Source organism: Roseateles sp. (assembly GCF_019237615.1).
Lineage (GTDB): Bacteria > Pseudomonadota > Gammaproteobacteria > Burkholderiales > Burkholderiaceae_C > Pelomonas.
This window is the reverse complement of record NZ_JAFAGT010000059.1, coordinates 53990-139255: the sequence shown is the minus strand read 5'-3', so window position 1 is coordinate 139255 and position 85266 is coordinate 53990. Positions and strand designations below refer to the sequence as shown.

The following is an 85266-nucleotide window of genomic DNA, read 5'->3' as shown; positions in this document are numbered from 1 at the left end:
GCGCCCCGAAGGCCCGCGGGGCGGCCCCTGTAGGCCCTGCGCCGACCCCGATCACCCGAATCCGCCAGCACATCGCGGGCAACTGCATCCCATGGCTCGCCAGCCACTCGGCTAACGGCAATCAAATGCTTCTCAGGCTCTGAGGCCGGCGCGCTCTCAGTCCAGCGCCGTCACCCGGTCGCCTTCCCGGGGCACGCAACCCGGCGCCAGCGGCGCGCCGCCCTCGCGCAGCACGATGCCTTGCGGCCCGTGGCAAAGCTCGATGCGGCGCGCCTCGGGCCAGCGCCGCAGCGCGAACGCCTCCAGGCTGGCGGGCAGGCTGGTCTGCACGTCGCCGGCGTCGAGCTGCTCGAGCGGGTGGTCGTCGAAATGCAGCCAGGGCACGAAGCGGCCGGCCAGCAGCAGCCAGGGCGAGACTCGCACCGGCTCGGGCGCATAGCCTTCGGTGCGCAGCCAGGCCTGGGCCTCGGCGCGGTCGGCGCTGCCCGTGAGGGCTGCGGCGAGCAACTCGGCCACCCACTGGTTGCAGTTCTGGTAGTGGGTGCTGAAGGGGTAGGCGTTGGCGCTGTAGCGCGCGTTCAGCAGGCCCAGGGCGAGCGGCTTGTCCAGCGTGGCCCGGGCGAGCGCCGTGGCGGCGTCAGCGGGCAGCAGCAGCAGGCTGACATAGCCCAGGTCGGCGTCGTCGCTGCCCAGCACGAAGCCGGCCAGGCCCTGGTCGAACAGGCGTGGCCGGCCCTCGGCGCAGGCGTAGTAGAGCTGGCGCACGGCCCAGGGCATGTCCAGCCCATCGGCCAGCGCGACGGCGGCGTGCGAGTAGCGCAGGCCGAAGCGCGATAGGTCGGTGCCCGAGCGCGCGATCAGCGCGGCGGGACTGCCAGAGGAGGAGAGGGCGTCGCGCACGGCGGCGGCAAAGCGCAGCAGGTGGTCCTGCTGGGCGGCGGTGACCTGGGCGGGGCGGTCGCAGCCGCGTGGCGGTAACGAGCCGGCCTGGGCCTGGGCCTGGGCCGCGGCCAGCGCGAACGCCAGCGCGGCGAGGGGGCGGATCAAGGCTGGACGACGCGCGCCGCAAGCCCGCGATGCCAGGCGTCCTCCAGCACCAGGTAGAAGGCCTGGCCGGTGTCGGCATGCGCGAAGGCCACGCCATAGGGCTGGGGCGTGGCCTGCACCTCGTCGCCGACGTGGACGGTGCGCGCGGCCAGCGCCTGCTCGGGCAGCGTCAGCTCGACGGGGGCGGCGCCGTCACGGGCCAGCGTCAGGCGCAGCTTGCCGGCCTCGTCGGCGCGAGCCACCTCGGTGACGCGGTAGCGGCCCTCGGCGCGGCGTTCGCCGCCGCTGCTGCTGCCGGAGGACTGCTTGAAGGAGTCGGACACGCTGCCCGACGAGGCCGAGCCGGCGCCGGCCGCGGAGGAGACGAAGGAATCGGCCCGGGCCGCCACGGCCGCGGCCAGGGCGAGGGAGGCGAGGAGGACGAGGCGCATGGTGGGACTCGCGAACTGCTGGAGGGGCCGACGATAACGCGGATGGGTGCCGCCCTTCAGTGCGCCGTGCCGCGCCAGCGCTTCAGCGTCAGCGCGTTGGCGACGACGCTGACGCTGCTGAAGGCCATGGCGGCGCCGGCAATGACCGGGTTCAGCAGGCCCAGCGCCGCGAGCGGGATGCCCACCACGTTGTAGGCAAAGGCCCAGAACAGGCCCTGGCGGATCTTGGCGTAGGTGCGGCGCGACACGTCCAGTGCATCGGCAACCAGGCGCGGGTCGCCGCGCATCAGCGTGACGCCGGCGGCCTCGGTCGCGACGTCGGCGCCGCCGGCCATCGCGAAGCCCACCGAGGCGGCGGCCAGCGCCGGCGCGTCGTTGATGCCGTCACCGATGAAAGCGACGACTGCGCCGCCTTCGCGCAGGCCTTGCACGACGCCGGCCTTGGCCGCCGGCAGCACCTCGGCATGGACCTCGGCGATGCCCAGCTCCCGTGCCACGCCCGCCACCGCGCCGCGGCTGTCGCCGCTGACCATGACGGTGCGTATGCCGCGCGCCTGCAGCTGCGCGACAGCCGCCGCCGCGGTGTCCTTCACGCGGTCGCCGAAGGCCAGCAGCGCCAGCGCGCGGCCGTCTTCCACCAGCCAGGAGACCGTGTGCCCCTGGGCCTCCAGCCGGCGCGCCTCCTCGGCCAGCGCGGCGTCGTCCACGCCCAGCTCCTGCGCCAGCCGGGCGCTGCCCAGCGCCAGCCGGCGGCCCTGCACGACGCCCTCGACGCCGCGGCCCGGCAGCGCGCGTGCCTGCTCCACGGGCAGCGGTGCCGCGCCCCTCGCCTCGGCCAGCACGGCCGCGGCCAGCGGGTGGCTGCTCGTGCGCTGCAGCGCGGCGGCGAGTTGCAGCGCCTCGTCCCGGCTGCCGCCCGGGGCCGGCACGACGGCTGCGAGCGTCGGCTGGCCCACCGTCAGCGTGCCGGTCTTGTCGAAGGCGACCACCGTCACCGCATGGGCCAGCTCCAGCGCTTCGGCGTCCTTGATGAGGATGCCCTGGCGGGCCGCGACGCCTGTGCCGGCCATCAGCGTGGTGGGCGTGGCCAGGCCCAAGGCACAGGGGCAGGCGATGACCAGGACGGCCACCGCGTTGACCAGGGCCTGCCCGGCATCGCCCGCGTGCATCCACCAACCGGCGAAGGTCAGCGCCGCGATGACCAGCACCACAGGCACGAACACGGCGCTGACGCGGTCGACGATGCGCTGTATGGGCGCCTTGGCCGCCTGGGCCGACTCCACCATGCGGATGATGCGGGCCAGAGCCGTCTCCGCGCCTATGGCCGTGGTGCGCACGGTCAACGCGCCCTCGGCGTTGATGGCGCCGCCGGTCACGCGCTCGCCTGGCGTCTTGGCCACCGGCAGGCTCTCGCCGGTGATGAGGGATTCGTCCACATGGCTGCGGCCCGTGACGACCTCGCCGTCCACCGGGATGCGGTCGCCGGGGCGCACGGCGACGAGGTCGCCCACGCGGACCTCGGTGACCGGGACCTCCATCTCCACGTCGCCGCGCAGCACGCGGGCCGTCGTCGGCCGCAGCGCGTTCAGCGCGCGGATGGCGTCGGTGGTCTGGCGCTTGGCGCGCTGCTCCAGCCACTTGCCCAGCAGCACCAGCGTGATGACGGCGGCCGAGGCCTCGAAGTAGAGGTGGGCATGGTCCGGGTGGCTGACCAGCAGGTAGACCGACAGGCCATAGGCCGCCGAGGTGCCCAGGGCCACCAGAAGGTCCATGTTGCCGCTGCCCGCGCGCAGTGCGCCCCAGCCAGCGCGGTAGAAGCGCGCGCCAAGCACGAACTGCACCGGCGTGGCCAGCAGCAGCTGCCACCAGCCGGGCAGCATCGCGTCCATGCCGAGCGGTCCCAGCAGCATGGGCAGCAGCAACGGCAGCGTCAGCACCGCGCCGGCCGCGACGGGCCACCAGGCGGGCAGGCCGCCGGTGGGTTCAGCGGCCGGCGGGGCCGTGGCCGGGACCTCGCTGGCGGGGTAGCCGGCCTTGTCCAGCGCCGCCGTCAGCGCCGCGATGGGCACGTTGGGCAAGGCCTTCACCGAGGCCTTCTCGGTGGCGAGGTTGACGCTGGCGGCCTGCACGCCGGGAATGGCCTGCAAGGCCTTCTCGACGCGGCGCACGCAGGAGGCGCAGGTCATGCCGCTGACCTGCAGCGTCACGTCGTTCAGGGCGGAAGGGGCGGCGGCGGTGCTCATGGCGTGGTCGGTTTCCTGGAGGGTAGGCGCATCTTCAAGCTTCCCATCATGGCAAGGTCAAGCACCCGGGGTTTGACCCCGCGCAAGTGGGCGGGGCGGCTGGCCACAATGGGCTCATGAGCCCGACAAGCACGACCCGCCGAATTCTTCTCCTTGCTCCGCTGTGGCTGGCGGGGACCCTGGCCGTGGCCGAGCCCGCCTACTTCCCGCCCCGCGGCGACTGGCAGCGTGCCGACCCCCCGGCTGTGGGCCTGGACGCCGCGAAGCTGGCCGAGGCCGTGGCCTACGCCCAGGCGCATGACAACCCGGCGCCGCGCGACCAGGCGCTGGCCCTGGCCCAGAGCTTCGGCAAGGCCGAGCCGTATTTCGGCGGGCAGATCGGGCTCACGCGCGAGCGTGCGCCCATCAATGGCCTGGTCATCCGCCGCGGCAAGGTAGTGGCCGAATGGGGCGACACGCGGCGCGTGGACATGAGCCACAGCATCACCAAGACCTTCTTGTCCACGGTGGTCGGGCTGGCCTGGCAGCAGGGCCTGATCCGCAGCACCGACGACCGTGCGGTCGACTACATGCCTCCCGGCGTGGAGCTGTTCGCGTCGCCCAAGAACGCGCCGATCACCTGGGAGCACCTGCTGCGCCAGACCAGCGACTGGCAGGGCACGCTGTGGGGCAAGCCCGACTGGGCCGATCGGCCGGTGGGCAAGACGCCCGAGGACTGGCCCAACCGCCCGCTGAATGCGCCGGGCACGCACTACAAGTACAACGACGTACGCGTCAACGTGCTGGCGTTGGCCGCGCTGCAGGTCTGGCGCCGGCCGCTGCCCGAGGTGCTGCGCGAGCAGGTCATGGACCCCATAGGCGCATCCGGCCGCTGGCGCTGGCATGGCTACGACAACAGCTGGGTGGAACTGGACGGGCAGCGCCTGCAGTCCGTCTCCGGCGGCGGGCATTGGGGCGGCGGCATGTTCATCGACGCCTGGGACCTGGCCCGCTTCGGCTATCTGTTCCTGCGCCAGGGCGAGTGGAACGGCCGCCAGCTGGTGTCGCGCGACTGGATCACGAAGGCCCGCGCACCGGGGCCGGTCAATGCCGAGTACGGCTACTGCAACTGGTTCCTCAATACCGGCCGCAAGGCGTTGCCGGCCGCGCCCGAGAGTAGCGTCACCTTCCGCGGCAATGGCCAGAACATCGTCTACATCGACTGGGAGAACGATGTCGTCGCGGTGGTGCGCTGGATAGACAACGGGCCGGCTTTGAATGAGTTCATCGGCAGGTTGCTGGGGGCGGTGAGGGGGTGAGGAAGGCCTGCGGCCCGGAGTGGAATTGGAAGCACTGAAGCGGACGCTGAACGTCGGATTTCAGGGGGCCGCCGCCAATGGACGTGGTGAGCGTCAGCTTTGGAGATCCCTCGCAGCCGCACTCAATCCAAGAACGTCCACGAATCAGCTCCATCGAACCGCCGCACCTGCACGGCCGCCAGCAGCCGCGGATCGAAGTTGTTGAGGTTCACGCCATGCCGGGCGCCAGCCTCGGGTGTGAGGGGTTCCCAGTGCGTCACGCAGCCGCAGTGGACGCAGCGCAGGGTGCGCAGCGTCTTGTCGCCCCAGACGTAGTCGGTGGTGTGGTCGGGGTGGCCTTCCACCTTCACGCTGCCGAACTCGTAATAGGCCCACAGGCCTCCCAGGCGGCGGCACAGCGAGCAGTTGCATTTCGTCGCCTTGTCCGGCGCGGCGGGCAGCGTGAGGCGCACGGCGCCGCAGTGGCAGCTGCCTTGCAGCAGCGCTGAGGCGTGTTCTTCAGCAGACATGGCGCTCAAGGGACGAGGGTGTCGCGGGCCGCGCGGCCCCTTGCGCGCGCAGCTCGGCCAGGCCGGCCAGCGCGTGCTCGGTGGAGGCGGTGCGTGGGTCCTTCAGCTCGCGGCGTATGGCCAGCGCTTCCTCGAACCTCTCTTGCGCCGCGTCTAGGTCGCCCTGTTCGACGCCGTTGCGGCCCCAGTGCTGCAGCACGAAGGACTGCAGGCGTCGCCAGCCGCCGGTGCGGGACAGTGCCAGCGCCTTGGCGAAGGCCGTGTCGGCCTGGCTGCGCTGGCCGTTGTACTGCAGCGCCGTGGCGTAGGCGTTCCAGAACCAGCCGGCCACCTCCGAGCTGGAGAATGACTCAACGGGATCGAGTTGCGCCTGCAGCAGCTGCAGTGCCTCATCCTCGCGGCGCGCGGTGCTGAGCAGGGTGCCGAGGTCGGCTGTGTGCTCGACGATGGCGAGTGCGTCGCCGGCTTGCTGCGCCGCCGCCAGTCTGGCCTGGTGCTCGGCAATGCTGGCCTCGAGGGCCGCTGCGTCGGGGGCGGTGAAGCGTTGGAATTCCATGTGCGCGGCGGCGCGCCGGTGGCGGCAAGTGGTAGGCGGGCCCAACCATAGCGGCGTCCGGCGGGGGGCGCCAGGAGCAGCTGCGTTCTAGGCGGGCACCCGCACGGCCTGGCGGGCGTGTTCGATGGCGGCGATCAGCGCCTCCTCCGAGTAGGGCTTGCCCAGCAACTGGGTGACGCCGGCGGCCCGGGCCTCGTCCTGCTTGTCGTCCGAGGAGGTGATCATCAGCACGGGCAGCCGGGCCGTCGTGGCGCCGGCGCGCACCTGGCGCGTCAGCTCGAAGCCGTCGATGCCGGGCATCTCGACGTCGGTGATCAGCACGTGCGGACGCTCGGTGGCCATCAGTTCCAGCGCCTGCTCGCCGCTCTCGGCCAGCGCGACGCGGTAGCCTTGCGCAGCCAGCAGGCGGCTGATCTTGACGCGGACGATCTTGGAGTCGTCGGCAATGAGGACCAGGGTTTCGTCGGCGCGCAGCTCGCGCGTGGTCTGGGCGGCGGCGGCCGCGGCTGCCTCGGCCGCGGCGCGGCGCTCGGCTTCGGCGGCTTGCTGGGCGGAGGCCTCCCGGGCGGCGGCTTCGGCGGCCTGCTGCATGGCCAGGCGCTGGGCGGCTGCGCGCTCGGCCTCGGCCAGCCGCAGGGCCTCGGCTTCGCGCAGCAGGCGTTCGGTTTCCTGCCGCTCCGCCTCCGCCGCCTCCCGCGCCGCCTGTTCGCGGGCCAGTCGTTCCGCTTGGGCATGCTGTTCGGCAAGGCGCCGGGTCTCGGCCTCCTGGACCAGGCGTCGAGCTTCGGCGGCTTCGGCGGCTTCGCGGGCCGCCTGGGCTTCGAGGCGGGCGGCTGCCTCGCGCCCGGTGCGGGCCCGCTCGGCCGCGAGGCGTTCCTGCTCGGCGTGCTGCAGCCTCGCTGCGTGTTCGGCGCGTTCCTGGGCGATGCGCTGGGCCTCGCGCCGCTCGGCATCGGCGCTGGCGCGCTGGCGGCGGCGGCGGCCCAGCCAGAGCAGCAACAGCACGACGGCCGCGGCGGCGGCGGACAGGGTCCAGGTCAACAGCTCGTTCATCGTCGGGGCGGTGGTGCTAGGTCAAGGGTGCCCATCATCGCGCGCCGGGCGCCTCGCGCCGCACGCAGGCCTTTCGATGGCGGGTGGGCGGCGTCGTTTGTCACGCCCGTTCAGGCGCGCCGCCGCTCCAGCATGGCCATGGCCTCGCCGACGATGCCGCGGCGAAAGGCCAGCACGCAGACAATGAAGATCAGGCCGGTGACGAGGCTGACCGATTCGCCCAGGCCGTTGAACCAGGCCACGCCGGTGACGTCGGCCAGCAGGTTGCCGAGGTCGCCGATCTTGTTCTCCAGCGCGATGATGACCAGCGCGCCCACCATGGGCCCGACCAGCGTGCCCATGCCGCCCACCAGCGTCATCAGGATGACGAGGCCGGAGGTGGTCCAGATCGCGTCGGTCAGCGTCGCGAAGCCCAGCACCAGCGTCTTGGTCGCGCCTGCCAGGCCCGCCAGCGCGGCCGACAGCACGAAGGCCAGCAGCTTGAAGCGCGCCGTGTCATAGCCCAGCGAGGTGGCTCGGGCCTCGTTTTCGCGGATGGAGGTCAGCACCTGGCCGAAAGGCGAGTGGACGATGCGGTAGATCAGCCAGAAGGCGGCGACGAAGATGCCGAGCACGACGTAGAACAGCGTCAGGTCGTTCGCCAGGTTCAGGCCCAGGAAGTGTCCACGTGGCACGGACTGCAGGCCGTCTTCCCCTCCGGTGAAGGGCGCCTGCAGGAAGTAGAAGTACAGCATCTGCGCCAGCGCCAGCGTGATCATCGAGAAGTAGATGCCCGAGCGGCGGATGGCCAGCAGGCCGAACACCAGGCCCACGGCGGCCGCACCGGCCATGCCGGCGATCAGGCCCACCGGTGTCGGCAGGCCCCAGACCTTCAGCGCATGGCCGCAGACATAGCCGGCCGTGCCCAGGAAGGCCGCATGGCCGAAGGACAGCAGGCCCGTGAAGCCCACCAGCAGGTTGAAGGCGCACGCGAACAGCGCATAGCAAAGCACCTTCATGACGAAGACGGGGTAGGCGCCCAGCAGCGGCAGCAGGCCGATGCCGACAAAGAGCGCGGCGTACCCGAGAACCTTGCTGTCGATGAGCTTCTTGTTCATCGCTCTTTTCCGAACAGGCCCGCCGGACGCACCAGCAGCACGATGGCCATGACGACGAAGACGACCGTGTTGGACGCCTCTGGGTAGAACACCTTGGTCAGCCCCTCGATCAGCCCCAGGCCCAGCCCGGTCAGGATGGAGCCGAGGATGGAGCCCATGCCGCCGATGACGACGACGGCGAACACCACGATGATGAGGTTGCTGCCCATCAGCGCCGACACCTGCAGGATGGGCGCGGCCAGCACGCCGGCGAAGGCCGCCAGCGCCACGCCGCCCGCATAGGTCAGCGTCACCATGGCGGGGACGTTGATGCCGAAGGCCTGCACCAGCTTGGGGTTCTCGGTGCCGGCGCGCAGCTTGGCGCCCAGCGAGGTCTTCTCGATCAGCGCCCAGACGGCGAAGCAAACGACCAGCGACGCCACGACGACCCAGCCGCGGTAGTTGGGCAGGATCATGAAGCCGAGGTTGGTGGCGCCCGTGAGCTGCTCCGGCACCGAATAGGGCTGGCCCGAGACGCCGTAGAAGCTGCGGAACACGCCCTCGATGACGAGGGTGATGCCGAAGGTGAGCAGCAGGCCGTAGAGGTGGTCCAGCTTGTAGAGCCACTGCAGCATGGTGCGCTCGATGACGATGCCGATCAGGCCCACGGCGAGCGGCGCGAGGCCCAGCATGACCCAGTAGTTCAGCCCAAGGTACTCCAGCCCCATCCAGGCGAAGAAGGCCCCCATCATGTACAGCGCCCCATGGGCGAAGTTGATGATGTTGAGCATGCCGAAGATCACCGCCAGGCCCAGCGACAGCATCGCGTAGAACGAGCCGTTGACCAGGCCCAGCAGCAGCTGGCCCAGCAGGGCGGGTAGTGGGATGCCGAACAGTTCGGTCATGTCAGTCGTGCGATTGCAAGGATCAGCTGCCGAGGGCCGCGTAGCGCGCCAGACCCCTCCAGCGGTACCCGTGGATCCGGCTTTGCCGGTCCATCGGGTGCGCCCCCTTGAGGGGGCCGGCGAAGCCGGTAGAGGGGGGACGCATCACTTCACTTCTTCACCAGCGGGCACTTGCTGTCCGCGAGGGCGGTGTAGGCCTCGGCGCCAGGGATGCGCGAGACGACCTTGTAGTAGTCCCAGGGCTCGGTGGACTCCTTGGGCGACTTGACCTGCATCAGGAACATGTCGTGGATGCCGCGGCCGTCTTCCTTGCGGATGGTGCCCTTGGTGTAGAAGTCGTTGATCGGCGTGTCCTTCATCTTGGCCATGACCTTGTCGGCGTCGTCGGTCTTGATCGCCTCGACGGCCTTCAGGTAGTGCATCACGGCCGAGTAGTCGGCGGCCTGCAGCGACGAGGGCATGCGCTTCATCTTCTCGAAGAAGCGGCGCGCCCAGGCGCGGGACTCGGGGCTCTGGTTCCAGTACCAGGAGTCGGTCAGGTACATGCCCTCGGCGGTCTTCAGGCCCAGCGAGTGGATGTCGTTGATGAACATCAGCAGGCCGGCGAGTTTCATGCTCTTGGTGATGCCGAACTCGTTGGCCGCCTTGACCGAATTGATGGTGTCACCACCGGCGTTGGCCAGGCCCAGGATCTGCGCACCGCTGCTCTGCGCCTGCAGCAGGAAGGAGGAGAAGTCGTTGGCGTTGAGCGGGTGCTTGACGGCCCCCACCACCTTGCCGCCGGCCTTGTTGATGACCTCGGTGGCGTCGGCCTGCAGCGCGGCGCCGAAGGCATAGTCGGCGGTCAGGAAGTACCAGCTCTTGCCGCCGGCCTTGATCATTGGGTTGACCGTGCCGCGGGCCAGCGCCACGGTGTCGTAGGCGTAGTGGATGGTGTAGGGCGTGCAGGCGGCATTGGTCAGTGCCGAGCTGCCGGCGCCGATGGAGATGAAGGGCTTCTTCTTCTCGGCCGCGACGGTGGCCATCGCGAGGTTGGCGCCCGAGTTGGTGCCGCCGATCAGCAGGTCCAGGCCCTGCGTATCGATCCACTCGCGCGCCTTCGCGTTGGCGATGTCGGCCTTGTTCTGGTGGTCGGCGAAGATGAACTCGATCTTCTTGCCGCCGATGTTGCCCTTCATGTCGGCGATGGCCATCTTGATGGCCTCCACGCCCCCGGCGCCGTCGATGTCCGCATAGACGCTGGACATGTCGGTCAGGAAGCCGATCTTGATGACGTCGCCCGAGATCTGCGCCTGGGCGGCGAGGCCGCAGGCGGCGAGGGAAGCGGCAATGAGGGTCTTCTTCATGGGGTCTCCGGTGGTTAGACGCTGAGCAGCTCGTCCATCTTGGCCTGGTGGGCCGGCAGTTCGGCTGCGGGGAAGGACAGCACGACCTCGCCGTGCTCGATGACGATGAAATGGTCGGCCAAGGGCGCGGCGAAGCGGAAGTTCTGCTCGACCATGAGGATGGTGAAGCCCTGGGCCTTCAGCGCGCGGATCATGCGGGCCAGGGCCTGGACGATGACGGGGGCCAGGCCTTCGGAGATCTCGTCAAGCAGCAGGATGTCGGCGCCCGTGCGCAGGATGCGCGCCACGGCCAGCATCTGCTGCTCGCCGCCCGACAGCCGCGTGCCGGGGCTGTGGCGACGCTCCGCGAGATTGGGGAACATCGCGTAGATCTCGGTTTCGGACATGACCTTGCCGCGCCGGCTCTTCAACAGCGGCGGCAGGCGCAGGTTCTCCTCGGCCGTCAGCGACGCGAAGATGCCACGCTCCTCGGGGCAGTAGCCGATGCCCAGCTGGGCGACGCGGTGGGGCGAGAGGGCGATGGCCTCGCCGCCATGGATCTTGATCGAACCCTTGCGCGCGCCGGTCAGGCCCATGATGGCGCGCAGCGTCGTCGTTCGGCCGGCGCCGTTGCGGCCCAGCAGCGTGACGACCTGGCCCGGCTGCACGCTCATGGAAATGCCATGCAGGATGTGGCTCTCGCCGTACCAGGCGTGGAGGTCGGTGATTTCCAGTGCAGGCGTGGCCATGTCAGTGCGCGCCTTGGAGTTCGGTGGCTTCGGTGCCCATGTAGGCCTCGAGCACGGCCGGATGCTTGGACACCGTTGCGTAGTCGCCCTCGGCCAGCACGGCGCCGCGCGCCAGCACGGTGATGCGGTCGGCGATGCTGGCCACCACCTTCATGTTGTGCTCCACCATCAGCACGGTGCGCCCCTCGGCCACGCGCTTGATGAGGGCGGTCACGCGGTCCACGTCCTCGTGGCCCATGCCTTGCGTGGGCTCGTCCAGCAGCATCAGCCGCGGCTCCATCGCCATGGTCGTCGCGATCTCCAGCGCGCGCTTGCGGCCATAGGGCAGGTCTGCGGCGCGCGTGGTCGCCATGTCGCGCAGGTCCACCAGCTCCAGCAGCGCCAGCACCTTGGCGTCCAGCGTCTGCAGGCCCGTGAGGCCCTTCCAGAAATGGAAGCTGGTGCCGGTGAAGGGCTGCAGGCCGATGCGCACGTTCTCCAGCACCGTCAGGTGGGGGAATACGGCCGAGATCTGGAAGCTGCGGATGACGCCGCGGCGGGCGATCTGGGCCGAGGTCTCGCCGGTGATGTCGGCGCCTGCGAAGACGATGCGGCCGCGCGTGGGCGTCAGGAACTTGGTCAGCAGGTTGAAGCAGGTGGTCTTGCCCGCGCCATTGGGGCCCAGCAGCGCATGGATGTGGCCGCGCTGCACCTGCAGGTTCACGGCATCCACGGCCGTGAAGCCTTTGAACTCCTTGGTCAGATCCTGGGTCTCGAGGATGTATTCGCTCATGGACGTCCGGGTTAGCTGCGCGACTCTAGGCCTTCAAGCATGACACTGGCTTACGGGCATTCACGGGGTTTGGTCGGCGGAGAGGAAACGTTCGATCAGGCCGATCTGCTCCGGCGTGTTCAAGGCGGGTGCATGGCCGCAACCGGGAATGAGGGCGACGGCCGCCCGCGGCCCGCGCTCGCGCATGGCCTGGGCGGTCTCGGCGCTCAGCAGCGTGGAGTCCTCGCCGCGCAGGCACAGGACCGGCAGGTCCAGCTGGTCCCAGGCACTCCACAGCAGGTAGTCATCGGGATGATGGTCGAACTGCGCCACCATTGCGGGGTCGTAGTGCGTGGTCACGCGGCCGTCGGGCAGGCGGCGCAGCGAGGTCTCGGTCAGGTGGTGCCACTGCGCGTCGCTCAGGTGACCAAAGCTCGCATAGATCTCACGGAAGTAGCGCTCCAGCTCGGTCACGGTCGCGAAGCTGGGCGGCTGGCCGGCATAGGCCTTGATGCGGGCCAGCGCCGGCGCGGCCAGCTCGGGGCCGTTGTCGTTCAGCACCAGGCGCCTTATGCGGCCGCGCAGCCGTGTCGCCGCGCCCAGCGTGCCGATGGCGCCACCCATGGAGGTCCCGACCCATTGCACCTTGTGCAGGCCCAGCTGATCCATCAGCGCCTCGGCCTGCTCGACGTAGAAATCCAGGCAGTACTCGCGCGTCGGATCTATGGCCCATTGCGACAGGCCGCGGCCCAGCGTGTCGGGACAGACGACATGCCAGCGGGCACTGAGCGCAGCGGCAAATTCGTCGAAGTCGCGGCTGCTGCGTGCCAGGCCATGCCAGGCGATGACGGGCGGTGCGCCCGCGTCGCCCCATTCCGTGAGGTGGATCTCGCGACCCAGGCAGGTCAGATAGCGCGAGCGCATCACTTGGCGGCCCTCCCAGGCTTCCACGCCGCCAGCCTCAGCCGCCCGACGACGCCGCCCGGGAAGTGGTAGACAGCCAGCACGAAGAGCAGGCCCAGCCACAGCAGCCAGCGGTCCGGCGAGACCAGCGTGCTCAAGCCCGGCACGCCGTCGACCAGCGAACCCGCGCCCTTGAGCAGGGCCTGCAGATAGTTCTGCGCGACGATGAAGAGCACGCTGCCGATGACGGCGCCGTAGACCGTGCCCATGCCGCCGATGACGACGATGAGCAGCAGGTCCAGCATGATCTCCATGCTCATGGCCGTCTCGGGGCCGGTGTAGCGCAGCCACAGCGCGAGCAGCGCGCCGCCGCAGCAGGCCAGCAGCGCCGCGATGACGTTGGCGCCGGTGCGGTAGACCACGGGGCGGTAGCCGATAGCCTCGGCGCGGAACTCGTTCTCGCGTATGGCCTGCAGCACGCGGCCGAATGGCGAGTTGACGATGCGCAGCAGCACGACGATGAGGGCCGTGACGGCGACGAAGAGCCCGTAGTAGGTCAGCAGCCGGCCGTCGAGCATGACGCCCAGTACCGGCTCCTCCAAGAACTCGGTGGACGGGCGCAGTGCTTCAGGCAGCTGGAAGTTGAGCCCGTCCTCGCCGCCCGTGAAGTCGCTGAGCTGCGAGCACAGCGTCATGAAGGCCGAGGCCACGGCCAGCGTGATCATCGCGAAGAAGATGGCCTTCACGCGCAGGCTGGCCAGGCCCACGGCCAGGGCCAGAACGGCGCTCAGCGCAAGTGCTGCGACGAAGCCGATGCCCAGCGATGCCCAGTCCGGCCCCAGCCGCGTCGACGCGATCGCGATGCCGTAGGCGCCGATGCCGACGAACATGGTGTGCGCGAAGCTGACGATGCCGGTATAGCCCAGCAGCAGGTCGTAGCTGGCGACGAGCAGGATGAAGACCAGGATCTTGGCCGCGACGTTGAGCGCCTGCGTGCCGGGGAAGATGAAGGGCGCGCCGAGCAGCCCGACGAAACAGGCGATCAACAGTGCGGCCAGGATGCGGCTGCGCGGTAGGTCGTGGGAGAGCAGCGTGCGGATCATCATTTCGCCCCCACCGGGTAGAGGCCTTGCGGGCGCCAGAGAAGAATGGCGACCATCAGCCCGATGTTGGAGAAGAGGGCCGCTTTCGGAGCCAGGAAGCCGACGTAATTGGCCACCAGGCCCACCAGCAGCGCGCCGACCAGGCAGCCAATCGTCGAGCCCAGGCCGCCGATGATGATGACGATGAAGAGCAGCAGGTTGACCTGGGCGCCGATCTGCGGCGTGACGCCCTGCTGCACCAGGCCCCAGAGCACGCCGCCCAGACCCGCGAGCGCTGAGCCGGCGACGAAGACGCCGACGAAGAGGCGCTTGATGCGGTAGCCCAGCGCCTCCACCATCTCGCGGTCCTGCACGCCGGCGCGGATCAGGAGGCCGATCTTGGTGCGGTTCAGCACCAGCAGCAGCGCGACCAGTACGACGAGGCCGATGACCATGGCCAGCACGCGGAACTTCTCCACCGCCACGTCACCGATCAGGAAGATGCCGCGCAGCGCGTCGGGAAGCGGCAGCGGGATCAGCTGCGCGCCCCAGCTGGCCTTGATCAGCTCCTCGCCGATGATCATGCCGCCCATCGTGATGAGGATCTGCTTCAGGTGCTGGCCGTAGACGGGCCGCACCAGCACGCGCTCGAACACGACGCCCACGGCCGCCGCGATGCCCATGCCGGCGAGGCAGGCGGCGGCCAGTGCGGCGAGGTTGGCCAGTACGTCGGGGCTGCCGGTCCAGGGCGCCAATGCGGCCAGCACGGTGGTCGCCATGAAGGCGCCCAGCGCGATGAAGACGCCGTGGCCGAAGTTCAGTACGTCCATCAGTCCGAAGACCAGCGTCAGGCCCGAGGCGATGACGAAGATGATGAGGCCCATGGCCACGCCGGCCAGCGTCAGGTTGAGCCAGGTGCTGGCGCTGCCGGTCAGCGGCAACGCCAGCAGCATCAGCGCGGCGAGCAGGGCAAGAGGGCGGGGGTCGAGCTTCATTGGTGGGCCGCCAGCGAGAGGCCCAGCAGGCGCTGCTGCAGGCCGGAGTCTTCGATCAGCTCGCGCATCGCGCCGCGGTGCACGATGCGGCCGTCGTCCATGACGGCCACGCTGTCGCCCAGTTCGGTGGCGACGCGGAAGTTCTGCTCGACGAGCAGGACCGTCGTCCGCGTGCCCTTCAGTTCGCGCAGCGCGGTGATGAGGTTCTGCACGATGGCCGGGGCCAGCCCCTTGCTGGGCTCGTCGATGACCAGCAGTTCGCGCGGCTCAATCATGGCGCGGGCGACGGCCAGCATCTGCTTCTGCCCGCCGCTGAGCTTGCCGGCCGGGTGGGTCCAGAAGGTCTTCAGCGCAGGGAAGAGTCCGAACAGCCAGTCCAGGCGCTTGGCGTCGAGGTCGACGATGCGCTTGGCGCCGCGGGCCGCCAGCAGCAGGTTCTCCGCAACGCTGAGCTCGCCGAAGATACCCATGGTCTCGGGCACGTAGGCGATGCCCTGCGCCGCGATGTCGGGCGTGGCGAGCTTGGTGATGTCCTCGCCCTTGAACGAGACCGCACCGGCGCTGGCCGTCCACAGGCCCATCAGCGTGCGCAGCGTGCTGGTCTTGCCTGCGCCGTTGCGGCCCAGCAGCATGGTCACCTGGCCGATCGGCACTTCGAGGTCCACGCCGTGAAGGATGTGATACGCCCCGACGTGCGTATGAACGCCTTTCAACGTCAGCAGGTTCATGCCGCGACCCCGAGGTAGGCCTCTTGCACGATGGGCGAGGCGATGACGGTGGCGGGGTCGCCATCGGCGACAAGCTTGCCCTGGTGCAGCACGATGATGCGGTCGGCCAGCTCGCGCACGACGTCCATCTTGTGCTCCACGAGCAGCAGCGTGTGCTTCTTCTCCGCCTTCAGCGCGCGGATCAGGTCCAGCACGACTGGGACCTCGTCCACGCTCATGCCGGCCGTCGGCTCGTCGAACAGATAGACCTTCGGTGCAAGCGCGATCAGCATCGCCACCTCCAGCTTGCGCTGGTCGCCATGCGGCAGGCTGGCGGCGAGGTCGTCGGCGCGCGAAGCCAGGCGCACGCGCTCCAGGATGGCCCGCGCCTCGGCTATCAGCTCGCGGTGCGACAGCCACACCGACAGCATGCGCAGCCCCTTGCCGTGGCGTGCCTGCACGGCCAGCCGTACGTTCTCCAGCACCGTCAGGTGGGCGAACAGCTGCGTCAGCTGGAAGGCCCGGCCGAGGCCGCGGCGCGTACGCAGCGGCGCGGGCTGGCCCGTCAGGTTCTCGCCGTCCAGCCAGACCTCGCCGCTGCTCGCGGGCAGCTGGCCCGAGATCAGGTTGAAGTAGGTCGTCTTGCCAGCGCCGTTGGGGCCCACGATGGCCGTCAGCGTGCCGGGCTGGAAGGCGCAGGACACGCCGTCGACGGCCACATGGCCGCCGAAGCGTATCGTCAGGTTCTTTGTCTCGAGCACGGGCCGTCGTCCGCCATCAACGCTTGTTGCGGATGGGCACGTTCATTTCCTCGGGCTTGATCTCCCGCACCAGCTCCGGCACGCCCCAGGGGAAGGCCGGGTCCGCCTTGATGCGGAAGTGGTACATGGACTGCATGGCCTGGTGGTCTTCGGGCCGGAAGGTCATCTTGCCCTTGGGCGTCTCGAAGCTCATGCCCTCCATGGTCTTGATGAGCTTGTTGGTCGCCGTGTCGCCGTTGGTCCTCTTCAACGCCTCGACGAGGGCGATGGCCGCGCTCATGCCGCCGGCCGTGAAGAAGTCGGGCGGCTGCTTGTATTGCTTGTAGTGGTTGGCCACCAGCCATTCGTTGACCGGGTTCTTCGGGATGCCGAAGTAGTAGTAGGTCGCGCCCTCCATGCCGGGGAACTGCTTGTAGGCCGTCATGGCCGGCAGGATGTTGCCGCCCGAGCCCACGGCGATGCCGTAGCGCTTTTGCAGGTCCAGCGCGGCCAGCGCACCGAAGGGCGGCGTGCCGCCGGCCCAGACGACGCCGATGACCTTGGGCCCGGGCCTGTCCTTCAGTGCGTCCACCAGGCGCTGGATGCCAGCGGTGAAGTCCGTCGTCGCCGTGGGCAGGTATTCCTCGTGGACGATCTTGGCTTTCTTCAGCGCTTCCTTGTAGGCCTTCACGGCGTCGCGGCCGAAGGCGTAGTCCTGGGCCAGGATGCCGATGCTGAGGCCCGGGATGTCGGACGCGACGGCGTTGCCGATGGCGTCCTGCGACGAGTTGCGGCCGGTGCGGAAGATGTACTTGTTCCACTTGTCGCCGGTGATGGAGTCGGCCACGGCCGGCTCCACCAGCAGGATCTTCTTGTACTCCTCGGCCACCGGCAGCATGGCCAGTGCAACGCCGGAGGACGAGGGCCCGACGGCGATGTCGGCCTTGTCGTCGCCATAGGCGGCGGCCAGCAGGCTCTTGCCCACGTCGGGCTTGCCCTGGTCGTCCTTCTCGATGACGACCAGCTTCTTGCCCGCGACGGTCATGGTGCCGCCGGTCGCGTAGTCCAGGCCCATCATCAGGCCGATCTGCGTCTGCTTGCCATAGGCCTCCAGCGGGCCGGTCTTGCTGTAGACATGGGCGATGCGGATCTCGTTGCCGGCGGCCGGCGCGATACCGGGCAGCACGAGTGCGGCGGCGAGGGCAAAGCGGCGCATGGTGGGGCGCATGGGGCTTGTCTCCTGTGGTTCGTTGTCATCTGCTCTGTCGGCAGACGCTGTCTTCCCTTTTTGCAAGGGCCGTGCCCGGCGGGGAAGTGGCGCCGGAGGCGGATTTCGTCCGGGTTGCCCCCAGGTTTTGAGGCGTTATGGACCCGTGCAGTGTCCGGAATTCAGGCGTTGCCTGAAACCTGGACTTCCAGCTCCGGCCAGCGCGCCAACCTTTCGTACAGCGAGGCTCGCGAGATCTGCAGCAGTCGGGCGGCTGCCATGCGGTTGCCATTCGTTGCCTGCAGCGCGCGGGCAATGGCGTCGCGTTCAAGCGCCTCGATCAGCTCGGGCAGCGGCGCCACGGCCTGGGCCGTGGCCATGGTGGATGCCGTGGGACGCGGGGGGGCGGGCGCGGGAGCCTCGGCCGCGGCCGGCAGCGCCGCGCCGCCCTGGAAATGCGCCGCCGTCAGCTGCATGTCGTCGCTCATCAGGCTGACCTGCTCCAGCGTGTTGCGCAGCTCGCGGATGTTGCCGGGCCAAGCCTGCTGCATCAGCCATTCGATGGCGTCTGGGCTGAGCAGCTTCTGCGGCATGCCGCTGCGGCGGGCGATGTCCTCGCCCAGCGCCTCGGCCAGCGCCTCGATGTCGTCCAGCCGCTCGCGCAGCGCCGGCACGCGGATGGGCAGCACGTTCAGGCGGTAGTAGAGGTCGGCGCGGAACTGGCCCGCGGCGACCATCGCAGCGAGGTCGCGGCTGGTCGCGGCGATGACGCGCACGTCCACGCGCATGACGGTGTTGCTGCCAATCGGCTCCACCTCCTGCTCCTGCAGGACGCGCAGCAGCTTGCTCTGCAGCGCCAGCGGCATGTCGCCGATCTCGTCGAGGAACAGCGTGCCGCCGTCGGCCAATCTGAACTTGCCGTCGCGGCCCTTGCGGTCGGCGCCGGTGTAGGCGCCGGGTGCCACGCCGAAGAACTCGGCTTCCAGCAGCGTTTCGGGCACGGCGGCGATGTTGACGCTGACCAGCGGCCGGTGCGCGCGCCGCGATGCGGAGTGGATGGCATGCGCCATCAGCTCCTTGCCGGTGCCGGTCTCGCCCAGCAGCAGCACGGTGGAGTCGGTCTGCGCGACGCGGCGCGCCTGGCGCTTCACTTCGAGTGCCGCAGCGCTGGCGCCGATGAAGCTGGCGATGGTGTACTTGGGCCGGCGCTGCGCGGCCAGCTGGCGCCGCGTGTCCTCCAGCTCCTGCTGCAGCCGCGCGAACTTGGTGATCAGCGGCTGCATCGTCGTCTCGGGGTGGTCCAGCAGCACCAGACCCAGCGCGCCGATGACCTCGCCGGCGTCGTTGCGCAGCGGCAGGCGGCTCACCAGGAAGGTGCCGGCCTTGTTGGTCAGCAGGTCCACGAGGACGGGCTTTCCGGTCTCCAGCACCTGCAGCATCTGCGTGTTGGGCACCACGTCCTCCACACGCTTGCCCACGAACTCGCGCTCGTCGGCGAAGCCAAGCGCGGGCAGGAAGCGCTTGTAGCCGTCGCTGATCCAGACGATGTGGTGGCTGCGGTCGATGACGAACATGCCCTCCGCCGAACGGGCCAGCACGTCGAACATCGAGCGCGCGGCCAGGCGCAGCAGGCCGTCGACGTCCTGGGGGATGTCGAGCGCGACGGGTGTCTGGTTCTTGGACAGCGGCATGGCCGGCGCAATGTAACGCGCCGGCCCGCCCGCGAAGCCCCAGGGTTTCAGCGAGGCCTCATTCATGCCGGCTCCCTGCAGGTCGCCGTCCGTCGCTGCGCGTCGGACGGTCTGCAGGGCCTGTCCTCGGTCGCGGCTCAGAACTTGTACGTCCCACCTATCGTGACCGTGCGCGGCGCGCCGTAGAAGGCGTCCAGCACGCCCAGGGCGGCGATGTTGTAGCCGTCGGTCTTGTAGGCCTTGTCGGTCAGGTTGCTGCCCTGCAGGAAGAAGCTCAGCTTGCTGTCCTTCTCCCAGATCAGGCCGGCGTTGACCAGCGTGTAGGTGTTCTGCGCCAGGGCTTCGGCGAGGTCCGTCGTCGGGTAGACCTTGGTGCGGTAGGACAGCCCCAGGCGCGAGCGCAGCGTGCCCATCGACAGCCTGGCGCTGTGCTCGATGTTCAGGCCGGCCTGGAACTTGGGCGTGTTGGAGAACTTCTTGTCGGCCGCGACGTTGACGCCGCGCTCGATGTACTCGTCGTACTTGGCGTTGATCGCTGCCAGGTTGCCGCTGATGCGCCAGTCGGTGGTGGGACGCCACAGGAATTCGAGCTCGGCGCCGCTGACGGTGGCCTTGCCAGCGTTCGTGAAGTCGCCGAAGAAGGCGGGTTGGCCGTTGGCGTCGGTATAGGACGTGAACACCGACAGCTGCACGTTCTTGTACTTGTTATAGAACAGCGCCGTGTTCAGCTCCAGGCGGCCGCCGTCCAGCACCATCTTGGCACCGACCTCCAGCGAGTCCAGCTTCTCGTCCTGGAAGGGCTCGGCCGAGCGCGGCACGGCCACGGCCTGGGCGCGGATGTTGTAGCCGCCGCTCTTGAAGCCGCGCGACGCCGTCGTGTAGAGCTTGACCTCGTCGCTGGCCTTGTATTCGAGGGACAGGCGCGGCGAGGTGTTGGTGACGGAACGGGTCTTGTCGAAGTCGGCCGCGACGGAGATGGGCGTGGGCCCGAAGTTGGCGTTCGGGAAGCCCAGGTTCAGCACGCGCGCGCGCTTGGATTCGTCGGTGTAGCGCAGGCCGGTGCTGACGCTGAACTGCGGCGTCAGTCGCCAGCTCCAGTCGCCGAAGACGGCCTTGCCCTTGGTGTAGACCGTGCCGTTGGTGGTGCCGAACAGCAGGTTGAAGAAGTTGTTGCGCACCGTGCCGCCGGCGCGGCCGTCGAAGTAGTACAGCCCGACGACGCCAGAGCTGTTCTGGCCCTCGTAGATGGCCTGCAGCTCGTGGCTCTGCGAGCTGTCGTGGTACTCGGCACGCACGTCGGCGATCTTGGCGGGCAGGCCGTCGAAATCGATGCTGGTGTCGGTGTCGGACTTGCGGTGAGCCAGGATGTACTTCAGGCTCCAGTCGGCGCTGGCGCCCCAGTTCAGCGTCAGCGACTCGCCCGCGCTGTTCGTGTAGTTGGCGTTGGGCATGCCGCTGGCGATGTCGTAGCGGCTGGCCATGGGCGGCGTCTTGGCCGGGTCCGAGGGGTTGACGTTCAGGCGCTGGAAGCCGCGCATGTGCGAGTTGTCGCGCGTGCGGTCGGCCGAGACCTGGGCGCTGAAGTTCGAACCCGTCGGGAACCAGCCCATGGATACGCGGCCGCTGGTCGTGTTCTGGTCGCTGACGGGGCTGCCGTCGGTCAGGTCCCGGCCGTAGCCGTCGCGGTTCAGGCTGGCGCCGGCGAGGCGCAAGCGGAACTGGCCATCGTCGACGGCCGTGCCGACGGCACCCTTGGCGGTCACCTGGCCGTAGTTGCCGACGGCCAGCGTCACCTGCCCTTCAGTCTGCTGCGGCAGCGGCTTGGACACGTACTTCACGGCGCCGCCTATGGTGTTCTTGCCGTACAGCGTGCCCTGCGGGCCGCGCAGCACCTCGACGCGCTGAACGTCGTAGACATCCAGCAGCGCGCCCTGCGGACGGGCGATGTAGACGTCGTCGAAGTAGATGCCCACGCCGGGGTCCACGCCCCACAGCGGGTCGGCCTGGCCGACGCCGCGGATGAAGGTCGTGATGGTCGTGTTGCTGCCGCGCGCGGCGTAGATGGTCAGGTTGGGCACCTGGCCCTGCAGGTCGCCGAGGTCCTTGATGGCGAGCTTGTCGAGTTGCTCGCCCGTCAGCGCCGTCACGGCGACCGGCACGTCCTGCAACGTCTCCTCGCGCTTGCGCGCCGTGACCTTGACGACGTCCAGCGTCGTCACCGCAGGCTCGGCCGCGGGGCCGGTCTGGGCGGCCGCGGGCAGCGCGGCGGCCGTGCCGAGGGCGGCGAGGATGGCGAAATGCAGACGCGAGCGCGCCGGATGGCGTCGGGGCATGGCTTGTCTCCTGGTTTGTTGTCTTGGGTGCCAGCCCCCCAAAGCGCAAAAGCCGTGCCCGCGCCAACATGGGGCGAACCCCAGACAAACCCTTGCGAGCTAACCCGCGGTTTCGGCGTCCGCGGGGCCGGCATTGTCCGGATTCCAGTCAGTCGCTGCCGCCGGCGCTGTCCAGCGGGCAGACAGCCATCCCCGAGGGGCTGCGGGGATGCCGGGGCGCCGGTATCCTGCGCCGTCTTCCTTCCACCCCCCGGAGACCCACGATGCCCCGTCGCCCGCTTACCGCCGCCCTTGCCTTCGCCCTCGGTCTTGGCCTGGGCGCCGCGCCGGCCCTCGCCGCCGGCCCGCAGCTCAAGGGCCAGGCGCCCGGCTGGTACCGCCTGCAGCTGGGCGACTTCGAGATCACGGCCCTGTCCGACGGCACGCTGGACCTGGCCGTGGACAAGTTGCTGCAGCAGCCCGTGCCCAACACACTGCGCGCGCTGCAGCATGCCTACCTGGGCCTGCCGCTGGAAACCTCGGTCAATGCCTACCTGATCAACACCGGCGCCAAGATCGTGCTGGTGGACACCGGGGCGGCCGGCCTGTTCGGCCCCACGGCCGGCCGCGTGCTGGCCAACCTCAAGGCCTCGGGCTATGCGCCTGAGCAGGTCGACGAGGTCGTCATCACGCACATGCACGGCGACCACATCGGCGGCGCTGCCGCCTTCCCCAACGCCATGCTGCGTCTGGACAAGCGCGATGCCGACTTCTGGCTCGCGCCCGAGAAGGTGGCCAAGAGCGATGGCGCCAAGTCCACCGCCGCCATCGTCAAGGCCTTTGCCGACACGGGGCGCTTCAAGCCGTTCGACGGCAGCGCGGACGGCGTCGAGATCGTGCCGGGCGTCAAGGCCTTCCCGGCCTATGGCCACACGCCCGGCCACAGCAACTACGTGGCCGAGAGCAAGGGCCAGAAGATGATGTTCTGGGGCGACCTGATGCACGTGGCCGCGGTGCAGTTCAAGGAGCCCGCGGTGACCATCCAGTTCGACACCGACCCCAAGGCCGCAGCGCCTGCGCGCGAGAAGGCCTACGCCGCGGCGGCCCAGGGCGGCTACTACGTCGCCGTCGCGCATGTCAGCTTCCCCGGCATCGGCCGGCTTCGCGCCGACGGCAAGGGCTACGACTGGCTGCCGGTCAACTACTCGGCGAATCGCTGAGCGCCGCGCGCCGGCCGGCACGCGCCATGCGCACGATGGTCGCCAGGTTCACTGCCGCGACGACCACCTCCAGCGCCGTGCCGCCGATGGAGCCGGCGATCAGGTTGTTGGCGATCCACAGCCCGGTGCCGCACAGCATCAGCAGACGCATCGGAATGCCCTGCAGCGTGAAGAGGGCGAGGGTGCCCAGGCAGGAGGCCGTCAGTGGCAGCCAGTCGCTGGGCCTGGTTGCGATCGCCAGGCCGAAACCGATGTTGGCAGCGATCACGCCCACCGCCACCCAGCGCGAGCGCGTGTGCAGCGACAGCACCGAGCGCAGCATGGACAGCAGCGAACTCGCCACCGCCGTCGGGTTGCCCAGCAGCGCGAAGTGCGCGACGTAGGCGACGCATTCGCCGGTCATGAAGAGCTTGAAGCGTCGGTCGTCGGTCTGCAGGAAGCAGCCGACGCCCAGCACGAAGGCGACGTAGCCGAAGAGCTGGGCGGGCGAGAGCCAGTCGGAAAGAGGCATGCTGTGGGGGGCGCGGAGGTCGATGACCCCCGCGAACAAGGGGGTTGGCGGGGCGAGGGCCCGATTGTCCCGCCCACGCCAGGACAGCCCGGCGGTGCATGGCGCGATGGCGCATACCCGGTGGTTATGCGGCCCGCTCGAATTGGCAGCAAGGTTGCGGACTAACCCGCTGACGCTGGCTCGGCCGGTTTGCAGACCATGCGACCCGCCTCAGCTCCGCGACGCCGTCGCACCCGCCATGATCCCGTTCAAGAACAAGCTGCTCGCCACCCTCGCCCTGACGGGCCTGTTGATCGGAGGGGCGGCCCGGGCCGAACTCCAGCTGCGCGCCAACGGCAGCATGGTCTACGACACCGCCACCAACCTGACCTGGATCACGGACGCCGGCCTGGGCGGCCTGCGGACCCAGGCCGATGCGATGCAATGGGCGGCTTCGCTGAGCTTCGGCGGCTTCGACGACTGGCGCCTGCCCACGGTCCTGCCGGTCAACGGCGTGAGCCTGCAGTTCGACTACGCGGATGACGGCTCGACCGATGTGGGCCTCAACAACGCCGGCAGGAACAGCGAGCTTGGCAACCTCTACTACGCCGGCCTCGGCAACTCCGCGGCCGGCCTCAGGAACACAGGCAGCTTCAGCGGGCTTGCCGACCCGCGCAACGCCGTCGGCCCGGTGTTCTGGACGGGTACGGCCGGCGAGCCCGGCTGGGGCCTGGCCTTCTTCATGGGCATGGGCGCCCAGGACCAGCTCGCCACCGACACCCTGGGCCAGGCCTGGGCCGTGCGCGTGGGCGACGTGGCCGCCGTGCCGGAACCCGGCAGCGTCATGTTGCTGCTGGCCGGCCTGGCCGCCGTCGCGGGCATTGCCCGCCGCCGTTCGATCTGACCTTGAGGCTTCCCATGAAACGACTCGCCTTCTTCGCCACGCTGTGCCTGGGCCTGGCCGGCAGCGCCCAGGCCGGCTACACCGCCACGCCCAACGACTGGGCCTGCACCAACAAGGTCGGCGGCGCCTGGACCCACGGCCGCGCGCCCTCGGGCTGCGACGCCTCGGCCTTCGGCCCGGACAGTTTCGTGCGCGGCAACTACGCCGGCACCATCTTCAACGACGGCGCGGCCAGCCTTGTCGACGAGCGCAAGCGCTACATGCAGACCATGTACCCGGTCATCCGCGACGCGAGCGAGCGCTACCTGCGCTCGCGCAAGCCCGCCGTGTCGGCGCGTGAGCTGGAGGCCTTCCAGCGCGGCACCTACGCGACGCTGCGCCAGGAGACCTTCTGGTCCCATTACCGCGACGCCCAGCTCGCCGCGGGCGAGCCGTATCTGCTGAAGATGATGCGCGGCGACAGCGGCCATGGCCACGGGATGATGCAGGTCGACGACCGCTACCACTTCGTCCAGCTCCAGGAAGGCAAGGGCTGGAACATGATGCAGAACTTCACCTACGCGATCGACATCTACTACGCCGCGTGGGAGTCTGCACCTGCCGCCTGCCTGGGCGGCGTGACCGCGCCCACCGGCACGACGGCCCAGGTCGACGAGTACTGGCGCGGCCGCGCGCGCTCGGCCTGGTCGGCCTACAACGGCGGCCCCACCAAGGTCTGCCGCTGGCAGAACGCGGCCGATGCCAACGTCGCCAAGGACAACGGCTACCGCGACAACTACGACAACCGCCTGTGGCTGGCCGACGTGGCGGACCTCACCAAGGCCGCCGCCATCGACGTGGCCTGCCTGATGGATGACGGCCCGTCCTGCCCCGTGCCCACGGGCGGCAGCGTCCAGCCCGGCAAGCTGCTGCAGGTGGGCAGCGCCGCCTGCGTGCTGAATGGCGGCACGCTGGAATGCGTGGACGACGTGCGTGACGCCGCCTGTCTGGCCGGCCGCGCGAGCTTCGACGACGCCAGCATCACGCCCGTCTACGTCGCGCAGACCTCGGGCTTCCCGCGCATAGACCACAACCGCCACCAGCTCTGCCGCGCCCAGGTGCCGGGCCTGCAGTCGCTGGCCAGCGCCATCGCCACGCTGCAGCCGCTGGACCTGCGCTCCGCCCCCAACGGCATGGTGCTGGGCCAGGCCGCGGCCGGCACCTACCAGGTGCTGGACTTCATGGTGGTGGGCGCGCAGCAGCAGACGCGCCTGTACCGCATCCGAGCCCTAGTCAACGGCGTGCTGACCGACGGCTGGATCGACGCCGGCACCGCGGCCACGCAGGCTGCGCTGGCCGTCGGCGCGGCACCCACCGGGGCGGGCACCATCGCCTATGCCGGCGACTGGGTCAAGGTCGTGCCCAACCTGAACATGCGCGCCACGCCGGGCGGCGCCCTGCTGGTGGCGATCACGGCCAACACCGCCGTTCAGGTCAAGGAGGTCTTCGGCACGGCGTCGGCAAACAACCTCTACTACCGCGTCGAGTACACGCATACCGATGGCGTGCTGCGCGAGGGCTGGATCTTTGCCGGCAACCTCTACCCCGCCTCCACGCTGGCCAACTGGGCCGTGCCGACGACGGCGCCCTCCGCGGCCAAGCATGCCCATTGCCCGAACGGCACGCGCTACGACCAGCACCTGCGCCAATGCATGAGCGCCAGCCAGACCTATGGCCCCTTCACCGCGGCCAGCACGCGGGCCTGCGCCGACGCTGGCGGCGGCGCGGTCTGCACGGCGAACCGGCCGACCGTCGTGGACGGCGTGGCCGTCACGATGCCGATCTGGAGCAAGGCGCTGGCACAGGCCGCCACCGGCAACGGTGACTGCCCGCGCGGCGCGGCGCGGTCGCTGGACCACCGCTTCCACTGCACCGAGACGGTGATGCGCGACGGCGTAGCCGAGACCGATGTGTACGGGCCCTTCGGCACCGGCCTCGTCAACGCCTGCCTGGCGCGCTCCGGCAACGCGGCCTACTGCCGCGGCAACCGCTGGCCGGCGGCGACCTTCCTGGCGCTGCAGCCCTGAGCGGTGATGAAGGCGGTTCCCGCGCTGACACTCGCCGCCATCCTGGGCGTAGCCCTGTGGTGGGGCACGCGCGACGAGGCGGCCGTCGCGCCCGCGGCGGCGCCCGTCGCGGCGCCGCCCACGACGGCCTTGCCGGCGAGCCCGCCCTTGTCATCCGGGGACGGCGCGGCCAGCGCCGTGGCGGCCGGGGCGGCCTCGGCGGCCGCCCTTGCCGCCTTGCCGCCGGCGCAGGCGCTGCGGGCGCTGCAGCAGTGCTACGCGGCCAACAGCTGCCGCGTCAGCAGCCGCGACGGCATGGACGAGCACTTCGAGGTCGTCGCTGGGCTCCTCCAGCAGCTGGAGCGCCTCGCCGCTCAGGGCAGCTCGGCCGAGCAGGTGGCGGCCGTGCGCGAGCTGCTGGCCTTCCCGGACGGGCATGTGCAGGCCGCCGCGCTTGCGCTGGCGGCCCGGCTGCCGCCCTCGGCCGAGACGGTGTCCGCTGCCGTGACGGCCCTGGGCAAGAGCTATGACGCCGTGTTGCTCGCCAAGGCCTACCCGGTGCTGCGGCAATGGCAGCAGCTGGGCCTGTCCAGCGGCTACGACGACATGTTCGTCGGCCTCGTGCACACCGGCGGCTGGCAGGCCGCGCAGTCGGTGGCCGAGAACGTGAGCCCCTTTCTGAACGCCGGCAATGTCGGCCGCTTCGAGCAGGTGGCCCGTCAGCTGCCGCCCGGCGCGCGTCAGCAGGCGCTGCTGCGCTCGCTGCGCGAGTATGAGCTGCAGCGCCGCGGCGGCTGAGGCCACCTGTCGCCCCGCGGCGCCTCAGGGCGCCGGCTTCACGCGCACGATGCGCCCGGCCGTCTCCAGCACAAGGTAGAGCAGCCCGTCCGGGCCCTCGCGCACATCGCGCATGCGGCCGGTGTCGGGGAAGAGCTTCTCCTGCTCGACGGGGCGGTTGTCGGCGTCCAGCTTCACGCGCTCCAGGTAGCCGAACTTCAGCGAGCCGATGAAGAAGTTGCCCTGCCAGGCCGCGCCGTACCTGGCGCTCTTCAGCCGCACCAGGCCCGAAGGCGCGATGGACGGCACCCACTTGACGACGGGCTGCTCCATGCCGGCCTTGGCGGCAATGCCCTCGCCGATCTTGCCGCCACCGTAGTTCTCGCCATAGGTGATGACGGGCCAGCCGTAGTTCAGCTTGGGCGCGATGAGGTTGAGTTCGTCGCCGCCCTGCGGGCCATGCTCATGCTCCCAGAGGCGGCCCTGCGCATCGATGATCAGGCCCTGCGAGTTGCGGTGGCCGTAGCTCCAGATCTCGGGCAGGGCGCCGGGTGTGTTCGCGAAGGGGTTGTCGGCCGGCACGCTGCCGTCCTTGCCCACGCGAACGATCTTGCCGAGGTGGTTGTCCAGTGTCTGCGCGCTCTGCATGCCCTTGTAGCGCTCGCCCATGCTCAGGAAGAGCTTGCCGTCCGGCGCCTCGGCGATGCGGCAGCCGAAGTGCAGCTTGCTGTCCATCTTGGGCTGCTGGCTGAAGATGACCTTCACGTCCGTCAGGCGCTTCAGGTCCTCGCTCAGCCGGGCGCGAGCCAGCGCGGTGCCGTTGGTCTTCTTGTCGGCGCTGGGCTCGGCAAAACAGAAGTAGATCGTGCGGTTGCGGGCGAAGTCGCTGTCCAGCTGCACGTCCAGCAGGCCGCCCTGGCCGACGGCGTCGACGGCCGGCACACCCTGGATGGGCGCGCTGGGCTTGCCGCCGGCCTTGGCGGTGCGCATCGTGCCGTCGCGCTCGGTGACGAGGAACTGGCCGTCGGGCAGGAAGGCCAGCGCCCAAGGGGTCTTCAGGCCTTCGACGACGGTTTCCAGCTCGGGAGCGGCTTGCGCGGCAGGCGCCGCTGCGAGGGCGGCAACGAGGGGAAGGAGGAGGTGCTTGCTCATCGGGATCGGAGTCGGGCCAAAGGGCGGTCCCGCATCATCGCAGTCGCCGGGGCCGGCGGCTTCAGTCCTCCCACAGGCCGCCCAGAAAGCCCAGGCCGGCGCTGACCAGGTCCACCGTCAGGACGGCGCCCACGACACCGGGGAGGGCCGCCCTGGGGCTCTCCCGTTGCGCGCGCGAACGCGCCCGCGCCATCGCGACGAGGGCGTCGGCCAAGTCCTCGCTGCTGGATGCGGGGCGGGGCACCGCCTTGGCATAGTGCTGCAGCGCCCGCTCCACGGCCTGCGGGTCCAGCAGCGACAGCGCCGAGCGGCAGTGCGAGCAGGCGTCTTCCTTGCGCAGGTCCACCGGCGCGCCGCAGCTGCTGCAATGGATGACGCCGACCTTGGTCGCGATGTCGGCGATCTCGGGCCTGGTGAGCTGGCGCACGAAGCCCTTCTCGATCATGAAGGACGCGAAGCTGCTGAAGCGGCCATGCCGGTGCTCGCAGCGGTGCGTGATGTAGCGGCCGCTGCGCACGATGTCGAAACCCTGCACCAGCCGGCCCTGGCATTGCGGGCAGCTCAGCCGCTCGGCGAACGGCGTGCGGGCGTCGTCGCGGTGACGGTGTATCTGCTTGAACAGCGTCGCGATGGCCTCGGGCGCCAGCTTGAGGTTCTCCAGGTGGTCGAACCAGATGCCCTGGCAGGTGAAGCAGAAGTCGAGCTCCACCTTGCCGTCGTAGACGGCGGGCAGCACGTGCACCTGCATGGCCTGGTGGCAGGACGGGCAGGGACGTGATGGGGCCGCGAGCATCGCCGGATGTTAGATGGTCCATGCCGGCTCGATAGCATGGCCGACCGCGAAGACGCAAGCCCAAGGGAGCCATGCTGCAACGACTTCGGTCCCTGGCATTTCTGCTGGCGGCCTGCGCGGCGGGGGCCGCACCGGCCGCGGACGAGGACTTCATCCGGGTCCTGGGGCGGGCGGATGCGGATGCCAGCGGCGGCCTGCCGGTGCTGCTGTGGGTGCGCAACGGAGCGTTGTCGAGCGTCACCTTGCGCGCGCCGCGCCTGCTGGCGCGGCAGGACGAGGATCCCTGCCCGGCCTCGCTGCGCTGGGCCTGGCAATCGTCTTTGCCGCGACCCGACCATGCACCGCCAGAGATAGAGGCGTTGCAGCACAGCGCCTGCACCGCACGCGACTGCTCGCATGACGCTCTGCGCCTGGTGCTTGGGCAAGCGACGGCGGACGAGCTGCCCCTGGACCGGCTGCTGCCCGGCTTCGCCACGGTTCAGGCCGAGTGGCTGGTGCTGTACGTGGTCGGCCTGGATGCGGACCTTGGGTTGGACGGCATCCCTCAGTCGCGCCTGCCCTGGACACCGAAGGCGGGCCGGCTCGAGGCCGTGATGCCATTGGCCGCGGCGGCGCACTTTCCCGAGCTGCACACCGCATTGCTGGCGTACGCCGCCACGGCCCGGGCCCTGGCGCAGTCGGTCGTCATGCGCTCCGAACGCGTCGGCATGCAGCCCCTGAAGTTCGCGAGATTCCGCTTCAGCGACGCAACGCAACTCCAGGCCCTTGGGCTCACCGACGATGCGCTGGGCATGCATCACGTGATCCGCCTGCTGCTGCGCCTGCATCCCGAGGACCGGCCTGCGACGCTGCGGCCGCGGGCCGCGTCGGGCGCGCAGGTCGAACGCATGGCGCCGCTGCGCGCCCTGGGGCCGTGGCAGGGAAGCGCCGAATCCTGCCGAAGCCGTATCGATCAGCTGCGCCGCGAGCCGGCATGCACGGCGCGCATCGCCGAGCTCAGGCAATCGCCGGAGCAACGGTTCCATGTCGCGCGCAGCTTGTCCGCGTCGACTGAAACCGCACAGCTCCAGCAGGCCTGCATGACCGATTGCGCGCTGCAGAAGCAGCAACAGCTTGCCGCCGTGGAGCGCAGCTTCGAAGCCGTCGGCGAGCGCCAGCAGCGGGCCTGGCAGTGGGTGGAAGCATTGACCGGCCGCCCGGCCGCCAGCTGGCCGGCTCGCTGAGTCGTCAGCCGTCCAGCCGCTGCTGGAACACCAGGCCCGCGTGCTCGCGCAGCGCGTGGAACTTGATCTTGGGCCAGTTGCTCTCGATGGCGCGCAGCTCCGGCGCGTACTCGACCAGCACGGTCGGCGCGTCCACCGCGTCGTAGGCCATGCGGTGGTCGTTGGCGTCGATGAAGCGCTTGAGTTCCTGCGGGTCGTCGCAGGTGACCCAGCGGGCCACCTGGAAGCGGCTGCCGGTGATGCGCGCCTTCACGCCGTACTCATGCTCCAGCCGGTGCGCGACGACCTCGAACTGCAGCTGGCCCACGGCGCCCAGCAGCAGCACGCTGCCGGCGATGGGGCGGAACACCTGGATGGCGCCCTCCTCGCCGAGCTGCTGCAGGCCGGCCTTGAGCTGCTTGGTCTTCAGCGGGTCGGCCACTTCGACGGAGCGGAACATTTCCGGCGCGAAGAAGGGCAGGCCGGTGTACTGCAGCGCCTCGCCTTCGGTGATGGTGTCGCCCAGCTGCAGCACGCCGTGGTTGGGAATGCCGATGATGTCGCCGGCAAAGGCCTCGTCCAGCAGCTCGCGGCGCTGGGACAAGAAGCTCACGACGGTGTTGGGCCGCAGCTCCTTGCCGGAGCGCACCACCTTGAGCCGCATGCCGCGTTCGAAGTGGCCCGAGGCCACGCGCAGGAAGGCGATGCGGTCGCGGTGGGCAGGGTCCATGTTGGCCTGGATCTTGAACACCACGCCGGTGAACTTGGGCTCCTCCGGCTGCACGGTACGCTGCATGGCCTGGCGCGCGTCCGGCGCGGGCGCCAGCTCGACGAGGGCGTCCAGCACCTCCTGCACGCCGAAGTTGTTGACGGCGGAGCCGAAGAACATCGGGGTCTGCCTGCCGGTCAGGAACTGCTCGCGGTCGAAGGCCGGGGCGGCTTCGATGACCAGTTCGATCTCGCCCTGGGCGTTGTCGTACTGCATGCCGAAGCGGTCCGCATAGACCGGGTTGTCCAGCCCCTCCAGCACTTCCTCGTCGCCGGCCACGCGATCCTCGCCGGGCGCGAACACGCGCATGCGCTGCTGGCGCAGGTCCATCACGCCGTGGAACTGCTTGCCCATGCCGACCGGCCAGGTGAACGGCACGACGGTCATGCCCAGCTCGCGCTCGATCTCGTCCATCAATGCGAGGGGCTCCTGCACCTCGCGGTCCATCTTGTTGACGAAGGTCAGGATGGGCGTGTTGCGTGCGCGGCAGACCTGCAGCAGGCGGCGCGTCTGCGGCTCCACGCCGTTGGCAGCGTCGATGACCATCAGCGCCGCGTCCACGGCGGTCAGCACGCGGTAGGTGTCTTCCGAGAAGTCCTGGTGACCCGGCGTGTCCAGCAGGTTGATGACGCAGTCGCGGTACTCCATCTGCATGACAGACGAGGCCACCGAGATGCCGCGCTGCTTCTCGATCTCCATCCAGTCCGACGTCGCATGCCGCGAGGCCTTGCGCGCCTTCACCGAGCCGGCGATCTGGATCGCGCCGGAGAACAGCAGCAGCTTCTCCGTCAGCGTGGTCTTGCCCGCGTCGGGGTGGCTGATGATGGCGAAGGTGCGGCGTCGGCGGACTTCCGTCTCGATGCGGCTGGCGGTGGTTTCGGACATGCTGGAGGTGGCAGGCGCTGGTGCCCGCGGACAGGCAAACACGTGATTATCGAGGGCGCGCCTGCTTCCTCCGTGCGGGGCTCGGCGTTGCGCTTCAGTGCCTCCTGGCCCCCGCACCCGAGGGGGCGGGGCGTCCGTGCCCCGCACAGCGACGGCGATTTAGTTTGAAATGCGCGCCTTGCCGTTGAATCCCAAACTCACTGCCTCATGACACGCCTGAACAAATTCGTCCTTGCAATCGCGACTGCTGCCGTGGCGCAAATGGCCCATGCCGCCCCCATCGCGCTGACCAACGCCGGCTTCGAGGCCGAATGGACTGGCGTGGCTTCCGCCGGCTCCGACGGTTACGTGACCTTCAACTACTCGCCGACTGGCCCGGCCGTGGGCTGGTCGTTCGGCGCCGGCACGGGCGTGGCTGGTGCCTACGGTCTTCTGGCGGCGTTCGAAGGCTCGCACTTTGCGCTGCTGCAGGGCGCCAGCAATCCCATGAGCCAGACCTTCTCGCTGGCTGACGCGATGAATGTGAGCCTGAGCTTCGAGCTGGCGCTGCGCCCAAACTATGGCACTGGCCAAGTGGTGCGCGTCAGCGTCGATGGCCAGACCGTCGGCGAAGCGACCGCTGAAACGGGCTGGCATCTACACACCCTGAACCTGGGCATGCTGTCCATGGGCACGCATGAATTGGCCTTCCAGGGGCTGTCAGGCTCTGTCGGAGACACGACCGCGTTCCTGGACGACGTGCGGCTGGATGGCCAGGCCTCGCGGGCGTTGCCCGAGCCGGCCAGCCTGCCGATGACGCTGCTCGCCGCGGGCATGGGCCTGGTGGCTTGGCGTCGCCGCGCTCGCTGAGTTCGAGCACGCGCCTCGCCGCGCGCGCCACAGGGTACGAGGCTGACTACCGCGAGGCCATCAGCCCCCAGTCGGCCGGCAGGAGAGGCTTCGCGACGCCAAGCAGGCGCCTGGCGTAGCCGTCCTTCTCGCCCAATAAAGCCGCATAGTGCAGCGCGCACCGGGCCGTCATCGAGGCGGGCGCGCGATGGCGAAGGTGCGGCTGCGGACTTCCATCTCGATGTGGCTCGCGTTGGGTTCGGACGTGGAGTTCTTTGGGCGAGGCCAACCCGCAATTAGCCGCGCCGCCCCGCCGGCTACATCCCCCTGAAGCGCCACCGATGCGCGCGGCTGACGGGCAAGGCCTGGGACAGGCCGCGCAGATGCACCCACAGCTCGCCGTCGTCGCGCCGTTCGATGTGCTCGATGGCGCTTGCATTGACGACCGAGCCGCGGTGGATCTGCCAGAACAGCTGCGGGTCCAGTTCCTTCTGCAGCTCGCCCAGCGAGGTGCGCAGCAGCAGCTGTTCGCCGGCTTGGCTCAGCGCCCGCGTGTGGCGCAGCTCCGAGCGCAGCGCGGCCAGCCGGCCCACGTCCAGCAGCTTCATCGTGTTGCCGGTCCAGGCCTGTAGGAAGCGCAGCCCGGCACGCGGCGCTTGCGTGGCCTGCAGCCGCTGCACCGTGGCCGCGAGGCGGGCGGGCGTGACGGGCTTGTGCAGATAGTCCACCGCCGCGCGCTCGAAGGCGGCCAGCGCGTGCTCGGCATGCGCCGTCACGAAGACCAGGCGGGTGCCGGCCGGCGCGAGCTGGGCCAGGCTCAGGCCGTCGATGCCGGGCATGCGGATGTCGAGGAAGGCGATGTCGGGGCGCAGCTGGTCCAGCAGCCGGCGCGCCTCGGTGCCGTTGCGGGCCAGGGCCACGATGTCCAGCTCCGGCCAGGCCTGGGCCAGCAGCTGCCGCAGTTCCTCGAGCAGCTGGGGCTCGTCGTCGGCGATCAGGGCGGTGGCCATGTCAGTGGCGCTTGGCCGTCCGGAGCCGCTGACCAGCCCCTCGGGGGTCGCGAGCGCAGCGAGTGTTGGGGGGCAGTTTCATGGCAGGGGCAGCGTGAGCGTGGCTTCGGTGAGGCCGTCGGCATTGGTGGCGAGCTGCAGGCCGGCCCGGTCGCCATGCAGGGCCTGCAGGCGCCGGCGCAGGTTGGCCAGCGCCAGGCCGTGGCCGGCGGGCGTCACGCCCGTCAGCGCCAGGCCGCTGTTGATGACGCGCAGCAGCAGCCGGCCGGCGCCGGACTCGGCCCGCAGCTGGAGGGTGCCGCCGCCCTCGCTGGGCTCGATGCCGTGCTGGATGGCGTTTTCAACCAGCGGCTGCAGCATCAGCGGCGGCAGCGGCAGGGCCAGCAGTGCGGCGTCCACGTCGATGCGGTAGCTCAGCCGCCCGCCCAGGCGCAGCGCCATGATGGCCAGGTAGTGCTCGACGATCTGGCATTCCTGGCCCAGCGTCGAGTCCTCGGCCTGGCGCACGCGCTCCAGCGTCGTCTCCAGCAGCCCGCTGACCGCGTCCAGCAGCGGCAGCGCGCGGTCCGAGCCCTGGCGCACGAAGCTGCGCAGTGTGGCCAGCGTGTTGAACAGGAAATGCGGTTCGATCTGGGCCTGCAGCATCTGCAGCTCGGCCCGAAGTCGTGCGCGCTCCTGCTCCACGCGGCGCACGGCGCGCAGCCGGCGCAGTCCCTGCAGCAGTGGCAGGCCCAGCATCAACGCGCCGAAGCTGAAATGCAGCCAGGCGCGGGTGATGCGGTCGTTGCCGCTCAGCAGCGCCTGCGTCAGCAACTGCTCCACGTTCCAGCCCAGCATGGCGCCCAGCAGCAGGGCCAGGAACAGCAGGCTGGGCAGGGCGACGCGGTGCTCGGGGCGCAGGCGCCGGCCCAGCAGCCCGACCAGGCCGTCGGTGGCGGCATGGCCCAGCCACAGGCCCAGCGACAGCGCCCAGGCCGGCTGTTCGCGCAGCCAGGGCACCGCCAGCCCGAACAGCGCCAGGCCGGCCAGCAGCGGTGCGGCGCGCTGCCAGCCCACGCCTTCTTCCAGGAGGGCCTGGGCCAGATCGCTACCCAGCGTTGGCGCGGCGGTGCTCAAGGTGGCGTCAGGTCCTTGGGTTGGCGCGGCAGCACGGGGGCGTCGACGCCACCCGTGGCCGCAACATCGTTGCCGACCGCTTCGAGCTTGAATTGCGTGGCCTGCAGCTGGCCGGCGCCGTGGAGCAGGAAGCCGAAGCTGAGCGTGGTGGCGTCGGCCGGGATATCCAGCACGACCTGGGCCTGTTGCCAGCCGAAACTGCCGCGTAGCGGCCGGTTTTGCATGTTGTCGAAGGCCGTGACGCGCTGGCCGCTGTCGGCGCGCATCCACAGCCCGCCCCAGGCAGCGAGCTGGTCGGCGCGCAGCTGGGCGCTCAGGCGCACGCGCTTGCCGGCATAGTCGGTGCCGGCCACCTGCTGCATCAAGGTCGAGAAACCCGATGTGTCGGGCTTGCAATCCAGGCTGAACACGTTCGTGCTGGGGGCGCTGATGGCCGACACGACCCGGCCCTCGCAGGTCTTGGCACTGCCGGTCTGCAGCCAGCCCGCCGGCAGCCCGGAGGGTGTGGCGAGCGCGGAGGCGAGGGTGCCGACCGCGATGGCGGCCAAGATGGCATAGGCTTTCACAACCAATCTCCCGTTGAGAACCCGAATCGGTCCGCATGCAGGCTAGGTGCCCGCGGCCTTCGCCGCGACACGATGGGGCGAGCGGGGCCTGGACGCGCAGCAAGGTGTCGAAAACCGACACCAGCGGAGGTCCGGGACATCAGGCCGGCGACAGGAAGGGCTTGACGACGGCCAGCAGCCGCTCGACGTAGACGTCCTTCTCGCCTACCGGCGCCGCGTAGTGCAGCGCCTGGCGTGCGGCGCTCAGCCCGGCGCGCGAGGCCATGACCCAGGCTGCCAGGTACTGCGAGGCCAGGCAGCCGCCGGCCGTCGCAATGGGGCCACGGGCGTGGAAGGGCTCGTCGACGACGCGCACGCCGGCTTCGACGACCCAGGGCTTGGTCGTCGAGTCGGTGCAGGCGGGCATGTCGGCCAGCAGGCCCAGGCGGGCCATCAGCAGCGTGCCGGAGCATTGGCCGGCGATGAGCTGGCGCACCGGGTCCAGCCGCAGCCGGTCCAGCAGCGCGCCATCGGCGGCGATGGTGCGGGTGTGGATGCCGCTGCCGAACAGCACCACGTCGGCCTCGTTGGCGAACTCCAGCGGCCGCTGCGCGGCGATGGCGACGCCATTCATCGAGCGCACCTGCTCGCTCGGGCTGGTGATCTCGGCCGACCAGCCCAGGTGGCCCAGCCGGTTGATCAGGCCCAGCGCGATGAAGCTGTCGAGCTCGTTGAAGCCGTCGAAGGTAAGGACGGCGACCTTCACGCCATCGGGCTTCACTCGGCCAGCAGGCTGCGCAGCATCCATGCCGTCTGCTCGTGCACGGTCAGGCGCTGGGTCAGCAGGTCGGCGGTGGGCTCGTCGCCGGCCTTGTCGACCAGCGGGAAGAGGGCGCGCGCCGTGCGGGCGACGGCCTCATGACCCTGCACCAGCACTTCCACCATCTTCATGGCCTTGGGCGGCGTGGCCGGCACATCGGGCAGGCTGCTGAGCTTGGCGAACTGGGCGTAGCTGCCGGGCGCCGCGTGGCCCAGCGAGCGGATGCGCTCGGCGATGGGGTCCACCGCGTTCCACAGCTCGGTGTACTGGGTCATGAACATCGTGTGCAGGCTCGTGAACATGGGCCCGGTGACGTTCCAGTGGAAGTTGTGCGTCGTCAGGTACAGCGTGTAGGTTTCGGCCAGCAGCTTGGACAGGCCGGCGACGATCGCGGCGCGGTCCTTCTCGCTGATGCCGATGCTGATGGCGGGGGCTGCGGCGGTGGGCTTCTTGGCCATGGGAGGTCTCCGAAACGGTACGGGGCGAGCCTAACGGATTCGGCCCACCCCAGAGATGCCAGCCCTTGTGGGCTGGCCGGTCAATCAAGGCGCCGGGCCATGGGCCGGAAGGCCCAGCGCGACGAAGCTGCCGCTGGCGAAGATGATCCAGCCGAGCCCGCGCCGGGCGCTGCGTGCGACTTGCTTCATCGTCGGCGCCTCAGGCGTGCAGGTCGAAGCGGTCCAGGTCCATGACCTTGGCCCAGGCGGCGACGAAGTCCTGCACGAACTTCGGTTGTGCGTCGCTGCCGGCATAGACCTCGGCGATCGCGCGCAACTGCGCGTTGGAGCCGAAGACCAGGTCGACGACGGTGGCGGTCCACCTGCGCTGGCCGGTGCCGCGGTCCACGCCCTCGAGGACGCCGTCGGCGGCCTGCTGCCACCGGGTGCGCATGTCCAGCAGGTTCACGAAGAAGTCGTTGGACAGGATGCCGGGCCTTGCAGTCAGCACGCCGTTGGCGCTGCCGCCCGCGTTGGCGCCCAGCACCCGCAGGCCGCCCAGCAGCACGGCCATCTCGGGCGCGGAGAGTTCCAGCAGCTGCGCCTTGTCGACCAGCAGCTCGGCCGCCGACGCTTGCGGCACGCCGGGCGCCAGGTAGTTGCGGAAGCCATCGGCCAGGGGCTGCAGTGGTGCGAACGACTCGACGTCGGTCTGGGCCTGCGTCGCGTCCGTGCGGCCGGCGTGGAAGGGCACCGAGACGTCGAAGCCGCCCTGCTTCGCGGCGGCCTCGACGGCCGCGCTGCCGGCCAGCACGATGAGGTCGGCCAGCGAGATCTTCTTGCCGCCGCTGGCGGCGGTGTTGAAGTCCTGCCGGATGACGTCCAGCTTCGCGAGCACGGCGGCCAGCTGCGCCGGCTGGTTGGCGGCCCAGTCCTTCTGCGGCGCGAGGCGGATGCGCGCGCCATTGGCGCCGCCGCGCTTGTCGCTGCCGCGGAAGGTCGAGGCCGAGGCCCAGGCGGTGGCCACCAGTTGGGCGGTGCTCAGGCCCGAACCCAGCACCTTGGCCTTCAGTGCGGCGACGTCGTCGGCGTCGACAAGGGCATGGTCGAGCCTGGGGACGGGGTCCTGCCAGATCAGTGCCTCCTTGGGCACCAGCTTGCCGAGGTAGCGGGCGATGGGGCCCATGTCGCGGTGGGTCAGCTTGAACCAGGCGCGTGCGAATGCGTCGGCGAACCCGGCCGGGTCGGCATGGAAGCGACGCGAGATCTTCTCGTACGCCGGATCCATGCGCAGTGCCATATCGGCGGTGGTCATCATGGGCGCGTGGAACTTCTTGGGGTCGTGCGCGTCGACGACGGCGTCGCTGCCCGCGCCGTCCCTGGGCCGCCACTGGTGGGCGCCGGCGGGGCTCTTGGTCAGCTCCCAGTCGTACTTGAACAGTGTGTCGAAGTAGCCCATGTCCCAGGTCGTCGGGTTCGGCTTCCATGCACCTTCGATACCGCTGGTGATGGCGTCGCCGGCGATGCCGCTGGCATGGCTGCTCTTCCAGCCCAGGCCCTGCTCCAGCACGTCGGCGCCCTCGGGCTCCTTGCCGACCAGCCTGGGGTCGCCGGCGCCATGGGCCTTGCCGAAGGTGTGGCCACCGGCAACCAGCGCCACGGTCTCCTCGTCGTTCATGGCCATGCGGGCGAAGGTCTCGCGGATGTCGCGCGCCGAGGCCAGCGGATCCGGGTTGCCGTCCGGTCCCTCGGGGTTCACGTAGATCAGGCCCATCTGCACGGCGGCCAGTGGGTTGGCGAGGTCGCGCTCGCCGCTGTAGCGGCTGTTGGGAGCCTGGCTGGGCGCCAGCCATTGGGCTTCGGGGCCCCAGTCGATGTCGATCTCGGGTGCGTAGATGTCGGTCCGGCCGCCGCCGAAGCCGAAGGTCTTGAAGCCCATCGATTCGAGCGCGACGTTGCCGGCCAGGATGAAGAGGTCTGCCCAGGACAGCTTGCGTCCGTACTTCTGCTTGACGGGCCACAGCAGGCGGCGGGCCTTGTCGAGGTTGCCGTTGTCGGGCCAGCTGTTCAGCGGCGCGAAGCGCTGGTTCCCGGTGCCACCGCCACCGCGGCCGTCGGCCACGCGATAGGTGCCGGCCGCGTGCCACGCCATGCGGATGAAGAGGGGGCCGTAGTGGCCGTAGTCGGCCGGCCACCAGTCCTGCGAGTCCGTCATCAGCGCGTTCAAGTCCTTGACGACGGCGTCCAGGTCCAGGCTGTTGAAGGCCTTGGCGTAGTCGAAGGACTCGCCCATCGGGTTGGACCGCGGCGAATGCTGGTGAAGCATGGCCAGGTCGAGCTGGTTGGGCCACCAGCGCTGGTTGGCCGTGGCGGCCCGCGCGTTGCTGTGGAAGGGGCAGCCGCCCTCGCTCTTGTCTCCGGATTGCGTCATGTCAGCTCCTAAAGGGTCCAGGGGAGGAGAAGCTTAGTCAGAACTATTAAGTTTGTTGTTTAAATAGATTAAATCTACTGATAGGCGGAATCATCGTCCGGCATGGCTCAGCTCAGCCGCGCCACGCCCCCGAGCTCGCAGGCATAGACGGCGTTGCGCAGCGCCGCGATGGCCTCGTAGCGCGTGAAGCTGCGCCGCCAGGCGAGCACCACGCGGCGCGTCGGTATGGGTTCGCTGAAGGGCACGAAGCGCAGGTGCGGCGTCGGGTCGCGCGGCACGCTGAGGGCGGGCACGACGGTCACGCCCATGCCCGAGGCGACCATGTGCTTGATGGTCTCCAGCGACGAGCCCTCGAAGCTGCGGCGTATGCCCTCGGCGTCGCTTGAGAAGCGCGCGAACTCGGGGCAAACCTCCAGCACGTGGTCGCGGAAGCAGTGGCCCGTACCCAGCAGCAGCATGGTCTCGCGCTTGAGCTCCTCGGCCGAGATGGACTCGCGCCCGGCCAGCGGGTGCGCGGCCGGCAGCGCGACGACGAAAGGCTCGTCGTAGAGCTGGGCGGTGGCCAGGCCGGCGTCGGGGAAGGGCTCGGCCATGATGGCGCAGTCCAGCTCGCCGGTGCGCAGCATCTCCAGCAGCTTGACGGTGAAGTTCTCCTGCAGCATCAGTGGCATCTGCGGGTACTGCTCGATGGTGTGTCTGACCAGCTCAGGCAGCAGATAGGGCCCGATGGTGTAGATGATGCCCAGGCGCAGCGCGCCGGCCAGCGGGTCCTTGCCGCGCTTGGCGATCTCCTTGATGGCGCCGGCCTGGTCCAGCACCGACTGGGCCTGGCGCACGATCTCGTCGCCCAGCGGCGTCACGCTGATCTCGCTGCCGCCGCGCTCGAAGATCTTCAGGTCGAGTTCTTCCTCCAGCTTCTTGATCGCCACCGACAGCGTCGGCTGCGAGACGAAACAGGCCTCCGCCGCGCGGCCGAAATGGCGTTCGCGGGCAACGGCAACGATGTAGCGCAACTCGGTCAGGGTCATAGGACCCGAACGCTACACTGCGGCCGCCTTTGGGGTATCCCCAGGGTTTTCACCGAGGACCCCAGTCATGACCGACCGCAAGCCCATGACCTTGCCGCGCCTGGCGCAGATGCACGCCAGCGGCGAGAAGATCGCCATGCTGACCTGCTACGACGCGGCCTTTGCCGGCCTGCTGGACGAAGCGGGCGTGGACATGCTGCTCATCGGCGATTCGCTGGGCAATGTGCTGCAGGGCCGCGGCTCGACGGCGCCCGTCAATCTCGACGACATGCTGTACCACACGACCTGCGTGCGCCGTGGCGTGAAGCACGCCTTCGTCGTGGCCGACCTGCCGTTCGACAGCTACCACGTCAGCAAGGAGGAGGCCTGGAAGAGCTCGGCCGCGCTGGTCAAGGCCGGCGCCCACATGGTCAAGCTCGAAGGTGGTGGCTGGACGGCCGAGACCGTGCGCTTCATCAGCGAGCGTGGCATCCCGGTCTGTTGCCACCTGGGCTTCACGCCGCAGACGGTCACGTCGCTGGGTGGCTTCCGGGTGCAGGGCCGCGACGAGGCCGGCGCGGCGCGCATCAAGCGCGAGTCGCAGGAGCTGGTGGACGCCGGCGCTGCCATGCTGCTCTACGAGATGGTGCCCGCCGCGCTGGCCGCCGAAATCACGGCCGCGTCGCCGGTGCCCGTCATCGGCATCGGCGCGGGCGTGGGCTGCTCGGGCCAGGTGCTGGTGCTGCACGACATGCTGAACATCACGTCCGGTCGCAAGCCGCGCTTCGTCAAGGATTTCATGGCGGGCAGGGACTCCATCCTGGCTGCCGTGAAGGGCTATGTGGACGAAGTGAAGGCCAGCACCTTCCCGGTGAACGACATCCACGGCTTCTGAACATGCAGGTGATCCACACCATCTCCGAACTGCGCGAAGCGCTCGCCGTCCACCGCCAGCGCGGCTTCGTACCGACCATGGGCAACCTGCACGACGGCCATTTGCAGTTGGTGCGCCAGGCGCGCGAGCTGGTCGGTCCGGCGGGTGCCGTCGTCGCCAGCATCTTCGTGAACCGGCTGCAGTTCGCGCCGCACGAGGATTTCGACACCTACCCACGCACGCTGGCACGCGACTGCGAGCTGCTGGAAGGCGCCGGCTGCGACATCGTCTTCGCGCCCAGCGAGCAGGCGCTGTACCCGGAGCCACAGGGCTACAAGGTGCAGCCGCCGACGGAGCTGGCCGACATCCTCGAAGGGCATTTCCGTCCTGGCTTCTTCACCGGCGTCTGCACCGTCGTGCACAAGCTCTTCAACATCGTGCAGCCCACGCTGGCGGTGTTCGGCAAGAAGGACTACCAGCAGCTGATGGTGCTGCGCCGCATGGTGGCGCAGATGGCGCTGCCTATCGCCATCCATGGCGGGGAGACGCGCCGTAGCGAGCAAGGCCTGGCCCTGTCGTCGCGCAACGGCTATCTGAGCGAGGCCGAGAAGGTGGAGGCGCTGCGCCTGTCCCGCACGCTGAAGGGCTTGGGCGCCCGCTGGCAGTCCGGCGAGCGCGACCTGGCGGCCATGGAGGCGGATGCCATGCAGGCCCTGCGCGACGCCGGCTGGGAGCCGGACTATCTGACGCTGCGCCGCCAGCACGACCTGGGGCCGGCCGTCGAAGGCCAGCCGCTGGTCGCGCTAGGTGCCGCGCGCCTGGGCAGCACGCGGCTCATCGACAACCTCGAGATCAGTTGACCGACGTCACCTGAACGTCGAACACGAGCGCCGCGCCGCCGGGGATGCTGCCCTGGCCGCTGTTGCCATAGGCCAGGCTGGCCGGGATCGTGATGGTGCGCTTGCCGCCCGGGCGCATGCCTTGCACGCCTTGCTCGAAGCCCGCGATGACCTTGTTGGAGCCCAGCGTGAATGACAGCGCCGCGCCGCCCACATTGCTGTCGAACTGCGTGCCCTTGGTGCCGGCGACGCGCGCGTCGTAGAGCCAGCCGGTGTAGGTCACGGACACGGTCTTGCCCGTGTCCGCAGCGGTGCCGCTGCCGAGATTGATGTCCACGGCCTTCAGGGCGGTGACGCCCGTCCAGCCGTTGGGGTCGACGGCGAGCAGCTCGATGTCGAACACCAGCGCGGCATTGGGCGGGACGTTGGCGCCCGAGCCGGTGGCGCCATAGGCCAGGCTGGCAGGCATGGTCACAGTGCGCTTGCCGCCGGCCTTCATGCCCTGGGTGCCCTGGTCGAAACCCTTGATGACGGTGTTGGCGCCGACGACGAAGGAGTAGGGCGTGCCGCCGACGTTGCTGTCGATCTTGGTGCCCTTGGTGTCGGCGTTGCGCACGTCGTAGATCCAGCCCGTGTAGGTCACCTGCACCGGCTTGCCGGCATCGGCCGAGGCGCCCGTGCCCACCGTCGTGTCCGTCGTCTTCAGCGAGGTCACACCATTCCAGCCGTTGGCATCACTGTTGACGGGCGTGCCCGGATCGCCGCCCCCGCCGCCGCAGGCGGCGAGAACAAAACTGGCACTCAGGGCGAGAAGGGCGGAACGGCGCTTGAAGGTGGAGGACATGAGGTGGATGGATGGCAGCTATGAGAAATGCCACCCGTGGGCGGCGGCGCGGACTATAGCCAGCGTCGGTAAATGCTTGTAAGCAGAGTCAACAGAACCTGGCGTCAGGCGTTGTGCCGACATTCCACGGAGACCGACATGCGCCTGCCCGCCCGTTTTGCCAGCCTCGTCCTTGCCCTCGGCGCGGCAGCGCTGCTCAGTGCCTGCGGCGGCGGTGTCTCGGTCGAGATCGGCGGCGGAGGTGGTGGCGGTGGTGGTGGTGGCACGCAATACCCGCGCCCCAATCCCAATCCGAATCCCCCGACGCTGTCCTGCAGTGCCGCCGGCCTGGCCGCGTCAGCCGCGAGCAAATGGGGCACGGTCTGCATGCTGACGAGCAGCGGCGAGATGGTCGTCGAGCTCTACGACAGCTATGCGCCGCAGACGGTGGCCAACTTCTACAAGTACGTCGCCGCGGGCTTCTACACGAGCACGCTGATCCATCGCGTCGACCGCGACTTCGTCATCCAGGGTGGTGGCTACACCAGCGGCATGGTGGCCAAGCCACCGCTTTACGCGCCCATCAAGCTGGAGAGCAACAACGGCCTGTCCAACCTGCGCGGGACCATCGCGATGGCGCGCCGCAGCGACCCAGACTCGGCGACCAGCCAGTTCTTCTTCAACGTCAACGACAACACCAGCCTCGACTACCAGAGCCCCGCCAACCCGGGCTATGCGGTCTTCGGCCGCATCATCTCGGGCCTGAACACGCTGGATGCGATCAACGTCGTGCCGACCTACACCTACAGCCCGACGGACATCGAGCCGCGCACCGAGGTGCTGGTCTACTGGGCGCAGCGACTGAAGTAGCGTCGCCGCCGGCACTGCCGGCTCACCATTCGTCCGCGCGTCTCGCCGTTCGTCACCCGGTGCGGGCGGCGCGCGGAAATCTGGGCAACATGCCGCCATCTCAAACTCGATGGAGACCCGCATGTCAGTCCGAAAATCTTCCTGGATGGGCCAGCTCTGCGCCGCCCTGGCGACCGCTCTGTGCGTCGGCAACGGCCAAGCCGCGCCGGCCGAGTTCCGTGACCTGCGCGTCGACGTCGTCGGCCAGGGCCGGCCCATGCTGATGATCCCGGGCCTGAACAGCGCCGCCGCCACCTGGACGGAGACCTGCGCCGCGCTGCAGCCCGGCGTGCAGTGCCACATCGTGCAGTTGCCCGGCTTTGCCGGCGCGCCGGCCGTCACGGCCGAGCATTTCTTGCACGGCATGCGCGACCGCCTGCTGGCTTACCTGGACGACCGCAAGCTGGAGCGGCCCGTCGTCATGGGCCACAGCCTGGGCGGTGCGCTGGCGCTGCAGATGGCGGCCGAGCAGCCCGGACGCATCGAGCGCCTCGTCATCGTCGATGCGTTGCCCTTTCTCGCCGGCCTGCGCGGCATGACGCCAGAGGCCGCGCGCGGCGCGGCGCTGGCGATGCGTCAGCAGATGCTGGGCGCCACCCCGGCGCAGTGGGAGGCTGGCGCCCGCCAGGGCGCGGCGGGCATGAGCCGCAACCCGGCGTTTGGCGAGCGCGTCGTCGCCTGGAGCCTGGCCAGCGACCGCGCGACCTCGGCCCAGGCCATGTCCGAACTCTGGGGCGAGGACCTGCGCCCCCTGCTGCCCCGCATTACCGCACCCACGCTGGTGCTGGGCGCCTGGGCCGCCTTCGAGCCCATGGGCTCCACGCTGGAGAGCACGAAGAAGATCTTCGAGGCCCAGTACGCCGGCCTTGGCGGCGCCCGCGTCGCTATGAGCCAGCGCGGTTACCACTTCCTCATGTGGGACGATGCCGACTGGCTGGTCGGCGAGGTGAAGGGCTTCCTGGCCGCTGCCAAGTGATCGATCGGGGAGGGGCATGACGACGCGTGGGCGGATGGCGCTGCAGGTGCTGCTGTGGGGCAGCTATGTGGCCTTGTCGCTGGCGATGCTGGCGAGCTTCCGAGCCCTGAGCGGCACGCTGGCCTTCGTGATGGCCTGCGTCGGCGCCGGCCTGTGGGCGGCCAGCGAAGGCCTGCGTGCCCTGGCGTTGCGGCAGCGCTGGCTGGACTGCCCACCGCGTTCGCTGCTCCTGCGCCTCGTGCTTGTGCCGCCGCTGTTCGCCTTCGGCGTGCAGCTGCTGCTCTTCGGCATCAACCGCATCGGGCTGTCGCTCGGCCTGCTGCAGTTCCAGCCCTCCATGCCGCATGGCTGGATGGTGCTGCTGGGCTACACGCTGAATACCAGCATCATGCTGTGGCTGTGGATGGCCGTCTGGGTCGGGGTGCAGATGCTGGGTCGCTGGCGCCACGGCGAGATCGCCAAATGGCAGGCCGAGGCCGCCGCCCGCGCGCTGGAGCTGCAGGTGCTGCGCGCGCAAATCAACCCGCACTTCCTGTTCAACGCGCTGAACAACCTGCGCGCCCTTGTCAACGAGGACCCGGCCCGCGCCCGCGAGATGCTGAGCCGGCTGTCCAACACGTTGCGCACACGCTGCAGCACAGTGCCAAGGAGCGCGTGCCTCTGGCTGACGAGCTGGCCGTGGTGCGCGACTACGTCGCGCTGGAACAGCTGCACCACGAGGAGCGCCTGCGTGTGAACTGGCGGGTCGATCCGGCCACAGCCGGCGCCAGCGTGCCGCCCATGCTGTTGCAGCTGCTGGTGGAGAACGCGATCAAGCATGGCATCGCGCGCACCCCCGGCGGCGGCGTCGTGGACGTTGCGCTGGCGCGCGCGGGCGAGCGCTTGCGCATCGATGTCGGAAACCCCGGGCAATGGCGGCCCGGCTCGTCCGACGGCACGGGTCTGGGCCTGGCCAACCTGCGCGAGCGGCTGGTACGCGCCGGCGGCGACGACGCGGGCTGCCGCATCGACGCGGCCGACGGCCGCGTGAACGTCAGCGTGGAGCTGGCCGCATGAGGATCTTCATCGTCGAGGACTCGCGGTTGGCCCGGCAGGAGCTGCGCACGCTGCTGGCCGCCGTCCCCGATGCCGACATCATCGGCGAGGCCGCCGAGCTGGCGCCGGCGCAGGAGGCCATCGACGCGCTGCGGCCCGAGCTGCTGCTGCTGGACGTCGAGCTGCCCGGCGCCACCGGCTTCGACCTGCTGGACCGGCTCGGGCACCTGCCGCTGGTCGTCTTCACGACCGCCTACGACCAGCATGCGCTTGCCGCCTTCGAGCGCAATGCGCTGGACTACCTGCTCAAGCCCATCGACCCGGTGCGGCTGGAGGTGGCACTGGCCAAGGCGCGCGAGCGGCTGCGGCCGGCGCCGGTTGCAGCGGCCGGGCTGAAGGGCGCCGACGACATGGTCTTCCTGCGCGACGGCGAACGCTGCTGGTTCGTGCGCCTGGGCGACATCGCCGGCTTCGAGGCCTGCGGCAACTACGCCCAGGCCTGGTTCGATGGCCAGCGCCCGCTGCTTGCGCGCACGCTCACCGCCCTGGAAGAGAAGCTGGACCCGCAGCTCTTCTTCCGTGCCAGTCGCAGCCACCTCATCAACCTGCGCTGGATCCAGGACATCCAGCCCTGGAGCAACGACGGCTACCGCGTCCTGCTCCGAGACGGCCACCAGGTGGAAGTGTCGCGCCGCCAGGCCAGGCTGCTGCGCGAGAAGCTGGAGCTGTGACCCCGGACCCGGCAGTCGGGCGCGCCCGACTGCCGGATCGAGAGTGGCAGACTCCCGGCCATGCCCGACGCTCCTGCACCGCCCATCCGCCGCATCGGCATCACCACCGGCGGCGGCGACGCCCCCGGCCTCAACGCCGTGATCTGCGCCGTCACGCGCGCCGCCCTGCAGCGCGGCTGGGATTGCGTGGGCATACGCGACGGCTACGACGGCCTGCTGCGCCCCGAGCGCTACCGCGACGGCGGCCTGCTGGCGCTGACGCGCGAGCGCGTCGACGGCATCGCGGCGCTGGGCGGCACGCTGCTGGGTTCCACCAACCAGGGCGACCCCTTCGCCTACCCGACCCTGCAGGCCGGTGGCGGCGTCGTGCAGGTCGACCGCTCGCAGGACCTGCTGGACGCGCTGGCCCGCGAGCGCATGGACGCGCTGGTGGCCGTGGGCGGCGACGGCTCGCTGGCCATCGCCCACCGGCTCGCCGAGCGTGGCATGCGCGTCGTCGGCGTACCCAAGACCATAGACAACGACCTGGACCGCACGGTGACGACCTTCGGCTTCGACACCGCCGTGGCCTTCGCCAGCGACTGCATCGAGCGCCTGCACACGACGGCGGCCAGCCACCACCGCGTGCTGGTCGTGGAGGTGATGGGCCGCTACGCCGGCTGGATCGCGCTGCACGCCGGCCTGGCGGGCGGCGCCCACGCCATCCTGCTGCCCGAGTTGCCCTTCAACCTGGCGACGGTGGCCGGCATGGTGACGCGGCGCGAGGCCCAGGGCCAGGCCTATTCCATCGTCGTCGTCGCCGAGGGCGCGCGCCCGCGCGACGGTGAGCGCGCGCTGAGCGCGCCGGCCGCGGCCGGCCATGCCGAACGCCTGGGCGGCATGGGCGAGAAGGTTGGCCAGGCGCTGGCGCGCCTGACGGGCAAGGATGCTCGTTGCGTGGTACTGGGCCACCTGCTGCGCGGTGGCAGCCCGACGGCCTTCGACCGCGTCGCGGCGCTGCGCTTCGGCGCGGCGGCGGTGCGCGAGCTGGCGGCCGGGCGGCACGGCGTCATGGTGGCGCTGGACGGCGGCGACGTGCGCCCCGTGCCGTTGGCTGAGGTGGCCGGCCGCATGAAGGCTGTGCCGCTGGACGGCGACACGCTGGCCACCGCGCGAGATCTGGGGCTGTGCCTGGGTGACTGAGCGCCGCAAGTCGGGCGGGATTGCAGTCTGTCCCGGCCGATCTGCAGCCTGTCGCGTTCCGTGAAGGGCGGACGCGGTTTCAGGCGAGGATGCACCCCTCATCAACACCTGACCCCTTGGCCCACATGAACCGTCTTGCCTCCTTTGTCCTGTCCCTGACCGCCGCCGCCCTGCTGAGCGCCTGCGTCTTCGCGCCGCCGGCGGGATCCTCCAACGCGTTTGATGCCGACGCCATGGCCAAGAACAGCGAACGCGCCCTGGCCACGTGCGGGGCCGGCAACGTCAAGGATGTCAACGCCAAGAGCTTCAGCTGCAAGTGAAGCACTAGGCCTTAAGGAACTCCGCCTTCGTCCCCAGCCAGCGCGCCACCTGACGGCGCGCGGCCTCGGGGTGCTCGTCCAGCAGGCGCGGCGCCAGCGTGCGCGCGGCTACCAGCAGTGGCGCGTCCTCCTGCAGGTCGGCAAAGCGCAGCAGCTCGGCGCCGCTCTGGCGCGAGCCCATGAACTCGCCGGGGCCGCGGATGTCGAGGTCGCGGCGTGCGATCTCGAAACCGTCGGTGGTCTCGGCCATGGCCTTGAGCCGTGACTTGCCGGTGTCGGACAGCGGCGGCGTGTAGATCAGCACGCAGACGCTGGCGACTGAGCCGCGGCCCACGCGCCCCCTGAGCTGGTGCAGTTGCGCGAGACCGAAGCGTTCCGCATGCTCGATGACCATCAGGCTGGCGTTGGGCACGTCCACGCCCACCTCGATGACGGTGGTGGCCACCAGCACGCGCATCGCGCCGCCGGAGAACTGCGCCATGACGGCCGCCTTGTCGGCCGGCGACATGCGGCCATGCAGCAGGCCCACCGACACGCCGGGCAGCGCCGCGCTCAGCTCCGCATGCGTCTCGGTGGCGTTGCGCAGATCCACGGCCTCGCTCTCCTCGACCAGCGGGCAGACCCAGTAGACCTGTGCGCCGTCGCCCACCGCGCCGCGTATCTTGGCGATGACCTCGTCGCGCTTGGCGTCAGCGAACACCTTGGTCACGATGGGGCTGCGGCCGGGCGGTAGTTCGTCAATGGTGGAGACGTCCAGGTCGGCGAAATACGTCATAGCCAGCGTGCGCGGGATGGGCGTGGCGCTCATCATCAACAGGTGCGGCTCCAGGTCCATGGCCTTGAGCTTGTTGCGTAGCGCCAGTCGCTGTGCAACGCCGAAGCGGTGCTGCTCGTCGATGACGGCCAGGCCCAGCTTCGCGAAGCGCACCTTGTCCTCGATGACGGCGTGCGTGCCGACGACCAACTGGGCCTCACCCGACGCGGCGGCGTCCAGCATCTTCTGCCTCGCCTTGCCTTTCACGCTGCCGGTGATCCATGCGACCTGCAGGCCCAGCGGCTGCAGCCAGTCGACGAGCTTGCGGAAATGCTGCTCGGCCAGGATCTCGGTGGGCGCCATGAGCGCGCACTGCCAGCCGGCGTCTATGGCCACCGCCGCCGCCAGCGCGGCCACCACCGTCTTGCCTGAGCCCACGTCGCCCTGCAGCAGCCGGTGTGTCGGCTGTGGCCGGGCCAGGTCTTGCGCGATTTCCTCGGACACGCGTTGCTGCGCGCCGGTCAGCCGGAAGGGCAGGGCCGCCAGCAGTTTCTCGTGCAGGCCGCCCGGCCGGGCGCGCAGCGCCGGCGCGACCAAGGCCGCGCGCTCGCGCTGGGCCTGCAGCTGCGACAGCTGCTGGGCCAGCAGTTCCTCGAACTTGAGGCGGTGCCAGGCCGGGTGGTGGTGCTCGTGCAGCGCCTCCTGCGATGCGTCGGGCGGCGGATGGTGCAGGTAGTGCAGCGCCTCCTTCAGCGACGGCAGGCCACGCGGCACCACGCCTGCCGGCAGCAGCTCGCGCAGGTCGGCGCGTGTCAGGCCCGAGGCCACGGCCTTGCGCAGGTAGGCCTGGGGCAGTTGGGCCGACGCCGGGTAGACGGGCGTGAGCGATTGCGCCAGCGGCGTGTCGTCGTCGACCACCTTGACGACCGGATGCACCATCTCGCGGCCGAAGAAGCCGACGCGGGCCTCGCCGCGCACGCGCAGCCGGGCGCCTGCAGCCATCTGCTTCTGTTGCGAGGGGTAGAAGTGCAGGAAGCGCAGCAGCAAGGTGCCGGATTCGTCCTTCATGCGCACAAGCAATTGGCGGCGGCCGCGCAACTCCACCTGGCAGTCGACGACGACGCCCTCCACCTGCGCCGGCTCGCCCTCGCGCAGCGTGGCGATGGGCGCGAGCCGCGTCTCATCCTCGTAGCGCATGGGAAGGTGTAGGGCCAGGTCGATGTCGCGCAGCAGGCCGAGCTTCTCCATCGCCTTCTGCGGCGCGGACTTGGGCTTGCTGTCCTGGGGCGGGGGCGGCGCAGTCATGGTCGCGATTCTGGCGGCAGGCGGAGGTCGCCCGCCGCGGCGCTCAGCGGAAGTAGCGCTGCCGCAGGCGCTCGTAGCGTCCGTCGCGCCGCAGGCCGTCCAGCGCCGCCTGCAGCCGGCGCACCAGGGCCGGGTCGGCATCCAGGCGCAGGCCGTACCAGTAGGCGCGCGACGCGTCCTGCTCCAAGACGGGCTGCAGCGTGCCGTAGGGCAGCTGCAGCTGGCGCAGGTTCCACGCGGCGGCCCAGTCCAGCAGCGCGATGTACTCCATGCGTCCGGCCAGCAGCTTGCGCATGTTGGTGGCGTCGTCCAGCCCATGCTCGAGGTGCAGGCCCGGCTTGAGGCCGGCGGCCTGCAGCTGGCGGTCGGCCGCCGAATCGCGCACGACTCCGATGCGGGCCGTGCCCAGGTCGTCGAGCTGGGCCAGCGCCAGGTCCGCTCGACTGGCCAGCTTGTAGAGCAGGATTCGCCGCTGCGCGATGGGCCCCACCCACTGGAACTGCGCCTCGCGCTCGGGCGTGCGCGTCAGCGAGAACAGCACGCTGTTGGGCTGGGCCTCGGCGGTCTGCACGGCCCGCTGCCAGGGTTGCACCTGCAGTTCGAGCCGCACGCCGGCGCCGGCCGCCATCAGGCGCAGAAGCTCGACGCTGAAGCCCTGAGGGCCACCGCCGTCCAGGTAGTTCAGAGGCGGCAGGTTCTCGGTGACGCCCAGCAGCGTGCCGTCGGCCGCTGCGACGGGCAACGGCGTGCCGAGGAGGGCGGGCAGGGCGAGGCAGGAACGGCGGTTCACGGCGGCATGGGGTGCGCGCCGAGTCTAGGCGTCCCGCATGACAGCTCCCGGCGGTGGGGAGCCCTGGCGTGCGATATGCCCGCGCCCAGGCGCGCTCAGCTCGGCGTGGGCACGCCGGCCATGCGGTCGTGGGCGACGAAGAACTGCCGTGCCAGCGCCAGCATCTGGCCCTGGCTCAGCGGCGCGGCCGGCCGGTAGTCGGCGATGCGCACGGCCAGCCCGGGCCGGTGCGCCTCGACGTAGTGGCGGAACTCGCCTATGACCGGGTGCGAACCCGTCACCAGCACCTTGGGCGTGTCCTGAAGGGCCTGGCAGATCGCCTCGAAGAGCGCATGCTCGCTGTGCGCGTCATGGCCGGGGGCGCGGCGGTCATGGGGCTCGATGCGGGCGGCATGCACCTGGTGGGCATCGAAATGCAGCACCTGTGCGTGATGGTGATCGAGGTGGACGACGGCGTGGAACATGAGGGCTCCTTTGGGGGGCGGCAAGGCTGTTGGCTCCATGCTGGCATCGCGCCGGCGGCCCTGCCTTGAGCTGCATCAAGGGGCGACGATGGGAGAATCCGCCCCTTTGGCACGGGTCTGTCCGGCCCTCAAGCGCGTCCATGAGCCTCTCCGCACCACCGGCCCACGTGGTGGCCGACTTCGATTTCGACCTCCCTCCCGATCTGATCGCCCAGCATCCCGCGGTCGAGCGCAGTGCGTCCCGGCTGCTGGACGCCACGGGCCCCGCTCCAGTGGACCGCGTGTTCCGCGAGCTGCCGGAGCTGCTGTCGCCGGGCGACCTGCTGGTCTTCAACAACACGCGCGTCATCAAGGCGCGGCTGTACGGGATGAAGGCGACGGGCGGCAACGTCGAGGCCCTGGTCGAGCGCGTGCTGCCCGGCACGCGGGAGGTGTGGATGCACCTGCGCGCCAGCAAGTCGCCCAAGCCCGGCAGCCGCGTGCGCTTCGCCGACGCCTTCGACGCCGAGGTGCTGGGGCGTTGCGGGCCTGACGACGGCCTGTTCCACCTGCGTCTGGCCGGCGACCCCTTCGCGCTGCTGGACGCACATGGCCATGTGCCTCTGCCGCCCTACATCGCCCATGCCGACGATGCCGACGACGAGCGCCGCTACCAGACCGTCTTCGCCAAGGAGCCCGGCGCCGTCGCCGCGCCCACCGCCGCGCTGCACTTCGACGAGGCGCTGCTCGCCCGGCTGGCGGAGCGCGGCGTCGAGCGTGCCCATGTGACGCTGCATGTGGGTGCCGGCACCTTCCAGCCGGTACGCGTCGAGCAGCTCTCCGAGCACAAGATGCACAGCGAATGGTTCGACGTGCCGCAGGCCACGGTGGACGCCATCGCCGCCTGCCGCGCGCGCGGCGGCCGTGTCGTCGCCGTGGGCACGACGACGCTGAGGGCGCTGGAGTCCGCGGCGAGCGGCGGGGTGCTGCAGCCTGGCGCCCGCGAGACCGACATCTTCATCACGCCGGGCTTCGAGTTCCGCGTCGTGGACCGCCTCGTCACCAACTTCCACCTGCCCAAGAGCACGCTGATGATGCTGGTCAGCGCGTTGGCGGGCTACGAGCACATCCGGGCGGTCTACGCGCACGCGATCGAGCAGCGATACCGCTTCTTCAGCTACGGCGACGCGATGCTGCTTTCGCGGGCCCAGGCCACGCGGCCCTGAGCTGCCTCGTCGACGGCGGCCGTGAACGCGGCCCGCGCCGTGACCGGCAGCGCGAGGCGCATGTGCACGCGCGCCTCGTGCCGCACGTCCAGCAGCTGCGCGCCATGCTGTTCGGCCAGGCGGCGCAGCCGGCCCTCCAGTTCGTAGGGCAGTTCGCAGCCCAGCTCCGCCAGCGCCACGCGCTCGATCTTCTCCGCGGTCAGCAGGGCCTGGGCGATGCAGTCGGTGTAGGCCCGCACCAGGCCACCGGCACCGAGCTTGACGCCGCCCCAGTAGCGCACGGCGGTGGCCAGCACGCCGTCCAGGCCCTGGTGGCGCAGCACGTCCAGCATGGGCCGGCCGGCGGTGCCGCCGGGCTCGCCGTCGTCGTTGGCGGCGGAATGGCCGCCGGCCAGCAGCGCCCAGCACACATGGGCGGCGCCGGGGTGCTCGGTGCGCAGGGCGGCCACGCGGGCCAGCGCCGCGGCGCGGTCGGCGCAGGGCTCCACGCGGCCGAGGAAGCGGCTCTTCTTGACGATCAGCTCATGCTGCACGGGCGCAGCCAGGGTCAGGGGCATGGGGTGGATTGTCGGCGGGCACCGGCTGCGACAATCCGCCTCCCATGCTGAAGTTCGACCTCCTCAAGACCGAAGGCCGCGCCCGCCGCGGCACGCTCACGCTCAACCACGGCGTCGTGCAGACGCCCATCTTCATGCCCGTGGGCACCTATGGCACGGTCAAGGGCGTCACGCCGCGCTCCCTCGAGGAGATGGGTGCGCAGATCATCCTGGGCAACACCTTCCACCTGTGGATGCGGCCGGGCCTGGACGTGGTCAAGCAGTTCGGCGGCCTGCACCGCTTCGAGAGCTGGAACAAGCCAATCCTGACCGACTCTGGCGGTTTCCAGGTCTGGAGCCTGGGTGCCATGCGCAAGATCAGCGAGGAGGGCGTCAAGTTCGCGTCGCCCGTCAACGGCGACAAGCTGCTGCTGACGCCCGAGGTCAGCATGCAGATCCAGACGGTGCTGAACTCCGACATCGTCATGCAGTTCGACGAATGCACGCCCTACGAGACCAAGGGCCAGCTGACGACGGAGCGCGAGGCCAAGCAGTCCATGGAGCTGAGCCTGCGCTGGGCCAAGCGCTGCATCGCCGAGTTCCAGCGGCTGGGCAACCCGAATGCGCTGTTCGGCATCGTGCAGGGCGGCATGTACACGAATCTACGCGACGCGTCGCTCGCAGGCCTGGCCGAGCTGGACCTGCCGGGCTATGCCATAGGCGGCCTGTCGGTGGGCGAGCCCAAGGCGGAGATGCAGCGCATCCTGGAACACACGGGCCACCAGCTGCCGGCGAACAAGCCGCGCTACCTGATGGGCGTGGGCACGCCGGAGGACCTGGTCGAGGGCGTGAGCCAGGGCATAGACATGTTCGACTGCGTGATGCCCACCCGCAACGCGCGCAACGGCCATCTCTTCACCCGCTTCGGCGACCTGCGGCTGCGCAACGCCCGCTACAAGTCCGACGAGAAGCCGGTGGACGAGACCTGCACGTGCGAATGCTGCGCCGGCTTCAGCCGCGCCTACCTGCACCACCTGGACCGTTGCGGTGAGATGCTGGGCCCCATGCTGACCAGCATCCACAACCTGCACTACTACCTGAACCTCATGCAGGAGATCCGTGACGCACTGGACGCGGGCCGCTTCGAGGCCTGGCGGGCGCAGTTCCACGCGGACCGGGCGCGAGGCGTCTGAGCCCTTGGTGAAGCGCGCGGCGGCCCCAAGATAGCGGCATGCTGAAAGCCTTGCTCGCCCCGCTGCGCTGGATCTTCCGGGTCGTCCTCGCGCTGCTCATCCTCTTCGAGGAATGGGGCTGGGAGCCGCTGCGGCGCCTGTTCGCGCTGCTGGCGCGGCTGCCCCTCATCCGCCACCTCGAGGCGCTGCTGCGGCGCCTGCCGCCGCGCTGGGCCTTCGTCGTGCTGCTGCTGCCCAGCCTGCTGATCGTGCCGGTCAAGCTCGCGGCGCTATGGCTGGTGGCCCAGGGCCGCGTGGTGCTGGGCGTCGTGGTCGTCGTCGCGGCCAAGGTGGTGGGCACGGCCTTGCTGGCCTGGCTGTTCCAGCTCATCCAGCCGGCGCTGATGCAGCTGCCCTGGTTCACCCGCCTCTACGCGCACTGGACGACCTGGAAGGCCGAGCTGCTGGCCTGGGTGCGCGCCAGCCAGGTGTGGCGCACGGCTCGGGCCATCAAGCTGCGGGTGAGGCGGCTGTTCCGAGCAGACCGGCCACACGATCCCGAAGGCCCTCGGGGCTGATCTCCGCGGCCCGCAACGCCTCGCCCACCGTCAGGCTGGCCCGGCTCCAGATGCCGCGCCGCAGCGGCGTCACCATGGCCTGGCCGCCCTCTGCGCGCGAGAAGAAGCTGCCCCACAGGTTGCCCAGCGCCATCGGGATGACGGGCATGTCCGGCAGGCCCTCGACGAGCTTCATGACGCCACCCCGGAAGGGCTGCAGGCTGCCGTCGCGCGTGATGCCGCCCTCGGGGAAGATGCAGACCATCTCGCCATCGGCCAGCACCGCGCGGGCAGCGGCGAAGGCGGCCTCGTAGGTGGCCGGGTCGGTCTTCTGCGGAGCGATGGGGATGGCCTTGGCCAGCCTGAACATCCAGCCCAGCACCGGGATGCGGAAGATCTGGTGGTCCATCAGGAAGCGTATGGGCCGTGGGCTGGCGGCCATCAGCAGCACGGCGTCGACGAAGCTGACGTGGTTGCTCACCAGCACGGCCGGGCCGCTGGTGGGAATGCGCTGGTCGTTGACGATGCGGAAGCGGTAGGCCAGCCGCGTGAGCAGGAAGGCGACGAAGCGCAGCAGGTACTCCGGCACGATCAGGAAGATGTAGGCCGCCACCACTGCGTTGGCGATGCCGACGGCCAGGAAGATCTGCGGGATCGTCAGTCCAGCGCCCAGCATCGCGCCGGCGATGACGGAGCTGGCGACCATGAAGATCGCGTTCAGGATGTTGTTGGCCGCGATGATGCGGGCGCGGTGCGTGACCTTGGCGCGCAGCTGGATCAGCGCGTACATGGGCACGCTGTACAGGCCCGCGAACAGTGCCAGCAGCGCCAGGTCCGCCAGCACGCGCCAGTGTGCCGGCTGGGCCAGGAAGGCGCTAACGCCATAGGGCTGGGCGGCCGGCAGGCCGCTGGCGGCGAAGTGCAGGTCGATTGCGAACACGCTCATGCCGATGGCGCCCAGCGGCACCAGGCCGATCTCCACGTGGCGCTTGGACAGCATCTCGCACAGCAGCGAGCCGATGCCGATGCCGACGGAGAACACCGCCAGCAGCAGCGAAGCCACCTGCGGGCCGCCGTGCAACACCTCCTTGGCGAAGGCCGGGAAGTTGCTGAGGAAGACCGCGCCGAAGAACCACATCCACGAGATGCCCAGCAGGGAGCGGAACACAGCCACGTCCTCGCGGGCCAGCCGCAGGTTGCGCCAGGTCTCGGTGACCGGGTTCCAGTTGATGACGAGGTGCGGGTCGGTGGACGGGCTCGCCGGAATGGCCTGGGCCGTCGCGCGGCCGAGGATGGCGAGCAGCAGGCAGGCCCAGGCCACATGCTGCGGACCGACGAGCGGCTCGTCGACCAGCACGCCGCCCAGCAATTGGCCCAGCAGGATGGCGACGAAGGTGCCCATCTCCACCATGCCGTTGCCGCCGGTCAGCTCGCGCTCGCTCAGGCGCTGCGGCAGGTAGGCGTACTTGACCGGACCGAACAGCGTCGAATGCAGGCCCATGAGGAACACGCAGGCCAGCAGCGCCGGCACATTGGCGGTGTAGAAGCCCCAGGCCGCGATGGCCATGATGGCGATCTCCAGGCTCTTCACGAGCTGCATCAGCCGCGCCTTGTCGTGCTTGTCGGCGAGCTGGCCACTGGTCGCCGAGAACAGCACATAGGGCAGGATGAACAGCGCACCGATGATCAGGCCGGCCATCTTGGGTTCCAGCCATTGCAGCTGCAGCTGGTAGGTCACCATCAGCGTGAACGCGAACTTGAAGACGTTGTCGTTGGCGGCGCCGAGGAACTGCGTCCAGAAGAAGGGGGCGAAGCGGCGCTGGCCGAGCAGGGCGAACTGGTTCGGATGGTCTGGGCTCATGGTTGGACGATTTGCGGCGGATCGGAGAGCTGCGCGCGCGGCAGCCAGGTGAACATGGAGTCCACGGTGACCGTGTCGATGTGGCTGCCGAAGCGACGCGCACTCGGATGATCGTCGAACGCGATGTTGGCGTGGGTGAGGCGCCCGCCCAGGCGGGTCAGCGTGGACAGGTGCAGGTCGGTTGGCTGATAGCCCTGGGCTTGCAGCCAGTCCTGGGCCGCGCGGCGGCTGACGATGCCGGGGCTGGCCGCGCCGGCCAGCGTTTCCAGTACCCACTGGTTGCTCTGCTGGTACTTGGTGGCGAAGGCATAGGCAACCATGCTGTAGCGGCGTTCGTTGAAGCGCGCCAGGCGGGCGTTGTCGGCCAGCATGGGAAGCAAGGCCTGCTGCAGCTCCGGCTTGAGTGCGACGAAGGCGGCGTCGTACCGGTAGGGGCGGTCCAGGAAGAACTCGCCCAGGCCCTGGCGATAGAGCGCCGCGAAGTCGCTGCCGCAGTGGTTGAGCTTGTGCACCACGCGCCAGACTGCGGGCTGCTGGCTCGAGTCGCGGTAGACGAAGCCCGGGTGCGACCAGCGCAGCCCGTACCGGCTCAGATCCTGCCCCGCGCGGGCGAGGAGGGCGACCTGGGCGCCGCTGTCGTCGAGCTGGCGGGCGGTGGCCTGTGCGAGGTTCAGGCCTTGCTCGATTTCGCGTGGCGTCGACTGCCTGTCCTCGCAGGGCCTGCCCGCCTGGGCCGCCGAGGCGGTGACCAGCGCCGCGATGGCGACGGCCCGTCTCAACGGCTCACCCGCTCGTTGTAGAGCAGGGCCTTGCCGACCTCGCTGGGGATGAAGGCGATGACCTCACCGGCGACGGACAGCAGCGTGCCCGCGCTGATGACCGACACCGTGACGGCCGCGCCGGTGGACGCGACGACGCCCTTGGCCAACCGGCCGGCGACCTTGATGCTGATGCGCGCGCCATCCGAGGCGCGCTCCAGCACCCAGATCGTGGCGCCGCCGACGACTTCGACGCTGACGACCACCAGTGTGACGCCGGCCGACAGGATGCCCACGGGCAGGGCGCTGAGCGCGGCGCCGGTGGCGCCGACCGCGCCGACCGACAGCACCAGCGGGGCCACCGATAGCGCGGCGCTGGTTTCGGACGGGTTGGCGGCCCGGGCGTGCGAGCCCAACGCCAGGCACAGGCCGGTGATGACGAGCAGGCGTTTCATGGTGTCAGCGAGTGTTGCGATGGGTGCGATCTTGCGTGATGCCAGGGCGCCGGATCCCGGAATCGCTCCGAGGCGCATGGCAAGCGCCGGGAAGTAGCGTTTCACGCGCCCATCGGCCGCTGAAAATGCGGGCGTGTCGCAAACACCGCCGCCGACAGGCGGGCGCCGCGCCAGCGGGCCAGGCGCTTCAGCGCCAGGTCGAACAGCAGCGGGTTGTGCTCGCGCAGGGCCTGCAGCGGCGCAGCGTCGGCGGTGTCCAGCAGGCCGGCGCCGACGAGCACGGGCAGCCGCACGGCGGCCGGGATGCCGGGCAGCGGGTAGTCCGAGCCGTGCAGCAGGCGCGGCTGCCAGTCCTCGCGCGTCAGCAGCGTGCGCGCGACCTCGGGCTCGCGGTTGGTCTGCAGCACGACGGAGATGTCACCCAGCAGGCGCTCTCCCCAGCCCTCGTCCATCAGCCGCGCGAACAGCGAGAAGGCCGGCACGTCGCGGGGCCGAGTGCGGTCCAGGTCCAACGCCGTTCCCAGCGACGCGCAATGCGCGATGACGATGCGAACGCCGCGTTCGAGCGCTGCGCGCACCAGCAGCGGGTTGCCCAGCGCGTCACGGCCGGCGCCGGGCACGGCGCGCTCCTCGCCGCAGTGCACGATGACGGGTAGGCGGGCCGCGGCCAGGCGGTCGTAGAAGGGCCGCAGCCGCGCGTCGCGCAGGTCGATGTTCATGCTGGACGGCAGCCACTTCAGCGCCACGGCGCCGCCGGCCAGGGCCGCGTCCAGCCGCGCCAGTGCGTCGGGCCGGTAGGGGTGGACGGAGGCGACCCAGGCGAAGCGCTGCGGCGTCTCGGCGGCGACGTGGTCCGCGTAGGCGTCGGGCACGTGGAAGGTCGTGTGGCCGGCGTGAGGGCGACCGGCGTCGTCGCAGGCCTGGTCGAATGCGAACAGCATCCAGCGCGGGCCGGCCGGGAAGTCGTCGGTCAGCGCCCGCAGCCGCTGCACGTAGGCGCGGTCGATGCTGGGCGCGTCCGGTGGCACGCAGGCGGCGCTCAGGATGACGCGCTTGCGCAGCATCTCGACCGGGTGCCACCACTGGCCCAGCTGGGCGTTGACGGTGCAGCCCGAGCCCGAGTCGCCGGTGCCCAGCAGATGGGTGTGCACGTCCCAGAGCTGGGCAGGGTCCAGGCCCTCGAAGCTGCGCTCGACGAGGGGTCTCAGTGCATCCGGCAGGCCGCCGCGGCAGGGGTTGAGCAGGCCGGCGCGGGCCGGGCCGGCGAGCGCGGTGAACAGGCCGGCGGCCGCGCCGCAGCACAGCAGGTGGCGTCGAGTGAGCATGTCGACGGAGTGGGAAGTGGCGATGGCCGCGAGCTTCGCGGTGCGCCGGCCCGGCGTCGCCGCTTTTGTCGGCGCGGCGCGGCCGCCGCGCCTGCCGGTGCCGCCATGCGCTACCGTTCGCGCCCATGTCGAGCACGCAATCCCTCGTGGCCCTGATCAAGGCCGAGCTGAAGAGCCAGGGCCGGAGCTATGCTGAGCTGGCGCAGGCGCTGGATCTGTCGGAGTCCAGCGTCAAGCGCATGCTGGCGCCGGGCGGTGAGATGCCGCTGTCGCGTGTGGACGAGATCTGCCGCGTGCTGAAGCTGGACTTCGCGGAGTTGGCCGGGCGGCTGGCGGCGCAGGCGCCGGAGCTGCGCGAGCTGAGCCTGGAGCAGGAGCGGGCCGTCGTCGCGTCGCCGGTGCTGCTGCTGGTCGCGATCTGCTGCCTCAGCCATTGGGCGCTTGAGGACATGCTGGCGCGCTACCGCCTCGCCGAGGTCGATGCCGTCGCGGCGCTGGCCCAGCTGGACCGCCTGGGAGTCATCGAGCTGCGGCCGCACAACCGCTACAAGCTCAAGGTGGCCAAGACCCTGCGCTGGCGGCCGCAGGGCCCCGTCATGCAGTTCTTCCGCGAGCGCGTGATGGCCGACTTCTTCGCCGGTGGCTTCGACGGCGAGGGCGAGCTGCTGACGCTGGTGCATGGCGAGTTCGGCGCCGGCCACGCGCGCGAGCTGGCCGAGCGACTGCAGCGCGCGGCCGACGACTTCGCGCGCCAGCACCTGCTGGACCAGCGCCTGCCGGTCGCCGAGAAGCGGCCCTACAGCGTCGTCATCGGGCTGCGCTCATGGGTGTTCGAGGCGTTCAGGGACCTGGAACGCCCGGGCCTGGGCCTCACCAGAACTCCCAACGGCCGGTCGCGATGACCCAGGCGCCCAGCAGCCCGTTCGTCACCGCATGGGCGATGACGGCAGGCCACAGCTTGCCGGTCCTGCGGTAGAGCAGTGCATAGGCCAGGCCGGCGATGACGGCCGCCAGCCACAGCGTGTGGGCCAGCGTGAAGATGGCGGTGGAGACGACGATGGCCTTCAGGCCCACGGTCCGCGGGTCGACGCGCTCGAAGCCCGGGTGCTGCACCCAGCGCATCAGGAAGCCGCGCCAGAACAGCTCCTCCATGACGGGAACCACCAGGGTCGCGCCGGCCAGGCGCAACGCGACCAGGAGCCAGATCGGCCGGCCGTCGGCGTCCAGCGGCACGAAGCTGGCCGTGGCCTCGCCCAGCTGCATCCAGGGCGAGTCCAGCCGCACCCAGATCGCGAAGACTGCGATGCCCACGATGACGGCCCAGCCGGTCTCGCGGGCGTCGGGCAGGTTCTGGCGCACCAGTTCGCCGTAGCCGCGCCAGTACCCCGCCAGCAGGCCGGCGACGATGAGGGTCTGGACGCCGTAGATCCAGCGCGCGTCCAGGCCCAGCTCGGCCGGCAGGTAGCCGCGCAGCGCCAGCAGCGCCATGAAGACGAAGAACGGAATGCAGCGGGCGAGGGCGGCGGGGCTGAGGGTGGGCGGTGCGGCAGGCATCGGGCGCCAGCTTAGCCCGCGCTCATGACGGCCCAACCCAGCGCACCCCCCGGGGCTCAGGGGGCCGCGGCTCTCAGCAGGCCCGCCTTGAACGCGACGTAGACGCCGTTGGTCCAGCCGAAGCCGTCCTGGGTCTCGTACTCGCCGCCGCCGCCGGGCCTGTCCTGGGCCACGTCGTACTTTTCCAGCAGCCGGCCCGTGGCAAGGTAGACGCGGTGCACGCTGTCGCACCAGCGCGCCGCGATATCACGCGCCAGCGCCTGGTGGCCATAGCGGGCCAGGCCCTGCGCGGCCACCCATTGCAGCGGCGCCCAGCCGTTGGGGGCGTCCCATTGCTGGCCGGTGGTGACGGCCGTCGTCAGCAGGCCGTTGGCGCCCAGCAGCCGCTGCTGTACCTGCCGGGCCATCGCGTCGGCCTGGTCCGTCGTGGCCAGACCCAGGTACAGCGGCATGAGGCCGGCCGCCGTCAGCGGGCGCGGGTCGTGGGCGTCGCGCCAGTTCAGGTCGGCGAAATGGCCGCCATCCTCCGCGGCGCGCCAGAAGCGCGTCTGCAGCAGTTGGCGGCGCGCGTTCGCTCGCGCCTCGAAGGACTGGGCGGTGGCCGCATCGCCCAGGCGGGCGGCGCCCTGTGCGATGGCGTCCTCCAGGCCGGCCAGCAGCGCGTTCAGGTCAACCGGCGCCAGCGCCGTCGTCTCTATCGTGGCCATGTCGGCGGGATTGGCGCACCAGCGGCCGGAGAAGTCCCAGCCGCTCTCGGCGCCGGCGCGCAGGTCGCGCCAGACCTCGGTCGGTGGGCGGCCGCGCGCGGCCTCGGCGGTCAGCACGTCCTCGCGCCAGCTCTCCTCGCGCGGCGTGCAGTGGTCGTCCCAGTAGCGGTTCAGCAGCGCGCCGTCGGGCGTGCGCAGCACGCGGCGGTGGGCCTGGCCCGGTGCGAGCCCCGCGTCGCCCGCCATCCAGTAGGCATGCTCGGTCTGCAGCGATCCCAGGTGGGCCGCGAAGCCGGCGGCGGGGTCGTCGGCGTGCAGCAGCGCCACCATCTTGAAGAAGAAGGGCGGCTGCGAGCGGCTCAGCATGTAGCTGCGGCTGCTGTTGGGGATGAAGCCGTAGGTGGCCAGCAGGTGCGCGAAGTTGGCGAGCAGGTGCTCGGCCAGGTCGCGCCGGCCGTCCGCGACAAGGCCCAGCATCGTGAAATAGCTGTCCCAGTAGTAGAGCTCGCGGAAGCGCCCGCCCGGCACGACATAGGGCTGGGGCAGCGCCAGCAGGCTTTCGCCGTCCTGCGCCTGGGAGTGCTCGCGCACCAGCTGCGGCCAAAGCGCGCGGATGTGCTCGCGCAGCCCCAGGCGGGGGCCGGTGGCCGCAGCGTGGTCGGGCAGCGCGAAATGGGCCCGCACGAAGTCCGGCAGCGAGAAGCCGGGCAGGCGGCGCTCGGCCTCGAAGCGGGCGCGGATCAGCGCGGGCGCGCTTCTTGGGCGGGCGTCGACGAAGCTCTTGCCGTCGTTGAAGACCCGCGTCATCTGCACGGCGATGAAGAGCTCGCCGTACAGCTCGTGGGGCGTGGCGGCCGTGGCCCGTGCGGGCGCGACGGCGTGGCAGGGCGCGGTGGCGACGAGGTCGCCGGGGCGCAGGGAGGAGAGAGTCATGGGGCGAGATGCCGGCGCAGCCGGGAGAGCGAGACGGCCAGCGCCGCGACGGGCACCAGCAGCAGGCCGAAGGCGGTAGTGCCGTCGAAGGCGACGAAGAGACGGCCGGTGATGAAGCTGCCCAGCGTGCCGCCCAGGGCCGAGAAGACGACGATGAGGCCGGTCATGGCCGCATGCCGGCGCTGCGGCAGCGCGCTCAGCATGGCGGAGTTGATGGCCGGGTAGATGGGGGCCAGCAGCAGGCCGGTCAGCGGCAGCAGATAGGCCGCGGGCGGGGCGTTGAGCCAGCCGACGTCGGCGCCCAGCGGCCGGGCACCGCGCGCCAGCGGCAGCGCGACGAGTATGAGTGCCGCGATGCCGACGAGGCAGGCGATGACGACGGTGAACCAGCCCAGCCGGCCGATGACGGCGGCGCTGGTGAGGCGGCCCAGCGCGGTGGTGGCAGGCATGATGACCGCCAGGCCCACGCTCATGGCCGTGGGCAGGTGAAGCACCTCGTTGTTGAAGCTGGGCAGCCAGGTCGAGATGCCCTGCTCGATCAGCACGTAGAGGAAGGCCGACAGCAGGAAGACGACGACCAGGCCCATCTTCAGCAGCGGTGCCATTGCGACGAGGTCCTCGCGCAGCGTCGTGTCTGGCGACCGGATGGGGCCTTCGTCCAGCGGGCTGACGAACAGCAGCAGGAAGGCGCCCGCCGCCAGCGCGGCCAGCAGCGGATAGACCTGCAGCCAGCCCCGCCCTTCGGCATGTGCGGCCTGGCTGAACAGCAGGAAGCCACCCAGCACGCCGACCATGAACAGGCCTTCCAGCAGGTTGGTGAAGCGCGCATGGCCGGCGCGGCTTTCGGTGACCAGGCCGATCATGGAATAAGCCGACACCTTGACCAGCGCGAAGCCTGCGCCCAGCGTGCAGAACAGCAGCTTGATGGCCCAGAACGCCGACAGCACCGGCATGGCCAGGCAGGCCGCGCCGACGGCCGCGAGGGCCAGCAGCATGGCGCGCTTCAGGCCCAGCCGCGGCAGGAGCGAGGCGACGAGGAAGGACGTGACCGCGATGGGAAGGTCCTTCCACGCGTCCAGCAGCGCCGCTTCGGCGCGCGCCACGCCCAGCGTCTGCACGACCAGCAGGTTGACCGCGCCGACGCTGTTCAGCAGCGCGCCAAACAGCATGTAGGTCAGGATGATGGCGAGCCTGATGCGCAGGCTGCCGCTCGAAACAGGCACCGCCGGGAGTGTTGTGGGTTGCGTCATTTCGAGAGCAGCGTTGAGTTCGGGCCTCGCCATCTTGGCGCGTCGTCAGAACTGGAAGCCGACGCTGAGCTCGTAGGCCCGACCGAACAGCGGCCGCGCGAGGAACACGCCGTCCTGGCCAACGCCCTGACCGGGCACGCGGAAGTTGCCCTCAGTCAGGCCGATCTTGTTGGTCAGGTTGGTGCCGGTCAGGCGCACCTCCAGGCCGTTGTCCATGGCGAGCACGGCGCCCGCGTCGATGGTCCGGTAGGCCGGCAGCTTCAGCGCGTTGGTCTGGTCGGCGAAGCGCTCGCCGACATGGCTGAGGGTGGCGAAGGCGCGCAACTGGCCGAAGCCGGTCTGCGTCTGCCAGCTGGGCGTGAGGCGGGCCTGGAACCGCGGAGCCCGCTCGACGCGGTTGCCGCTGTACTGCTGGAAGTCCTGGTACTTGGCGTCCTGGAAGTTGCCGGTGGCTGCAATCTCGAAGCCATGGCCCGGGCGCAGCGCCAGCTCGAACTCCAGGCCGGTGGCCTTGCTGTTGGGGCGCAGCACCACGTTGCCGGCGTTGGTGAACTGCTGGGTCTGGGAGTTGGTCAGCTTGTTGGCGTAGGCCGTCAGGAAGGCGCTGTAGAGCTTGGTGGCGGTCTTCAGGCCGATCTCGAACTGCGTGATGTCCTCGACCGAATCGCGCGTCTCGTTGGCGCCGCGGCCGCGCAGCACGTCGAAGTCGGGCATGCGGTGTCCCTTGTTCACGCGCACGAAGGCGCTGAACTCGCGGCTGAAGGCGTAGTTGGCCCCGCCGGTGAAGGAGTTGCGGCTGAGCTTGCTGTCGATCAGTGTGTTCGTGCCGTTGAAGTAGGCGAGGTTGTTGTTGTAGAGCGTGGTCGGGTCGTTATCCAGGTCGCCGTTGCTGACGTTGGCGATGGTGCCGGTGATGCGCTGCGTCTCGCGGCGCGCGCCCAGGTCCACGCGCAGCTCCTTGGTCAGCTGCCATTCGTCGGCGACGAAGAAGGCCTGCGTGTTGCCGCTGTAGCTGGCGTCGAGATTGAAGGAGAACGGCGGCGTCACATAGCCGTTGCGCGAGGCCTTGACGCCGTTGTCCAGCTGCACGTCGATGAGGCGGGCATGGGGCTGCACCGTCATCAGCTGGGCCTGGCCCAGCGTCCAGACGTCGTGCGAGCTGTAGCCAGCCAGGTAGAGGCCCACGGTGAGGTTGTTGCCCGGTGCGATCTCGCGCGACAGGCGGGTCTCGTTGCTGGTCGAGCGCAGCGCCTTGTCCACCACCCACATGCCGTTGACGATGACGGGCGTGCTGCCGGCCACCGCGCCGCCGCCGTTCGTGAACGTGGCGCTGCCGGTGACGGCCGCCCTGCCGGCGGCGGCGGCGACGGTCGCGTCGCCGTTGGCCGCCGCGACCTGGGATGCGATGTAGCTGGACAGCGTCTGCGGATTCGCGCCGGAGAACAGCGCGTAGGTGGGCGTGTCACCGCCGGTGTGGCTGAATTTGTTGGTCAGCGTCCAGTCGCCCAGCTTGGTGTCGAGGTTGGCGCCATAGGTCTGCACGTCGGCGCCGCGGCCGTCGGCCAGGTCCCTGGTGACGGTCGTGCGCTGGATCTCGGGCTTGCCGTTGGGCAGCGTGCGGCCCGTGGCGCGACCGGTCTCCAGCACGATGCTACGCAGCTCGTTGCCGTAGAAATAGTCCTTCAGCGCATTGAAGCCGGGGTAGCTGGACACGCTCTTGCCGTCCGCGCCACCGACGACCGGGATGGCCGTGAAGAAGGCGTTGCGGTCATGCAGCGCGCGGGCGTAGAGCTGCAGGCTGCCGTTGTCGAGCTTGCGGCTCAGCACCACGCTGGCCTGCCCGCCGTCGTCGGCGGGGAACTGCGTGTCGCGCAGGCCCTGGCTCTGGCGCCAGAAGCCGCCCACCATGACGTTCCACTGGTCCGACAGCTTGCCCGCATAGACGCCGTCCACGCGCTTGAGGTTGCCGGTGCCGGTCGTCACGCGAAGGCTGGCCTCTGGGTTGCGGCCGTCCTTCTGGATGAAGTTGACGGTCACCCCGGGCTGACCACTGCCGAAGATGGGGCTCGGGCCGCCGCGCAGCACTTCCATGCGGTCTATGGTGTCGTCCAGGCGGAACAGCTGCGAGTGCTCGAAGAAGCTCAGCGTGGGCAGGTGGTACAGCGGTGCGCCGTTGAGCTGGAAGGTCGAGTAGGGGCCGTCGCCCGGCGTCGGGAAGCCGCGCACGCGGATGTTGGCGCCGGCCTGGCCTCCCGAGGTCTCGACGAAGATGCCGGGCACGGTCTTCAGGATGTCGGCCGTGCTGCTGGGCGCGGCCTGCTTGATCTGCTCCTCGGTCGCCGTCGTGATCGAGAAGCCGGCTTCGAGCTTGCGCACGCCCTCGCGGCGCGCCGTGCCGGTGATGACGACGGCGTCCAACTCCTTCACTTCGGGCGATTTGTCCGCGGGCTTGGCGGCGTCCTGGGCCTGTGCGGCGGCGCAGAGGGTGGCGGCGGCCAGGGCGATCAACTGCGGGCGGAACAGTCGGGCAGCGGCGCGCGGCGCGGCGTAGGGGCTGGTCATGTGTGTCTCCGTGGGTTGTTGTGCGTCCCGAAAGCCGGCGCGGCCGTCGCCACTTTCGATGGAGCGGACTTTGAGGGCAAATGTTATCGATGTCATTTGGGTAAACACCAGTGTGGTGGAGTCGTGACATCGATGGCATTTGCGGCGATCCGACCCTGACGCTGGCGGGACGGCTTGCCGTGCGGGAGCGAACCCCGACAATCCCGGCCCATGAGCACCCATGACCTCACCGACGCCGAGTTCGCCGAACTCGACGAACTCCTCGCCGCCACGCCCGAGCCGCTGCAGCCGCTGGATGCCTCCATGCTGGACGGTTATCTCTGCGGCGTCATCGTGCAGCCCCGCCTCATCGAGGCCGACGAATGGCTGCCCAACATCTTCGACTACGACGGCGGCCTGCTGCCCGAGACGGTGGACGCGGGCTGGCTGGACAAGCTGACCCAGCTCGTCGAGCGCCGCTACGCAGCGCTGAACCGCAGCCTCGTCGAGGACGGCTGGTTCGACCCCGTCATCCTCGACGTCGACGAGGAGCAGGAGCCCGAGCCCCTGCCCGAGGATGCCAGCGATGAAGAGCGCTCCGCCCGCGCCAGCTATGACGAGCTGGGGCCCATCTCGCGCGCGTTGATGCCCTGGGTGGCCGGCTTCCAGCATGCGGCCCTGTGCTTCCCGGAACTTGCAGACCTGCCGAGCGAGGACGTCGCCGCGGCGATGGCGCGGCTGTACCGCCACCTGCCGGCCGAGACGGCCGAGGAGAAGGAGGTCGTCGCGACGCTGAACCGCGAGCATCCGCTGAAGGACCTGGACGAGGCCATCGAGGAGCTGATCGCCACGGTGGCCGACCTCGCCGACCTGACCGAGGCAGAGCGCTACCGCGTCGACACCATCCGTCGCGACACGCCCAAGGTGGGGCGCAACGACCCTTGCCCCTGCGGCTCGGGGCGCAAGTACAAGCAGTGTCACGGTAGCAACTGATGCGTTTGCAACTGCTCTCGGATCTCCACCTGGAGACCGAGAGCTACGTTCCCACGCCCGCCCCCGGGGCCGAGCTGCTGGTGCTGGCCGGCGACATCGACACGACCTGGCGCAGCTTCGAGCTGTTCCGCGGCTGGCCGGTGCCGGTGCTATTCGTCCCTGGCAACCATGAGTATGACCAGCGGGACGTGGACGCGGCGCGCGCGGCCTTGCGCGCGCATGTGCAGGACGTCGGCCTGCGCATGCTGGACGACGAGTCCGTCGTCATGCGCGACGCCGAGGGCCGGCGGGTGCGCTTCGTCGGCTGCACGCGCTGGTGCGACTTCGACGCCTTCGGCCCGGCGGGCCGCGAGCGCGCCATGCGGGCCGGCGGCTATTTCCAGAAGGTCATGCAGGCCACGCGTCATGGCGAGGACTTCGGCGTCGACGCCGTGCGCGCGCTGGCGCTGGAGAGCCGCGCCTGGCTGGCCGGCGAGCTGGCCAGCACGGGAGACTGGGACGCCACCGTCGCCATCACGCATTTCGCGCCCAGCCTGCGGAGCGCCGACCCGCGCTACGGCCGCCAGCCCGGTACGGCCAGCTTCTGCAATGACGACGAGGCACTGCTGCCCGGCGTCGACCTCTGGCTGCACGGCCACCTGCATTGCCGGCACGACTATCGACTGGGCAGCACCCGTGTCGTCAGCAATGCCCGGGGGCACATGAAGCGCGGCGAGGCCGACGGCTTCGACGGCCTGCGGACTATTGAGGTGTTTTCACCGGCTTGATGCGCAGCGCCCAGACGACGCCCGCCACCAGCAGCGCCACGCCCGCCAGCGTGGCCGGTGGCGGCAGGCGCTGCGTCCAGATGAAGGCGTAGGCCAGTGCCGCCAGCGTCTCGAAGACGATGAGCTGGCCGGAGAGCGAGGTCGGCAGGCGCTGGCTGGCCTCGTTCCAGCACAGCGTGCCCAGCCAGGACGAGCACAGGCCTATGGCCACCATCAGGCCGACGAAGGCCCAGGGCTTCTCGCCCAGTGGCCAGGCGTAGCCGGCCGGGACCAGCGTGCCCGGCGCCAGCAGGTGCACGCCGCCCAGCAGCAAAGCGCCGAGCAGCGCCATCGGCAGCGTGACCAGGCCCTGCGCCGTCGCCCAGGCGCGCGGGCTGCGGTCGGCGTGGGCGCGCAGCCAGTCGGCGTTGCGGATGGGATACCAGGTCCAGCAAGCCACGGCCGCGATGGCCAGCAGCGCGCCCTCGGCATAGCGGCGCGGGTCGCCCGCCTCGGCACGCAGCACAGCCAGCTCGTCGCGGTTCACGCAGGCCAGGCCGACGGCGATCAGCGCCAGCGATGGCGCCAGCTTGGGCCAGGGCAGCTGGCCGTCGCGCACGCGGTTGCGGTGGTTGGCGCAGACGGCGATGACGACGGGCAGCGTGCCGATGATCATGGTCGGCAGCGGCGCGCCGGCGCGCTGGATGGCGGCCGACAGGCAGAGGTAGTACAGAAAGTTGCCCACCAGGCTCAGCTTCGCGGCCTCCCACCAGTCGGCCGGCCGCAACTCGCGCAGCGCGCGCCGGTCCAGCGCCAGCGCCAGCGGCAACGCGATCAGGCCGAAAGCCAGGTACCGCCCCACCGTCAGGAGGGCGGGCGCATAGCCCGGCAGCATCACCGGGGCGACGAACACCAGCCCCCACATCAGCCCGGCGGCGAGGGCGAACAGCAAGCCAAGAAGCATGGCCGACATCATCCGTCATCCCGCCGCCGCCGCCGGCCGCGGACGGGCGTCAGGCGCCCAGCCAGTCGGCGACGGCCTCGCGCTCGGCGGCCGTGTAGTGCAGGCCCAGCTTGCTGCGTCGCCACAGCACGTCCTCGGCGCTGCAGGCCCATTCCCGCTCCACCAGATGGCGCAGCTCGGACTCGAACAGGCTCGGTGCGACCTCCCTGCCGCGCGGCGCCGCCAGCAGCTCGCGCGCATCGCCGCCGTAGGCGTGCGCGATGCGGCGCACGGCCGGCCGGTCGGCATGGCGGTCCTGCAGCTCGGCGGCGAAGGCCTCGATGTCGACGCCATGGACGCCGAGGTCGCCGCCGGGCAACCGGGCGGTTGCGGTCCAGGGGCGGCGCGCATCGCCGAGCAGACGCCCCAGCTGCGTCGCGCCGTCCTCGGCCAGCTTGCGGTAGGTCGTCAGCTTGCCACCCCAGACGTTTAGCAGTGGCGCACCGCCGGCCATGTCGGCCTCCAGGAGGTAGTCGCGCGTGACGCTGGAGGCCGAGCCGCCCTCGTCGAGCAGCGGGCGCACGCCGGCGTAGCTCCACAGCACGTCGGCCGGCGTCACGGGTTGCACGAGATAGCGGCTGGCCTGCTTGCACAGGTAGGCGGTCTCGGCCGCGTCGATGGCGGCGCGCGCCGGCGGTTCCTCGTGCTCGGGCAGCTCGACGTCGGTGGTGCCGATCAGCGTGAAGCGCTGCTGGTAGGGGATGGCGAAGAGGATGCGGCCGTCGGCGTTCTGGAAGATGTAGGCATGGTCGTGCGCGAAGCGCTGGTTCACGACGATGTGGCTGCCCTTGACGAGGCGCAGGCCGCGCGTGGGCAGCGGACGACCGTCGCCGCCCCGCGTGTGGTCGCGCAGGAAGCGCTCGGCCCAGGGGCCGGCCGCGTTGACCAGGGCGCGGGCCTGCAGGCGGCGCCCGCCCTGCAGCGTCACTTGCCAGACTTCGCCGCCGCGCTGGGCCTGCAGGACGGCGCAGCGCGTCAGCACCTCGGCGCCGCGGGCCCGCGCATCCTGGGCGTTGGCGACGACGAGGCGTGCGTCATCCACCCAGCCGTCGGAATAGACGAAGCCGCGCCTGAACTCCGGCCGCAGCGGCGCGCCGTACATGCTGCCGTCCAGCGCCAGGCCGTGGGAGCCGGGCAGCAGTTCGCGGCGGGCCAGGTGGTCGTAGAGGAAGAGGCCGATGCGGATCATCCAGGCCGGACGCAGATGTGGCGCGTGCGGCAGCACGAAGCGCAGCGGATGGATGAGATGGGGCGCGCTCCTGAGCAGCACCTCGCGCTCCTGCAGCGCCTTGGCGACCAGCGAGAACTGGTAGGTTTCCAGATAGCGCAAGCCGCCGTGCACGAGCTTGGTCGAGGCCGAAGAGGTGTGAGCGGCGAGGTCGTCGCGCTCGGCCAGCAGTACCCGCCAGCCGCGCCCGGCCAGGTCGCGCGCCAGGCCCGTGCCGTTGATGCCGCCTCCCACCACCACGACGTCAAAATCATCCATATCGACCACTCTAAGTGAACGGCCGCCATGGATGCTCTGCTCGCGCTTGACCAGGGGACTTCGAGTTCGCGGGCCCTGGTCTTCGACCGCTCGGGCCGGCTGCTGGCCGTGGCGCAGCGCGAGTTGCCCCAGCATTTCCCGCAGCCGGGCTGGGTGGAGCATGACGCCGAGGAGATCTGGGCCCATCAGGTCGAATGTGCCCGCGAGGCGCTGGCCAAGGCGGGCGTCCGGGTGGCGGCCGTAGGCATCACCAACCAGCGCGAGACGGTGGTGCTGTGGGACCGCCGCACCGGCCGGCCGTTGCACCGCGCCCTGGTCTGGCAGGACCGGCGCACGGCGGCCTTCTGCGAAGGCCTGAAGCGGCAAGGTCTGGAACCCCGCGTGCGCGAGCTCACCGGCCTGCTGCTGGATCCGTACTTCTCCGCCACCAAGCTGCGCTGGCTGCTGGACAACGTACCTGGCGCCCGCGAGCGGGCGGCCCGCGGCGAGCTGGCCTTCGGCACCGTCGACAGCTGGTTGCTGTGGCGCCTGACCGAGGGGCGGGTCCATGCCACCGACGCCAGCAATGCCTCGCGCACGCTGTTGTTCGACATCCACCGCGGCGACTGGAGCGACGAGTTGCTCGCGGCCTTCGACATCCCGCGCAGCCTGCTGCCCGAGGTGCGCCCGTCGGCCGGCGACTTCGGCCTGGCCGTGGAGTTCGGCGTGCCCATTGCGGGCATCGCGGGCGACCAGCAGGCCGCCCTGTTCGGCCAGGCGGCCCTGCAGCCGGGGCAGGCCAAGAACACCTACGGCACCGGCTGCTTCCTGCTGATGCACACCGGCGCGCAGGCGCGCACCTCCACGCAGGGCCTGGTGACGACGCGCGCGGCCCAGGTGGGCGGGGCCGCGCAGTACGCGCTGGAGGGCAGCGTATTCGTCGGCGGCGCCGTCGTGCAATGGCTGCGCGACGGGTTGCACGCCGTGCAATCCAGCGCCGAGGTGCAGGCGCTGGCCGGCAGCGTGCCCGATGCAGGGGGCGTGGTTTTCGTGCCGGCCTTTGCCGGCCTGGGCGCGCCCTACTGGCGGCCCGACGCGCGCGGCGCGCTGCTGGGCCTGACGCGCGGGACGACGCAAGCCCATATCGCCCATGCGGCGCTGGAGAGCATCGCCTTCCAGAGCGCCGCCGTGCTGGCCGCGATGAATGCCGACGTGGGCGAGGACCAGCGCCTGACGGAGCTGCGCGTGGACGGCGGCGCGAGCGCCAACGACTTGCTGATGCAGTTCCAGGCCGACCTGCTGGGCATCCCCGTACTGCGCCCGCGCGTCATCGAGACCACGGCGCTGGGCGCCGCGCTGCTGGCCGGGCTGGGCTGCGGCCTCTATGCTTCCACGGCCGAGATCGGCGCGATCTGGCAGCTGGAGCGTGCTTTCGAGCCGCGCATGTCCCGCGACGACGCCGGCGCGCGCATGGCGCAATGGGAGAGAGCGGTGCGCCAGGTGCTGGCCGGGTAGCGCGCCGCCGAGGTGTTGCTGCTGACAGGACTTGGCAGCCGGCCCGGCGCAGCATGTGGGTTGCCAACGCCAAGGAGCCGCACGTGAACTTCGCCTACACCCTCGTCTACGTACCCGACGTCGCGGCCTCGCTGGCCTTCTTCGATCGCGCCTTCGGCCTGAAGACGCGCTTCCTGCACGAGAGCGGCGCCTACGGCGAGGTCGATACCGGCGCCGGCGGCACCACGCTGGCCTTTGTCGACCATGCGACGGCCCGCGACAGCGTGCAGCACGACTACGTCGCCGCCGACACCAGCCCCCGGCCGCTGGGCATTGAGATCGGCTTCACGGTGGCCGACGTGCAGGCAGCCTACGACCGCGCCATCACCGCTGGCGCGCGCGCATTGGCCGCGCCCGTCACCAAGCCCTGGGGCCAGACGGTGGCGTATGTGCGCTGCCCGGACGGTACGCTGGTGGAGCTCTGCACGGCCATGGGCTGAGCCGGCCTGAGGCCCATGGGGTCTTGGGTGGCAGGAGGCGCGGCGATGCTCCCGCACAATGCCCGCCCATGCGCCGTGCCGACCGCCTCTTCCAGATCGTCCAGCTCATCCGCGGACGCCGCCTCACGACGGCCGACTACCTGGCCCAGCGGCTGGAGGTGTCCATGCGCACCGTCTACCGCGACATCGCGGCGCTGGGCCAGCAGGGCGTGCCCATCGAGGGCGAGGCCGGCGTGGGCTACCGCATGCGGGTGGGTTTCGACCTGCCGCCGCTGATGTTCAGCAAGCAGGAGGCCCAGGCGCTGGTCGCGGCGGTGCGCATGTCCGAGTCGCGTCTGGATGCGGCGCTGGCGCGCCAGGCCGAGAACGCGCTGTCCAAGATCCTCGCCGTGCTGCCGCTGGACGCCCGCGCCGCGGCCGAGAGCCTGGCCTTGTACGCGCCGCTGCCGGCGTTGGACCCGGCGACCAGCGCCCACCTGACGGCCATGCGCGAGGCCACCGAGGCGCGGCGCAAGCTCAGCATGGGGTATCTGGACCTGGGTGGCGTGAGGAGCGAGCGCGTCGTGCGGCCGCTGGCCTGCCTGTTCTGGGGCCCTGTCTGGACGCTGGCCGCCTGGTGCGAGCTGCGCAACGACTTCCGCAGCTTCCGCGTCGATCGCGTCGAGACGCTGCAGGTGCTGGAGGAAACCTTCCGCGACGAGCCGGGCAAGACGCTGGCGGACATGAACCGCCAGCGCGAGGCGCAGGAGAGTGGTGGGGCTTGAGATCACTGCCTTCGCCCAGTCGTGCATCGCCGTACGTGGGCGCAACTGGTCGGTCCTGCATGCCGGGAGGGGGTGGCGGTGCCCGCGACACCGAGCCGCAAGCACATCGCCAGAGCGGGCCGGCTCGGGGCGGCCCGGCGCTCGGCCCGCATGGGAGAGCCGGGCTCAGGCCTTGATGGCGGCGCCCTTGTCCACCAGCAATTCGCGCAGCACCGAGCGGTGGCAGTGCGCCTCGTCCATGCAGTAGCAGCCCACCGAAAAGTGGGTCTGCGCCGACAGCGTGGCCAGCAGTGACAGCGCGTGCTGGGCCTCGGGCTCGCTCATCTCGGCGCGGTACTTCTTCCTGAAGGCCTGCCATTGGGCCTCCGTCTCGGCGGCCTGGCCCAGCTTCATCGTCTCCAGGCTGGGCGCCAGGTTGGGGAACCAGACGTCGTAGAAGTCGCGCGAGGCGAACTCGGCCTTGGGCACGCCGCGTGGCGGGCGGCGCACGGTGCCGATGCGGGTGCCCTCGTCGGGCGTGCGGGGGCTGCCGAGGCGGACGATGCAGATGGCCATGCGGATTCCTCCTCTCAATGCCGGCCGAGGACGCGGATGACCTCGGCCTCGGCGACGGGCTTGGCGATGAAGCCGTTCATGCCGGCGGCGAGCGCCTTCTCGCGCTCCTGGTCCAGCACGGCGGCCGTGAACGCGTGGATGGGCAGTCTGGCCGTCGTCGGGTCGGCGCGCAGCAGCTGGGTCGCCGCGAGGCCGTCGACCTTGGGCATGTGCAGGTCCATCAGCACGCCGTCCAGGCGCCCGGCTTGTGCACGGGCGAGGTGGATGGCCTGCTCGCCATCCTCGGCCTCGACGACCTCGGCGCCCAGGCGCTGCAGCAGTGCCGTGATGATGAGGCGGTTGACCGGGTTGTCCTCGGCGACCAGCAGGCGCTGGCCCGCCAGAGGATGGCGCGGCGGCGGCGGCAGGCGCTTGCGCGACGCCGTGTCGTCGACGGTCAGCGCCGTTGGCAGGGCCAGCTCGGCCCAGAAGCTGGAGCCGCTGGCGCCGTCGCTCTGCACGCCCACGCGGCCCTGCATGCGCGCGGCCAGCTCGCGACAGATGGACAGGCCCAGGCCGGTGCCGCCGAAGCGCCGCGTCGTCGAGTCGTCGGCCTGGGCGAAGGGGCGGAACAGCCGCTCCTGCAGGGCCGCCGGCACGCCGATGCCGCTGTCGGCGACGACGATGCGCACGCGGTCGGTGTCGGCGGCCGACAGCTTCAGCCGGATATGGCCGCGCTCGGTGAACTTCAGCGCGTTGACGAGGAAGTTGGCCATGATCTGGCGCACCCGCAGCGGGTCGCCGATGACGAGGCGGGGCAGGCCCGGCGCCAGATCGATCTGCATGTCCAGCCCGCGCTCGCGGCCCAGCGCCGCGCAGCCTTCGAAGCTGGCCTGGGCCAGCGCGTGCAGGTCGAACTCGATCCGCTCCAGCTCCAGGTGGCCGGCCTCGATCTTGGACAGGTCCAGCACGTTGGAGACGATCTCGTTGAGCGACTCGGCGGCGGCGGCGAGGTGGGCCAGGTACTTGTCGCGGTGGGCGTCGGCCGGGCCGCCCTGCTGCAGCAGGCGTGCCAGGCCCAGCACGCCGTTCAGCGGCGTGCGGATCTCGTGGCTCATGGTCGCGAGGAAGGCGCTCTTGGCGTGGCTGGCGCCCTCGGCCTGCTGCTTGGCGGCCTGCAGCTCGCGCTCCTGGCGGCGCCGCTCGCTGACGTCCTCGGCCAGCCACAGCGTCGCGCGGTCGGCGTCGTCCCCATCGCGGCCTGCCAGCCTGGCCGGCAGGCCGCGGGCGTTGAACTGCACGGTGATACGGCGGCCGTCGGGGTGGACCAGGTCGCGCTCGAAGGCCAGCGCGGTGCCGGCCACCTGCTGGGCCGACGGCAGGTCGGGCTGGCCGCCGGCGAGCCGGGGCTCGGTTCCGCCGAAGATCTCCTGCCAATGGTGGTTCACGCGCTCGAAGCGCCCACCTCGCGTCAGCGCAATGCCCACGCTGGCATGGTCGAGGATGGCTTCGGCCTCGATGCGGCCGCGCTCGCTGTCGGTGATGTCGCGCGCGATCAGCATCGTCGCCGGCTCGCCGTCCCAGTCCAGCGACGCGGCGGAGACCAGCAGGTCGCGCCATTGGCCGCCCACGAAGATGGCCGAGCGGAAGTCGCGCACCAGGCCGGAGCCGGCCAGCGCGGCGGCCAGCCGCCGCGGCTCGCCGCTGTCGGGCCACAGGCCCAGCTCGTGGCCCGAACGGCCCAGCAGCTCGTCGCGGGACAGGCCCACCAGCGTGCAGAAGCCCGAGTTCGCGAAGCGGATGCGGCCATCCTCGATATGGGCGACGCAGATGGCGTCAGGGCTGGCGCGCAGCACACGGTCCAGCATGGCGGCAGTGCGCTGGTGCTGCTGCAGCGCGAGGCGCTCGCCGGTGATGTTGTGGCTGACGCCGCGCCAGCCGGTGTGGCGGCCGGCGGCGTCGAAGACGGGCTCGCCCGAGCTCAGCGTCCACAGCAGCCGGCCGTCGGGCGCGCGGAAGCCATTGATGCGGTCGCGGTAGGCGCGCTTGGCGCGGATGTCTTCCAGCAGCGCCTGGTAGTCGGCGTCCTTCACGAGGGCCGCGCCGCCGGGTTCGCCCATGCGCAGGAAGTCCTCGCGCTTGTGGCCGGACAGGGTCTCGAACTCGTCGGATAGCTGGGTCACGCGAAACCTGGCATCGGCCTCCCAGGCCCAGTTGTGCGCCGCCTGCACGAGGCGCGCCAGCCGCGCCTCCTCGCCGATGGCGCGCCGCAGCGCCGCGCCGAGGATGCGGTTGAGCAGCAGGGCCGAGGCCAGGCCGCCCACCGTGATCAGCAGGTGCCCGACGACGCGGCCCTGGATCGACGGCTGCAGCGCAACGAGCCGGCCGGGCAGCCAGCCCTGGGTTTCGAGCGTGGCCAGGCCGAATATGGCGGCCAGATGCAGCGCGGCCAGCGCCAGGGCGGAGCCGTTGCCGGCCACGCCGCCCGCCACGGCGACCAGCACCGGGCTGGCCGCAAGCGCAAGCGTGTGCACGCCCAGGCCGGTGGCGATCGCGTTGCCGACCAGGCTGAGCTGCGTGCCGCCCAGCACCAGCGTCATGGCCAGACGCTGCCAGCCGGCCCGGCGCAGCAGCGACGCCAGACCGCCCAGACCCAGCAGCGTCATGCCGACGATGAAGCGCTGGTCGCCCCAGGGCGGGGCGCCCCTGGACGACTGGAACAGCAGGCCGGTCGCCGCCGCCGCCGCACCGACGATGCTGACGATGGCGACCAGCGTGCGCGTGGCCTTGTCCAGCAGCGCGTCGCGGCTTTCGAGGGCGTCAGTCGGCGGCGCGGCCTGGGCTGGGGTCGTCATGGAAACGCGTCCTCGTGGCTGCGCGCGACATTAGCACGCAGGGGCGGGCCCGCCTCTGATGGTTTTCGGGGTTTCGGGCACCTGCGCGGGGCCCGCTCAGGCGGTGCGCAGACGCGGCAGCCAGGCCAGCGGATCGAGGCGCGCGGCCGGTGCCTCCACCCACCGGTGGAAGGGCACGGCCAGGCAGTTGGCCAGCAGCCAGGTGGCCAGCAGCAGCAGCAGGCCGATGGCCGGCGTCGCGCCGGGCAGCTGGGCCAGCAGCGCGTTGGTCAGCAGCAGCACCGGGAAATGCAGCAGGAAGAGGGCATAGGACGGCGTCGAGCCGGCGGCCAACAGCGCGGCCCAGGCCGTCGGAAGCAGCGGCCGGCCCTCGGCGTGGCGCTGTTGCGCCCAGGCCAGCCACAGCGCCGTCGTGAGCGCGAGGGCCAGGCGGTCGCGCCAGTCCAGCAACAGTGCGGCGCCCATCGCCAAGGCCAGCAGGACAAGGCCGGTGCCGCGGTGTCGCCACAGGCCCAGCCAGTGCACCAGTGCGCCCAGGCCGTAGGACACGAAGAAATAGGGTGCGAAGGCGTCCAGCTCCGGCTGGCGATTGAAGACGAAGGCCGAGGCCAGTGCGGCGACCGCGACGAGCAGCGGGCCGACGACCAGGCGGCCGGGGTGGCGCCAGCCGCGTCGCGCCAGCCACAGCAGGCCCACGAGCAGCGCGAAGAGCTGCAGGTCTATGGCCACGTACCAGGCGCCCACCGTCAGCGCCTCGTAGCCGAGCACGTCGTGCAGCAGCAGCGCATGGGCCAGCAGCTGGCCCAGGCTGATGTCGGCTGGCACCAGCTCGGGCCAGGACGACGCGATGAGGCCGCAGGCACCCAGCGTCAGCGCCAGCGCGGCGAGGAAGGGCAGGGTCAGGCGCAGGTAGCGCCGCCACAGCAGCGCGGGCACGGCGGCCTGCAAGGCCTTGCCGCGCGGCGACAGGCCGCGCGCGCTCAGATACCCGCCGACGACCAGGAAGACCTGCACCGCCATGCGGCCGTACTGGTGCAGAGCGCCAGCCAGCCAGGGCAGGGCCTCGTGGGCCGCTCGGGCGAGGGGGCCGTAGCTGACGAGGTGGTGCAGCACGATGACCTGGGCGGCCAGGACCTTGAGGGCGTCGACGTGCGGCAGGCGGCGGGAAGGGCTGGACATGTCAGCAGCGCCCGGCTGCCCGCTGATGCTGGCAGGTCCCCTCGGGGGGCGGTGAGCACGGCGAGCGTGGGGGCGTTCGATTCATGAAAAAGAACGGGCCTGCGCTGAGGCAGGCCCGTTGTTTCGGACAAGTGAAATTGTACCGGCGCCCATCCCGGGAAAACCCCACTGTTTCAGGTGGTCACGAAGCGCCGCTCGGCCTGGGCCAACGGCGTGGCGCGTCAGCCGAACAGGCGGCGCAGCCAGTCGCGCAGGCGGCCCAGCATGCCCGGCCGTGGCGCTGCGGGGGCCGGCGCGGCCTCCACTTCGGCCGGAGGCTGGCGCGCCAGCAGCGCAGTCTGGAAGCGGGCAAAGAAGTCCTCGGCCAGCTTCTGCGCAGCGAGGTCCACCAGGCGCGAGCCGACCTGCGCCAGCTTGCCGCCGACGCTGGCGGTCACTTCGTAGCCCAGCCGCGTCTGCTGAGGCGCCAGCGCCTCCAGCGTGACGAGGGCCTGGCCCTTGCCATGGCCGGCCGCGCCGCCCGAGCCCTCGAAGGCGAGGCGGTAGCTCTGCGGCGGCACCAGGTCCGACAGCTGCAGACGGCCCTTGAACCTGGCCTTGACCGGGCCGATGGAGACGGCCATCAGCACGTCGAAGGCGTTGTCGCCGGCCGGCGTGATGGCCTCGCAGCCAGGCACGGCGGCCTGCAGCATCGCGGTGTCGTTCAGCGCGGCCCAGGCCTGGGCCTGGGAGACGGGCAGGGTTTGCTGGCCGGTCAGGTTCATGTGCCGATTCTGACGGGTGGCGCGAAAAAGGGGCCTGGCCTCGCGGTGACGGGGTGTCGACCGACCTGCGGCTCAGCGCGCCAGCGCGTCCAGCAGGCGGCCGACGCTGTCCAGGTCGTGCACGGGCAGGTGGCGGCTCACCTGGGGCAGCAGCGCCTGTACGCCAGCGGCGCGTGGCTCGAAACCGTCGAAGCGCAGCAGCGGGTTGAGCCACAACAGCTCGCGGCAGCTCAGGCGCAGCCGCTCGGCCTCGCGGGCGAGGTCTGGCGCATCGTTGCCGTCGGGACGGCGCTCCAGCCCGTCGGTGACCAGCAGCACGGTGGCCGTGCCGCCGGCCAGCACGCGGCGCGCCCAGTCGCGGTTGAAGGCGTGCAGGCTGTGGCCGATCCGTGTGCCGCCGGCCCAGTCCGGTACGGCGGCGGCCGCGGCGGCCAGCGCGTCGTCGGGGTCGCGGCCGCGGAGCTGGCGCGTGATGCGTGTCAGCCGCGTGCCGAAGACGAAGGCCTCGACGGCGGGCCGCTCGCGCAGGCCTGGCCCCGGGTTGAGCAGACCCTGGGCGAGCTGCAGCAGCACGCGCGAATAGCGGCCCATGGAGCCCGAGATGTCGGCCAGCAGCACCAGCGGGGTGGGGCGCGTGCGGGCGCGCTCCCGTGGTGGCGGCGCGGGCCCGCGGCGGGCCTCGGCGCGCAGCGCGGCGCGCCAGGCGATGCGGCCGCGCGGGGCCGGTTCGTGGCGGCGCGTCAGGCGTCGGGCCAACGCAGGCTGCAGCGCGGCCAGCGCGCGCCGCGCCGCGTCCCATTCGGCGGCCGTCATGATGTCGAAGTCGCGGCGCTGCAGCCGCTCGCGGTCGCCGGCGTCCAGGCGTGCCTCGACGTCGACCGGTTCGATGCGGGGCGGCGGCGCCGGACGCGGCGGGAACAGCGCATCGGCGAGGCGCCGGTTCTCGGGCGGCGGCGGCGTGGCCGCGCGCGCCTGGGCCTGGGGCAGCAGCAAGGCCATGATGCGGCCCAGCAGGTCGGGGTCGCGCCAGAAGACGTGGAAGGCCTGCTCGAACAGCGGCCGGTGTTCGGGCCGGTCGACGAGGCAGGCGGCCAGCGCCGCCTTGAAGTCGGCGCGCGAGGCCAGGCCGCCTGCTTCCAGCGCCTGGGTCGCCAGCAGCAGCCGGTCCGTGCCGATGGGCAGGCCCGCGGTGCGCAGCACGCGGCCGAAGTGCAGGACGTTTTCGGCCAGTCGGTCCATGGTCTCAGGCGCGCGCCTGCTCGCGCAGCTCGGCCAGCAGCCGCGCTGCCTCGCCGCCCTGCACGCGGGCGATGTCGTCCTGATACTTGAGCAGCACGCCCAGCGTGGACTGCACGATGGCGGGGTCGAGGCTGACGGTGTTCAGCTCGACGAGGGCGCGCGACCAGTCCAGCGTCTCGGCCAGGCCGGGTAACTTGTACAGGTCCAGCGCGCGCAGGCCTTGCACGAATGCGACGACCTGCTGGGCCAGCCGCTGCTCGATGTGGGGCAGGCGGACGCGCACGATGGCCAGCTCGCGCGCGGCGTCGGGGAAGTCCACCCAGTGGTAGAGGCAGCGGCGCTTGACGGCGTCGTGGACCTCGCGGCTGCGGTTGCTGGTCAGGACGACCAGCGGCGGCGTGGCGGCCGTGATCGTGCCGAGCTCCGGCACGCTGATCTGGAAATCGGCGAGGAACTCCAGCAGGAAGGCCTCGAAGGGCGCGTCGGCGCGGTCCAGCTCGTCGATGAGCAGCACGGGCGCGGGCGTGGTGGTCAGGGCCTGCAGCAGCGGCCGCTCGATGAGAAAGCGACGAGCGAACAGCTCGTCCGCCGCTCGTTCACGCTCGTGCGCCTGCGCGAGGCGGATTTCCAGCATCTGGCGTGCATAGTTCCACTCGTAGGCGGCGGCGGCCAGGTCCAGGCCTTCGTAGCATTGCAGACGTATCAGCGGCCGCTGCAGCGCGGCGGCCAGCGCGGCGGCGATGGCCGTCTTGCCGGTGCCGGGCGCGCCCTCCAGCAGCAACGGGCGGGACAGACGCAGCGCGAGGAAGGCGGCGACGGAAAGCTCCGGCGATGCCAGATAGGACTGGGCCTCAAGGCCCGCGCTGAGGGCCTCTTTCGAGTCGATCATGGGGCCAGTTTCCCAGCTTGCACGCGTCCAGGCGAGCCTCCGACGCCTGGGCCAGGCCGATCCTGGCTGCCGATTCGGCGCGGGCTGTCGATGAACTTGACATTGCTGCGTTGCAAGCTCATTGCGATCATATATTCGCAATGAAAATCAATAAGTTGCAGATCTGGAATGAGTTATGCATGGTGTTGGGTGTGTTCAAGCCATTCCTGAGAGGGGAAGTCCATGCGCAACACTTACAAACTCATGTCGTCGTTGGCGGCGGCATTGGGCCTGCTCTCCGCAGGCGTCGCCCATGCAGATCTGGTGATCTATGTCGGTTACGCCGACAACCTGAGGCCCAGCGGATTCTTCCCGTCCCCGTGGCTGGGGGGGGCCAACGTGGTGTCGCAATCCAGCGCCGCCCAGTCCTTCGACTCCGGCGCGGTTCGCATCGACAACACCGGTGCCAGCGCCATCACGATTTCCAACTTCGAGGTCAAGCTCAACAGCGGCGGTGTCGTCTTCAATTTCTGGAGTGCCCTGACCATAGGCGCGGGCAAGACCGGCATCTTCACGCAAACGGCGTCCTACAACTTTGACTCCAGCGACTATGGCCCGCTTGGCGGAGCCCCGGCCATCGATGCGGCCCATCCGCTGGGCGGTTGCACGAACATGGCGGCGCTGTCGGCGGTCCAGCAAGCCGATTGCCTGGCGTCCATCCCGAACGTGTCGTTCTCCACCGATGGCGGAGCCACGACGCAGTCCTTCGACGACAAGGGCTACATCATCAATACCTTCGGCTACGACTTCATCAACGGTTCCTCTGACGGCAATGAGTCGATCAACTGGAACCTGATCGGTCGCGATGCCGTGCGCGGCGGCACGAATCTGCCCGAGCCGGCGACGTTGTCCCTCGTGGGCCTCGCCTTGTGCGGCGGCGTGCTGGCCGCGCGCCGCCGTGGCGGGTCGCCACGTTGAACTGCACGACCGGGCGTTGGCCGGGATCTATTCCCGGCCGGCGCTTCGGCGCCGTTTATTTCAAAGCCGCCTCAGAGATCCAGAAGGTAGACCATCGCGGCCGCGCGCTCTCCCGCGCTGTGGCCGGCCAGTGCCTTGTCCCACTCCGGTTCGGCGGCGCCCAGTGACGACGTGGCGTTGCGCGTCATGACGGCGACCTCCTCGGTGCCGGCGTCGAACTCACCGACCTGCTCGCGGCTGTCGAGAAACAGCTTGGCCACCGGGCCGGCGCTGGACGCGATGACGACCAGGTAGCGCGAGACCTGGCGGTGATCCTGCTGCGCATGCCGCTGCGGCAATTCGTGACCGAAGCCCTGGTTCATCTTCCAGCCTCCTCGCCCTCGCAAGGGCTGCGCAAGTTGGGTCCATTGTGCGCCGGCCGCGCCCGGACTAGCCCCGATGCCCGAGTTCTTCCGTCGTGATCCAATCGCCAAATTGGAACCGATTCCAATTTCAGGCTTGGCGAGGGCGGGACATGCGGTGCAAGACAGTTTCGGGCCACTTCCGCGGCGTGGCGGCGCGAGTGATGGCGGGTGGGGTGCTGGCCGCCGGCCTGGCGACCCGGGCCGCGACGGTCGATATGCCGGACTTCGGCCCCCACGTCCACATCCTCGACCCGGCCACGCCCGGCCTGCAGCAGCGCGTCGACGACATCTACGCGGACCAGCAGCCCAACCACTTCGGCCCGCGCCGCGACGCCATCCTGCTCAAGCCGGGCACCTACCAGAACCTGCGCATCCCGGTGGGCTTCTACACCCAGGTGCTGGGCCTGGGGGCGCATCCGGACGAAGTGCACGTCATCGGCGACCTGCGCTCCACCGCCTTCCTCGACCACGACAACGCGACGCAGAATTTCTGGCGCGGTGCCGAGAACTTCGCGGTGACGCCCGCGTTGGGCTTGGGCGACAACACCATGCAGTGGGCCGTCTCCCAGGCCATCCCGTTCCGGCGCATGCACGTGCGCGGCAACATGCGGCTCAACCAGCGCAACGGCTGGGCCAGCGGCGGCTGGTTCTCGGACGTGTGGGTGGACGGCCGGGTCGATTCGGCGACGCAGCAGCAATGGATCTCGCGCAACAGCCGCTGGGGCAGCTGGACGGGCTCGAACTGGAACATGGTCTTCGTTGGCGTGCAGGGTGCGCCGGAGGGCGAGTTCCCGACGCCGGGTCGGCGCTACACGCGCATCGACAAGACGCCGCTGGTGCGCGAGAAGCCGTATCTCTTCGTCGACGCCGCGGGCGGCTACGCGGTGCGAGTGCCGGCGCTGCGGCGCGACAGCGCGGGCATCTCCTGGGCGGAAGGCGCGCTGACGCCGGGCCGGACGCTGGCCATACGCAAGTTCCACATCGCCAGGCCGGGCGACACGGCCGCGGCACTCAATGCCCAACTGGCCGCGGGAAAACATCTGCTGTTCACGCCGGGCGAGTACCTGCTGACCGAGCCGCTGCAGGTCCGGCGCCCTGGCACGGTGGTGCTCGGCCTGGGCTTCCCGACGCTGCGCTCGGACAACGGCCAGTCCCTCGTGAAGACGGCGGACGTGGATGGGCTGACGATTGCGGGCCTGTTCCTGGATGCGGGCGCACAGGACTCGGGCGTGCTGATGGAGGTGGCGCCCGCGGGTGCTAAGCGGCGCCACCGGGCTGATCCCATAGCCCTGCACGACCTGTTCTTCCGCATCGGCGGCGCGGCGGCCGGCCGGGTGGGCACGGCGTTGCGCATCAACGCCCACGACACCTTGGTGGATCACACCTGGATCTGGCGTGCCGACCATGGCGAGGGCGTCCGCTGGGCGAGCAACCCTTCGGCCCACGGCCTGTGGGTGAGCGGCGAGGACGTGACCATCTATGGCCTCTTCGTCGAGCATTTCCAGAAGGCGCAGGTGGTCTGGCAGGGCAATGGCGGACGGGTCTACTTCTACCAGTCCGAGATCCCGTATGACCCGCCCAGCCAGCCGGAATGGAGCAGCGCCGCTGGCCGCGGCCACCCGGCCTACCGGGTGGTCGACGGGGTGACGCGCCACGAGGCCTGGGGCCTGGGCGTCTACAGCGTCTTCCTGCAGCCCGGCGTCGTGCTGGATCGTGCCATCGAGGTACCGCGCCGGCCTGGCGTGCGGCTGCACCACATGATCACCGTCTGCCTGGTGGACAAGGGCAGCATCGAGCACATCGTCAACGACGCGGGCGAGCCGGCCCGCTGCCAGGGTGGCGGCAACACGGCGACGCTGAAGGCCTACCCCTAGCCGCGCAAAGAAAGCGGGCGCCTTGGCGCCCGTTCAAGAGTTCACCGGAAGGAGAGGAAATCGCTCACCCGGCCTCTTGCGCGAGGCGTTCCTCGATGCGGGCCTTGACGGCCGGCAGCGCGGCGGGCAGGTGGTGGGCGAGCTGCGCGAACAGCGCGTCGTGCAGCTTCATCTCGGCCCGCCATTCGGCGGCGTCGATGCGGGTGACGGTGTCGAACTGCTGCTGCGAGAAGTCCAGGCCGTCCCAGTTCAGATCGGCGTAGCCGGGCGTGACGCCAAAGACATGCTCCTCGCCGCCGCCCTGGCCGTCCAGGCGGTCCAGCATCCACTTCAGCACGCGCATGTTCTCGCCGTAGCCGGGCCAGACGAACTTGGCCTGCGCGTCCTTGCGGAACCAGTTGACGCAATAGATGGCGGGCAGCCTGGCACCAGCGGCCTTGAGCCTGGCGCCCAGGTCCAGCCAGTGCTGGAAGTAGTCGCTCATGTTGTAGCCCATGAAGGGCAGCATCGCGAACGGGTCGCGACGCACCACGCCCTGCTGGCCGGCGGCGGCGGCGGTGGTCTCGCTGCCCATGGTGGCGGCCATGTAGACGCCTTCGGTCCAGTCGCGCGCCTCAGTCACCAGCGGCACCGTGGTGGAGCGGCGGCCGCCGAAGATGAAGGCATCGATGGCCACGCCGGCGGGGTTGTCCCAGTTCTCGTCGAGGGCCGGATTGTTCGTCGCGGCCACCGTGAAGCGGGCATTGGGGTGGGCGGCCTTGGCGCCGGTGGCCTTGGCGATGGCTGGTGTCCAGTCCCTGCCCTGCCAGTCGATGCAATGGGCCGGCGGCGTATCGGTCATGCCCTCCCACCAGACGTCGCCGTCGTCGGTCAGCGCCACGTTCGTGAAGATCACGTCGCGTGCTAGGCTGGCCATGCAGTTGGGGTTGGTGTGCGAGTTCGTGCCCGGGGCCACGCCGAAGTAGCCGGCCTCGGGGTTGATGGCGTAGAGCTTGCCGTCGGCGCCCGGCTTGATCCAGGCGATGTCGTCGCCGATGGTGGTGATCTTCCAGCCGGCGAAGGCCGGCGGTGGGATCAGCATCGCGAAGTTGGTCTTGCCACAGGCGCTGGGGAAGGCTGCGGCCACATGCATCTTCTTGCCGGCCGGGTTCTCGACCCCAAGCACCAGCATGTGCTCGGCCAGCCAGCCCTGGTCGCGGCCCATGGTGGATGCGATGCGCAGCGCGAAGCACTTCTTGCCCAGCAGCGCGTTGCCGCCGTAGCCCGAGCCATAGCTCCAGATCTCGCGCGTCTCGGGGTAGTGGACGATGTACTTGGTGTTGTTGCAGGGCCAGGGCACGTCGGCCTGGCCGGCCTGCAGCGGCGCGCCCACGGTGTGCACGCAGGGCACGAACTCGCCATCACTGCCCAGCAGCTCGATGACGGCCTGACCCATGCGCGTCATCGTGCGCATGTTGACGGCGACATAAGGGCTGTCGGAGAGCTCCACGCCGATGTGAGCAATGGGCGAGCCCAGCGGGCCCATGCTGAAGGGCACGACGTACAGCGTGCGGCCGCGCATGCAGCCCTTGAACAAGGCCTGCTCACCGGTCTGCAGCAGCTCACGCATTTCGGCGGGCGCCATCCAGTTGTTGGTCGGGCCGGCGTCTTCCTTCCGCGCCGAGCAGATGAAGGTGCGGTCCTCGACGCGGGCGACGTCGCCGGGATCGGAATTGGCCAGGTAGCTGCCGGGGCGCAGC

At 70.4% G+C, this 85266-nt stretch carries 80 protein-coding genes (1 of these 80 running past the window's edge); 27 read left to right on the top strand and 53 right to left on the bottom strand.

Going from position 1 to position 85266, the window contains the following annotated elements:
• Nucleotides 1-156: 156 nt before the first annotated feature.
• From JOY88_RS11575 to JOY88_RS11565, 3 genes are read right to left on the bottom strand one after another with little or no spacing between them, the layout of a single operon-like run.
• Nucleotides 157-1047, bottom strand: coding sequence for a DUF2145 domain-containing protein (locus JOY88_RS11575; protein ID WP_293502522.1), 891 nt, complete (start codon nt 1045-1047; stop codon nt 157-159).
• The gene (locus JOY88_RS11570; RefSeq protein ID WP_293502520.1) at nt 1044-1478 is read right to left on the bottom strand and encodes a hypothetical protein; all 435 of its coding nucleotides are present in this window, start codon (nt 1476-1478) and stop codon (nt 1044-1046) included. Before JOY88_RS11570 ends, JOY88_RS11575 begins: the two co-directional genes overlap by 4 nt.
• A gap of 56 nt (nt 1479-1534) precedes the next feature.
• Nucleotides 1535-3721: a heavy metal translocating P-type ATPase gene (locus JOY88_RS11565; protein WP_293502518.1), complete on the bottom strand. Its 2187-nt coding sequence runs from the start codon at nt 3719-3721 to the stop codon at nt 1535-1537.
• Between the two features lie 116 nt (nt 3722-3837).
• Here JOY88_RS11565 and JOY88_RS11560 point away from each other — a divergent pair, with 116 nt between their 5' ends.
• Nucleotides 3838-5019, top strand: a complete 1182-nt coding sequence (locus JOY88_RS11560) for a serine hydrolase domain-containing protein (RefSeq protein ID WP_293502516.1) — start codon at nt 3838-3840, stop codon at nt 5017-5019.
• Between the two features lie 122 nt (nt 5020-5141).
• On the opposite strand, the gene JOY88_RS11555 is transcribed toward JOY88_RS11560, so the two are convergent.
• The 16 genes from JOY88_RS11555 to JOY88_RS11480 all read right to left on the bottom strand — a co-directional run bounded on the left by JOY88_RS11555 (nt 5142) and on the right by JOY88_RS11480 (nt 21601).
• Nucleotides 5142-5528, bottom strand: coding sequence for a GFA family protein (locus JOY88_RS11555; RefSeq protein WP_293502515.1), 387 nt, complete (start codon nt 5526-5528; stop codon nt 5142-5144).
• Entirely contained in the window at nt 5518-6084 is a 567-nt protein-coding gene (locus tag JOY88_RS11550) for a hypothetical protein (RefSeq protein ID WP_293502514.1), read from the bottom strand. Before JOY88_RS11550 ends, JOY88_RS11555 begins: the two co-directional genes overlap by 11 nt.
• A gap of 87 nt (nt 6085-6171) precedes the next feature.
• A complete protein-coding gene (locus JOY88_RS11545; RefSeq protein ID WP_293502513.1) occupies nt 6172-7137 on the bottom strand; it encodes a response regulator in 966 nt (321 codons plus the stop codon).
• A 110-nt stretch (nt 7138-7247) separates the two neighbouring features.
• Nucleotides 7248-8234: a branched-chain amino acid ABC transporter permease gene (locus tag JOY88_RS11540; RefSeq protein WP_524539214.1), complete on the bottom strand. Its 987-nt coding sequence runs from the start codon at nt 8232-8234 to the stop codon at nt 7248-7250.
• Nucleotides 8231-9118, bottom strand: a complete 888-nt coding sequence (locus JOY88_RS11535) for a branched-chain amino acid ABC transporter permease (RefSeq protein ID WP_293502512.1) — start codon at nt 9116-9118, stop codon at nt 8231-8233. The genes JOY88_RS11540 and JOY88_RS11535 overlap by 4 nt, the downstream gene beginning before the upstream one ends.
• 149 nt (nt 9119-9267) lie before the next feature.
• Nucleotides 9268-10464 (bottom strand): ABC transporter substrate-binding protein, encoded by a 1197-nt coding sequence (locus JOY88_RS11530; protein ID WP_293502511.1) that lies wholly within the window; start codon nt 10462-10464, stop codon nt 9268-9270.
• A gap of 14 nt (nt 10465-10478) precedes the next feature.
• On the bottom strand, nt 10479-11192 hold the full coding sequence (locus JOY88_RS11525; protein ID WP_293502510.1) for an ABC transporter ATP-binding protein: 714 nt from the start codon (nt 11190-11192) through the stop codon (nt 10479-10481).
• Nucleotide 11193: 1 nt separating this feature from the next.
• Complete coding sequence (locus tag JOY88_RS11520; protein WP_293502509.1) at nt 11194-11964, bottom strand: ABC transporter ATP-binding protein; 771 nt, start codon at nt 11962-11964, stop codon at nt 11194-11196.
• Between the two features lie 60 nt (nt 11965-12024).
• Nucleotides 12025-12867: an alpha/beta fold hydrolase gene (locus tag JOY88_RS11515; RefSeq protein ID WP_293502528.1), complete on the bottom strand. Its 843-nt coding sequence runs from the start codon at nt 12865-12867 to the stop codon at nt 12025-12027.
• On the bottom strand, nt 12867-13949 hold the full coding sequence (locus JOY88_RS11510; RefSeq protein ID WP_293502527.1) for a branched-chain amino acid ABC transporter permease: 1083 nt from the start codon (nt 13947-13949) through the stop codon (nt 12867-12869). The genes JOY88_RS11515 and JOY88_RS11510 overlap by 1 nt, the downstream gene beginning before the upstream one ends.
• Nucleotides 13949-14923 carry a branched-chain amino acid ABC transporter permease gene (locus JOY88_RS11505; RefSeq protein WP_293502508.1) on the bottom strand — a complete coding sequence of 325 codons (975 nt, stop codon included), beginning with the start codon at nt 14921-14923 and terminating at the stop codon, nt 13949-13951. The genes JOY88_RS11510 and JOY88_RS11505 overlap by 1 nt, the downstream gene beginning before the upstream one ends.
• Nucleotides 14920-15651, bottom strand: a complete 732-nt coding sequence (locus tag JOY88_RS11500; protein WP_293502506.1) for an ABC transporter ATP-binding protein — start codon at nt 15649-15651, stop codon at nt 14920-14922. The genes JOY88_RS11505 and JOY88_RS11500 overlap by 4 nt, the downstream gene beginning before the upstream one ends.
• Nucleotides 15648-16391, bottom strand: a complete 744-nt coding sequence (locus JOY88_RS11495; protein WP_293502504.1) for an ABC transporter ATP-binding protein — start codon at nt 16389-16391, stop codon at nt 15648-15650. The genes JOY88_RS11500 and JOY88_RS11495 overlap by 4 nt, the downstream gene beginning before the upstream one ends.
• 16 nt (nt 16392-16407) lie before the next feature.
• Nucleotides 16408-17598 (bottom strand): substrate-binding domain-containing protein, encoded by a 1191-nt coding sequence (locus JOY88_RS11490; RefSeq protein ID WP_524539213.1) that lies wholly within the window; start codon nt 17596-17598, stop codon nt 16408-16410.
• A gap of 161 nt (nt 17599-17759) precedes the next feature.
• A complete protein-coding gene (locus JOY88_RS11485; protein WP_293502524.1) occupies nt 17760-19268 on the bottom strand; it encodes a sigma-54 interaction domain-containing protein in 1509 nt (502 codons plus the stop codon).
• A 137-nt stretch (nt 19269-19405) separates the two neighbouring features.
• Nucleotides 19406-21601 carry a TonB-dependent receptor gene (locus JOY88_RS11480; RefSeq protein WP_293502502.1) on the bottom strand — a complete coding sequence of 732 codons (2196 nt, stop codon included), beginning with the start codon at nt 21599-21601 and terminating at the stop codon, nt 19406-19408.
• Between the two features lie 263 nt (nt 21602-21864).
• Between JOY88_RS11480 and JOY88_RS11475 the strand changes: the two genes are divergently transcribed.
• Nucleotides 21865-22800 carry an MBL fold metallo-hydrolase gene (locus JOY88_RS11475; RefSeq protein WP_293502501.1) on the top strand — a complete coding sequence of 312 codons (936 nt, stop codon included), beginning with the start codon at nt 21865-21867 and terminating at the stop codon, nt 22798-22800.
• Here JOY88_RS11475 and JOY88_RS11470 read toward each other — a convergent pair.
• The gene (locus JOY88_RS11470) at nt 22778-23311 is read right to left on the bottom strand and encodes a YgjV family protein (protein WP_293502499.1); all 534 of its coding nucleotides are present in this window, start codon (nt 23309-23311) and stop codon (nt 22778-22780) included. The genes JOY88_RS11475 and JOY88_RS11470 overlap by 23 nt on opposite strands.
• Before the next feature lie 238 nt (nt 23312-23549).
• Here JOY88_RS11470 and JOY88_RS11465 point away from each other — a divergent pair, with 238 nt between their 5' ends.
• Genes JOY88_RS11465 through JOY88_RS11455 form a run of 3 tightly spaced genes read left to right on the top strand, consistent with a single transcriptional unit; the run spans nt 23550 to nt 27037 of the window.
• Nucleotides 23550-24194, top strand: a complete 645-nt coding sequence (locus JOY88_RS11465) for a PEP-CTERM sorting domain-containing protein (RefSeq protein WP_293502498.1) — start codon at nt 23550-23552, stop codon at nt 24192-24194.
• A 14-nt stretch (nt 24195-24208) separates the two neighbouring features.
• Entirely contained in the window at nt 24209-26260 is a 2052-nt protein-coding gene (locus JOY88_RS11460; RefSeq protein ID WP_293502497.1) for a hypothetical protein, read from the top strand.
• Between the two features lie 6 nt (nt 26261-26266).
• A complete protein-coding gene (locus JOY88_RS11455; protein ID WP_293502495.1) occupies nt 26267-27037 on the top strand; it encodes a hypothetical protein in 771 nt (256 codons plus the stop codon).
• 24 nt (nt 27038-27061) lie between these two features.
• Here the strand turns inward: JOY88_RS11455 and JOY88_RS11450 are convergent, their stop codons facing one another.
• Both JOY88_RS11450 and JOY88_RS11445 read right to left on the bottom strand, forming a co-directional pair.
• Nucleotides 27062-28168: a PQQ-dependent sugar dehydrogenase gene (locus JOY88_RS11450; protein WP_293502494.1), complete on the bottom strand. Its 1107-nt coding sequence runs from the start codon at nt 28166-28168 to the stop codon at nt 27062-27064.
• 61 nt (nt 28169-28229) lie between these two features.
• Nucleotides 28230-28961, bottom strand: coding sequence for a TFIIB-type zinc ribbon-containing protein (locus JOY88_RS11445; RefSeq protein WP_293502493.1), 732 nt, complete (start codon nt 28959-28961; stop codon nt 28230-28232).
• A gap of 71 nt (nt 28962-29032) precedes the next feature.
• Here JOY88_RS11445 and JOY88_RS11440 point away from each other — a divergent pair, with 71 nt between their 5' ends.
• Nucleotides 29033-30184, top strand: coding sequence for a hypothetical protein (locus JOY88_RS11440; protein WP_293502492.1), 1152 nt, complete (start codon nt 29033-29035; stop codon nt 30182-30184).
• Between the two features lie 4 nt (nt 30185-30188).
• On the opposite strand, the gene JOY88_RS11435 is transcribed toward JOY88_RS11440, so the two are convergent.
• Entirely contained in the window at nt 30189-31817 is a 1629-nt protein-coding gene (locus JOY88_RS11435; RefSeq protein ID WP_293502491.1) for a peptide chain release factor 3, read from the bottom strand.
• A 207-nt stretch (nt 31818-32024) separates the two neighbouring features.
• Between JOY88_RS11435 and JOY88_RS11430 the strand changes: the two genes are divergently transcribed.
• Nucleotides 32025-32666, top strand: a complete 642-nt coding sequence (locus tag JOY88_RS11430) for a PEP-CTERM sorting domain-containing protein (RefSeq protein ID WP_293502490.1) — start codon at nt 32025-32027, stop codon at nt 32664-32666.
• Nucleotides 32667-32962: 296 nt separating this feature from the next.
• Here the strand turns inward: JOY88_RS11430 and JOY88_RS11425 are convergent, their stop codons facing one another.
• The 7 genes from JOY88_RS11425 to JOY88_RS11395 form a co-directional block, all read right to left on the bottom strand.
• Nucleotides 32963-33655, bottom strand: a complete 693-nt coding sequence (locus tag JOY88_RS11425) for a LytR/AlgR family response regulator transcription factor (protein WP_293502489.1) — start codon at nt 33653-33655, stop codon at nt 32963-32965.
• 78 nt (nt 33656-33733) lie between these two features.
• Entirely contained in the window at nt 33734-34771 is a 1038-nt protein-coding gene (locus tag JOY88_RS11420; protein WP_293502487.1) for a sensor histidine kinase, read from the bottom strand.
• Nucleotides 34768-35337 (bottom strand): hypothetical protein, encoded by a 570-nt coding sequence (locus tag JOY88_RS11415; RefSeq protein ID WP_293502486.1) that lies wholly within the window; start codon nt 35335-35337, stop codon nt 34768-34770. The genes JOY88_RS11420 and JOY88_RS11415 overlap by 4 nt, the downstream gene beginning before the upstream one ends.
• Before the next feature lie 139 nt (nt 35338-35476).
• A complete protein-coding gene (locus JOY88_RS11410; RefSeq protein WP_293502485.1) occupies nt 35477-36082 on the bottom strand; it encodes a DJ-1/PfpI family protein in 606 nt (201 codons plus the stop codon).
• A gap of 11 nt (nt 36083-36093) precedes the next feature.
• The gene (locus JOY88_RS11405) at nt 36094-36594 is read right to left on the bottom strand and encodes a Dps family protein (protein WP_293502483.1); all 501 of its coding nucleotides are present in this window, start codon (nt 36592-36594) and stop codon (nt 36094-36096) included.
• A gap of 199 nt (nt 36595-36793) precedes the next feature.
• Nucleotides 36794-39004, bottom strand: a complete 2211-nt coding sequence (gene katG, locus JOY88_RS11400) for a catalase/peroxidase HPI (RefSeq protein ID WP_293502482.1) — start codon at nt 39002-39004, stop codon at nt 36794-36796.
• 107 nt (nt 39005-39111) lie between these two features.
• Complete coding sequence (locus JOY88_RS11395) at nt 39112-40032, bottom strand: hydrogen peroxide-inducible genes activator (RefSeq protein ID WP_293502481.1); 921 nt, start codon at nt 40030-40032, stop codon at nt 39112-39114.
• A gap of 67 nt (nt 40033-40099) precedes the next feature.
• On the opposite strand from JOY88_RS11395, the gene panB reads away from it, so the two are divergent.
• Both panB and panC read left to right on the top strand, forming a co-directional pair.
• The gene (panB, locus tag JOY88_RS11390; RefSeq protein WP_293502480.1) at nt 40100-40906 is read left to right on the top strand and encodes a 3-methyl-2-oxobutanoate hydroxymethyltransferase; all 807 of its coding nucleotides are present in this window, start codon (nt 40100-40102) and stop codon (nt 40904-40906) included.
• 2 nt (nt 40907-40908) lie between these two features.
• Entirely contained in the window at nt 40909-41745 is an 837-nt protein-coding gene (gene panC / locus JOY88_RS11385; RefSeq protein ID WP_293502479.1) for a pantoate--beta-alanine ligase, read from the top strand.
• On the opposite strand, the gene JOY88_RS11380 is transcribed toward panC, so the two are convergent.
• On the bottom strand, nt 41738-42568 hold the full coding sequence (locus tag JOY88_RS11380) for an FKBP-type peptidyl-prolyl cis-trans isomerase (RefSeq protein ID WP_293502478.1): 831 nt from the start codon (nt 42566-42568) through the stop codon (nt 41738-41740). The two genes, panC and JOY88_RS11380, sit on opposite strands and share 8 nt — an antisense overlap.
• A gap of 138 nt (nt 42569-42706) precedes the next feature.
• Between JOY88_RS11380 and JOY88_RS11375 the strand changes: the two genes are divergently transcribed.
• The 7 genes from JOY88_RS11375 to JOY88_RS11345 all read left to right on the top strand — a co-directional run bounded on the left by JOY88_RS11375 (nt 42707) and on the right by JOY88_RS11345 (nt 47700).
• Nucleotides 42707-43417 (top strand): peptidylprolyl isomerase, encoded by a 711-nt coding sequence (locus JOY88_RS11375; RefSeq protein WP_293502476.1) that lies wholly within the window; start codon nt 42707-42709, stop codon nt 43415-43417.
• A 121-nt stretch (nt 43418-43538) separates the two neighbouring features.
• Entirely contained in the window at nt 43539-44432 is an 894-nt protein-coding gene (locus tag JOY88_RS11370) for an alpha/beta fold hydrolase (RefSeq protein ID WP_293502475.1), read from the top strand.
• A gap of 16 nt (nt 44433-44448) precedes the next feature.
• Entirely contained in the window at nt 44449-45168 is a 720-nt protein-coding gene (locus tag JOY88_RS11365; protein WP_293502474.1) for a histidine kinase, read from the top strand.
• On the top strand, nt 45087-45488 hold the full coding sequence (locus JOY88_RS11360) for a sensor histidine kinase (RefSeq protein WP_293502473.1): 402 nt from the start codon (nt 45087-45089) through the stop codon (nt 45486-45488). Before JOY88_RS11365 ends, JOY88_RS11360 begins: the two co-directional genes overlap by 82 nt.
• Entirely contained in the window at nt 45485-46198 is a 714-nt protein-coding gene (locus JOY88_RS11355) for a LytR/AlgR family response regulator transcription factor (protein ID WP_293502472.1), read from the top strand. Before JOY88_RS11360 ends, JOY88_RS11355 begins: the two co-directional genes overlap by 4 nt.
• A 60-nt stretch (nt 46199-46258) precedes the next feature.
• The gene (locus tag JOY88_RS11350; protein WP_293502471.1) at nt 46259-47380 is read left to right on the top strand and encodes a 6-phosphofructokinase; all 1122 of its coding nucleotides are present in this window, start codon (nt 46259-46261) and stop codon (nt 47378-47380) included.
• Between the two features lie 125 nt (nt 47381-47505).
• Nucleotides 47506-47700 (top strand): hypothetical protein, encoded by a 195-nt coding sequence (locus JOY88_RS11345; protein WP_293502469.1) that lies wholly within the window; start codon nt 47506-47508, stop codon nt 47698-47700.
• A gap of 4 nt (nt 47701-47704) precedes the next feature.
• On the opposite strand, the gene recG is transcribed toward JOY88_RS11345, so the two are convergent.
• From recG to JOY88_RS11330, 3 genes are all read right to left on the bottom strand, one after another.
• Nucleotides 47705-49759: an ATP-dependent DNA helicase RecG gene (gene recG, locus JOY88_RS11340; RefSeq protein WP_293502468.1), complete on the bottom strand. Its 2055-nt coding sequence runs from the start codon at nt 49757-49759 to the stop codon at nt 47705-47707.
• 43 nt (nt 49760-49802) lie between these two features.
• On the bottom strand, nt 49803-50549 hold the full coding sequence (locus JOY88_RS11335; protein ID WP_293502466.1) for a substrate-binding periplasmic protein: 747 nt from the start codon (nt 50547-50549) through the stop codon (nt 49803-49805).
• Between the two features lie 95 nt (nt 50550-50644).
• Complete coding sequence (locus tag JOY88_RS11330) at nt 50645-51013, bottom strand: hypothetical protein (RefSeq protein ID WP_293502465.1); 369 nt, start codon at nt 51011-51013, stop codon at nt 50645-50647.
• Between the two features lie 140 nt (nt 51014-51153).
• Between JOY88_RS11330 and queA the strand changes: the two genes are divergently transcribed.
• Nucleotides 51154-52218 carry a tRNA preQ1(34) S-adenosylmethionine ribosyltransferase-isomerase QueA gene (gene queA / locus JOY88_RS11325; protein ID WP_293502464.1) on the top strand — a complete coding sequence of 355 codons (1065 nt, stop codon included), beginning with the start codon at nt 51154-51156 and terminating at the stop codon, nt 52216-52218.
• Here the strand turns inward: queA and JOY88_RS11320 are convergent.
• Entirely contained in the window at nt 52170-52775 is a 606-nt protein-coding gene (locus JOY88_RS11320) for an IMPACT family protein (protein ID WP_293502463.1), read from the bottom strand. The two genes, queA and JOY88_RS11320, sit on opposite strands and share 49 nt — an antisense overlap.
• Nucleotides 52776-52819: 44 nt before the next feature.
• Between JOY88_RS11320 and tgt the strand changes: the two genes are divergently transcribed.
• Both tgt and JOY88_RS11310 read left to right on the top strand, forming a co-directional pair.
• On the top strand, nt 52820-53947 hold the full coding sequence (gene tgt / locus JOY88_RS11315; RefSeq protein WP_293502462.1) for a tRNA guanosine(34) transglycosylase Tgt: 1128 nt from the start codon (nt 52820-52822) through the stop codon (nt 53945-53947).
• A 38-nt stretch (nt 53948-53985) separates the two neighbouring features.
• Entirely contained in the window at nt 53986-54504 is a 519-nt protein-coding gene (locus JOY88_RS11310) for a hypothetical protein (protein WP_293502461.1), read from the top strand.
• Here the strand turns inward: JOY88_RS11310 and JOY88_RS11305 are convergent.
• The 4 genes from JOY88_RS11305 to JOY88_RS11290 all read right to left on the bottom strand — a co-directional run bounded on the left by JOY88_RS11305 (nt 54437) and on the right by JOY88_RS11290 (nt 58882).
• The gene (locus tag JOY88_RS11305; protein ID WP_293502459.1) at nt 54437-56344 is read right to left on the bottom strand and encodes an MFS transporter; all 1908 of its coding nucleotides are present in this window, start codon (nt 56342-56344) and stop codon (nt 54437-54439) included. The genes JOY88_RS11310 and JOY88_RS11305 overlap by 68 nt on opposite strands.
• Nucleotides 56341-57123, bottom strand: a complete 783-nt coding sequence (locus JOY88_RS11300) for a DUF2145 domain-containing protein (RefSeq protein WP_293502457.1) — start codon at nt 57121-57123, stop codon at nt 56341-56343. The genes JOY88_RS11305 and JOY88_RS11300 overlap by 4 nt, the downstream gene beginning before the upstream one ends.
• Nucleotides 57120-57557 (bottom strand): hypothetical protein, encoded by a 438-nt coding sequence (locus JOY88_RS11295; RefSeq protein WP_293502456.1) that lies wholly within the window; start codon nt 57555-57557, stop codon nt 57120-57122. The genes JOY88_RS11300 and JOY88_RS11295 overlap by 4 nt, the downstream gene beginning before the upstream one ends.
• A gap of 101 nt (nt 57558-57658) precedes the next feature.
• Nucleotides 57659-58882, bottom strand: coding sequence for an amidohydrolase family protein (locus JOY88_RS11290; RefSeq protein ID WP_293502455.1), 1224 nt, complete (start codon nt 58880-58882; stop codon nt 57659-57661).
• A gap of 125 nt (nt 58883-59007) precedes the next feature.
• Here JOY88_RS11290 and JOY88_RS11285 point away from each other — a divergent pair, with 125 nt between their 5' ends.
• Nucleotides 59008-59784: a helix-turn-helix domain-containing protein gene (locus JOY88_RS11285; RefSeq protein ID WP_293502453.1), complete on the top strand. Its 777-nt coding sequence runs from the start codon at nt 59008-59010 to the stop codon at nt 59782-59784.
• On the opposite strand, the gene JOY88_RS11280 is transcribed toward JOY88_RS11285, so the two are convergent.
• The 4 genes from JOY88_RS11280 to JOY88_RS11265 all read right to left on the bottom strand — a co-directional run bounded on the left by JOY88_RS11280 (nt 59753) and on the right by JOY88_RS11265 (nt 65888).
• The gene (locus JOY88_RS11280; RefSeq protein WP_293502452.1) at nt 59753-60436 is read right to left on the bottom strand and encodes a CAAX prenyl protease-related protein; all 684 of its coding nucleotides are present in this window, start codon (nt 60434-60436) and stop codon (nt 59753-59755) included. The two genes, JOY88_RS11285 and JOY88_RS11280, sit on opposite strands and share 32 nt — an antisense overlap.
• 56 nt (nt 60437-60492) lie before the next feature.
• Complete coding sequence (treF, locus tag JOY88_RS11275; RefSeq protein ID WP_293502451.1) at nt 60493-62076, bottom strand: alpha,alpha-trehalase TreF; 1584 nt, start codon at nt 62074-62076, stop codon at nt 60493-60495.
• Entirely contained in the window at nt 62073-63299 is a 1227-nt protein-coding gene (locus tag JOY88_RS11270) for an MFS transporter (protein ID WP_293502449.1), read from the bottom strand. The genes treF and JOY88_RS11270 overlap by 4 nt, the downstream gene beginning before the upstream one ends.
• 72 nt (nt 63300-63371) lie before the next feature.
• Entirely contained in the window at nt 63372-65888 is a 2517-nt protein-coding gene (locus tag JOY88_RS11265; RefSeq protein ID WP_293502448.1) for a TonB-dependent receptor, read from the bottom strand.
• A 210-nt stretch (nt 65889-66098) separates the two neighbouring features.
• On the opposite strand from JOY88_RS11265, the gene JOY88_RS11260 reads away from it, so the two are divergent.
• Complete coding sequence (locus JOY88_RS11260) at nt 66099-66860, top strand: UPF0149 family protein (protein WP_293502447.1); 762 nt, start codon at nt 66099-66101, stop codon at nt 66858-66860.
• Complete coding sequence (locus JOY88_RS11255) at nt 66860-67627, top strand: metallophosphoesterase (RefSeq protein ID WP_293502445.1); 768 nt, start codon at nt 66860-66862, stop codon at nt 67625-67627. Before JOY88_RS11260 ends, JOY88_RS11255 begins: the two co-directional genes overlap by 1 nt.
• Here JOY88_RS11255 and JOY88_RS11250 read toward each other — a convergent pair.
• On the bottom strand, nt 67602-68570 hold the full coding sequence (locus tag JOY88_RS11250; protein ID WP_293502444.1) for a DMT family transporter: 969 nt from the start codon (nt 68568-68570) through the stop codon (nt 67602-67604). The genes JOY88_RS11255 and JOY88_RS11250 overlap by 26 nt on opposite strands.
• 49 nt (nt 68571-68619) lie before the next feature.
• Entirely contained in the window at nt 68620-70095 is a 1476-nt protein-coding gene (gene glpD / locus JOY88_RS11245; RefSeq protein WP_293502442.1) for a glycerol-3-phosphate dehydrogenase, read from the bottom strand.
• A gap of 27 nt (nt 70096-70122) precedes the next feature.
• On the opposite strand from glpD, the gene glpK reads away from it, so the two are divergent.
• The 3 genes from glpK to JOY88_RS11230 all read left to right on the top strand — a co-directional run bounded on the left by glpK (nt 70123) and on the right by JOY88_RS11230 (nt 72832).
• Nucleotides 70123-71589, top strand: coding sequence for a glycerol kinase GlpK (glpK, locus tag JOY88_RS11240; RefSeq protein WP_293502441.1), 1467 nt, complete (start codon nt 70123-70125; stop codon nt 71587-71589).
• Nucleotides 71590-71672: 83 nt separating this feature from the next.
• On the top strand, nt 71673-72068 hold the full coding sequence (locus JOY88_RS11235; RefSeq protein ID WP_293502439.1) for a VOC family protein: 396 nt from the start codon (nt 71673-71675) through the stop codon (nt 72066-72068).
• 68 nt (nt 72069-72136) lie between these two features.
• Nucleotides 72137-72832 (top strand): helix-turn-helix transcriptional regulator, encoded by a 696-nt coding sequence (locus JOY88_RS11230; RefSeq protein ID WP_293502437.1) that lies wholly within the window; start codon nt 72137-72139, stop codon nt 72830-72832.
• A gap of 165 nt (nt 72833-72997) precedes the next feature.
• On the opposite strand, the gene JOY88_RS11225 is transcribed toward JOY88_RS11230, so the two are convergent.
• From JOY88_RS11225 to JOY88_RS11200, 6 genes are all read right to left on the bottom strand, one after another.
• Entirely contained in the window at nt 72998-73387 is a 390-nt protein-coding gene (locus tag JOY88_RS11225; RefSeq protein WP_293502435.1) for a DUF488 domain-containing protein, read from the bottom strand.
• Nucleotides 73388-73401: 14 nt separating this feature from the next.
• Nucleotides 73402-76221, bottom strand: a complete 2820-nt coding sequence (locus JOY88_RS11220; RefSeq protein ID WP_293502434.1) for an ATP-binding protein — start codon at nt 76219-76221, stop codon at nt 73402-73404.
• A gap of 96 nt (nt 76222-76317) precedes the next feature.
• Entirely contained in the window at nt 76318-77400 is a 1083-nt protein-coding gene (locus tag JOY88_RS11215) for an acyltransferase family protein (protein WP_293502432.1), read from the bottom strand.
• 221 nt (nt 77401-77621) lie between these two features.
• A complete protein-coding gene (locus JOY88_RS11210; protein WP_293502431.1) occupies nt 77622-78164 on the bottom strand; it encodes an SRPBCC family protein in 543 nt (180 codons plus the stop codon).
• A 72-nt stretch (nt 78165-78236) separates the two neighbouring features.
• The gene (locus tag JOY88_RS11205; RefSeq protein WP_293502430.1) at nt 78237-79403 is read right to left on the bottom strand and encodes a vWA domain-containing protein; all 1167 of its coding nucleotides are present in this window, start codon (nt 79401-79403) and stop codon (nt 78237-78239) included.
• A gap of 4 nt (nt 79404-79407) precedes the next feature.
• Nucleotides 79408-80292, bottom strand: coding sequence for an AAA family ATPase (locus JOY88_RS11200; protein WP_293502429.1), 885 nt, complete (start codon nt 80290-80292; stop codon nt 79408-79410).
• A gap of 222 nt (nt 80293-80514) precedes the next feature.
• On the opposite strand from JOY88_RS11200, the gene JOY88_RS11195 reads away from it, so the two are divergent.
• The gene (locus JOY88_RS11195; protein ID WP_293502428.1) at nt 80515-81249 is read left to right on the top strand and encodes a PEP-CTERM sorting domain-containing protein; all 735 of its coding nucleotides are present in this window, start codon (nt 80515-80517) and stop codon (nt 81247-81249) included.
• 71 nt (nt 81250-81320) lie between these two features.
• Here the strand turns inward: JOY88_RS11195 and JOY88_RS11190 are convergent, their stop codons facing one another.
• A complete protein-coding gene (locus tag JOY88_RS11190) occupies nt 81321-81611 on the bottom strand; it encodes a hypothetical protein (RefSeq protein WP_293502426.1) in 291 nt (96 codons plus the stop codon).
• Between the two features lie 152 nt (nt 81612-81763).
• Between JOY88_RS11190 and JOY88_RS11185 the strand changes: the two genes are divergently transcribed.
• Nucleotides 81764-83527 carry a pectate lyase-like domain-containing protein gene (locus tag JOY88_RS11185; RefSeq protein ID WP_293502425.1) on the top strand — a complete coding sequence of 588 codons (1764 nt, stop codon included), beginning with the start codon at nt 81764-81766 and terminating at the stop codon, nt 83525-83527.
• Nucleotides 83528-83591: 64 nt separating this feature from the next.
• On the opposite strand, the gene JOY88_RS11180 is transcribed toward JOY88_RS11185, so the two are convergent.
• Nucleotides 83592-85266, bottom strand: the 3' portion of a protein-coding gene (locus JOY88_RS11180) for a phosphoenolpyruvate carboxykinase (GTP) (protein ID WP_293502423.1). 200 nt of this gene lie beyond the right edge of the window; 1675 of the gene's 1875 nt are visible here — the last part of the coding sequence; the start codon falls outside the window, past its right edge — the gene reads right to left on this strand; its stop codon occupies nt 83592-83594.

Coding starts and splice junctions, on each gene's coding strand:
- JOY88_RS11460 (WP_293502497.1), top strand. CDS start 24,209: ATGAAACGACTCGCCTTCTTCGCCACGCTGTGCCTGGGCCTGGCCGGC.
- JOY88_RS11370 (WP_293502475.1), top strand. CDS start 43,539: ATGTCAGTCCGAAAATCTTCCTGGATGGGCCAGCTCTGCGCCGCCCTG.
- JOY88_RS11570 (WP_293502520.1), bottom strand. CDS start 1,478: ATGCGCCTCGTCCTCCTCGCCTCCCTCGCCCTGGCCGCGGCCGTGGCG.
- JOY88_RS11255 (WP_293502445.1), top strand. CDS start 66,860: ATGCGTTTGCAACTGCTCTCGGATCTCCACCTGGAGACCGAGAGCTAC.
- JOY88_RS11185 (WP_293502425.1), top strand. CDS start 81,764: ATGCGGTGCAAGACAGTTTCGGGCCACTTCCGCGGCGTGGCGGCGCGA.
- JOY88_RS11260 (WP_293502447.1), top strand. CDS start 66,099: ATGAGCACCCATGACCTCACCGACGCCGAGTTCGCCGAACTCGACGAA.
- glpK (WP_293502441.1), top strand. CDS start 70,123: ATGGATGCTCTGCTCGCGCTTGACCAGGGGACTTCGAGTTCGCGGGCC.
- glpD (WP_293502442.1), bottom strand. CDS start 70,095: ATGGATGATTTTGACGTCGTGGTGGTGGGAGGCGGCATCAACGGCACG.
- JOY88_RS11405 (WP_293502483.1), bottom strand. CDS start 36,594: ATGGCCAAGAAGCCCACCGCCGCAGCCCCCGCCATCAGCATCGGCATC.
- JOY88_RS11285 (WP_293502453.1), top strand. CDS start 59,008: ATGTCGAGCACGCAATCCCTCGTGGCCCTGATCAAGGCCGAGCTGAAG.
- JOY88_RS11320 (WP_293502463.1), bottom strand. CDS start 52,775: ATGCCCCTGACCCTGGCTGCGCCCGTGCAGCATGAGCTGATCGTCAAG.
- panB (WP_293502480.1), top strand. CDS start 40,100: ATGACCGACCGCAAGCCCATGACCTTGCCGCGCCTGGCGCAGATGCAC.
- JOY88_RS11355 (WP_293502472.1), top strand. CDS start 45,485: ATGAGGATCTTCATCGTCGAGGACTCGCGGTTGGCCCGGCAGGAGCTG.
- JOY88_RS11505 (WP_293502508.1), bottom strand. CDS start 14,923: ATGAAGCTCGACCCCCGCCCTCTTGCCCTGCTCGCCGCGCTGATGCTG.
- JOY88_RS11380 (WP_293502478.1), bottom strand. CDS start 42,568: ATGTCCTCCACCTTCAAGCGCCGTTCCGCCCTTCTCGCCCTGAGTGCC.
- JOY88_RS11440 (WP_293502492.1), top strand. CDS start 29,033: ATGCTGCAACGACTTCGGTCCCTGGCATTTCTGCTGGCGGCCTGCGCG.
- JOY88_RS11290 (WP_293502455.1), bottom strand. CDS start 58,882: ATGCTCACTCGACGCCACCTGCTGTGCTGCGGCGCGGCCGCCGGCCTG.
- JOY88_RS11500 (WP_293502506.1), bottom strand. CDS start 15,651: ATGAACCTGCTGACGTTGAAAGGCGTTCATACGCACGTCGGGGCGTAT.
- katG (WP_293502482.1), bottom strand. CDS start 39,004: ATGACGCAATCCGGAGACAAGAGCGAGGGCGGCTGCCCCTTCCACAGC.
- JOY88_RS11200 (WP_293502429.1), bottom strand. CDS start 80,292: ATGATCGACTCGAAAGAGGCCCTCAGCGCGGGCCTTGAGGCCCAGTCC.
- JOY88_RS11375 (WP_293502476.1), top strand. CDS start 42,707: ATGCGCCTGCCCGCCCGTTTTGCCAGCCTCGTCCTTGCCCTCGGCGCG.
- JOY88_RS11210 (WP_293502431.1), bottom strand. CDS start 78,164: ATGAACCTGACCGGCCAGCAAACCCTGCCCGTCTCCCAGGCCCAGGCC.
- JOY88_RS11230 (WP_293502437.1), top strand. CDS start 72,137: ATGCGCCGTGCCGACCGCCTCTTCCAGATCGTCCAGCTCATCCGCGGA.
- JOY88_RS11345 (WP_293502469.1), top strand. CDS start 47,506: ATGAACCGTCTTGCCTCCTTTGTCCTGTCCCTGACCGCCGCCGCCCTG.
- JOY88_RS11350 (WP_293502471.1), top strand. CDS start 46,259: ATGCCCGACGCTCCTGCACCGCCCATCCGCCGCATCGGCATCACCACC.
- JOY88_RS11365 (WP_293502474.1), top strand. CDS start 44,449: ATGACGACGCGTGGGCGGATGGCGCTGCAGGTGCTGCTGTGGGGCAGC.
- JOY88_RS11435 (WP_293502491.1), bottom strand. CDS start 31,817: ATGTCCGAAACCACCGCCAGCCGCATCGAGACGGAAGTCCGCCGACGC.
- recG (WP_293502468.1), bottom strand. CDS start 49,759: ATGACTGCGCCGCCCCCGCCCCAGGACAGCAAGCCCAAGTCCGCGCCG.
- JOY88_RS11305 (WP_293502459.1), bottom strand. CDS start 56,344: ATGAGCCCAGACCATCCGAACCAGTTCGCCCTGCTCGGCCAGCGCCGC.
- JOY88_RS11280 (WP_293502452.1), bottom strand. CDS start 60,436: ATGCCTGCCGCACCGCCCACCCTCAGCCCCGCCGCCCTCGCCCGCTGC.
- JOY88_RS11265 (WP_293502448.1), bottom strand. CDS start 65,888: ATGACCAGCCCCTACGCCGCGCCGCGCGCCGCTGCCCGACTGTTCCGC.
- JOY88_RS11470 (WP_293502499.1), bottom strand. CDS start 23,311: ATGCCTCTTTCCGACTGGCTCTCGCCCGCCCAGCTCTTCGGCTACGTC.
- JOY88_RS11310 (WP_293502461.1), top strand. CDS start 53,986: ATGCTGAAAGCCTTGCTCGCCCCGCTGCGCTGGATCTTCCGGGTCGTC.
- JOY88_RS11550 (WP_293502514.1), bottom strand. CDS start 6,084: ATGGAATTCCAACGCTTCACCGCCCCCGACGCAGCGGCCCTCGAGGCC.
- panC (WP_293502479.1), top strand. CDS start 40,909: ATGCAGGTGATCCACACCATCTCCGAACTGCGCGAAGCGCTCGCCGTC.
- JOY88_RS11205 (WP_293502430.1), bottom strand. CDS start 79,403: ATGGACCGACTGGCCGAAAACGTCCTGCACTTCGGCCGCGTGCTGCGC.
- JOY88_RS11520 (WP_293502509.1), bottom strand. CDS start 11,964: ATGAGCGAATACATCCTCGAGACCCAGGATCTGACCAAGGAGTTCAAA.
- JOY88_RS11545 (WP_293502513.1), bottom strand. CDS start 7,137: ATGAACGAGCTGTTGACCTGGACCCTGTCCGCCGCCGCCGCGGCCGTC.
- JOY88_RS11220 (WP_293502434.1), bottom strand. CDS start 76,221: ATGACGACCCCAGCCCAGGCCGCGCCGCCGACTGACGCCCTCGAAAGC.
- queA (WP_293502464.1), top strand. CDS start 51,154: ATGAGCCTCTCCGCACCACCGGCCCACGTGGTGGCCGACTTCGATTTC.
- tgt (WP_293502462.1), top strand. CDS start 52,820: ATGCTGAAGTTCGACCTCCTCAAGACCGAAGGCCGCGCCCGCCGCGGC.
- JOY88_RS11555 (WP_293502515.1), bottom strand. CDS start 5,528: ATGTCTGCTGAAGAACACGCCTCAGCGCTGCTGCAAGGCAGCTGCCAC.
- JOY88_RS11515 (WP_293502528.1), bottom strand. CDS start 12,867: ATGCGCTCGCGCTATCTGACCTGCCTGGGTCGCGAGATCCACCTCACG.
- JOY88_RS11540 (WP_524539214.1), bottom strand. CDS start 8,234: ATGAACAAGAAGCTCATCGACAGCAAGGTTCTCGGGTACGCCGCGCTC.
- JOY88_RS11535 (WP_293502512.1), bottom strand. CDS start 9,118: ATGACCGAACTGTTCGGCATCCCACTACCCGCCCTGCTGGGCCAGCTG.
- JOY88_RS11195 (WP_293502428.1), top strand. CDS start 80,515: ATGCGCAACACTTACAAACTCATGTCGTCGTTGGCGGCGGCATTGGGC.
- JOY88_RS11475 (WP_293502501.1), top strand. CDS start 21,865: ATGCCCCGTCGCCCGCTTACCGCCGCCCTTGCCTTCGCCCTCGGTCTT.
- JOY88_RS11480 (WP_293502502.1), bottom strand. CDS start 21,601: ATGCCCCGACGCCATCCGGCGCGCTCGCGTCTGCATTTCGCCATCCTC.
- JOY88_RS11560 (WP_293502516.1), top strand. CDS start 3,838: ATGAGCCCGACAAGCACGACCCGCCGAATTCTTCTCCTTGCTCCGCTG.
- JOY88_RS11465 (WP_293502498.1), top strand. CDS start 23,550: ATGATCCCGTTCAAGAACAAGCTGCTCGCCACCCTCGCCCTGACGGGC.
- JOY88_RS11425 (WP_293502489.1), bottom strand. CDS start 33,655: ATGGCCACCGCCCTGATCGCCGACGACGAGCCCCAGCTGCTCGAGGAA.
- treF (WP_293502451.1), bottom strand. CDS start 62,076: ATGACTCTCTCCTCCCTGCGCCCCGGCGACCTCGTCGCCACCGCGCCC.
- JOY88_RS11395 (WP_293502481.1), bottom strand. CDS start 40,032: ATGACCCTGACCGAGTTGCGCTACATCGTTGCCGTTGCCCGCGAACGC.
- JOY88_RS11190 (WP_293502426.1), bottom strand. CDS start 81,611: ATGAACCAGGGCTTCGGTCACGAATTGCCGCAGCGGCATGCGCAGCAG.
- JOY88_RS11250 (WP_293502444.1), bottom strand. CDS start 68,570: ATGCTTCTTGGCTTGCTGTTCGCCCTCGCCGCCGGGCTGATGTGGGGG.
- JOY88_RS11455 (WP_293502495.1), top strand. CDS start 26,267: ATGAAGGCGGTTCCCGCGCTGACACTCGCCGCCATCCTGGGCGTAGCC.
- JOY88_RS11525 (WP_293502510.1), bottom strand. CDS start 11,192: ATGGCCACGCCTGCACTGGAAATCACCGACCTCCACGCCTGGTACGGC.
- JOY88_RS11510 (WP_293502527.1), bottom strand. CDS start 13,949: ATGATCCGCACGCTGCTCTCCCACGACCTACCGCGCAGCCGCATCCTG.
- JOY88_RS11490 (WP_524539213.1), bottom strand. CDS start 17,598: ATGCGCCCCACCATGCGCCGCTTTGCCCTCGCCGCCGCACTCGTGCTG.
- JOY88_RS11530 (WP_293502511.1), bottom strand. CDS start 10,464: ATGAAGAAGACCCTCATTGCCGCTTCCCTCGCCGCCTGCGGCCTCGCC.
- JOY88_RS11215 (WP_293502432.1), bottom strand. CDS start 77,400: ATGTCCAGCCCTTCCCGCCGCCTGCCGCACGTCGACGCCCTCAAGGTC.
- JOY88_RS11445 (WP_293502493.1), bottom strand. CDS start 28,961: ATGCTCGCGGCCCCATCACGTCCCTGCCCGTCCTGCCACCAGGCCATG.
- JOY88_RS11485 (WP_293502524.1), bottom strand. CDS start 19,268: ATGCCGCTGTCCAAGAACCAGACACCCGTCGCGCTCGACATCCCCCAG.
- JOY88_RS11225 (WP_293502435.1), bottom strand. CDS start 73,387: ATGGCCATCTGCATCGTCCGCCTCGGCAGCCCCCGCACGCCCGACGAG.
- JOY88_RS11450 (WP_293502494.1), bottom strand. CDS start 28,168: ATGAGCAAGCACCTCCTCCTTCCCCTCGTTGCCGCCCTCGCAGCGGCG.
- JOY88_RS11295 (WP_293502456.1), bottom strand. CDS start 57,557: ATGAAACGCCTGCTCGTCATCACCGGCCTGTGCCTGGCGTTGGGCTCG.
- JOY88_RS11430 (WP_293502490.1), top strand. CDS start 32,025: ATGACACGCCTGAACAAATTCGTCCTTGCAATCGCGACTGCTGCCGTG.
- JOY88_RS11330 (WP_293502465.1), bottom strand. CDS start 51,013: ATGTTCCACGCCGTCGTCCACCTCGATCACCATCACGCACAGGTGCTG.
- JOY88_RS11565 (WP_293502518.1), bottom strand. CDS start 3,721: ATGAGCACCGCCGCCGCCCCTTCCGCCCTGAACGACGTGACGCTGCAG.